The 115,343-nt window shown below is 69.9% G+C and carries 99 protein-coding genes and 1 pseudogene (2 of these 100 only partly in view); 51 read left to right on the forward strand and 49 right to left on the reverse strand.

Annotated elements, in window-relative coordinates:
• From ASE76_RS02055 to pncB, 11 genes are all read right to left on the reverse strand, one after another.
• Positions 1–409, reverse strand: the beginning of a protein-coding gene (locus ASE76_RS02055; RefSeq protein WP_055833935.1) for an AMP-binding protein. 1,217 nt of this gene lie to the left of the window's left edge; 409 of the gene's 1,626 nt are visible here — the first part of the coding sequence; its start codon is at positions 407–409; its stop codon lies off the left edge, out of view.
• Between the two features lie 220 nt (positions 410–629).
• Entirely contained in the window at positions 630–1,802 is a 1,173-nt protein-coding gene (locus ASE76_RS02060; protein WP_055833939.1) for an acyl-CoA dehydrogenase family protein, read from the reverse strand.
• A gap of 210 nt (positions 1,803–2,012) precedes the next feature.
• Positions 2,013–2,864: an enoyl-CoA hydratase family protein gene (locus tag ASE76_RS02065; protein ID WP_055833942.1), complete on the reverse strand. Its 852-nt coding sequence runs from the start codon at positions 2,862–2,864 to the stop codon at positions 2,013–2,015.
• On the reverse strand, positions 2,861–3,466 hold the full coding sequence (locus ASE76_RS02070) for a MarR family winged helix-turn-helix transcriptional regulator (RefSeq protein ID WP_055833945.1): 606 nt from the start codon (positions 3,464–3,466) through the stop codon (positions 2,861–2,863). The genes ASE76_RS02065 and ASE76_RS02070 overlap by 4 nt, the downstream gene beginning before the upstream one ends.
• Complete coding sequence (locus ASE76_RS02075) at positions 3,466–4,239, reverse strand: SDR family NAD(P)-dependent oxidoreductase (RefSeq protein WP_055833949.1); 774 nt, start codon at positions 4,237–4,239, stop codon at positions 3,466–3,468. Before ASE76_RS02075 ends, ASE76_RS02070 begins: the two co-directional genes overlap by 1 nt.
• A 1-nt stretch (position 4,240) precedes the next feature.
• Entirely contained in the window at positions 4,241–6,601 is a 2,361-nt protein-coding gene (locus ASE76_RS02080; protein WP_055833952.1) for a bifunctional salicylyl-CoA 5-hydroxylase/oxidoreductase, read from the reverse strand.
• A 215-nt stretch (positions 6,602–6,816) separates the two neighbouring features.
• Positions 6,817–7,953: an MFS transporter gene (locus ASE76_RS02085; RefSeq protein ID WP_082447849.1), complete on the reverse strand. Its 1,137-nt coding sequence runs from the start codon at positions 7,951–7,953 to the stop codon at positions 6,817–6,819.
• The gene (gene rmuC, locus ASE76_RS02090; protein WP_055833955.1) at positions 7,950–9,296 is read right to left on the reverse strand and encodes a DNA recombination protein RmuC; all 1,347 of its coding nucleotides are present in this window, start codon (positions 9,294–9,296) and stop codon (positions 7,950–7,952) included. Before rmuC ends, ASE76_RS02085 begins: the two co-directional genes overlap by 4 nt.
• Before the next feature lie 72 nt (positions 9,297–9,368).
• Positions 9,369–10,355, reverse strand: a complete 987-nt coding sequence (locus ASE76_RS02095) for a D-glycerate dehydrogenase (protein ID WP_055833959.1) — start codon at positions 10,353–10,355, stop codon at positions 9,369–9,371.
• A 19-nt stretch (positions 10,356–10,374) separates the two neighbouring features.
• Positions 10,375–11,841, reverse strand: coding sequence for a sodium:proton antiporter (locus tag ASE76_RS02100; protein WP_082447850.1), 1,467 nt, complete (start codon positions 11,839–11,841; stop codon positions 10,375–10,377).
• A 17-nt stretch (positions 11,842–11,858) separates the two neighbouring features.
• Positions 11,859–13,067 (reverse strand): nicotinate phosphoribosyltransferase, encoded by a 1,209-nt coding sequence (gene pncB / locus ASE76_RS02105; RefSeq protein WP_055833967.1) that lies wholly within the window; start codon positions 13,065–13,067, stop codon positions 11,859–11,861.
• Positions 13,068–13,317: 250 nt separating this feature from the next.
• Between pncB and ggt the strand changes: the two genes are divergently transcribed.
• Positions 13,318–15,288 (forward strand): gamma-glutamyltransferase, encoded by a 1,971-nt coding sequence (gene ggt, locus ASE76_RS02110; RefSeq protein WP_055833970.1) that lies wholly within the window; start codon positions 13,318–13,320, stop codon positions 15,286–15,288.
• Between the two features lie 56 nt (positions 15,289–15,344).
• Here the strand turns inward: ggt and ASE76_RS02115 are convergent, their stop codons facing one another.
• Complete coding sequence (locus ASE76_RS02115) at positions 15,345–15,818, reverse strand: thioesterase family protein (RefSeq protein WP_055833973.1); 474 nt, start codon at positions 15,816–15,818, stop codon at positions 15,345–15,347.
• A 120-nt stretch (positions 15,819–15,938) separates the two neighbouring features.
• Positions 15,939–16,421 carry a GNAT family N-acetyltransferase gene (locus ASE76_RS02120; protein ID WP_055833975.1) on the reverse strand — a complete coding sequence of 161 codons (483 nt, stop codon included), beginning with the start codon at positions 16,419–16,421 and terminating at the stop codon, positions 15,939–15,941.
• A 149-nt stretch (positions 16,422–16,570) separates the two neighbouring features.
• Here ASE76_RS02120 and pilV point away from each other — a divergent pair, with 149 nt between their 5' ends.
• The 16 genes from pilV (at position 16,571) to tolA (ending at position 32,025) form a co-directional block, all read left to right on the forward strand.
• Complete coding sequence (gene pilV, locus ASE76_RS02125; RefSeq protein ID WP_055833977.1) at positions 16,571–17,227, forward strand: type IV pilus modification protein PilV; 657 nt, start codon at positions 16,571–16,573, stop codon at positions 17,225–17,227.
• A gap of 32 nt (positions 17,228–17,259) precedes the next feature.
• Complete coding sequence (locus ASE76_RS02130) at positions 17,260–18,261, forward strand: PilW family protein (RefSeq protein WP_055833980.1); 1,002 nt, start codon at positions 17,260–17,262, stop codon at positions 18,259–18,261.
• Between the two features lie 41 nt (positions 18,262–18,302).
• Positions 18,303–18,962 (forward strand): PilX N-terminal domain-containing pilus assembly protein, encoded by a 660-nt coding sequence (locus ASE76_RS02135; protein WP_055833984.1) that lies wholly within the window; start codon positions 18,303–18,305, stop codon positions 18,960–18,962.
• A gap of 14 nt (positions 18,963–18,976) precedes the next feature.
• A complete protein-coding gene (locus ASE76_RS02140; RefSeq protein ID WP_055833989.1) occupies positions 18,977–23,377 on the forward strand; it encodes a pilus assembly protein in 4,401 nt (1,466 codons plus the stop codon).
• Positions 23,377–23,883: a type IV pilin protein gene (locus ASE76_RS02145; protein WP_055835497.1), complete on the forward strand. Its 507-nt coding sequence runs from the start codon at positions 23,377–23,379 to the stop codon at positions 23,881–23,883. The genes ASE76_RS02140 and ASE76_RS02145 overlap by 1 nt, the downstream gene beginning before the upstream one ends.
• Positions 23,880–24,488 (forward strand): GspH/FimT family pseudopilin, encoded by a 609-nt coding sequence (locus ASE76_RS02150; RefSeq protein WP_055833992.1) that lies wholly within the window; start codon positions 23,880–23,882, stop codon positions 24,486–24,488. The genes ASE76_RS02145 and ASE76_RS02150 overlap by 4 nt, the downstream gene beginning before the upstream one ends.
• Positions 24,488–25,183, forward strand: coding sequence for a RibD family protein (locus tag ASE76_RS19840; protein ID WP_082447854.1), 696 nt, complete (start codon positions 24,488–24,490; stop codon positions 25,181–25,183). Before ASE76_RS02150 ends, ASE76_RS19840 begins: the two co-directional genes overlap by 1 nt.
• Positions 25,184–25,252: 69 nt before the next feature.
• Positions 25,253–25,990, forward strand: a complete 738-nt coding sequence (locus tag ASE76_RS02155) for a riboflavin synthase (RefSeq protein WP_082447855.1) — start codon at positions 25,253–25,255, stop codon at positions 25,988–25,990.
• Positions 25,987–27,105 (forward strand): bifunctional 3,4-dihydroxy-2-butanone-4-phosphate synthase/GTP cyclohydrolase II, encoded by a 1,119-nt coding sequence (gene ribBA, locus ASE76_RS02160; RefSeq protein ID WP_055833995.1) that lies wholly within the window; start codon positions 25,987–25,989, stop codon positions 27,103–27,105. The genes ASE76_RS02155 and ribBA overlap by 4 nt, the downstream gene beginning before the upstream one ends.
• Before the next feature lie 4 nt (positions 27,106–27,109).
• Positions 27,110–27,574 carry a 6,7-dimethyl-8-ribityllumazine synthase gene (ribH, locus tag ASE76_RS02165; RefSeq protein ID WP_055833998.1) on the forward strand — a complete coding sequence of 155 codons (465 nt, stop codon included), beginning with the start codon at positions 27,110–27,112 and terminating at the stop codon, positions 27,572–27,574.
• Positions 27,571–28,143 carry a transcription antitermination factor NusB gene (nusB, locus tag ASE76_RS02170; RefSeq protein ID WP_082447856.1) on the forward strand — a complete coding sequence of 191 codons (573 nt, stop codon included), beginning with the start codon at positions 27,571–27,573 and terminating at the stop codon, positions 28,141–28,143. The genes ribH and nusB overlap by 4 nt, the downstream gene beginning before the upstream one ends.
• Positions 28,144–28,151: 8 nt before the next feature.
• The gene (locus ASE76_RS02175; RefSeq protein WP_055835503.1) at positions 28,152–29,336 is read left to right on the forward strand and encodes a pyridoxal phosphate-dependent aminotransferase; all 1,185 of its coding nucleotides are present in this window, start codon (positions 28,152–28,154) and stop codon (positions 29,334–29,336) included.
• 20 nt (positions 29,337–29,356) lie between these two features.
• Positions 29,357–29,776, forward strand: a complete 420-nt coding sequence (gene ybgC / locus ASE76_RS02180; protein ID WP_055834001.1) for a tol-pal system-associated acyl-CoA thioesterase — start codon at positions 29,357–29,359, stop codon at positions 29,774–29,776.
• Positions 29,773–30,468, forward strand: coding sequence for a protein TolQ (tolQ, locus tag ASE76_RS02185; RefSeq protein WP_055834004.1), 696 nt, complete (start codon positions 29,773–29,775; stop codon positions 30,466–30,468). The genes ybgC and tolQ overlap by 4 nt, the downstream gene beginning before the upstream one ends.
• 24 nt (positions 30,469–30,492) lie before the next feature.
• Complete coding sequence (locus ASE76_RS02190) at positions 30,493–30,948, forward strand: biopolymer transporter ExbD (protein ID WP_055834007.1); 456 nt, start codon at positions 30,493–30,495, stop codon at positions 30,946–30,948.
• 30 nt (positions 30,949–30,978) lie between these two features.
• On the forward strand, positions 30,979–32,025 hold the full coding sequence (gene tolA / locus ASE76_RS02195; protein ID WP_055835506.1) for a cell envelope integrity protein TolA: 1,047 nt from the start codon (positions 30,979–30,981) through the stop codon (positions 32,023–32,025).
• Positions 32,026–32,186: 161 nt separating this feature from the next.
• On the opposite strand, the gene acnB is transcribed toward tolA, so the two are convergent.
• The 5 genes from acnB to ASE76_RS02220 form a co-directional block, all read right to left on the reverse strand.
• Positions 32,187–34,775, reverse strand: coding sequence for a bifunctional aconitate hydratase 2/2-methylisocitrate dehydratase (gene acnB, locus ASE76_RS02200; RefSeq protein WP_055834010.1), 2,589 nt, complete (start codon positions 34,773–34,775; stop codon positions 32,187–32,189).
• Between the two features lie 69 nt (positions 34,776–34,844).
• Positions 34,845–35,480 (reverse strand): hypothetical protein, encoded by a 636-nt coding sequence (locus ASE76_RS02205; protein ID WP_055834013.1) that lies wholly within the window; start codon positions 35,478–35,480, stop codon positions 34,845–34,847.
• A 67-nt stretch (positions 35,481–35,547) separates the two neighbouring features.
• Positions 35,548–36,561, reverse strand: a complete 1,014-nt coding sequence (locus ASE76_RS02210; RefSeq protein ID WP_055834016.1) for a CoA ester lyase — start codon at positions 36,559–36,561, stop codon at positions 35,548–35,550.
• The gene (tam, locus tag ASE76_RS02215) at positions 36,558–37,343 is read right to left on the reverse strand and encodes a trans-aconitate 2-methyltransferase (RefSeq protein ID WP_055834019.1); all 786 of its coding nucleotides are present in this window, start codon (positions 37,341–37,343) and stop codon (positions 36,558–36,560) included. Before tam ends, ASE76_RS02210 begins: the two co-directional genes overlap by 4 nt.
• A gap of 46 nt (positions 37,344–37,389) precedes the next feature.
• Positions 37,390–38,376, reverse strand: a complete 987-nt coding sequence (locus ASE76_RS02220) for a malate dehydrogenase (protein WP_055834023.1) — start codon at positions 38,374–38,376, stop codon at positions 37,390–37,392.
• 252 nt (positions 38,377–38,628) lie between these two features.
• Here ASE76_RS02220 and ASE76_RS02225 point away from each other — a divergent pair, with 252 nt between their 5' ends.
• The 12 genes from ASE76_RS02225 (at position 38,629) to ASE76_RS02280 (ending at position 49,252) form a co-directional block, all read left to right on the forward strand.
• Complete coding sequence (locus ASE76_RS02225) at positions 38,629–39,420, forward strand: GntR family transcriptional regulator (protein WP_055835509.1); 792 nt, start codon at positions 38,629–38,631, stop codon at positions 39,418–39,420.
• Between the two features lie 140 nt (positions 39,421–39,560).
• On the forward strand, positions 39,561–39,995 hold the full coding sequence (sdhC, locus tag ASE76_RS02230; protein WP_055834027.1) for a succinate dehydrogenase, cytochrome b556 subunit: 435 nt from the start codon (positions 39,561–39,563) through the stop codon (positions 39,993–39,995).
• A gap of 15 nt (positions 39,996–40,010) precedes the next feature.
• Entirely contained in the window at positions 40,011–40,376 is a 366-nt protein-coding gene (gene sdhD / locus ASE76_RS02235) for a succinate dehydrogenase, hydrophobic membrane anchor protein (RefSeq protein WP_055834030.1), read from the forward strand.
• Between the two features lie 4 nt (positions 40,377–40,380).
• Complete coding sequence (sdhA, locus tag ASE76_RS02240; protein WP_055834033.1) at positions 40,381–42,189, forward strand: succinate dehydrogenase flavoprotein subunit; 1,809 nt, start codon at positions 40,381–40,383, stop codon at positions 42,187–42,189.
• 35 nt (positions 42,190–42,224) lie between these two features.
• Complete coding sequence (locus ASE76_RS02245; RefSeq protein WP_055834037.1) at positions 42,225–42,929, forward strand: succinate dehydrogenase iron-sulfur subunit; 705 nt, start codon at positions 42,225–42,227, stop codon at positions 42,927–42,929.
• Entirely contained in the window at positions 42,929–43,210 is a 282-nt protein-coding gene (locus tag ASE76_RS02250) for a succinate dehydrogenase assembly factor 2 (RefSeq protein WP_055834040.1), read from the forward strand. Before ASE76_RS02245 ends, ASE76_RS02250 begins: the two co-directional genes overlap by 1 nt.
• Before the next feature lie 87 nt (positions 43,211–43,297).
• Entirely contained in the window at positions 43,298–44,608 is a 1,311-nt protein-coding gene (locus tag ASE76_RS02255; RefSeq protein ID WP_055834043.1) for a citrate synthase, read from the forward strand.
• Positions 44,609–44,958: 350 nt separating this feature from the next.
• Positions 44,959–46,080, forward strand: coding sequence for an S-(hydroxymethyl)glutathione dehydrogenase/class III alcohol dehydrogenase (locus ASE76_RS02260; RefSeq protein ID WP_055834046.1), 1,122 nt, complete (start codon positions 44,959–44,961; stop codon positions 46,078–46,080).
• The gene (locus ASE76_RS02265; RefSeq protein WP_055834048.1) at positions 46,073–46,987 is read left to right on the forward strand and encodes an alpha/beta fold hydrolase; all 915 of its coding nucleotides are present in this window, start codon (positions 46,073–46,075) and stop codon (positions 46,985–46,987) included. The genes ASE76_RS02260 and ASE76_RS02265 overlap by 8 nt, the downstream gene beginning before the upstream one ends.
• A complete protein-coding gene (gene fghA, locus ASE76_RS02270; protein WP_055834050.1) occupies positions 46,984–47,865 on the forward strand; it encodes an S-formylglutathione hydrolase in 882 nt (293 codons plus the stop codon). Before ASE76_RS02265 ends, fghA begins: the two co-directional genes overlap by 4 nt.
• A 3-nt stretch (positions 47,866–47,868) precedes the next feature.
• Positions 47,869–48,435, forward strand: a complete 567-nt coding sequence (locus ASE76_RS02275) for a ribonuclease HI family protein (protein ID WP_369793351.1) — start codon at positions 47,869–47,871, stop codon at positions 48,433–48,435.
• 175 nt (positions 48,436–48,610) lie between these two features.
• Positions 48,611–49,252, forward strand: coding sequence for a LysE family translocator (locus tag ASE76_RS02280; RefSeq protein ID WP_055834057.1), 642 nt, complete (start codon positions 48,611–48,613; stop codon positions 49,250–49,252).
• Between the two features lie 84 nt (positions 49,253–49,336).
• Here the strand turns inward: ASE76_RS02280 and ASE76_RS02285 are convergent, their stop codons facing one another.
• The 9 genes from ASE76_RS02285 to ASE76_RS02325 form a co-directional block, all read right to left on the reverse strand.
• Entirely contained in the window at positions 49,337–50,425 is a 1,089-nt protein-coding gene (locus tag ASE76_RS02285; protein ID WP_055834060.1) for a PA0069 family radical SAM protein, read from the reverse strand.
• Positions 50,426–50,589: 164 nt separating this feature from the next.
• A complete protein-coding gene (locus ASE76_RS02290) occupies positions 50,590–51,789 on the reverse strand; it encodes a multidrug effflux MFS transporter (protein WP_055834063.1) in 1,200 nt (399 codons plus the stop codon).
• Between the two features lie 249 nt (positions 51,790–52,038).
• Positions 52,039–53,157 carry an acyltransferase gene (locus ASE76_RS02295; protein ID WP_156362495.1) on the reverse strand — a complete coding sequence of 373 codons (1,119 nt, stop codon included), beginning with the start codon at positions 53,155–53,157 and terminating at the stop codon, positions 52,039–52,041.
• Positions 53,158–53,294: 137 nt separating this feature from the next.
• Complete coding sequence (locus ASE76_RS02300; RefSeq protein ID WP_055834066.1) at positions 53,295–54,248, reverse strand: nitronate monooxygenase family protein; 954 nt, start codon at positions 54,246–54,248, stop codon at positions 53,295–53,297.
• 81 nt (positions 54,249–54,329) lie between these two features.
• Positions 54,330–56,150, reverse strand: coding sequence for an acyl-CoA dehydrogenase (locus ASE76_RS02305; protein WP_055834069.1), 1,821 nt, complete (start codon positions 56,148–56,150; stop codon positions 54,330–54,332).
• A gap of 66 nt (positions 56,151–56,216) precedes the next feature.
• Positions 56,217–57,359 (reverse strand): ABC transporter substrate-binding protein, encoded by a 1,143-nt coding sequence (locus tag ASE76_RS02310; RefSeq protein WP_055834072.1) that lies wholly within the window; start codon positions 57,357–57,359, stop codon positions 56,217–56,219.
• Between the two features lie 166 nt (positions 57,360–57,525).
• Positions 57,526–58,458, reverse strand: a complete 933-nt coding sequence (locus ASE76_RS02315; protein ID WP_055834076.1) for an electron transfer flavoprotein subunit alpha/FixB family protein — start codon at positions 58,456–58,458, stop codon at positions 57,526–57,528.
• A 17-nt stretch (positions 58,459–58,475) separates the two neighbouring features.
• Complete coding sequence (locus ASE76_RS02320; RefSeq protein ID WP_055834079.1) at positions 58,476–59,225, reverse strand: electron transfer flavoprotein subunit beta/FixA family protein; 750 nt, start codon at positions 59,223–59,225, stop codon at positions 58,476–58,478.
• Between the two features lie 255 nt (positions 59,226–59,480).
• On the reverse strand, positions 59,481–60,434 hold the full coding sequence (locus tag ASE76_RS02325) for a histone deacetylase family protein (RefSeq protein WP_055834082.1): 954 nt from the start codon (positions 60,432–60,434) through the stop codon (positions 59,481–59,483).
• 47 nt (positions 60,435–60,481) lie between these two features.
• On the opposite strand from ASE76_RS02325, the gene ASE76_RS02330 reads away from it, so the two are divergent.
• From ASE76_RS02330 to ASE76_RS20925, 9 genes are all read left to right on the forward strand, one after another.
• Positions 60,482–61,402 (forward strand): MoxR family ATPase, encoded by a 921-nt coding sequence (locus ASE76_RS02330; RefSeq protein WP_055834085.1) that lies wholly within the window; start codon positions 60,482–60,484, stop codon positions 61,400–61,402.
• A 7-nt stretch (positions 61,403–61,409) separates the two neighbouring features.
• Positions 61,410–62,378 carry a DUF58 domain-containing protein gene (locus ASE76_RS02335; protein WP_156362496.1) on the forward strand — a complete coding sequence of 323 codons (969 nt, stop codon included), beginning with the start codon at positions 61,410–61,412 and terminating at the stop codon, positions 62,376–62,378.
• Positions 62,372–64,480, forward strand: coding sequence for a DUF3488 and transglutaminase-like domain-containing protein (locus ASE76_RS02340; protein WP_156362497.1), 2,109 nt, complete (start codon positions 62,372–62,374; stop codon positions 64,478–64,480). The genes ASE76_RS02335 and ASE76_RS02340 overlap by 7 nt, the downstream gene beginning before the upstream one ends.
• A 31-nt stretch (positions 64,481–64,511) precedes the next feature.
• Entirely contained in the window at positions 64,512–65,654 is a 1,143-nt protein-coding gene (mltB, locus tag ASE76_RS02345) for a lytic murein transglycosylase B (protein ID WP_369793352.1), read from the forward strand.
• Between the two features lie 118 nt (positions 65,655–65,772).
• On the forward strand, positions 65,773–66,543 hold the full coding sequence (msrA, locus tag ASE76_RS02350) for a peptide-methionine (S)-S-oxide reductase MsrA (protein ID WP_082447857.1): 771 nt from the start codon (positions 65,773–65,775) through the stop codon (positions 66,541–66,543).
• A 107-nt stretch (positions 66,544–66,650) separates the two neighbouring features.
• On the forward strand, positions 66,651–66,878 hold the full coding sequence (locus ASE76_RS02355; protein ID WP_055834093.1) for a hypothetical protein: 228 nt from the start codon (positions 66,651–66,653) through the stop codon (positions 66,876–66,878).
• A gap of 230 nt (positions 66,879–67,108) precedes the next feature.
• Positions 67,109–69,769, forward strand: coding sequence for an ATP-binding protein (locus tag ASE76_RS02360; RefSeq protein WP_055834095.1), 2,661 nt, complete (start codon positions 67,109–67,111; stop codon positions 69,767–69,769).
• A 164-nt stretch (positions 69,770–69,933) separates the two neighbouring features.
• On the forward strand, positions 69,934–71,310 hold the full coding sequence (locus tag ASE76_RS02365; RefSeq protein WP_055834099.1) for a DEAD/DEAH box helicase: 1,377 nt from the start codon (positions 69,934–69,936) through the stop codon (positions 71,308–71,310).
• 169 nt (positions 71,311–71,479) lie between these two features.
• Positions 71,480–72,166, forward strand: coding sequence for an IPTL-CTERM sorting domain-containing protein (locus ASE76_RS20925; RefSeq protein WP_055834102.1), 687 nt, complete (start codon positions 71,480–71,482; stop codon positions 72,164–72,166).
• 50 nt (positions 72,167–72,216) lie between these two features.
• Here the strand turns inward: ASE76_RS20925 and ASE76_RS02375 are convergent, their stop codons facing one another.
• Complete coding sequence (locus tag ASE76_RS02375; RefSeq protein ID WP_055834106.1) at positions 72,217–74,571, reverse strand: penicillin-binding protein 1A; 2,355 nt, start codon at positions 74,569–74,571, stop codon at positions 72,217–72,219.
• A 125-nt stretch (positions 74,572–74,696) separates the two neighbouring features.
• Between ASE76_RS02375 and ASE76_RS02380 the strand changes: the two genes are divergently transcribed.
• The 8 genes from ASE76_RS02380 to ASE76_RS02415 all read left to right on the forward strand — a co-directional run bounded on the left by ASE76_RS02380 (position 74,697) and on the right by ASE76_RS02415 (position 82,993).
• Positions 74,697–76,403: an MFS transporter gene (locus tag ASE76_RS02380; protein WP_055834110.1), complete on the forward strand. Its 1,707-nt coding sequence runs from the start codon at positions 74,697–74,699 to the stop codon at positions 76,401–76,403.
• Positions 76,404–76,429: 26 nt separating this feature from the next.
• The gene (locus tag ASE76_RS02385; RefSeq protein WP_236698305.1) at positions 76,430–77,788 is read left to right on the forward strand and encodes an HlyD family secretion protein; all 1,359 of its coding nucleotides are present in this window, start codon (positions 76,430–76,432) and stop codon (positions 77,786–77,788) included.
• Entirely contained in the window at positions 77,785–79,188 is a 1,404-nt protein-coding gene (locus ASE76_RS02390) for an efflux transporter outer membrane subunit (RefSeq protein WP_055834113.1), read from the forward strand. The genes ASE76_RS02385 and ASE76_RS02390 overlap by 4 nt, the downstream gene beginning before the upstream one ends.
• Before the next feature lie 110 nt (positions 79,189–79,298).
• On the forward strand, positions 79,299–79,793 hold the full coding sequence (gene msrB / locus ASE76_RS02395) for a peptide-methionine (R)-S-oxide reductase MsrB (RefSeq protein ID WP_055834116.1): 495 nt from the start codon (positions 79,299–79,301) through the stop codon (positions 79,791–79,793).
• A gap of 37 nt (positions 79,794–79,830) precedes the next feature.
• Positions 79,831–80,211, forward strand: coding sequence for a hypothetical protein (locus ASE76_RS02400; protein ID WP_082447858.1), 381 nt, complete (start codon positions 79,831–79,833; stop codon positions 80,209–80,211).
• A gap of 192 nt (positions 80,212–80,403) precedes the next feature.
• Positions 80,404–81,384, forward strand: coding sequence for an aliphatic sulfonate ABC transporter substrate-binding protein (locus tag ASE76_RS02405; RefSeq protein ID WP_055834122.1), 981 nt, complete (start codon positions 80,404–80,406; stop codon positions 81,382–81,384).
• Positions 81,384–82,253, forward strand: coding sequence for an ABC transporter permease (locus ASE76_RS02410; RefSeq protein WP_082447859.1), 870 nt, complete (start codon positions 81,384–81,386; stop codon positions 82,251–82,253). Before ASE76_RS02405 ends, ASE76_RS02410 begins: the two co-directional genes overlap by 1 nt.
• On the forward strand, positions 82,250–82,993 hold the full coding sequence (locus tag ASE76_RS02415; RefSeq protein WP_055834124.1) for an ABC transporter ATP-binding protein: 744 nt from the start codon (positions 82,250–82,252) through the stop codon (positions 82,991–82,993). The genes ASE76_RS02410 and ASE76_RS02415 overlap by 4 nt, the downstream gene beginning before the upstream one ends.
• A 5-nt stretch (positions 82,994–82,998) precedes the next feature.
• Here ASE76_RS02415 and ASE76_RS02420 read toward each other — a convergent pair whose 3' ends face one another.
• From ASE76_RS02420 to ASE76_RS02435, 4 genes are all read right to left on the reverse strand, one after another.
• Positions 82,999–84,480, reverse strand: coding sequence for a diguanylate cyclase (locus ASE76_RS02420; RefSeq protein WP_055834129.1), 1,482 nt, complete (start codon positions 84,478–84,480; stop codon positions 82,999–83,001).
• A 51-nt stretch (positions 84,481–84,531) separates the two neighbouring features.
• Positions 84,532–85,602 carry a serine hydrolase gene (locus ASE76_RS02425; RefSeq protein WP_055834133.1) on the reverse strand — a complete coding sequence of 357 codons (1,071 nt, stop codon included), beginning with the start codon at positions 85,600–85,602 and terminating at the stop codon, positions 84,532–84,534.
• Positions 85,523–86,782, reverse strand: coding sequence for a serine hydrolase (locus tag ASE76_RS02430; RefSeq protein WP_055834136.1), 1,260 nt, complete (start codon positions 86,780–86,782; stop codon positions 85,523–85,525). The genes ASE76_RS02425 and ASE76_RS02430 overlap by 80 nt, the downstream gene beginning before the upstream one ends.
• Positions 86,783–86,975: 193 nt before the next feature.
• Positions 86,976–88,154, reverse strand: coding sequence for a PLP-dependent aminotransferase family protein (locus ASE76_RS02435; RefSeq protein WP_055835527.1), 1,179 nt, complete (start codon positions 88,152–88,154; stop codon positions 86,976–86,978).
• A 222-nt stretch (positions 88,155–88,376) separates the two neighbouring features.
• Between ASE76_RS02435 and ASE76_RS02440 the strand changes: the two genes are divergently transcribed.
• Positions 88,377–89,609: a diguanylate cyclase gene (locus ASE76_RS02440; RefSeq protein WP_055834139.1), complete on the forward strand. Its 1,233-nt coding sequence runs from the start codon at positions 88,377–88,379 to the stop codon at positions 89,607–89,609.
• Between the two features lie 73 nt (positions 89,610–89,682).
• Here the strand turns inward: ASE76_RS02440 and ASE76_RS02445 are convergent, their stop codons facing one another.
• From ASE76_RS02445 to ASE76_RS02460, 4 genes are read right to left on the reverse strand one after another with little or no spacing between them, the layout of a single operon-like run.
• On the reverse strand, positions 89,683–90,402 hold the full coding sequence (locus tag ASE76_RS02445; protein ID WP_055834142.1) for an amino acid ABC transporter permease: 720 nt from the start codon (positions 90,400–90,402) through the stop codon (positions 89,683–89,685).
• Positions 90,399–91,091 carry an amino acid ABC transporter permease gene (locus ASE76_RS02450; protein ID WP_055834145.1) on the reverse strand — a complete coding sequence of 231 codons (693 nt, stop codon included), beginning with the start codon at positions 91,089–91,091 and terminating at the stop codon, positions 90,399–90,401. Before ASE76_RS02450 ends, ASE76_RS02445 begins: the two co-directional genes overlap by 4 nt.
• 54 nt (positions 91,092–91,145) lie before the next feature.
• Positions 91,146–91,976, reverse strand: a complete 831-nt coding sequence (locus ASE76_RS02455) for an ABC transporter substrate-binding protein (RefSeq protein WP_055834148.1) — start codon at positions 91,974–91,976, stop codon at positions 91,146–91,148.
• Positions 91,973–92,938: a prephenate dehydrogenase gene (locus ASE76_RS02460; protein ID WP_055834151.1), complete on the reverse strand. Its 966-nt coding sequence runs from the start codon at positions 92,936–92,938 to the stop codon at positions 91,973–91,975. Before ASE76_RS02460 ends, ASE76_RS02455 begins: the two co-directional genes overlap by 4 nt.
• A 77-nt stretch (positions 92,939–93,015) precedes the next feature.
• On the opposite strand from ASE76_RS02460, the gene ASE76_RS02465 reads away from it, so the two are divergent.
• Positions 93,016–93,909 carry a LysR family transcriptional regulator gene (locus tag ASE76_RS02465; protein WP_055834154.1) on the forward strand — a complete coding sequence of 298 codons (894 nt, stop codon included), beginning with the start codon at positions 93,016–93,018 and terminating at the stop codon, positions 93,907–93,909.
• Here the strand turns inward: ASE76_RS02465 and ASE76_RS02470 are convergent.
• Positions 93,906–96,032: a prolyl oligopeptidase family protein gene (locus tag ASE76_RS02470; protein WP_055834157.1), complete on the reverse strand. Its 2,127-nt coding sequence runs from the start codon at positions 96,030–96,032 to the stop codon at positions 93,906–93,908. The two genes, ASE76_RS02465 and ASE76_RS02470, sit on opposite strands and share 4 nt — an antisense overlap.
• Positions 96,033–96,202: 170 nt before the next feature.
• Here ASE76_RS02470 and nth point away from each other — a divergent pair, with 170 nt between their 5' ends.
• The 3 genes from nth (at position 96,203) to ASE76_RS02485 (ending at position 99,706) form a co-directional block, all read left to right on the forward strand.
• Positions 96,203–96,847, forward strand: a complete 645-nt coding sequence (gene nth / locus ASE76_RS02475; RefSeq protein ID WP_055834160.1) for an endonuclease III — start codon at positions 96,203–96,205, stop codon at positions 96,845–96,847.
• 49 nt (positions 96,848–96,896) lie between these two features.
• The gene (locus ASE76_RS02480) at positions 96,897–98,090 is read left to right on the forward strand and encodes a GGDEF domain-containing protein (RefSeq protein WP_055834163.1); all 1,194 of its coding nucleotides are present in this window, start codon (positions 96,897–96,899) and stop codon (positions 98,088–98,090) included.
• A 221-nt stretch (positions 98,091–98,311) separates the two neighbouring features.
• Complete coding sequence (locus ASE76_RS02485) at positions 98,312–99,706, forward strand: GntP family permease (RefSeq protein WP_055834166.1); 1,395 nt, start codon at positions 98,312–98,314, stop codon at positions 99,704–99,706.
• A gap of 34 nt (positions 99,707–99,740) precedes the next feature.
• Here the strand turns inward: ASE76_RS02485 and ASE76_RS02490 are convergent, their stop codons facing one another.
• The 12 genes and pseudogenes from ASE76_RS02490 to ASE76_RS02545 all read right to left on the reverse strand — a co-directional run.
• The gene (locus ASE76_RS02490; protein ID WP_055834169.1) at positions 99,741–100,292 is read right to left on the reverse strand and encodes a nucleotidyltransferase family protein; all 552 of its coding nucleotides are present in this window, start codon (positions 100,290–100,292) and stop codon (positions 99,741–99,743) included.
• 25 nt (positions 100,293–100,317) lie between these two features.
• Positions 100,318–100,806 (reverse strand): annotated as a pseudogene (locus ASE76_RS02495) (alpha/beta fold hydrolase); the annotation flags it as partial.
• A gap of 50 nt (positions 100,807–100,856) precedes the next feature.
• Positions 100,857–101,948, reverse strand: a complete 1,092-nt coding sequence (gene cobT, locus ASE76_RS02500; protein WP_055834172.1) for a nicotinate-nucleotide--dimethylbenzimidazole phosphoribosyltransferase — start codon at positions 101,946–101,948, stop codon at positions 100,857–100,859.
• Positions 101,945–103,426, reverse strand: coding sequence for a cobyric acid synthase (locus tag ASE76_RS02505; protein ID WP_055834175.1), 1,482 nt, complete (start codon positions 103,424–103,426; stop codon positions 101,945–101,947). The genes cobT and ASE76_RS02505 overlap by 4 nt, the downstream gene beginning before the upstream one ends.
• Before the next feature lie 64 nt (positions 103,427–103,490).
• Complete coding sequence (locus tag ASE76_RS02510; protein ID WP_055834178.1) at positions 103,491–104,333, reverse strand: NYN domain-containing protein; 843 nt, start codon at positions 104,331–104,333, stop codon at positions 103,491–103,493.
• 108 nt (positions 104,334–104,441) lie between these two features.
• Complete coding sequence (locus ASE76_RS02515) at positions 104,442–105,467, reverse strand: aminotransferase class I/II-fold pyridoxal phosphate-dependent enzyme (RefSeq protein ID WP_236698306.1); 1,026 nt, start codon at positions 105,465–105,467, stop codon at positions 104,442–104,444.
• Between the two features lie 82 nt (positions 105,468–105,549).
• Positions 105,550–106,590: an adenosylcobinamide-phosphate synthase CbiB gene (gene cbiB / locus ASE76_RS02520; RefSeq protein WP_055835533.1), complete on the reverse strand. Its 1,041-nt coding sequence runs from the start codon at positions 106,588–106,590 to the stop codon at positions 105,550–105,552.
• Between the two features lie 5 nt (positions 106,591–106,595).
• Positions 106,596–108,140 carry a PepSY domain-containing protein gene (locus ASE76_RS02525; RefSeq protein ID WP_055834181.1) on the reverse strand — a complete coding sequence of 515 codons (1,545 nt, stop codon included), beginning with the start codon at positions 108,138–108,140 and terminating at the stop codon, positions 106,596–106,598.
• 22 nt (positions 108,141–108,162) lie between these two features.
• On the reverse strand, positions 108,163–110,286 hold the full coding sequence (locus ASE76_RS02530; protein ID WP_055834184.1) for a TonB-dependent siderophore receptor: 2,124 nt from the start codon (positions 110,284–110,286) through the stop codon (positions 108,163–108,165).
• Between the two features lie 91 nt (positions 110,287–110,377).
• Positions 110,378–110,947, reverse strand: coding sequence for a cob(I)yrinic acid a,c-diamide adenosyltransferase (gene cobO / locus ASE76_RS02535; RefSeq protein WP_055834187.1), 570 nt, complete (start codon positions 110,945–110,947; stop codon positions 110,378–110,380).
• A gap of 21 nt (positions 110,948–110,968) precedes the next feature.
• On the reverse strand, positions 110,969–115,144 hold the full coding sequence (cobN, locus tag ASE76_RS02540; RefSeq protein WP_236698307.1) for a cobaltochelatase subunit CobN: 4,176 nt from the start codon (positions 115,142–115,144) through the stop codon (positions 110,969–110,971).
• 56 nt (positions 115,145–115,200) lie between these two features.
• Positions 115,201–115,343, reverse strand: partial view of a DUF2149 domain-containing protein gene (locus ASE76_RS02545; RefSeq protein ID WP_055834192.1) — the final stretch only. The gene runs 244 nt beyond the window's last position; 143 of the gene's 387 nt are visible here — the last part of the coding sequence; its start codon lies beyond the right edge, outside the window; its stop codon occupies positions 115,201–115,203.

Consider the following 115,343-nt stretch of genomic DNA (forward strand, 5'->3'; position numbering starts at 1 on the left):
CCTGGCCCTTGTCGACGATCGCCTGCAGCTCCTTGGCGCGCAGCAGCGGCATCGTCGCCACCGCGATGCCGCCGGCCTTGACGACGGCGAACCAGCAGGCCGCCAGCATCGGCGTGTTGGGCGCCCGCAGCAGCACCCGGTTGCCGGGCACCAGGCCCATGCGCTGCACCAGCACCTGGGCGATGCGGTTGGACTGGGCCAGCAGGTCGGCATAGGTCCAGCGCAGGCCGGCGCCCTGCACGCAGAGCCGGTCGCCCCAGCCCCGGGCCACCGCGTCGTCGAGCAGCGCGGTGGCGCAGTTCAGGCGCTCGGGGAACTGCAGTTCGGGCAGTTCGAAAAGGTACGCGGGCTGCGCCTCGGCCGGCGGCAGCCGGTCGCGGGCGAAAGTGTCGGTGTGTGCGCTGGCCATGCGAGAAACCCCTTTTGGTGCGATGCGTCCAAAACCATGAATTACTTTAGAGCTAAAGCAATTGGCGGGCCAGCGGGATCACCCTAACTTGAAGCACACCCCCAGGCTTGCCCACTGCGTGTGGCCGCCAACCCCCTTGCAGGGGGCACCACCAGCGGCCCGGCGAAGCCGGTTCCGCGGTGGTCCTGAAAGGAACCGCGCCGACTGCAGAGCTGGTGTCCTATGCAGAGGTCAGTGCGGCGCCCTTCCATTCCTTGAGCAGATCGCGCGCGATGATCAGTTGCTGCACCTCGGTGGCGCCCTCGTAGATGCGCAGCGAGCGGATCTCGCGGTAGAGGCGCTCGACCGGCTGTTCGCTCACCACGCCCAGGCCGCCCCACATCTGCACTGCCATGTCGATCACCTGCTGCGCGTTCTCGGTGGCGGTGAGCTTGGCCATGGCGGCTTCGCGGGTCACGTTGTGGCCCTGGTCGCGCATCCAGGCGGCGCGGTAGGTGAGCAGCGCGGCGCTGTCGATCATGGTGGCCATCTGGGCGAGCTTGGACTGCGTCAGCTGGAAGTCGGCCAGCACGCCGCCGAACATGCGGCGCCCGGTGGCGCGGGCCATCGCCTCGTCGAGCGCCCGGCGGGCGAAGCCCAGCGCCGCGGCCGCGACAGAGGTGCGGAACACGTCGAGCGTGCGCATCGCGATCTTGAAGCCTTCGCCGGCGGAGCCGATGCGCTGAGCGGCCGGAATGCGGCAGCCGGTGAAGCGCAGCCGGGCCAGCGGATGCGGCGCGATCACCTCGATGCGCTCGGCGATCGCGAAGCCCGGGGTGTCGGCATCGACGATGAAGGCGCTGATGCCGCGGGCGCCCGGCGCCTCGCCGGTGCGGGCGAAGACGACATAGAAATCGGCGATGCCGCCGTTGGAGATCCAGGTCTTCTCGCCGTCGAGGACGTAGTCGCCGCCCTCCTCCCGCGCGGCGCAGGCCATCGCGGCGACGTCGGAGCCGGCTTCGGGCTCGGACAGCGCGAAGGCCGCGATCGCTTCGCCGCCCGCCACCCGGCCCAGGTAGCGGGCGCGCTGGTCGTCGTTGCCGGCCAGCGAGATCGCGCCGGAGCCCAGGCCCTGCATCGCGAACGCGAAATCGGCCAAGCCCGCGTGGCGCGCCAGGGTCTCGCGGATCAGGCAGATGGCCCGGGTGTCGATCGCATCGCCGGCCTGCGCCGCGACCGCGTGCTGCAGCCACCCGGCCCCGCCCAGGCTGCGCACCAGGGCGCGGCAGGCCTCGTCCACGTCGCGGCCGTGGGCCTCGGCGATGTGTTCGGCGGCCCAGGCGTCGAGGCGGCGGGCCAGGTCGCGGTGGCGGTCGTCGAAGAAGGGCCAGTCGAGGTAGCGGATGTCGCTCATGAAGGTCTCCTGCGCAGCCGCACATGCCGGCGGCGATCTATAAGAAAAGAGGCCACGGCCGGCGAATGGCGCCGGCCTCTAGCTATACATTCGATAGCAAACGGGTTGAGAGCCTGTGAGGCGCCGCGGCGGAAAAGCCGAAGTGCGGTGCGGCACGACGACGGTTTGCAGCATCTCCAGCGCTGCACAGCGCGCCTTCGCGCAGCGCACTCAGTTGCCTTCGAACACCGGCCGGCGTTTGTCCACGAAGGCGCGGTAGGCCCGCTCGAAGTCGCCGGTCAGCATGCACAGCGCCTGGGCCTGGGCTTCGGCCTCGATGGCCTGGTCCACCGTCATGGCCCATTCCTGGTGCAGCATCGTCTTGGTGATGCCGTTGGCGAAGGTGGGGCCGTCGGCGATGTCGCGGGCCAGCTTCTGCGCCTCGGCCGTCAGTGCGTCGGGCTCGCAAAGCCGGTTGAGGAAACCCCAGCGCTCCGCCTCGTCGCCGGGCAGCGAACGGCCGGTGTAGAGCAGTTCCGACGCGCGGCCCTGGCCCACGATGCGCGGCAGGATGGCGCACGCGCCCATGTCGCAGCCGGCGAGGCCGACGCGGTTGAAGAGGAACGCGGTCTTGCTGCGGGCCGTGCCCAGCCGCAGGTCCGACGCCATCGCCAGGATCGCGCCGGCCCCGGCGCAGACGCCGTCGATGGCCGCTACGATCGGCTGCGGGCAGTGCCGCATCTCCGACACCAGCGCGCCGGTCATGCGGGTGAACATCAGCAGTTCGGGCGCCTTGAGCTGCACCAGCGGGCCGATGATCTCGTGCACGTCGCCGCCCGAGCAGAAGTTGCCGCCGGCGCCCTGGAGCACCACCACGTGCACGTCGGTCGCGTAGCGCAGCCGGTGGAACAGGTCGCGCAACTCGGCGTACGAATCGAAGGTGAGCGGGTTCTTGCGCTCGGGCCGGTTCAGGGTGACGGTGCCCACGCCCGCCTCCACCTGCCACAGGAAATGGGTGGCGGCGTAATCGGCCAGCGTCTGGCGGTTGCCGGCGACGAGGGCCGGGTCGGTGCGGTCGGTCATGGGGCGGGTCTCCTGCGGGGGGATGCGGTCTTCTTCTTCGCTGCGGTGGCGGCGGTCGGTGCGGCGACGGGCTCTGCCGCGAGGTCGGCTTGGTGCTGCGCCAGGTGCACCCGCAGCCGGCCCAGCTGGCCGTAGAGCAGTTCCTTGTCGCCGGTGCCCAGGCCCTGGAACATGGCGGTGAGCCAGGTCTCGTGCTCGGCGGCCATGGCGGCGAATTCGATGCGGCCTTTCGGTGTGAGCGCCACGCGCCAGGAGCGGCGGTCTTCCGGGTCGTCCACCCGGGTCACCAGGCCTTCCTTCTCCAGCTGGTCGGTCAGGCCGGTGATGTTGCCGCCGGTGACCATCAGGTAGCGCGAGAGCGCGTTCATCCGCAGCCCGTCGGGGTGGCGCTCCAGCTGGGCCAGGTAGTCGAAGCGCGGCAGCGTGGTGGCGAAACGCGCCCGCAGGTGCTGGCGGATCTGCTGCTCGATCTGGGTACTGCAGGCCAGCAGGCGCAGCCAGATCTTCAGGTCGATGTGGTCGTCGGCAACGGCGCGCGCCTCGTGGCCGATGCGCTCGTCGTCGAGCACCGGAACCAGCTGCAATTTCGTGGTGCGGGCCATCACATCACCTCGCCGCCGGAAACGGAAATCGACTGCCCGGTGACCGCGGCCGCGCCGTCGCCGCACAGCCAGGCAACCGTGTCGGCCACCTCGGCGGGCGACACCAGCCGGCCCTGCGGGTTGCCGCGCACGAACTCCGCCTGCGCCTCGGCCGTGCTGCGGCCGGTCTTGGAGGCGACGCGGGCCACGCTGTCGCGCACGATGTCGGTGTCGGTATAGCCCGGGCAGACCGCGTTGACGGTGATGCCCTTGGCCGCCAGTTCCAGCGCCAGCGAGCGGGTCAGCCCGATCACGCCGTGCTTGGCCGCGGCGTAGGCCGCCACGTAGGCGTAGCCGCGCAGGCCCGCCGTGCTCGCGACGTTGACGATGCGGCCCGCGCCCGCTGCGAGCAGGTCGGGCAGTGCGGCCTGGGTGCAGGTGAAGGTGCCCGTCAGGTTCACCGCCAGCATGCGCTGCCAATGGGCTGCGTCCATCCGGTGGAAGGGCACGCTCTCGGCCTGCCCGGCGTTGTTGACCAGGACCGCGACCGGGCCGGCCGCGGCCCGCGCAGCGGCAAAGGCCTGGGCCACGCTGTCGGCGGAGGTGATGTCGCAGGCGACCGGCAATGCCTGGGCCGATGCCGGCAGCCGGGCCGCCAGCGCCTGCAGCGTGTCGAGGTTGCGGCCCAGCAGCGTGAGCACCGCGCCCTCGGCCGCCAGCCGCTCGGCGATCGCCGCGCCGATGCCGCGCGCTGCGCCGGTGATGACCGCGTGGCGGCCTTGCAGGTGTGCCATGTCAGCCCGCCTCCGCCTGCTGGGCGCGTTGCAGCGGCGACATCGCGGCGGCCTGCGCCGCGACGGTGCGCTCGCGCTCCAGGTTGCGCTCCAGCTGCACCTTGCCGGCCTGGTACTGCTTCGGCCATGCCACGTCGAAATAACCGATGCGCGCCGCTTCGTTCAGGGTCCACGCCGGGTTGGCCAGGTGCGGACGCGCCACGGCGCACAGGTCGGCCCGGCCGGCGGCGACGATGCTGTTGACATGGTCGGCCTCGGAGATCGCGCCGACCGCGATGGTCGCGATGCCCGCCTCGTTGCGCACCCGGTCGGAGAACGGCGTCTGGAACATCCGGCCGTAGACCGGCTTTTCCTTCTTGCTGACCTGGCCGGACGAGCAGTCGATCATGTCGGCGCCGGCCGCCTTGAAGGCGCGGGCGATCCGCACCGCGTCGTCGGGCGTGATGCCGCCCTCGACCCAGTCGTGCGCCGAGATGCGGACCGACATCGGCTTGTGCTCCGGCCAGGCGGCGCGCATCGCGGCGAACACCTCCAGCGGGTAGCGCAGCCGGTTCTCCAGCGAGCCGCCGTAGTCGTCGGTGCGCTGGTTGGTCAGCGGCGAGATGAAGCTGCTGAACAGGTAGCCGTGCGCGCAGTGGAACTCCAGCCAGTCGAAGCCCGCCTCGTCGGCCCAGCGGGTCGATTGCACGAATTCGGCCTGGACGCGGTCCATGTCCTCGCGGGTCATCGCGTGCGACCAGTCGCTCACCCCGTCGAGGTACTGCTGCGGCGAGGCCGACAGCAGCCGCCAGCGGTCGGCCTCGGGCAGCGGCTGGTCGATGCCGTCCCAGGCCAAGCGCGTCGCGCCCTTGGCGCCGGCGTGGCCGAGCTGCAGTGCCATCTTCGCGGTGCTGTTGGCATGCGCGAAATCGACGATGCGCTTCCAGCCGTCGCGCTGGGCCGCGTTCCACAGCCCCGGGCAGCCGGGCGTGATCCGGGCGTCGGGCGAGGGGCAGGTCATCTCGGCGAAGACCAGGCCCGCACCGCCCATGGCGCGGGCGCCCAGGTGCATCAGGTGGAAGTCGGCCGGCAGCCCGTCGACGCAAGAGTACTGCGCCATCGGCGAGACGACGACCCGGTTCTTCAGCGTCACGCCGCGCAGGGTGAACGGGGTGAACATCGGCGGCACCGCGCGCTGGGTGGCGCCGCGCTGCAGGCCTGCGCGCTCCGCGATCCAGTCCTCGTAGCGCTCCACGTAGCCCTTGTCGCGCAGCCGCAGGTTCTCGTGGCTGATGCGCTGGCTGCGGGTCAGCAGCGAATAGGCGAACTGCTCGGGCGGCAGGCTGGCGTAGCGGTCGACGTTCTCGAACCACTCGGTCGAGTTGCGGGCCGCGTTCTGGATGCGCAGCACCTCGATGCTGCGCACCGCCTCGTAGTCGGCCAGCGCGGCCGTCAAGTCGCCCGGCTGGCGGCCGATGCAGCGGGCCAGCTCGATCGCATCCTCCAGCGCCAGCTTGGTGCCCGAGCCGATCGAGAAGTGCGCGGTGTGGGCCGCGTCGCCCATCAGCACCACCGGCGCATGGCCGTTGTGGTGCACCCAGTGGCGGCAGACCACCCGCGGGAAACGGATCCACTGGGCCGAGCCGCGCAGGTGGCTGGCGTTGGAGATCAGCGGGTGGCCGTCGAGCTGGTCGGCGAAGAGCTGCTCGCAGAAGGCGATCGCGTCTTCCTTCTCCATCGTCTCGAGGCCGGCGGCGCGCCACACGTCCTCGGGCGCTTCGACGATGAAGGTGGAGGTGCTGTCGTCGAAGCGGTAGGCATGGGCCTGGAACCAGCCGTGCTCGGTCTTGGCGAAGGCGAAGGTGAAGGCGTCGAACAGCTTGCGGGTGCCGAGCCAGACGAAGCGGCACAGCCGCAGGTCGATGTCAGGCTGGTAGGTGGCGGCGTACTTGGCGCGGATGCGGCTGTTGAGGCCGTCGGCGGCGATGACCAGGTCGGCGTCGGCATAGGCGGTGTCGTCCTGCACGTCGGTCTCGAAAACCAGCTCCACGCCCAGCTGCTCGCAGCGCGCCTGCAGGATGTTGAGCAGGCGCTTCCTGCCGATGCCGCAGAAGCCGTGGCCGCCCGAGCGCACGCTGTGGCCCTGGATGTGCACCTCGATGTCGTCCCAGTGGTTGAACGCGTCGAGGACCTGCGCCGCGGTGACCGGGTCGGCCGCCTGCAGGTTTCCCAGCGTCTGGTCGGAGAACACCACACCCCAGCCGAAGGTGTCGTAGGGCCGGTTGCGCTCCACCACCCGGATCTCGTGGTCCGGGTTCTGCAGCTTCATCAGGAGCGCGAAATACAGGCCCGACGGGCCTCCACCGATACAGACGATCTTCATGGCCGACGGTCCTCCAGGGACTGGGAAAACCGCCAATCTACGGCCAATTAGTTTAGGTGTCAACTAAATTGGAAGCCGCACCAGCGCGGGGCGACGGGCACCGCGCCGGCTCCCGCTCCCCTATCAGGGTCGCCACGGAACCGGCTTCGCCGGGCCGCAGGCGACGCCCCCTGCAAGGGGGTTGGCGGCCACACGCAGTGGGCAAGCCTGGGGGTTTACTTCAACCTCCAGGCGACCGGCGCGCCGGCGGCGATCACCACGCCCACGATCCAGAACACGCCGGCGATGCCCACCACCGCGCCCGCGGCGCCGAACAGGATCGGCATCGCCACGCTGGACGCGTTGATCGTCATCAGCCGCAGGCCCAGTGCCTCGCCGTGGCGGGCGTGCGGCGTCACCTGGTGCAGCTTGCTCATGACCATCGGCTGCACCGCGCCGAGCGCGATGCCCAGCAGCGCCGACAACCCCCCCATCGACCACGGCGACGACAGCAGCGGATACACCGCGAAGATGGCCGCGGTGCAGACGATCGAGGCGGCGATCACCGCCCACTCCTGCACCCGCGCCGCCACCAGCGGCAGCACCAGCCGCACCCCCGCAGCGGCGATGGCGAAGACACCCAGCAGCGTGCCGATGGTCGATGCGCTGAAACCGCGCTCGTGCCCCAGGATCGGCAGCACGAAGGCGTGCACGTCCCAGCTGGAGGACTGCAGCCAGTTGACGAAGAGCAGCCGGCGGAACGCCGTCTCGCGCAGCAGGTCCCAGGCGCGGGGCCGCGGGCCGTCGGTGGGGGCCATCACCACCGGCGGCAGCTCCTGCGTGCGGCGCACCAGGTGCCAGCAGAGCAATGGCAGGCAGGCCAGCAGGGCCAGCGCGGGCCGGTAGCCGGCGTAGTCGATCAGCAGGCCGGCCGCGAACGGGCCGATGAAGTTGGCGATGGCCGGCGCGATGCCGAGCCAGCTGAACACCTGCTTCAGCTGGGTGACGCTCTCGGCCGCGCGGCCCACGTGCCGCTGCAGCGCGATCACGGTGGCACCGGTGCCGGCGCCGGTCAGCAATGCGGCCACGCAGAGCATCGGATAGCCCGGCCAGACGGCCGCCAGGCCCACGCCCAGGGTGGCGGCGATCACCGAGTACCCGATCGGCCGGCGCAGGCCGTGCCGGTCGGCGAACCGGCCGGCGGGCAGCGCCAGGAACACCTGGCTGAGCGCGAACAGCGCCAGCAGCAGGCCCACCGCCGCGGCGCTGTAGCCCTGCTGCAGCGCCAGCAGGGGCGCGACCAGCCGGGTGCCCGCCATCGCGGCATGCAGGCAGACCTGCGCGCCGATGAGGCGGGCCAGCGCCGGGTTCACGGCCGCCCCCGGCCCGGTGCGCCGGGCAGCGGCGGCGGGTCTTCGTCGGGCACCGCGTCGGCCGCGCCCGTCGGCAGTAGGCCCTGCGCCTGCGGCTCGGGCAGCGCCTCGACGTCGCGCAGCGCGCGGCGCATCACGTTGCTGCGGGTCTGGGCGCGGTCGAGGGTGTTGAGCACCGTCTGGGTCTGCTCCTTCACCTTGGAGAGCACGTCGCCGAACTTCTGGAACTCGGTCTTGACGGCGCCCAGCACCTGCCACACCTCGCTGCTGCGCCGCTCCAGCGCCAGAGTGCGAAAGCCCATCTGCAGAGAATTGAGCATCGCCAGCAGAGTGGTGGGCCCGGCCAGGGTGATGCGGTACTCGCGCTGCAGCGCCTCGACCAGGCCGGGCCGGCGCAGCACCTCGGCGAAGAGCCCTTCGGTCGGCAGGAACAGGATCGCGAAATCGGTGGTGTGCGGCGGCTCGACGTATTTCTCGGCGATGCCGCGTGCCTCCAGGCGGATGCGCGCCTCCAGGCCGCGCGCGGCCAGGTCGGCCGCCACCGGATCGGCGCGCTGCTGGGCGTCGAGCAGGCGGGCATAGTCCTCGTTGGGGAACTTGGCGTCGATCGGCAGCCACACCGGCACACCGTCGGCGCTGCGCCCCGGCAGGCGGATCGCGAAGTCGACCGTGTTGCGGGTGCCGGGCCGGGTCACCACCTGGGCCGCGTACTGGTCCACCGACAGCACCTGCTCCAGCAGCGAGGCCAGCTGCGCCTCGCCGAAGATGCCACGGGTCTTGACGTTGGTCAGCAGGTGCTTCAGATCGCCCACGCCCTGGGCCAGCGTCTGCATCTCGCCCAGGCCCTTGTGCACCTGCTCCAGCCGGTCGGCCACCTGGCGGAAGCTCTCGCCCAGGCGGGCCTCCAGCGTGGCCTGGAGCTTCTCGTCGACGGTGTGGCGCATCTCGTCCAACTTGGCGGCGTTGCTGGCCTGCAGCTGGGCCAGCTGCGCCTCCAGCGTGGCGCGCACCTCGGCCATGCGGCGGGCGTTGGCTTCGGATACGCCCTGCAGCTGGGTGCTGAGCGTGTCGGCCAGCGTCTTCTGCAGCAGGGAAAGCTGCTGGGCGAAGGCATCCATCTGTGCACTCTGGGTGCGCCCGGCCTCGGCCCCCTGCCGGGTGAGCGTCTGGGTGAAGGTGGCGAAAGCCTGGGCCAGCTCCTGGCGCGCCTGGCGGGACTGGTCGGACAGCTCCTGCCGCAGGGCGCGCTCGCTGCGCTCGGCGCGGGCGTTGGCGGCGTCGATCGCATCGTGGGTATCGGCTGTGTCGCCGCCGGGGCGGCGCAGCAACAGGAGCAGCAGCATCAGGACGCTGGCCGCCGCAGCCGCCAGCAGGGCCCATCCGGCCCAGTTCAGGTCTCCTGTAGGCACTGGGGGTCAGGCTCCTGTGCGAACCACGGTGTTGACCGGCGTCAGCGGCCCGCGGCCGTCGAAGAAGGCGATCAGGTTGTCGGCCGCCAGCGCGGCCATCGCGCGGCGGGTGCCGGTGGTGGCGCTGGCGATGTGCGGGGTAAGCACCACGTTCTGCAGCGCGAGCAGGTCGGGGTGCACCGTGGGCTCGCCCTCGAACACGTCGAGCCCCGCGGCGGCGATGCGGCCTTCGCGCAAGGCCGCGGCCAGCGCCACGTCGTCGACGATGCCGCCACGGGCGATGTTGACCAGGGTGGCGGTCGGCTTCATCTGCGCCAGCTCGGCCGCGCCGATGGCGTGGTGCGACGCGGCGCTGTAGGGCAGCACCAGCACCAGGTGGTCGGCGGTCTTCAACAGTTCGTCCTTGCCGACGTAGCGGGCCTTGCATTCGGCCTCCAGCGCGGGCGTGAGCTGCGAGCGGTTGTGGTAGACCACGTTCATGCCGAAGCCGTGCGCGCCGCGTTTGGCGATGCCCTGCCCGATGCGCCCCATGCCCAGGATGCCGAGGGTGCTGCCGTGCACCTCGGCGCCGGAGAACATGTCGTAGCGCCAGCGCTTCCATTCGCCGCGGCGCAGGAAATGCTCGCTCTCGGTGATGCGCCGGGCGGTGGCCATCAGCAGGGCGAAGCCGAAGTCGGCGGTGGTGTCGGTCAGCACGTCGGGCGCATTCGTGCCCTGCACGCCGGCGGCGGTCATCGCGTCGACGTCGAAGTTGTTGTAGCCCACCGCCATGTTGGCGCAGATGCGCAGGTCGGGGCAGTCGGCCAGCAGCGCCGCGTCGATCCGCTCGCTGCCGGTGGTCAGCACTCCGTGTTTGCCCTGCAGGCGCGCCTTGAGGGCGGCGGCGTCCCAGACCGCGTCGGCCTGGTTGTGCTCCACCTCGAAGTGCTGCTGCAGCCGTTCGATGGTCTCGGGAAACAGTGCGCGGGAGACGAGGATGGCGGGCTTGGACATGGTGGTCTCCTAGGGGTTGTTATGCGTACCAGATCAGCGTGACCAGGGCGAAGAGCGGCATCAGGACGGCGCACGACCAGCCCATGTAGCCGAAGAAGCCGGGCATGCGGATGCCGCGGCTCTCGGCGATCGCCTTGACCATCAGGTTGGGCGCGTTGCCGATGTAGGTGACGGCGCCCATGAACACCGCGCCCGCCGAGATGGCGGCCAGCGTCGGCGCCAGCGTGGTCATCAGCACGGCCGGGTCGCCGCCGGCGGTGTTGAAGAACACCAGGTAGGTCGGCGCGTTGTCGAGGAAGGAGCTGAGCACGCCGGTCGCCCAGAAGTACATCGCCGGATGGGGCGTGCCGTCGGCCCGGGTGACGGCCGCCACCACCGCGCCAAAGGGCCCGTCGGCGCCGGCGCGCAGCATCGCGATCACCGGCACGATGGTCAGGAAGATGCCGGCGAAGAGTTTGGCCACCTCGGTCATCGGCGCCCAGTCGAAGCGGTTGTCGGCATGCACCCGGGCCGGCGTGATCGCCAGCGAGACGAGCGCCACCACCACCAGGCCCACGTCGCGCAACAGCCCCGGCAGCCCCACCGGCGTGCCGAACACGTCGAACACCACCGGCGACTTCCAGGCGCCGCTCATCAGCACGAGGCCGACGACGGCCGCCAGCAGGCCCAGGTTGGCGCCGCCGTCGATGCCCAGGCGCCCGGTGTCGGGCGTCGGGTCGTGGGGCAGCACGCCTTCGCGGCGGTAGAACCAGCGGTCGATGGCGTAGTGCAGCGCCAGCAGCACCGCCACCACGAACAGCGTCTGCCCGCCGATGTGGCGCAGCGTCCAGAAGAAATCGACGCCCTTCAGGAAACCCAGGAACAGCGGCGGATCGCCCAGCGGCGTGAGCGCGCCGCCGGCGTTGGAGACGATGAAGATGAAGAACACGATGCCGTGCACCCGGTGGCGCCGGTCGTCGTTGGCGCGGACGAAGGGCCGCAGCAGCAGCATCGAGGCGCCGGTCGTGCCCATGATGCTGGCCAGCACCGCGCCGAGGGCCAGGATGCCGGTGTTGAGCCCGGGGCTGCCGCGCAGGTTGCCGCGGATGTGGATGCCGCCCGCCACGGTGAAGAGCGCGGTCAGCAGCAGGATGAACGGGATGTACTCGGCCAGCAGCGCGTGCAACAGCTGCACGCCCGCCGCGGCCGGCCCGAAGACCGCCGCGAACGGCACGAAGAACAGCAGCGCCCAGCCGGCCGACACCTTGCCGAAGTGGTGGTGCCAGAAACCGGGCGCCCCCAGCGGCACCAGCGCGATCGACAGCAGCAGCGCGGCGAAGGGCGCAGCCCACCAGAGCGAGAGCGCAGCGCCGTCGATCTCGGCCGCCGACGAGACCGCCGGCACCACCAGCCCCGCGCAGGCCGCTGCCAGCACCCGCGCACCCTTCTTCAAGCAAAAAGTGCCTGCAGCCGGCGCAGCACGCCGACCACCAGCTATCGAAAACATAGCACCCGCCACGTCGGTCAGGCGCCTGCCACGTCGGGCTCGGGGATCTCGAACACCTGGCGCAGGTAGGCGAGGTACTTCTCGTCGTCGCACATGCCCTTGCCCGGCGTGTCGGAGATCTTGGCCACCGGCTGGCCGTTGCAGCGCACCATCTTGATGACGATCTGCAGCGGCACGTGGTCGGGCGGATCGCCCAGGTCGTTGGTCAGGTTGGTGCCGATGCCGAAGGCCAGCTGGCAGCGGCCGCGGAACTGGCGGAACAGCTCGATGGTGCGCGGCACCGTCAGGCTGTCGCTGAAGATCAGCGTCTTGGTGCGCGGATCGACCCGGTTCTGGCGGTAATGCTCGATCAGCCGCTCGCCCCAGGCGAACGGGTCGCCGCTGTCGTGGCGAGCGCCGTCGAACAGCTTGCAGAAGTACATGTCGAAGTCGCGCAGGAAGGCGCTCATGCCGTAGACGTCCGACAGTGCGATGCCCAGGTCGCCACGGTATTCCTTGGCCCAGGTCTCGAAGCCGAACACCTGGCTGTCGCGCAGCCGCGGGCCGAGGGCCTGGCAGGCCTGCAGGTATTCGTGGGCCATGGTGCCGAGGGGCGTGATGCCCAGCTGCATCGCCAGCAGGACGTTGCTGGTGCCGGCCAGCTGGCCCTGCGGACCGGTGCCGAGCTGCTCCGCCAGGGTGCGCAGCAGCTCGCCGTGCCAGGCGCGGCTGAAGCGGCGGCGGGTGCCGTAGTCGGCGATCTTGAGCGTCTCCAGGTCGGCGCCCTGCAGCTGCGCGATCTTGGTGGCCAGCCGCTGGCGGCCGCCCTCCAGGCTGGCGCCCGGCCGGGTATTGCGGAAGTAGACCTCGTTGACTATGGCCAGCACCGGGATCTCGAACAGGATGGTGTGCAGCCACGGCCCCTGGATCGCGATGTCGATCTCGCCGGAGGGCAGCTCGGTGACGCGGATGTTCTTGGCGTTGAGCTGGAACAGGCCCAGGAAATCGACGAAGTCGCTCTTGATGAAGCGCATCGAGCGCAGGTAGTCCAGCTCAGCCTCGGTGAAGCGCAGGCTGCACAGGCCCTCGATCTCGCGCCGGATCTCGTCGGCGTACGGCGCCAGCGCCACGCCCGGGTTGCGGCACTTGAAGCGGTACTCGGCATGCGCGCCAGGGAACTGGTGCAGCACGACCTGCATCATCGTGAACTTGTACAGATCGGTGTCGAGCAGGCTGGCGATGATCATGGGCAGGTCGGCCGGTGCGCCGAGCGGAGGGGGCGAAGCCTTCCATTCTGGCATCGAAGCCAGACGCCCTCGCCGCGCGGGCCCGACGCCCTTCGCCGCCGGCATGCCTCTTGCATCCTAGGGAAGACCCTCGCGGGCCTTCCGCGGCGCATTCCAGCAGGGAGAATGCGGCCCACAACCCATCACGAAGAAAGTCGACATGCCGATTGCACATGCCACCCTCACCCCGCGCCGGACGCCGGCCGGCCCCATGCCCACCTGCCTGCGTGCAGCCCTGATCGCCTCGGCCGTCCTGGCGCTGGCCAGTTGCGGCGGTGGCGACGGCGGCGGTGGCGGCAACGTGCCGGTCGACTTCTCCCTCAATTCCTGCGCGCTGACCACCTCCACCGGCGGCGCGGTCGTCGTCGGCTCCGGCCTGGCGGGCGACCCGTCGGCGCCCGAAGCGGCCAGCGGCTACCGCCTGGGCAAGACGGCGGTCAGCGCCAAGAAGTACATAGTCGTCACCGCGAACCCGCTGGCCTCGAAGGCCGGCTGCGACGTGCTGAAGAACGGCGGTACCGCGGCAGACGCGGCGGTGGCGGTGCAGATGGTGCTGGGCCTGGTGGAGCCGCAATCCTCCGGCCTCGGCGGCGGCGCCTTCATGCTGTACTACGACGCCAAGAACAAGACGGTGCAGGCCTACGACGGCCGCGAGACGGCGCCTGCCGCCGCCACCGAGAACTACCTGCGCTGGGTGAGCGACACCGACCGCAGCCTGCCCCAGCCCGGCGGCGCCCGCGCCAGCGGACGCTCCATCGGCACGCCCGGCGCGGTGCGCATGCTGGAGCTGGCCTGGCAGGACCACGGCCAGCGCCCCTGGTCGGAACTGTTCACCCCGGCGATCGGCCTGGCGCGCGACGGCTTCCTGATCGGCGGCCGCATGGCCGACGCGATCGCCGGCGGCGCCGCCGGCCTGAAGCGCGATGCCGAAGCCACCGCCTATTTCTTCAATGCCGACGGCACGCCCAAGGCGCTGGGCACGCGGCTGCAGAACCCGGCCTACGCCACCACCCTGGGCACCCTCGCGCAGGGCGGCGCCAACGCCTTCTACACCGGCCCGGTCGCCCAGGGCATCGTCTCCAAGATCAAGGTCACCAGTGGCGGATCGCCGGCCGTGGCGATCACGCCCGGCCTGACCGAGCTGAGCGACCTGGCCGGCTACCAGGCCAAGCGCCGCGACCCGGTCTGCACCACCTACCGCGCCTACTGGGTCTGCGGCATGTCGCCGCCCTCCTCCGGCGGCATCGCCGTGGCGCAGGCACTCGGCATCCTGGAGAACTTCGACCTGGCACCGCTCAAGCCGACCGGCAGCCTGGCCGAGGGCGGCCGCCCGACGGTCCAGGGCGTGCACCTGGTGAGCGAGGCCGAGCGCCTGGCCTATGCCGACCGCGACGCCTACGTGGCCGACACCGACTTCACGCCGCTGCCCGGCAACAGCTGGGACACGCTGCTGAACAAGAACTACATGAAGAGCCGCGCGGCGCTGATCAGCCCCACCCGCAGCCTGGGCACCGCCAGCGCGGGCGTGTTCGGCAGCACCCGGATGGGCGTCGTGCCGCTGGAAGAGCGCGGCACCACCCACTTCACCATCGTGGACGCGGCCGGCAACGCCGTCTCGATGACCACCACGGTGGAGGCCGGCATGGGCTCGTTCCACTTCACCCAGGGCTTCATCCTGAACAACCAGCTGACCGACTTCTCGGCCACGCCGACCGACACGGCCGGCCTGCCGGTCGCCAACAAGCTGCAGGCCGGCAAGCGCCCCCGCAGCTCGATGGCGCCGACGCTGGTCTTCGCCAAGGCGGCCGACGGCAGCCGCGGCGAGTTCCTGATGGGCACCGGCTCGCCGGGCGGCAGCACCATCATCCAGTACGTCACCAAGACCGTGGTCGGCGCGCTGGACTGGGGCCTGGACGCGCAGCAGGCCACCTCGCTGGTCGACTTCGGCGCGGCCAACAGCCCGACCACCAACCTGGGCGGCGAGCATCCGGTGCTGAACCTGGCCAACAACGGCAACGGCGATCCGCTGATCACCGGCCTGCGCGCCCTGGGCCACACGGTCTCGACCGCGGCCCAGTCGAGCGGCATCGGCACCGTCATCCGCACCGTCAGCAACGGCAGCCAGACCCTGCAGGGCGGCGCCGACCCGCGCCGCGAGGGCCTGGTGCTGGGCGACAACTGATAAGCGAAGAAGGCGGCGCCACCCGGTGCCGCCCGCGCCCCGCGGGGCCCGGTCGTCTAGGCGGCCGGGCCCCGCAGCGCTTCCAGCACCTCGCGCAACCGCGCCGGCAGCGGTACCGGCCGCCGGGTCTCGGCATCGACATAGACGTGCACGAAATGCCCGTGGGCCGCGGTGCTCTCCCCGCCGGCCGCGAACACGCCCAGTTCGTACCGCACGCTGGAGGTGCCGAGCGTGCCGACGCGCAGCCCCAGCTCGACCGGCTCCGGAAAGGCCAGCGGCGCGAAGTAGTTGCAGTGCGACTCGATCACCAGCCCGATCGTCGCGCCGGCGTGGATGTCGAGCGCGCCCTGCTCGATCAGGTGCGCATTGACCGCCGTGTCGAACCAGCCGTAGTAGACGACGTTGTTGACGTGGCCGTAGACGTCGTTGTCGGACCAGCGGGTGACGAGGGTGCGAAAGGCGCGGTAGGCGCTGCGCGGCGCGGGTTGCGGGCGGGCCGGGGCGGTCGAGGCGACCGGGCTCTGGGTCATGGCGGTAAGTCTCCTGTCGAGAGGGCCCACCACGCGGCGACAGCCCGGATGCTACCAATTCGATAGCTGACAGCCGGCGTCAGACGCCGGCTGCGGCCACGTTTCTATCCAAAAAAAGAATCAGACGACGTTGCGCTTGAGGCGGATTTCCTCCAGCCGCTCCACGCCGACCAATGCCGTGCGCAGCGTGGTCATCTCGCGCTTGAAGCCGGCGAGCTCGAAGAAGCGCAGGGCGCGCTCTTCCCGCAGTTGGACCCAGGCGGTCACCACGGTGCAACCCTCCTCTTCCAGCCCTTCCCGGGCGGCATCCCACAGGGCCAGGCCGACGCCCTGCCCCTGCTCGTCAGGCAGCACATGCAGTGCCCAGACCTCGCCCACGGTCGGCTTGGTCTTGGGGTCGCGGGAACGGTCGAAGCCGACGAAGCCGACCAGCTGGCCACCCTTGTCGGCGACGTGGATCAGCGGCTCGCCGAACTCGATCGCCTCGCGCCAGAAAGCGACCTGGCGGGGGGTCGGCGCGGCTTCCGGGCGGTGCAGCGCAGCCACGGCGGCGGCATCGGAAAGTTCGGCGGGACGGACGAGAAGAAGTGGGGAAGAGGACATGAATCGCAGAAAAACGGGAGGAATCGCCGGCCGCCTGGGGGGGCGGCACGGCTGTCCGGCTGCCAGACGGTGAGCCAGGGCGGACTTGCGGTTACCCGAAACTTACACGCTTCAGGACAATCGATTATCCCCGATCACCGTACACCCCTATGCCACTGCAGCACCTCCACCGCCGGGTACACACCAGGGGCTTCTCGCTCGTCGAGGTGCTCGTTTCCATCGTGATCTTCTCGTTCGGGCTGCTGGGCATGGTGGGGCTGCAGGCATCGGCGATCCAGGCGAACCGGGATGCGCGGCTGCAGTCGGTGGCCACCAACCTGGGACGCGAAATGGCCGAGATGATGCGCGGCAATCCCGACATCTCGATCGAAGCGACAGCGACGGCCAATCCCTACCTGCTCAGCCTTACGGCACCTCTGACGCCCACGACGTTCGAGGGCTGCCTTTTTATCGGCAGCAGCTGCGGTGGCACGCTCAGCCCGTCCAGCGCCGCCAACGTGACAGCCAACAGCGCGAACAACCTCAAGCTGGCCCGAGCTCAGGTGACCGAATGGCTGGCGCGTGTCGACGAACAACTCCCTGGTGCGCGTGTCGTGATCTGCTTCGACAATGCGCCCTTTGCGTCAGGACTGCCCGTCTGGGACTGCTCAGGCACCGCGGCCAACGGGCTGGCCACCATCAAACTGGGATGGACCCGAAATCCGCTCAATCGCGGCAGCGGATCTTCCAACACGCCAGAACTCGCGAGCGCAACAGGTTCGTCCCCTGGCGTGGTGATCCCGGTGGCAATTGAGGAGCGCATGTGAACCGCCGAAAAAATCGACCTGCCCGCGGTGCCATGCACCACACGCCAGGCGCCTTTCAACAGGGCATGACCCTGATCGAACTGCTGGTCGCGATGGTGGTCAGCTTGGTGGTCGTCATGGCCGCGGTCGCAGCCCTCACCGTCGCGCGGCGCGGATTCACCACGGTGGACGCTGCATCGCAGATCCGCGACAACGGAAGGTTCGTGCAGGACCTGATCAACCGGCTCGGCGTCCAGGTGGGGTTTCAGGACGTCCGCTATGTGACGCTCCCGATAAGCAACGAGGCTACGGTCGATCAGGATCCACCGTCCGGAGTTTTCGGCTTCAACAATGCGACATCGTCGGATTCGGATCCATTCAATACTGGTGTTGCCAGGACCACATCGGATGGCAGCGACATTCTGATCTTGCGATATCAGGCTGTTGAAACGTTTCCGGGATCCGGCGTCACCGACAAAAGTATGATCAATTGCGATGGCAGCGTTGTCAGCGCGGTACCTGCTAACCGCGCCGATCGCTCCGTAAGCGTAATTTATCTGAGCACAAGTTCTGCGGGCGGTTCGTCGTTGATGTGCAGTCGGGGACCCAATACGGGTCAGCCCATCGTAGGTGGCGTCGAGAGTTTCCAAGTGCTTTATGGAGTAGATGGCGTCACCGCGGGAACCGCACCCACAGCCGGAGCGGCCGATCCAGTGCGACCCGACAGCTATCTGCGCGCCGACCAGCTGACAGTGACTGGCAACGACGTAGCCACCCGTGCCAACTGGCGTCGGGTTCGCAGTATCCGCATCGGATTGGTGTTGCAGGGCCCGCCCAATTCGGCGCAGGTAGCCGAGAGCACGACCGACTACTACCCCTTCGGCAAAGCAAAGACCGCGTCAGGGGCCGATGGGTCGGGTATGGCATCGGCTAACGACGTCGGCACGGTCTACCGTGCGCCCAACGATGGCCGTCTTCGCCAGACGCTGTCGTTCACGGTGCATCTGCGCAATTTTCAGCCCACGTTCGACGAACGTGGAAAGAGCACGTTATGACCCCCTTTTCGATACGCTCCAGCCAATGGCGAGTCGGCTCCATGCTGCAAGCAGCAGCGCTGCAACGCGGCGCGTCGCTGATCATGGTGATGATGATCTTGGTAGTGGTCTCCATTTTGGGCATCAGCGCTGTGCAGGTTTCCATGATGTCCGAGCGTGGTGCGCGCAACGACCGCGATGGACAAGTATCTTGGCAGGCGGCGGAGGCTGCGCTGGTCGATGCCGAATACGACATTCGCCAGCTGCCAAGCAAGTCAGCTATTTCGCGGTCTGAGGTCTTCGGCACCAACGATATCGGCGCCGCGGGCGGTCCTAATGCTGGGCAGACCATTGTCAAGACCGTCAACCTTGCCAATTTCTCTGCTGATTGCAGCGGTACCGACGATCTCCTGGGGCTGTGCCTGCTTCCCACGGTCGCGACCGACAAACCTGCATGGCTGAAGTACTTGACCACCGACGCGAAAACGGTTGGATACGGCGATAAAACGGGAAGAGCCTTTCCTAATGCCGTGGACAACAACCAGACCGGCGTGCTGTCCGCGAAAAAGCCGCGCTACTTGGTAGAGGCCATCCGCGACAACGGCCAACCATGCCGAAATGCGTCCGTCGTCTGCGAGAAGTATGTCTTTCGGGTCACGTCGATCGGTTACGGGCCACAAGAGCGTACCCAGTCGGTCGTTCAGATGATTTTCAGGAACTGAGCTGAAAGAACTCTATGCCATTCGCTTTCACTCGAAATCTCCCCTCCGTCCCGCTGCGGCATGTCCGCAAAGTCGCAGTTGGCGGTGCCGTTGCATCAGCCGCGGTTTTCTCGATATTGGTTATGGGGCAATCCGGCCCGCCAGCCATCAAAGCGATCACGCTATCGAGCGACCCGCTATACGCCACGAGCAGTGGAGACAAACCCACGCTGGCCATGGCGCTTTCGGTCGAATATCCCACCGTAGGTGCACAGTACATACGGGACGATTCCGGGAGCAACAGCGAAGATCCGACGTATGCCAATACCAAAGAATACTTGGGCTACTACGACGCTGAAAGCTGCTATGTATACAACGACGCCCCCGCGGAGACACCCGATACCGGGCTGACAAAGGCCGACTACAAACGTTTCGACCGCAGCGGCCCCGCCACGAGCAGGAAGTGCACCGACGCGTTCAGCGGCAATTTTCTCAACTGGGTAAGCAACTCGGCAATCGACATGTTGCGCCTGTCGCTGTCCGGCGGCGACCGCTACATCGACCGCACCGACTTGACCATCTTGCAACGTGCCGTGCTGCCCAACGGCGATCCCAACCATTTTTGGAACAGTTCGAACTTTCCCGCAAAACGCCTGCAGAAAGACGGCGGGGCCACCGGTACCTATTGGGGCGCAGTACCTGCTCGCATGATCACGGCTGCGAACGGCAACGACATTTGGGTTGCCAACACGCTGAACAGAATCTACTTCGGTACGGCGAAGACAGGAAACACCTCGGGCTCGGCGAGTAGCTACACCCTGTCAGCCACGTCTACGGCGTCTTTCGTCACCAATGCGTCCTACAGTACCCGGACCGGCGCCGTGACAGCCTTTGGAGCGCGCTCGGCCTGCGCGACCGAGAACAACGTTTGCAGTTTCACCGGCCGCAAGGAAGTGCTCTACGGCGCAACAGGCACGTCTTCCAGCAACGGCGGCTGGATGACCTATGTAGCGTACGACGATGTTCGGTGCGACAACACGCTCGGCGACCCGGCTCCCGGCACCGTCAAGAGCTGCTACATCCGCGATTACACCGGAACCGTTCCCGACAGTTCGGTCGGCTTGAACTCCGACGGCTTCTTTTTCGCACGGGTGCAGGTATGCGCGAGCGATACTGCCGGCACGCTCACGGATGTACGTGACTACGCCATGTGTATTCGGCAGCAGTCCGGAAAATTCAAACCCGTAGGCGCGATCCAGCGCTATAGCGACCAGCTGCGACTGGCTGCATTCGGGTACCTGATGGACCCTACCGCCAGCTACAACAACGGTCGCTATGGCGGCGTACTACGCGCACCGATGAAGTACGTGGGTCAAAGAACTTTCAACACGCTCGGTCAGGAAAATACACCGACGGGCGGCAATCCGGCAGCCGAGTGGGATGCGGTGACTGGAGTGTTCAAAGCCAATCCGGACAACGATACATCGCAGACAACGCCCATCAGCGGCGTGGTCAACTACCTCAATAAATTCGGTCGCACCGGACCTACCCCGGGGCGGTACAAGACATTCGATCCGATCGGCGAGCTGTATTACGAAACGCTTCGCTACATGCAAGGCATGGATCCGAGCGCTGATGCGGTGAACAACCTCACCACTGCGATGTACGACGGCTTTCCGGTATTCACGAACTGGTCAGGACTCGACCCTTTCAAAGACCACAGCCCGACCGGCGACTATGCCTGCCTCAAAAGCAACATCGTGGTGATCGGAGATGTCAACACGCACGACGGCACGCGGTTTCCCGCTGCAAGTCCCAGCAACAATATTCCCGATATCGGCTATTGGACCGGGATCGTGCAAGCTTTCGAGAAAAACCAGTCCTCGGTATATGTCGATGGTCAGGGTGCCAACCGCACCACGGGCAATCCCAATACCGCGAACAACGATGTACCCAACAGCAGCCAGGGCCGCGCCATCATGGGAACCGCCTACTGGGCGCATACCCACGATATTCGCGGCGCGGACTGGAGTGTGGCCGCGAAACGCCGTCCCGGACTTCGCGTGAAAACTTATACCTTCGACGTGAACGAGTACGGAAACTCGACGAGCACCTATTACCGGCGCAATCAAAACCAACTTTTCATGGCCGCCAAATACGGCGGTTTTGAAGCAGATCCGTCAAACCCCGGCAGCCGCCCATTCAATGTGGTCGGTAATCCTTTCAAAGACAAGAGCGGCAACAACAACAACGATGTGTGGCAGAAACGCGATGCGGCTGGCGAAGCCTCCAGTTTTTACCTGCAAAGCAGTGCGCGCGGTGTACTGAACGCGTTCGACGAAATTTTCAGCCGCTCCGCAACGGTGGCGCGAAGCATCGCCGGAAGTGCCGCGCAGGGGAGCAACCTAATCCAGTCCGGCAATGTCACCTACCAAGCGACGTTCAACACGGCCGACTGGAGCGGCGACCTGCTCGCCGTGCCGGTGTCTGTCGACACGAACAACAATGTGAGTATCAACACTGCAAATACTTGGGAAGCCGGTACTAAATTGACTGCACGCAGTACGGCCCGCAATATCGTGGTCGGTTTGCAGACACCCACCGCCACTGCTGCAGCTACCCCGTTCATATGGGCCAACTTGGAAGCTGCGCTGCAGACCAACTTGGCAAAGGAGACGCCTACTTCGACCGCGGATTCCGCAGCGGTGGCGCAAGACCGGCTGAACTATCTGCGAGGCGATCGAAGCAAGGAGGGCAATCCTTTCCGGGTTCGCAACAAGCTGTTGGGCGACATCATCAACTCGGGTGTCAGCTATCTCGGAGCACCCACCACCACCATTTCCGACGCAGGCTATGCGACGTTCTACCAGAACAACAAGGACCGCACCCCGACAGTGTTCGTCGGTGCCAACGACGGCATGCTGCATGCCTTCAATGCCACCGCCGACAGCACGGGAGGCAACGAAGTCTTTGCGTACATTCCCAGCTGGATGGGGCCTAAGCTCGCCGCATTGACCAGCAAGACGTATGTGAGCAGCCACCAGAGCTATGTGGACGGCAGCCAGGTAGTGGCCGAGGCGCGGACTGCCTCGACCGGTGCCGCCAGCGATTTCAAGACGGTGCTGGTGGGCGCAACGGGCGCAGGTGGACGTGGCGTCTATGCGCTGGATGTCACCAATCCGTCGACCTTCACCGCCTCGAACGTTCTTTGGGAATTCAAGGCATCGGACGACGCGGACATGGGCTACGTTGTAGGCAAACCTCAGATTTTGAAGCTGCGTACAAATCGGCTAGCGGATGCTACGCCCACTTTTAAATATTTTGCGGCGGTAGCGAGCGGGGTCAATAACTACGTCCCAGAAAATTCACGCTACAGTTCCACCGGCAAGCCGGCGCTGTTCCTTCTAGATCTGAGCAAACCTTACGGCACAGGATGGACGCTGGGTACGAACTACTTCAAGTTGAGTCTGCCCATCAATGCTGCCACGGCCGTGCTGAATGCGACGGGCCTGATCAATTTCCAAGCCGCACTCGGCACCAACGCGGAAGTGACCGATATATTCATGGGAGACCTCCATGGAAATATGTGGAAAGCGAACTTCTCTCTTCTTGCCGTGAACGGAACGTCGAGCTGGAGCCTGGAAACACTGTCCCCCTATAAAACCACTGCCACGACGCCGTATCCGCTCTACATTGCTAAAGATTCTCTGGGGAATATCCAGCCAATCACGGTCTCGCCCATTCTTGCGAGAAGCGAAAACGCGAAAGCGTTGTACGTAGCGTTCGGCACTGGGAAATACCTGGAGGTTTCAGATCGCACCAGCGTCGCTGTGAACTCGGTCTACGCAATTTACGACAGTTTGGAAGAGACTTCAGCCGATAGCTCGAACGCGGTCAGTTTGGTTTCCGATCGCTCGAGGTTGAAGGCAGGTACGGTCAATCAATCTGCCGGCACGGTGAGCGTAGACCCTTTTATTTGGGGCCGCGCCAGAACAAACCAAAGCAACACAGCGATACGGTCAGGATGGTATTTCGATCTACCTAGCTCTGGCGAACGGCAGGTCAGCAACAGCCTACTTGCCAATAATTTCCTCATTTTTGGGACGCTCATTCCTGGCGTTTCCGGGGGCGCCAACACTTGCGGCGCCGACGGCGGAAGTGGATACGAGTACGTCATCAATATAGACAAGGGGACCGGTTCGACCAAGGTGTCCACGGTAGGCATCATGGGGGCGCCTCTGGCGCTGGATGTGTCCTCTGCAGTCACTTACGATAGAAAGGACGCCACCGGGCGCCAGATCAAAACAGAACGCACGCAGGTCATCCAAAGTGGCTCGAAGGGCCAAGCGACTTCAACTATCGTCGAAACCAAACTGGTGGCTGGAAGATTGAGTTGGCGCCAGATCAACAATTATCAGGAACTCAAGGCGCAATGATGCAAAACAGATACCGACTTTTTTTGGGATCGGTAGGACGGCAACATGGGTTCACCTTGATCGAACTCATGATCGTCGTCGCCATCGTGGGGATCCTTGCAGCCATCGCGTACCCCTCGTATGTCGAATCCGTTCGCAAAGGACGCCGTGCGCAGGCCCGCACCGCATTGGCCGAACTGATGCAGCAACAGGAACGTTTCATGACCCAGCGCGGCACCTATGTCGCCTTCACCAATACGGCGGGCACAGTAAATCCTGCCGTTCCCTTTAAAACCTTCTCGGGCGATTCCCAAACCACCGCGGCGTTCTTGCTCTCTGCTCAAGCTTGTCCCGATGCACAAGGAAACAGTCTCGGCATGCGGGAGTGTGTACGGATCGTTGCGCGGCCTTCTGCTGCCAATCCTGATCCTCGGATCACCGAGTTGCGGCTAACCAGTACGGGCCAGCGCGATTGCCTTGATGGCTCCAACACCGTACAGAACAACTCGAGGATATGTTGGCCATGAGCACCACTAATTCTTTAGGCGGCAAGCATGAACTGCCAGCTTGGCGACGATCGGGCGGCTTTACGCTCATTGAGTTGATGGTGACCATCTCGATTGCCGCAGTTTTATTGGCTGTTGGTGTGCCCAGTTTTGTCGCGTTTCAGCGGAATTCCGAACTGAGCGGTGCAGCGAACAGCCTATTGAGCGCCATCAACGCAGTGCGTGGTGAAGCGATGAAGGAAAACACGAACTCTTTCATCGTTCCAAATTCCGGAGCATGGGAAAATGGCTGGACGCTGTTCGTAGATAACGATCTCGACAATACCAAAAGCGCCGGCGACCGCGTAATCGCTACTTACAACACTCCGCTGCCAAGTTATTTCGAGGTAGTGGGTAACGGGACCGCCTTCGAGTCCACTCCCTACATTTCCTTCAATGGTTCGGGCTATCCCCGCGCAACTGGCAGCACTCTTGCCGATCAGACCTTGACCATCCAGCGCAAAGACATCAGCGGTACGCAGCAACTGGAACAGACGCGCCGCATCAAGGTCTCCAAGACTGGTCGTGTCCGCGTGTGCAAACCTCTCAGTTCTTCTGATGCCGACTGCAGTAGTTCAGGCTCGTGATGGTCGCGGAACATGCAGAGCGTGCAGCAAGGACGGCTGATCGGATTCCCTATGTCCGCCTTAAGGTGGCCATTTCGTTAGACGGACATACCGCACTCCTTAATGGGTCCAGCAAATGGATTACCGGAGAACAAGCGCGGATGGACGGCCATGCATGGCGCGCGAAGGCGGATGCGATTGTCACCGGCATCGGTACCGTCTTGGCGGATGACCCGTTGCTAAACGTCCGTTTAGTGGGTCGTAAGGTTCAGCCCACCCTCGCAATTGTGGACAGCAAGCTTCGCACACCACCGAACGCGCGCTTGTTTGACGTTCCAGACCGTGAGGTACTGGTATACACAACTCAGGCAGCTGCCTTGCGTCGCCCTGCCCTCAAGCGCAACAACGCATGCATTGTTGCGCTACCTGAGCAAAACGGCCAGGTGAATTTGGCCGCTATGGTCGCAGATCTGACTCAAAGGGGTCTGAGCATTCTGCATGTCGAAGCAGGCAGCACGCTCAATGGTGCCTTCCTTAACAACGGCTTGGTAGACGAGTTGGTCATCTACGTAGGACCACAACTGCTAGGTCGTGGGTTGCCGCTAGCCCAATTGGAAAAATTGACAAGTTTGGATCACGCCACCCGTCTTGAATTCGTGTCTGCCGACATGGTGGGCGATGACATCCGGGTGGTGGCGCGCGTCGTCCGGCGGTAGCGCTAGATGGGCGACGGTCTGGTTGACCCTCGGGACCGACCCGGCCCCAATCCCTGCGAAAATATCCGGATGTTCACCGGAATCATCACTGGCGTGGGGCGCATCGGCGCCGTGGAAGACCTGGGCACTACAGTCCAGCAGCAATTCGGCAAGCGGCTCACGCTGGAGGCGCCGCCCGGCTACCTGGACGACGTAGGTCTCGGCGACAGCATCGCGCTCAACGGCGCGTGCATGACGGTCACCGGCTTCGATCCGGCCGCCGGCCGGTTCACCATCGACATCTCGGCCGAGTCGCTCGACAAGACTGCGGGCCTCGACGGCGTCGGCACGCCGATCAACCTCGAGAAGGCGCTGCGCGCGCACGACCGCCTCGGCGGCCACATCGTGTCGGGGCATGTGGACGGGATCGGCACGGTGCTGCGCTTCGCACCCGTCGGCGAAAGCTACGATCTGCAGATCGAGGCGCCGGCGTTTCTGGCGCGCTACCTGGCGTACAAGGGCTCGATCACGGTCAACGGGGTGAGCCTCACCGTCAACCGGGTGGACGACGTGGCCGGCGGTGCGGCCGTCGTGCATATCAACCTGATCCCGCACACGGTACAGAATACGGCGCTGCATGCGCTGCAGGCCGGCGGCGCGGTCAACCTCGAGATCGACACCGTGGCGCGCTATGTCGAGCGCATGCTGTCGATGGCCGCTTTGCCCTCCGCGGCAGCTCCTGCCACGGCGACGCGGGCACCTGCGGTTGCCGCCGACGCTCCTTCACATTCCCCTTCCCACCAGGCCCCGGGCCTGCCTTCCGCATGAGCGCCCTGACCCCCGTTTCCGTTTCGCCGGTCGAAGAGATCGTCGCCGAGCTGCGCGCCGGCCGCATCGTCATCCTGGTGGACGAGGAAGACCGCGAGAACGAGGGCGATCTCGTCATCGCGGCCGACCATGTCAGCGCCGAATCGATCAACTTCATGGCCCGCCATGCGCGCGGGCTGATCTGCCTGACCCTCTCGCGCGACATGTGTGAGCGGCTGCAGCTGCCGCCGATGGTGACGCGCAACGGCGGCAAGTATTCGACCGCGTTCACCGTGTCGATCGAGGCGGCCGAGGGCGTGACCACCGGCATCTCCGCCGCCGACCGGGCCCGCACGGTGCAGGCTGCGGTGGCGCGCGACGCGCAGGCCAGCGACCTGGTGCAGCCCGGGCACATCTTTCCGCTGCAGGCGGTCGACGGCGGCGTGCTGATGCGGGCCGGCCATACCGAGGCTGGCTGCGACCTGGCCGCGATGGCCGGCTGCAGCCCTGCATCGGTCATCTGCGAGGTGATGAACGACGACGGCACGATGGCGCGCCTGCCCGACCTGCAGATCTTCGCCGCGCAGCACGGCCTGAAGATCGGCACGATCGCCGACCTGATCGAGCACCGCAGCCGCCACGATTCGCTGGTCGAGAAGATCGGCAGCCGGACCCTCAATACCGCTGCCGGCCCGTTCACCGCCCATGCGTTCCGCGACAAGCCGAGCCGGGGCGTGCACCTGGCCCTGGTGCGCGGCGAGTGGGCGCCCGACGACGTGGTGCCGGCCCGGGTGCACGAGCCGCTGTCGGTGCTGGATGCGCTGGAGGTCGACCGCAACATGCACAGCTGGACGCTCGACGCCAGCCTGCGCCATGTGGCCGACGAAGGCAGGGGCGTGGTGGTGCTGCTGAACTGCGGCGAAGGCGCGGACGAGCTGCTCGCGCAATTCGAGGGCACCGCCCGCGCGGCCCAGGCGCCCGAGCGCGGCCGCATGGATCTGCGCACCTACGGCATCGGCGCGCAGATCCTGCGCGAATGCGGCGTGCGCCGGATGAATCTGCTCGGCGCGCCGCGCCGCATGCCCAGCATGACCGGCTACGGCCTGGAGTTGGTCGGCTATCTCCAGAAGGACTGAAAAAATGTTGGGTGCAGACAAAGGCCAGGGCGTGCGCGCCGACGGCCGCAAGCTTTCGATCGGCATCGTGCAGGCCCGCTTCAACGCCGGCATCACCGATGCCCTGGCCGCCGCCTGCCGCGCAGAACTGATAGCGCTGGGCGTGGCCGACAAGAACATCGAGCACGTCCTGGTGCCCGGCGCGCTCGAAGTGCCGCTGGCCCTGCAGGCGATGGCGGCGGCCGGCCGGCACGACGCGCTGGTCGCGCTCGGCTGCATCATCCGCGGCGAGACCTACCACTTCGAACTGGTGGCCAACGAATCGGGCGCGGGCGTGACCCGCGTGTCGCTGGACCACCGCCTGCCGATCGCCAATGCGATCCTCACCACCGAAAACCTCGAACAAGCCGTGGCGCGACAGACCGAAAAGGGTCGCGACGCGGCACAGGTCGCCGTCGAGATGGCGAACCTGCTGGACACCCTGACATGACCGAAGACAAAGAAATCCCCGCCGTCGAATCCCCTGCGGGCCCCGCCCCCGCGGCATCTGCCGCTCCGACGAAGAAGCCTGGCACCACCAGCACCGGCGCCCGCAAGGCTTCCGCCAAGCCGCCGCGCAGCCGCTCGCGCGAATTCGCGCTCCAGGCTCTCTACCAGTACCTGGTGGGCCACAACGAGCCCACCGCGATCGACCACTTCACCCGCGACCTGTCGGGCTTCCACAAGGCCGATGCGGTGCACTACGACGCCCTGCTGCACGGCTGCATCGCCGACGTGGACCTGCAGAACGGCCTGATCGAGCCCCTGCTCGACCGCAAGCTGACCGAACTGTCGCCGATCGAGCACGCGGTAATGTGGATCGGCGTCTACGAGTTCCGCAACTGCCTCGACGTGCCGTGGCGGGTGGTGATCAACGAGTGCATCGAACTGGCCAAGGAGTTCGGCGGCACCGACGGCCACAAGTACGTCAACGGCGTGCTGAACGGCCTCGCACCGTCCCTGCGCGCAGCCGAAGTCGCCGCCGACCGTTCGCGCAACGTCGGCACCGCCTCCGCATGAGCGGGCCGCTGCGGATCTCCCGTCGCGCCGAGAAGATCGAGCCCTTCTATGTGATGGAAGTGGCCAAGGCGGCGGTGGAGCGCGCCCGCGCGGTGGCCGACAGCGGGCAGCCGATGATCTTCCTCAACATCGGCGAGCCGGACTTCACCGCGCCGCCGCGGGTGCAGGAGGCCGCCGCCCGTGCGGTGCATGCCGGCACCACCCAGTACACCCCGGCGATGGGCCTGCCCGCGCTGCGGGAGCGCATCTCGCACTGGTACGCCGAGCGCTTCGGCATCATGGTGCCGGCGCGCCGGATCGCGGTGACGGCGGGCGCCTCGGCCGCCCTGCAGCTCGCCTGCCTGGCGCTGGTGGATGCCGGCGACGAGGTGCTGATGCCCGACCCCAGCTATCCGTGCAACCGGCATTTCGTGAGCGCCGCCGAAGGCACGGCGGTGATGGTGCCGACGACCGCGGCCGACCGTTTCCAGCTCAACGCCGCGCAGGTCGAAGCCGCCTGGACCGCACGTACCCGTGGCGTGCTGCTGGCCTCGCCCTCCAACCCCACCGGCACCTCGATCCACCCCGACGAGCTGCGGCGCATCCATGCCGCTGTGCGGGCCCGCGACGGCATCACCATCGTCGACGAGATCTACCTGGGCCTGAGCTACGACGCCACCTTCGGCCAGTCGGCCCTGGCGCTGGGCGACGACATCGTCAGCATCAACAGCTTCAGCAAGTACTTCCACATGACCGGTTGGCGGCTCGGCTGGCTGGTGGTGCCGGATGCGCTGGTGCCGGTGGTGGAGCGCTTGGCGCAGAACCTCTTCATCTGCGCCAGCACCGTCGCCCAGCATGCGGCGCTCGCCTGCTTCGAGCCCGACAGCATCGCCGAGTACGAACGCCGCCGGGCCGAATTCAAGGCGCGCCGCGATTTCTTCATCCCCGCGCTGGCCGCCGCCGGGCTGCCGGTGGCGGTGATGCCCGACGGCGCCTTCTACGCCTGGGCCGACTGCACCGACGCCTGCAAGCGCCTGGGCGTGGCCGACAGCTGGGAGCTGGCCTTCGCCCTGATGGACCGCGCGGGCATCGCCGTCACGCCGGGCCGCGACTTCGGCAGTGCCGGCACCGCGCAGCACATCCGCTTCTCCACCGCCAGCTCGATGGCGCATCTGCAGGAAGCGGCGGCGCGGCTGCAGGCGCTGCTGGCGTAGTTGCTGCACCGCGCATCGCCATGGCCTTCTCGTTTCCGATCCGGGTCTACTGGGAAGACACCGATGCCGGCGGCATCGTCTTCTACGCCAACTACCTGAAGTTCTTCGAGCGTGCCCGCACCGAATGGCTGCGCTCGCTCGGCCACGGCCAGCAGCGGCTGCGCGAGGCGACCGGCGGCATGTTCGTGGTGCTGGAAACGCAGGTGCGCTACCGGCAGCCGGCGCGTCTCGACGACGAACTCCTTGTAACAGCACGCCTGCAGGACAACCGCGGCGCGTCACTGACAATCGCCCAGCAAGCCTTCTGCACCACGGCGCCCGACCCCTCCGGTGCGCCGACGCTGCTGTGCGAAGGAACCATTCGCATCGGCTGGGTCGAAGCCTCTACACTGCGGCCCGCACGGATCCCGCCGCAACTCCTGGAAGTCCTCAAGAAATGAACCAACAAGACATGTCCATCCTGCACCTGGTACTCAATGCCAGCTGGGTGGTACAGGCCGTGATGCTGCTGCTGATGGGCGTCTCGATCGCCAGCTGGGCGGCGATCTTCCGCAAGTTCTTCGCGCTGCGCCGGATCAAGGCGCTCAACGAAGACTTCGAGCGCGAATTCTGGTCGGGTACCAGCCTCAACGACCTCTTCGCGGCCGCCGCGTCCAACGCCAAGAATGCCGGCCCGATGGAGCGCATCTTCGCGAGCGGCATGCGCGAGTACCAGAAGCTGCGCGAGCGCCGTGTGGCCGATCCCGGCACCCTGCTCGACGGCGCGCGCCGTGCGATGCGGGCCAGCTTCCAGCGCGAGATGGACATGGTCGAATCGAACATGTCCTTCATGGCCACGGTCGGCTCGGTCTCGCCCTACGTGGGCCTGTTCGGCACGGTCTGGGGGATCATGCATGCGTTCACCGGCCTGTCGGCCCTGGCGCAGGTCACGCTGAGCACGGTGGCCCCCGGCATCGCCGAGGCGCTGGTCGCCACGGCCATCGGCCTGTTCGCGGCGATTCCGGCCGTCGTCGCCTATAACCGCTTCTCCCGGGACATCGACCGGGTATCCATCCACCAGGAGACCTTCATCGAGGAGTTCTCCAACATCCTGCAGCGCAACCTCGGCGCGCAATCGGCGTCGGGCCACTGACACCGCGGCCCCCTAGGAGACACGATGCCCGACATGGCTTCCCGCGGCCGCGGTCGCCGCTCGATGAGCGAACCCAACATGCTGCCCTTCATCGACGTGATGCTGGTGCTGCTGATCATCTTCATGGTCACCGCGCCGCTCATCACGCCGAGCACCGTCGACCTTCCTTCGATCGGCAAGGCCAACAAGCAGCCCGACCGGGTGATCCAGATCGTGGTCGGCAAGGACGAGACCCTGCAGATCAAGACCGCCGATCGCACCGCCCCCACCACGATGCGCGACGTGGCCAATGCGGTGCGCCAGGCCGATGCCGCCGCCGCCAGCGCGACGCCGAATGCCGCGGCCGCCGGCAGTTCGACGAGCGCGGTGGTGATCAGCGCCGACCGCAGCGTGAAGTACGAGACGGTGGTGAAGGTGATGGACACGCTGCAGCGCGCGGGCGTCCAGCGTGTGGGCCTGTCGGTGCAGCTGGCGCCCTGAGCGGCCCCCGGCACCCGACCACATTCCATGCTGCACCCCTCCTCCGAACGCAACCCCTTCGCTCCGCCGGAACCCGACGGCACCCCGCGTGCCGTAGGCCTGGCGGTGCTGGCCCACCTGGCCCTGCTCGCCGCCCTCACCTGGGGCGTGCACTGGAAGACCGCGTCCGACAGCCCGGCGGTCGAGGCGGAACTGTGGTCGGCCGTGCCGAAACAGGCCGCACCGCGCGCGGTGGAGACGCCGGTCCCGCCCGCACCGCCGCCGGTCCCGCGCCCGCCGGCGCCCGAGCCACCACCCGCTCCTCCGCCACCGCCGCCCGCACCCGCTCCGACGCCGGCGCCGCCGCCCGACACCCGGGACGCCGACATCGCGATGCAGCGCCAGAAAGAACTGCGCGAGAAGGAGAAGGAGCGCCAGCTGCAACTGGAACAGGCCAGGCAGCAGAAGCTCAAGGAACAACAGCTGAAGGCCGAGAAGGACAAGGCGGAAAAGCTCGCCAAGGACAAGGAAGCCCGCGAGAAGCAGGCCCAGCTCGACAAGCAGAAGGAGCAGGAGCGGCTGCAGGAAGAGAAGCGCGAGAAGGCCGAGAAGGAAAAGGCCGACAAGGAAAAAGCCGAGAAGCTCGCCAAGGAAAAGGACGCCCGCGAAAAGCAGGCGCAGCAGGACAAGGCGAAGCAGGCCAAGGCCGAAGCGCAGGCCAACGCCCAGCGCGAAGCCGACCGCCAGGCGAACCTGAAGCGGATGCAGGGCATGGCGGGCGCCACCGGTGGCGCCACCGCGACCGGCTCCGACCTGCGCTCCTCCGGCCCCTCGGGCGGCTACGCAGGCCGGGTGGCGGCCAAGGTCAAGCCCAACATCGTCTTCGCCGACGACGGCCCGGGCAACCCGCGGGCCGAGGTCGAGGTGCGGGCCGCGCCCGACGGCACCATCGTCGGCCGCCGGCTCAGCAAGTCGAGCGGCAACCCGGCCTGGGACGATGCGGTGCTCAAGGCGATCGACAAGACCGACACGCTGCCGAAGGACATCGACGGCCGGGTGCCCTCCTCGCTGCTGCTGGTGTTCCGGCCGAAGGACTGATCCGCCGCCTTTTGCGAGCGGAAACGGGCTGTAGCCGGCGTCCGGCGCCGACATCCAGCTACTGTTTCGATAGCAAAAGACAAAAAAAAGCCCGCTGGCATCGCCAGCGGGCTTTTTGCTTGGTGCTGGCTACCGGGCGCTTGCGCGCCCGGTGCGGCCGGTCAGGCCGGCACGGTGGCGGCAGCTTCCTGGAACGACGCGATCTTGTCGAAGTTCAGGTACTGGTAGACCTCGCTGCTGTTGGCGTTGAGCACACCCATGTCGGCCATGTACTCTTCCTTGGTCGGGATCCGGCCCAGCTTGGAGCAGATGGCGGCCAGCTCGGCAGAGCCCAGGTACACGTTGGTGTTCTTGCCTAGGCGGTTCGGGAAATTGCGGGTGCTGGTCGACATCACCGTGGCACCTTCGCGCACCTGCGCCTGATTGCCCATGCACAGCGAGCAGCCGGGCATCTCGGTCCGCGCGCCGGCGGTGCCGAAGACGCCGTAGTGGCCTTCATCGCTGAGCTTCTGCGCATCCATCTTGGTCGGCGGCGCGATCCACAGCTTGACCGGCATGTCGCGCTTGCCCTCGAGCAGCTTGGAGGCTGCGCGGAAGTGGCCGATGTTGGTCATGCACGATCCGATGAACACCTCGTCGATGTGCGCGCCGGCCACGTCCGACAGCGTCTTCACGTCGTCGGGGTCGTTCGGGCAGGCGACGATCGGCTCGTGGATGTCGGCCAGGTCGATCTCGATGACCGCGGCGTACTCGGCATCGGCATCGCCTTCGAGCAGCTGCGGGTTTTTCAGCCAGGCTTCCTGGGCGGCGATCCGGCGGCCCAGGGTGCGGGCGTCGGCGTAGCCTTCGGAGATCATCCAGCGCATCAGGGTGATGTTGCTGTTGATGTACTCGATGATCGGCTCCTTGTTGAGCTTGACCGAGCAGCCGGCGGCCGAGCGCTCGGCCGAGGCGTCGGACAGTTCGAACGCCTGCTCCACCTTCAGGTTCGGCAAGCCTTCGATCTCGAGGATGCGGCCGGAGAAGATGTTCTTCTTGCCCTTCTTCTCGACCGTCAGCAGGCCGGCCTTGATCGCGTACAGCGGGATCGCGTTGACCAGGTCGCGCAGGGTCACGCCGGGCTGCATCTTCTCGCCCTTGAAGCGCACCAGCACCGATTCGGGCATGTCGAGCGGCATGACGCCGGTAGCGGCCGCGAAGGCCACCAGGCCGGAGCCGGCCGGGAAGCTGATGCCGATCGGGAACCGGGTGTGGCTGTCGCCGCCGGTGCCGACGGTATCGGGCAGCAGGAAGCGGTTGAGCCAGCTGTGGATCACGCCGTCGCCCGGACGCAGGCTGATGCCGCCGCGGGTGCTGATGAAGTCGGGCAGCTCGTGGTGGGTCTTCACGTCGACCGGCTTGGGGTACGCCGCGGTGTGGCAGAAGGACTGCATCACCAGGTCGGCCGAGAAGCCCAGGCAGGCCAGGTCCTTCAGCTCGTCGCGGGTCATCGGGCCGGTGGTGTCCTGGCTGCCGACCGAGGTCATGCGCGGCTCGCAGTAGGTGCCCGGGCGCACGCCCTGGCCTTCGGCCAGGCCGCAGGCACGGCCGACCATCTTCTGCGCGAGCGAGAAGCCCTTGCCGCTGTCGGCCGGGTCCTGCGGCAGGCGGAACAGGGTCGATGCGGGCAGGCCGAGCGCTTCGCGCGCCTTGGCGGTCAGGCCGCGGCCGATGATCAGCGGAATGCGGCCGCCGGCGCGCACTTCGTCGAACAGTACGTCGCTCTTGACGGTGAATTCGGCGATGACCTGGCCGTCCTTCAGCGCCTTGCCTTCGTAGGGGCGCAGCTCGATCACGTCGCCCATGTTCATCTGGTTCACGTCGAGCTCGATCGGCAGCGCGCCGGCGTCTTCCATCGTGTTGTAGAAGATCGGGGCGATCTTGTTGCCCAGCGTGACGCCGCCGAAGCGCTTGTTCGGCACGTACGGAATGTCTTCGCCGGTGAACCACAGCACCGAGTTGGTGGCCGACTTGCGGCTGGAGCCGGTGCCGACCACGTCGCCCACGTAGGCCACCAGGTTGCCGCGGGCACGCAGGTCCTCGATGAACTTGATCGGGCCGCGCTTGCCGTCTTCCTCGGGCGTGATGCCGTCGCGCTTGTTCTTCAGCATGGCCAGCGCATGCAGCGGGATGTCGGGGCGGCTCCAGGCGTCGGGCGCGGGCGACAGGTCGTCGGTGTTGGTCTCGCCGGTCACCTTGAAGATGCTGACCGTCAGGCTCTGCGGCACTTCGGGGCGGCTGGTGAACCACTCGGCATCGGCCCAGCTCTGCAGCACCGCCTTGGCGTGCGCGTTGCCGGCGTCGGCCTTTTCCTTGACGTCGTGGAACTGGTCGAACATCAGCAGCGTCTTCTTCAGGCCTTCGGCCGCGACGGGCGCCACCTCGGCATCGTCGAGCAGGTCGATCAGCGGGCTGATGTTGTAGCCGCCGAGCATGGTGCCCAGCAGTTGCGTCGCCTGCGCGCGGCTGATCAGCGCCGTCTTCTCGGTACCGTGGGCCACGGCCGCGAGGTAGCTGGCCTTGACCTTAGCCGCATCGTCCACGCCGGCCGGCACGCGGTGCGTCAGCAGGTCGAGCAGGCCGTCGGCATCGGTGGCGTCGGCCTGCTTGATGCGCTCGATCAGGTCGGCGGTCTGCTGTGCCGACAGGGGCAGCGGCGGGATGCCGAGCGCCGCACGCTCGGCAACATGGTCACGGTAGGCTTGCAACATGCTGGTTTTCTCCGGGGGTTTGATTTTTGGAAGCGGGCCGCGCGCGGGCGGCCCGTCGGTGGGTTTCGCTTACTTGGCGGTTTCGGCGCCGTCGGTCTTGGCCGGCTCCGCCGGATCCAGCAGGCTGCGCTGCGGGCTCTTCTTCATCTCTTCGGCCATCGCGGTCTGCTGCGGGCTCTGGCACTCGTCGGCCAGGCGCTCGCCCAGCTTCTGGTTCATCAGCATCGACTTGTTGCCCAGTTGCAGCCACATCGCGCCGGCGCGCGGGTCTTCCAGGCGGATCGCGCCGGTGCGGCTGTCGACCGGGTGCATGCGGTAGCGGACCTTGGCGGTGCGCACGGTGAAGAAGCCCGGCTTGGCCGGATCGGGCGTGATCTCGACGTTGGCGCCCAGCTCGCACTTGATCTGGCCGGAGTGCACGCGCTGCGCGACGGCGAGGTCGGCCTCGGACAGGGTGACGTTGGTGTCTTCGCTGATCGGGGTGACCTCTTCCACCGCCTTGGCGGCCGAACGGGTGATCTTCGGACGCGGCTTCGGCTTGGCCTTGGCGGCGGCGGCGTTGGCCGAAGCAGCCGGCTTGGCGGCAGGCTTGGCCGCGGCCTTGGCCGGCGCCGCGGTCTTGGGCTTGGCGTCGGCCGCCTGGGCCAGGGCGAGGCCTGGCGCCGCCAGGGCAACCAGGGTGAAAGCGATGAGGGTGTTCTTCATGGGGGTCCGGTGTGTAGCGGGGTGGGGTGTCGGGGGTTGAAAAGGAAACGCGGCCTGAACTGAGAGATCACGCCGCAGCAAATGGTTCGCCGACGAGCCAGTGGCGCACTTCGGAGGGCAATGCCGCTCCGGTGCGATGGGCACGCTCCAGCAGGTGCCAGAAATGGCGGTAGCTGGCGCGGTCGTGCAGGCTGCCCGCGAAACTGACCGGCGCCCAGTCGGCACGCTGGGCCGCCAGCAGGATCTGCGCGGCGGTGTCGACCTCGCGCGCATCGGGCGCGAACGCGTCGAGGATCGGGCGGATCTGCGCCGGATGGATGCTCCACATCCGGGTGTAGCCGAACTCTCGGGCGGCCCGCCGCGCCGCGCTGCGCAGGGCGTCGGCATCGCCGAACTCGGTCACCACGCAGTGCGACGGCACCTTGCCGGCGGCGTGTGCAGCGGAGGCGATCGCCAGCTTGGCCCGCACCACCAGCGGATGGGTGAACTGGCCCGCGGCGCCCATGCCGTCGGCCGGAATCGCCCCGGCGTGGGCCGACACGAAATCCATCAACCCGAAGCTGAGCGACTGCACCCGCGGATGGGCCGCGATGTCGAAGGCGCGGTGCACCGCGCCGGGCGATTCGATCAGCACCTGCAGCGGCAGGCCGGGAGCCCCGGCGGCATCCAGGGCGCGCGCCGCACGGTCCACGTCGGCGACCGATTCGACCTTGGGCAGCATGGCATGCACCAGCCGGTGACCGGCGCGTCCGACGATGGCGGCCACGTCGGCGTCGAACGCCGGGTGGTGCACCGGATGCACCCGCACCGCCACGCGGGCACCGTCGGCTGCCGCGAGCGCCAGGCCGGCGACGAGGTCGGCATGCTCGGCCTCGCCGCCGACCGGCGCGCCGTCTTCGCAGTCGAGCGTCACGTCGAAGGGGCAGACGCCGAGCTCGGCGGTCATCTCGGCCTGCAGCTGCAGGCTCTTCTGCATCCGCTTCTCGACGCCGCTGTAATGGTCGCATACCGGCAGCACCACGGCGCCGGCCTGCGCACCGAGCAGCACCTGCCGGGGATGGGACGCGGGCACTGCGCTCATGCAGCGCGCTGGGCGACGAGGAACATGCGCGGGAAGGCGAGCAGACGCCGGCCGTCCGCACGCACCGGGTAGGCGGCGTCGATGCGCCGGGTGTACTCGGCCAGGTAGCCGGGACGCAGGTCCGGCGGAAGGCGGTCGACGAAAGGCTTCAGGCCGGTGCCGCTCACCCATTCGACGATGGCCTGGGCGGAGGCCATCGGATGCTGGTAGACGGTGTGCCACACGTCGACCCGCACCGCGTGCGGCGCCAGCAAGTCGTAGTAGTCGGCCAGCGGCAGGATGCCGGTGCGCAGGGCGTTCACGTCGCCGATCGAAGCGGCCCACGGCGCCATGCCGGCGGCCTCGCGCATGTGGCGGTGGGAGGGTTCGGCGCGGTTGTCGGGCATCTGCACCGCCAGCACGCCGCCGGGTGCGAGCGCCGCGAACAGCCGCGGCACCAGGGAGAGGTGATCGCCGACCCATTGCAGGGCGGCGTTCGCATAGACCAGGTCGGGCGCCTCGGCGGCCGACGCGGGTGCCCAGGTGGCGATGTCGCCCCAGGCGAATTCGGTACCGGGCAGGCGCGCCCGGGCACTGGCCAGCATCGACTCGGAGGTGTCGATGCCCACCACCCGGGCGGCGGGAAAGCGGCGCACCAGCAATTCGGTCGAATTGCCGGGACCGCAGCCGAGGTCGACGACACGGCGAGGCGCCTCCAACGGCACGCGCGCCAGCAGTTCGGCGGCCGGGCGGGTGCGCTCGTCCTCGAACTGCCGGTAGAGCTGGGGATTCCAGTCGCTCATGTCGGGTGGATGTTGGCGGTGCGGTGTCGAAACGAGCCGGGCCGGCTTACAACAGGTGCTTGACGCCGGCCTGCTCGTCTTCCAGTTCCTTGAGGGTCTTGTCGATCCGCTCCTGGCTGAAAGCGTCGATCTCCAGGCCTTCGACGATCTTGTACTTGCCGCCTTCGGTGGTGACCGGGAAGCCGAAGATCACGTCCTTCGGAATGCCGTACTCGCCGTTGGAAGGAATGCCCATCGTGACCCACTTGCCCTGCGAGCCCAGCGCCCAGTCGCGCATGTGGTCGATGGCGGCATTGGCGGCCGACGCAGCCGACGACAGGCCGCGGGCTTCGATGATCGCGGCGCCGCGCTTGCCGACGGTCGGCAGGAAGGTGTCGGCGTTCCAGACCTGGTCGTTGATCAGGTCCTTGACCGCCTTGCCGCCGGTGGTGGCGAAGCGGTAGTCGGCGTACATCGTGGGCGAGTGGTTGCCCCAGACGGTCAGCTTCTCGATGTCGCCGACCTTGGTGCCGGTCTTGGCGGCGATCTGGCTGGCGGCGCGGTTGTGGTCCAGGCGCAGCATGGCGGTGAAGTTCTCGCGCGGCAGGCTCGGGGCGCTCTTCATCGCGATGTAGGCGTTGGTGTTGGCCGGGTTGCCTACCACCAGCACCTTGACGTTGCGGCTCGCCACCTGGTCGAGGGCCTTGCCCTGGGCGGTGAAGATCTGGGCGTTGGCGGCCAGCAGGTCGGCGCGCTCCATGCCGGGGCCGCGCGGACGGGCACCGACCAGCAGGGCGTAGTCGGCATCCTTGAAGGCGACCAGCGGGTCACCGGTGGGCACCACGCCGGCCAGCAGCGGGAATGCGCAGTCTTCCAGTTCCATGATCACGCCCTTGAGCGCCTTCTGGGCCTTCTCGTCCGGGATCTCCAGCAGTTGCAGGATGACGGGCTGGTCCTTGCCGAGCATCTCGCCGGAAGCGATGCGAAACAGTAGGGCGTAGCCGATTTGGCCTGCGGCGCCGGTGACGGCTACCCGGACGGGGGTCTTGCTCATGAGGGAAAGCTCCTGGATGGGGGATGAAAACGGTGCCCTGCCGCCTGTGTCCGCTCACGCCTCTTCGTCGATTCCAAGATCTGTCTCGGGTGCCGCGTGGCCGGCCAGGACAACTCGCAAGTGTACTGCCGTTTGCGAAGACCGGTCAATTTGTCTTATGTCTTATATAAGATATGATCCGGCATGCTGCACGGCCCCGCATCGCACCGGCGCGCCCCCACCGCGCGCAGGGCCCAGCCCATCTTTTCGCCCATGCACTCCCTTTCGCCGAACGCCGATACCGCCCTGCCCGAGCCTGCGCCGCAGGCCGGCACGCCCGCGTTCAGCCCGCTCTACCAGCAGATCAAGGGCCTCATCCTGCAGCGGCTGCAGGCGGGCGACTGGAAGCCGGCGGAGGCGATCCCGAGCGAGATCGAGCTGGCCGCCCGCTTCCGGGTGAGCCAGGGCACCGTGCGCAAGGCGATCGACGAACTTGCGGCCGAGAACCTGGTGGTGCGCCGCCAGGGCAAGGGCACCTTCGTCGCCACCCATTCCGAGCGCCAGGTGCGCTACCGCTTCCTCAAGCTGGTGCCCGACCGCTCGAGCGACGGCTCGCCCGAGCCGGTGCAGGCCGACCGCAGGGTGCTCGACTGCAAGCGCATCCGCTCCTCGGCCGAGATCGCCCGCACGCTGGGGCTGAAGGCCGGCGAGCCGGTTCTGCAGGCGCGGCGCATCCTGTCCTTCTCCGGCGTTCCCACGATCTTCGAAGAACTGTGGCTGCCCGGCCAGCCGTTCAAGGGCCTGACCGCGGCGCGCATGGAAGAGCACCGCGGCCCCACCTACGCGCTGTTCGAGCTCGAATTCGGGGTGCGCATGGTGCGCGCGTCGGAGAAGCTGCGGGCGGTCGCGGCCTCGCCGGAGCAGGCGGACCTGCTGCAGGTGCCGCAGGGCAGCCCGCTGCTGAGCGTCGAGCGGCTGGCCTTCACCTACAACGACACGCCGATGGAACTGCGCCGCGGCCTGTACCGAACCGAGGGTTACCACTACCGCAACGACCTCAGTTGACCCGGCCCGCACCCGGCCCCTGTCCCTGCGGAACTGTCAGATTCCGCAAGCTTAGTCTCCGGGTGTTGTGCATTGCAATAGAATTTTGGGCTGTCTGCACCTGCCGGATGACGGACCCGATACCTCCACGAAAGCCCCCCATGCCAGAGCTAGCCAAGAAGCGGCCCGAGTTCCGCAATATCAATGCGTTCACCGATCTCACCACCTACCGGCTGCCGCCCGCCGGCTGGGTGTCGATCCTGCACCGCGTCAGCGGCGTGATCATGTTCGTGCTGATGCCGTTCATCATCTGGATGTTCGACTCCTCGGTCTCCTCGGAAATCTCGTTCGCCCGCTTCAAGCTGGCGTTCAACATGGGCGTGGGTTTCGTGCCGGGCTTCTTCTTCAAGCTGGTGGCACTGGCACTGATCTGGGCCTATCTGCACCACTTCATCGCCGGCATCCGCCATCTCTGGATGGACGTCGACCACCATGCGGTGGAGAAGAAGAAGGGTGCCAGCACCGCCGTCGCCGTGCTGGTTCTGAGCATCGGCCTCACGCTGGTGTTGGGCGCCAAGCTGTTCGGCCTGTACTGATCTAGGAGCACAAGAATGTCTGTCAACTATGGCTCCAAGCGCGTCGTCGTCGGTGCGCACTACGGTCTTCGCGACTGGATCGCCCAGCGCGCCACCGCGATCATCATGGCCCTCTTCACCGTGGTGGTGCTGGCGCAGGTCCTGCTGACCCGCGGCCCGATCGGCTACGACCGCTGGGCGGGCATCTTCTCGGCCCAGTGGATGAAGGTGCTCACCTTCGTCGTGATCGTCGCCCTGCTCTACCACGTGTGGATCGGCATGCGCGACGTGCTGATGGACTACGTCAAGCCCGTTGTGCTGCGCCTCGTCCTGCAAATCTTTTCCATCGCCTGGCTGGTCGGCTGTGCCGGCTGGGCCATCCAGGTGCTCTGGAGGCTCTAAAAAAATGACCTACTCCACGAAAAACATCACCAAGCGCAAGTTCGACGTCGTGATCGTCGGCGCCGGCGGCTCCGGCATGCGCGCATCGCTGCAACTGGCGCGGGCCGGCCTCAACGTCGCGGTGCTCTCCAAGGTCTTCCCGACCCGTTCGCACACCGTGGCGGCGCAGGGCGGCGTGGGCGCCTCGCTCGGCAACATGAGCGAGGACAACTGGCATTACCACTTCTACGACACGATCAAGGGCTCCGACTGGCTCGGCGACCAGGACGCGATCGAGTTCATGTGCCGCGAAGCACCGAAGGTGGTCTACGAGCTCGAACACTTCGGCATGCCGTTCGACCGCAACCCCGACGGCACGATCTACCAGCGTCCGTTCGGCGGCCATACCGCGAACTACGGCGAGAAGCCGGTGCAGCGCGCCTGCGCCGCGGCCGACCGTACCGGCCACGCGATGCTGCACACGCTCTACCAGAAGAACGTCGAGTCGCACACCCAGTTCTTCGTGGAGTGGATGGCCCTCGACCTGATCCGCGACGACGACGGCGACGTGGTCGGCGTGACCGCGCTCGAGATGGAAACCGGCGACCTGCACATCCTGCAGGCCAAGACCGTGCTGCTGGCCACCGGCGGCGCGGGCCGCATCTTCCAGGCCTCGACCAACGCCTTCATCAACACCGGCGACGGCCTGGGCATGGCGGCGCGCGCCGGCATCCCGCTGCAGGACATGGAGTTCTGGCAGTTCCACCCGACCGGCGTGGCCGGCGCCGGCGTTCTGCTGACCGAAGGCTGCCGCGGCGAAGGCGCGATCCTGCTCAACAGCAACGGCGAGCGCTTCATGGAGCGCTACGCGCCCACCCTGAAGGACCTGGCACCGCGCGACTTCGTCTCGCGCTGCATGGACCAGGAGATCAAGGAAGGCCGGGGCTGCGGTCCGAACAAGGACTACATCCTGCTCAAGCTCGACCACCTGGGTGCCGAGACGATCCGCAAGCGCCTGCCCTCGGTCGAGGAGATCGGGCACAACTTCGCCAACGTCGACATCACCCGCGAGCCGATCCCGGTGGTGCCCACCATCCATTACCAGATGGGCGGCATCCCGACCAACATCAACGGCCAGGTCGTGGTGCAGAACGCGGCCAACGAGAGCGAGGTCGTAAACGGCCTCTACGCGGTGGGCGAATGCTCCTGCGTCAGCGTGCACGGCGCCAACCGCCTGGGCACCAACTCGCTGCTCGACCTGCTGGTATTCGGCCGCGCGGCCGGCAACCACATCGTCCAGTACAACGACAAGCTCAAGGAGCACAAGGAGCTGCCGGCCACCTCGGCCGACCGCACCCTGGCGCGCCTGAACCAGCTCGAGGAATCCACCGACGGCGAATACGCCCAGGACGTGGCGGCCGAGATCCGCGCCAGCATGCAGCAGCACGCCGGCGTGTTCCGCCAGCAGGTCAGCATGGACGAAGGCGTGACCAAGATCGCCGCGCTGCGTGACCGCGTGGCGGGCATCACGCTCAAGGACAAGTCGAAGGTGTTCAACACCGCCCGCATCGAGGCGCTGGAAGTCGACAACCTGATCGAGGTGGCGCAGGCCACCATGGTCTCGGCGGCCGCCCGCCACGAATGCCGCGGTGCCCACACGGTCGACGACTACGAGCGCCCTGCCGACGACGCCGAGTTCCCGCTGGGCCGCAACGACGCCGAGTGGATGAAGCACACCCTGTGGCACAGCGCGACCAACAGCCTGGCCTACAAGCCGGTCCGCATGAAGCCGCTGACCGTCGACACCGTGCCGCCCAAGGTCCGGACGTTCTGAACGCCCGGCCCCAGAACAAACCTGCGAGAAGCAACATGCAAAAGCGCACATTCAACATCTACCGCTACGATCCGGACAAGGATGCCAAGCCCTACATGCAGACCATCGAGATCGAGCTCGACGGCAACGAACGCATGCTGCTGGACGCCCTGATCAAGCTGAAGGCGATCGACCCGACCATCGCCTTCCGCCGCTCGTGCCGCGAAGGCGTCTGCGGCTCGGACGCGATGAACATCAACGGCAAGAACGGCCTGGCCTGCCTGACGAACCTTCGCACCCTGAAGGACCCGATCGTCATCAAGCCCCTGCCCGGCCTGCCGGTCATCCGCGACGTGATCGTGGACATGACCAACTTCTTCACCCAGTACCACTCGATCAAGCCGTACCTGGTCAACGACACGCCGCCGCCGACCAAGGAGCGGCTGCAGTCGCCCGAGGAGCGCGAAGAGCTCGACGGCCTGTACGAGTGCATCCTGTGTGCGAGCTGCTCGACCAGCTGCCCGAGCTTCTGGTGGAACCCCGACAAGTTCGTCGGCCCCGCCGGCCTGCTGCAGGCCTACCGCTTCATCGCCGACAGCCGCGACGAGGACACCGGCGCCCGCCTCGACAACCTCGAGGACCCGTACCGCCTGTTCCGCTGCCATACCATCATGAACTGCGTCGACGTGTGCCCGAAGGGACTCAATCCCACCAAGGCCATCGGCAAGATCAAGGAACTCCTGGTTCGCCGGGCGGTGTGATGCAGACGACGACGGCGGACGACGCATTGCTCGACGAGCGGGCCCTCAGCAAGCTGCACTGGCGCTGCCGGCGGGGCCTGCTGGAGAACGACCTGTTCATCGAGCGCTTCTTCGCCCGCCACGAGCAGACGATCACGGTGCGGCAGGCGCGCGGCCTGGGGCTGCTGATGGACCTGTCGGACCACGACCTGCTCGACCTGGTGCTGCGCCGCAAGGACCCCGAGGGCGCGTTGGCCGAGGCGCCCGAGGCACGCGAGGTACTGGACATGTTGAGAGTCTGAGCGGGCCCCACGCCCCTTGCAGACCACCGATTTCAAAGAGACGCCCCGAACGGCATTCCCGCGACGGGCACCAACCAAGGAAAGCACATGAAGCTAGCGGATAACAAAGCCACCCTGTCGTTCAGCAACGGCAGCCCGAGCGTGGAGCTGCCGGTTTACCAGGGCAGCATCGGCCCGGATGTCGTCGACATCCGCAAGCTCTATGCGCAGACGGGCATGTTCACCTACGACCCGGGCTTTCTTTCCACGGCGGCGTGCCAGTCGGGCATCACCTACATCGACGGCGACAAGGGCGAGCTGCTCTACCGCGGCTACCCGATCGAGCAGCTGGCGCAGAACTGCGACTACCTCGAGACCTCGCACCTGCTGCTCTACGGCGAACTGCCGGACGCCAAGAAGAAGACCGATTTCGAGAAGCTCGTGACCAACCACACGATGGTCAACGAGCAGATGCAGTTCTTCCTGCGGGGCTTCCGCCGCGACGCGCATCCGATGGCGGTCATGACCGGCCTGGTGGGCGGCCTCTCGGCTTTCTACCACGACAGCACCGACATCAACAATCCCGAGCACCGCGAGATCTCGGCGATCCGCCTGATCGCCAAGATGCCGACGCTGGTCGCCATGGCCTACAAGTACGGCATCGGCCAGCCGTACATGTACCCGCGCAACGACCTGAGCTACGCCGGCAACTTCCTGCACATGATGTTCGCCACGCCGTGCGAGGAGTACAAGGTCAGCCCGGTGCTCGAGAAGGCCCTGGACCGCATCTTCATCCTGCACGCCGACCACGAGCAGAACGCCTCCACCTCCACCGTGCGCCTGTGCGGCTCGTCGGGCACCAACCCGTTCGCGGCCATCGCGGCCGGCGTGGCCTGCCTGTGGGGCCCCGCCCACGGCGGCGCCAACGAGGCGGCGCTCAACATGCTCTACGACATCCAGAAGGCCGGCGGCGTCGAGAAGATCGGCGAGTTCATCAAGCAGGTCAAGGACAAGAACTCCGGCGTCAAGCTGATGGGCTTCGGTCACCGCGTCTACAAGAACTACGATCCGCGCGCCAAGCTGATGCAGGAAACCTGCAAGGAAGTGCTGGGCGAGCTGGGCCTGGAAAACGACCCGCTGTTCAAGCTGGCGATGGCGCTCGAGAAGATCGCCCTGGAAGACGACTACTTCGTGCAGCGCAAGCTCTACCCGAACGTCGACTTCTACTCGGGCATCGTGCAGCGCGCGATCGGCATCCCGGTGCCGCTGTTCACCGCGGTGTTCGCCCTGGCGCGCACCGTCGGCTGGATCGCACAGCTCAACGAGATGATCGGCGACCCCGAGTACAAGATCGGCCGTCCGCGCCAGCTCTTCGTCGGCTCCGAGCGCCGCGACGTGCAGCCGCTCGACAAGCGCTGATCCTGCTGCGGCTTTCAGGCCGCATGCACCGAGGCCCGCCGCGTGCGGGCCTTTTCGTTTCCGGATGCATCGCCGTGCGCCGACGACAAAGACAAGCTTTGCTATATTTTCGATAGCTGGTGGCCGGCCCTGCATGCCGGCTGCAGGCACTTTTTCCTTGAGAACGACGCTCCGGGCCCGGCGGCGATCCCGCTTCGGGAATCCGGGCAGAGATTCGCCACGGCGAAATCCGCCGCGCCCACCGGGATAAGCTGGCCGCCGCTACGATTCGCTTCTACAGTGGATGCTCTCCGCGCGCTCCGCTGCCGTCCTGCCCACCCCTCTTTTCCACCCCACACTCCCTCCTCCCCATGAAAACCAAAGCCGCCGTCGCCTGGCAATCGGGCCAGCCCCTGACCATCGAAACCGTGGACCTCGACGGGCCGAAATTCGGCGAGGTGCTGGTGGAGCTGAAGGCCACCGGCATCTGCCATACCGACTACTACACCCTCTCGGGCGCCGACCCGGAGGGCATCTTCCCGGCGATCCTGGGACACGAAGGCGCGGGCATCGTGGTCGACGTCGGCCCCGGCGTCACCACGCTCAAGAAGGGCGACCACGTCATACCGCTCTACACGCCGGAATGCCGCCAGTGCAAGTTCTGCCTGAGCCGCAAGACCAACCTGTGCCAGCTGATCCGCGGCACCCAGGGCAAGGGCCTGATGCCCGACGCCACCAGCCGCTTCAGCCTCGGCGGCAAGCCCATCTTCCACTACATGGGCACCAGCACCTTCAGCAACTACACGGTGGCGCCCGAGATCTCGCTGGCCAAGATCCGCGAGGACGCGCCGTTCGACAAGGTCTGCTACATCGGCTGCGGCGTCACCACCGGCATCGGCGCGGTGCTGTTCACCGCCCAGGTCGAGGCCGGCGCCAACGTGGTCGTCTTCGGCCTGGGCGGCATCGGCCTGAACGTGGTCCAGGGCGCGAAGATGGTGGGTGCGGACAAGATCATCGGCGTCGACCTGAACCCCGAGCGCGAGGCGATGGCCCGGCAGTTCGGCATGACCCACTTCCTGAACCCCAAGGACATCGAGGCGGCCGGCGGCAACATCGTCGAGGCGATCCAGCAGCTGACCGACGGCGGTGCCGACTACAGCTTCGAATGCATCGGCAACACCAAGGTGATGCGCCAGGCGCTGGAGTGCACCCACAAGGGCTGGGGCCGCAGCATCATCATCGGCGTGGCCGAGGCCGGTGCCGAGATCAGCACCCGACCGTTCCAGCTGGTCACCGGCCGCAAGTGGGAAGGCTCGGCCTTCGGCGGCGCCCGCGGCCGCACCGACGTGCCGAAGATCGTCGACTGGTACATGGAAGGCAAGATCAGCATCGACCCGCTGATCACCCACACCATGCCGCTGGAGGACATCAACAAGGGCTTCGACCTGATGAAGCGCGGCGAATCGATCCGCGGCGTCGTGCTGTATGACTGAAAGCCTGGGCACCCTGCGCCGGGTGCGGGCCGGCGTGCTGGACGTCGCCTTCCATGAAAGCGGCCCGACCGACGGCGCGCCGGTCGTGCTGCTGCACGGCTTTCCGTACGACGTGCAGGCCTATGCCGAGGTGGCGCCCCTGCTGGCGGCGCAGGGCTGCCGGGTGGTGGTGCCCTACCTGCGCGGCTACGGCCCGACGCGGTTCGTCGATGCGGCCACGCCGCGTTCGGGCGAGCAGGCGGCATTGGGACAGGACCTGCTGGCGCTGCTGGATGCGCTGGCGATTCCCCGCGCGGTGCTGGCCGGCTACGACTGGGGCAGCACCGCCGCCTGCGTCGTGGCGGCGCTGCAGCCCGAGCGCTGCGCCGGCCTGGTGTCCGGCAACAGCTACAAGCTGCAGCACATCGCGGCCGCCCTGGAGCCGGTAGCACCCGAGCAGGAAGCACGGTTCTGGTACCAGTTCTACTTCCACGGCGAGCGCGGCCGCGCCGGCCTGCAGGCCCACCGCGCGGCGCTCTGCCGGCTGCTCTGGCGGATGTGGTCGCCCACCTGGGCCTTCGACGACGCCACCTTCGCGCGCACCGCGGCGTCGTTCGACAACCCCGACTTCGTGGCGGTGGTGATTCACTCGTACCGCCACCGCTACGGCCTGGTCGCGGGCGACCCTGCCTGCGCCGCCACCGAGGCCTTGCTGGCCCGGCAGCCCGGCATCGGCGTGCCCACCATCACGCTCGACGGTGCCGACGACGGCGTGATGGCCATCGGCGGCACCGCCGACCACGGCCACCACTTCACCGGCCCGCGCGAGCACCGCGTCGTACCCGGCGCCGGCCACAACCTTCCGCAGGAAAAGCCGCAGGCGTTCGCCGACGCGGTGGCCGACCTGCTGCACCACCTTCGCCCATGACCGACACCACCGACACCGGCACCGCCGCCTTCACCCTGCGCTCGTCCCACCGCTGCTTTGGCGGCACCCAGGGCTTCTACGAGCACGCCTCCGGCACCATCGGCCTGCCGATGCGCTTCTCGGTCTTCCTGCCGCCGGCGGCGCAGCACGGGCCGGTGCCCGCGGTGGTCTACTTGGCCGGCCTCACCTGCAACGAAGAGACATTCCCCACCAAGGCCGGTGCCCAGCGCCGCGCCGCCGAACTGGGCCTGGCCCTGATCGCCCCCGACACCAGCCCGCGCGGCGCCCAGGTGCCGGGCGAAGCCGACAGCTGGGATTTCGGCGTCGGTGCCGGCTTCTACCTGGATGCGACCGCCGCGCCGTGGGCCACCCACTGGCGGATGGAGCGCTACCTGCTCGACGAACTGCTGCCGCTGCTGCAGGCCGCGCTGCCGATCGCGGGCGACCGGCTGGGCATTTTCGGCCATTCGATGGGCGGCCACGGCGCGCTGACGCTGGCGCTGCGGCACCCGGGGCGCTTCCGCTCGGTATCCGCCTTCGCCCCCATTGCCGCGCCCACCCAGTGCGCATGGGGCGAGAAGGCCTTCACCGGCTACCTGGGCGCCGACCGCGGCACTTGGTCCGCACACGACGCCAGCGCGCTGATGCAGGCGCTGTCGGTGGCGCCGTACCCGCAGGGCATCCTGGTGGACCAGGGCCTGGACGACAAATTCCTGCACCAGCAGCAACTGCGCCCCGAGCTGTTCGAGGCCGCCTGCGCCCAGGCCGGGCAGCCGCTGACGCTGCGCCAGCACGCGGGGTATGACCACGGCTACTACTTCGTCTCGACCTTCGTCGACGACCACCTGGCGCACCACGCGGCGACGCTCTGCGCCTGAGCGGTGGCAGCGCCCGCGGCCGACCCGGCCGGCATGCCGACGCCGTCGAGGGCCATCGCCACCGCTACCGATACGGCTGCGGCCGAGGCCACCGGGTCGGGCGACGTCTCTGGCCTTGGCCCGGTGAGCGCACCGCGCGAATGGACGATCCATTGCGACGGCAGCGCGGTGCCCAACCCCGGCCGGATGGGCCTGGGCGCGGTGCTGTTCGCACCGGACGGCGCGCGGCACACCGTCTCGTGCCTGGCCGCCGGCACCGGCTGCAACAACGAGGCCGAACTGCGCGCCTTGATCGCGGCCCTGGACGAGGCCCGCGCCCGCGGCGCCACCGCCGTGCGCATCCACACCGACAGCAGCACCGTGGTCGCGCACCTGGGGCCCGCACCGCCCTCCCCCATCCCGCACCTGGCCGGCGCCTTCGCCGAAGCCCGCACGCGGATCGCCGACTTCGCCCAGGCCGAACTCCGGTGGATTCCCGGCCACCGCAACGCAGAGGCCGATGCCCTGGCCCGCGCCGCACACGACCTTCCGCCCCGCGCGGTGGCCGCACCGCGCAAGCGCAGACGCTGAACCTGCCGAAACCAGTCGAGCCGACAGGGCCGACCGTGCTGTGCCGGGCCGACTTGGGCTGATCCAACCTGTGCTGTGCTGGGCTGTTCTGGTCCGCGAACCAAGGCAGGGCGATCGACCCGCGCTATGCTGCTCGGTCCTTCCGCCCGACCACCCCCACCAGAGACGAGGCCCCATGTTCTCCCTCACCGAACTCGCATGGTTCGCGCTGGCCAGCCTGCTGCTGGTGCTAACGCCCGGCCCCAACATGGTCTATTGCGTGTCGCGCACCCTGTGCCAGGGCCGCACGGCCGGGCTGCTGTCGCTGGCGGGCGTGCTGGTCGGGTTCCTGGTGCATCTCTGCGCCGCCGCGCTGGGCCTCACGGCCCTGCTCGCGGCGGTGCCCTTGGCCTTCGACGCGGTCCGGCTCGCCGGCGCCGCCTACCTGCTGTGGATGGCCTGGCAGGCGGTCAAGCCCGGCGGCCACGCGCCGTTCGCGCCCCGCGCGCTGCCGGCCGATCCGCCGGTCCGGCTGTTCCGCATGGGCTTTCTCACCAATCTGCTGAACCCGAAGGTGGCGATGTTCTACCTGTCGTTCTTCCCGCAGTTCCTGCACCCCGACCGCGGCTCAGTACTGTGGCAGAGCGCGGTGCTGGGCGTGGTGCAGATCGGCACCAGCGGCCTGGTCAACCTGCTGCTGGTGCTGGGCGCCGCCGGCATCACCCGCTTCCTGTCGCGCAGCGAAGGCTGGCTGCGCGCGCAGCGCTACATCATGGGCAGCGTGCTGGCCCTGCTGGCGGTGCGCATCGCGGGGGACAGCCGCAGGATCGGCAGCTGACATGCTACGCTTTTGATAGCATGAGGCCGTTATTCTGCGCCGGCTGGCGGCCTGTTCTGCCTAAAAGTGCGCGCCACGGAGGCATCAGAACAGGCTGCCCTGCCCTTCCGGCCCCGGCGGGCGGAACCGGTCGATGTCAAGCGCGATCCGCTGCCGGTTGAAGCCGAGCCGGTTGGTGGCTTTCTCGAAGCGCTGGCGGATCAGGTCGGCCCACAGGCCGCTGCCCTTCATCCGGGTGGCGAAGTCGGCGTCGTAGTCCTTGCCGCCGCGCATGTCCTGGATGCGGGCCATCACCCGCGCGGCGCGGTCGGGGTAGTGCACCTCGAGCCACTGCTTGAAGAGCGGCGCCACCTCCCACGGCAGCCGCACCACGGTGTAGAACGCGCTCTGCGCGCCGGCCTCGCGGGCGGCGGCCAGCACCTGCTCCATGTCCTCGGTGATGAACGGGATCTGCGGCGCCACACTCACCCCCACCGGGATGCCGGCCGCCACCAGGGTGCGGATGGTGCGCAGCCGGCGGTGCGGCGCGGCGGCGCGCGGCTCCAGGATGCGGGCCAGCCGCGCATCCAGCGTGGTGATGGTGATGTAGACCGCCGCCCGGTTTTCAGCCGCGGCCGCGCCCAGCAGGTCGATGTCGGCCTCGACCGCGCTCGACTTGGTCACCAGGCCGAACGGGTGGCGGGCCTCGTGCAGCACTGCGATGGCCGCGCGGGTCAGCCGCAGCTCGCGCTCCACCGGCTGGTAGCAGTCGGTCGCGGTGCCGATCGCGATGTGGCTGGGGCGGTAGCCGGGCCGCGCGATCTCCTGGCGCAGCACCGCGGCCAGGTTGCGCTTGGCGATGATTTTGGTCTCGAAATCCAGCCCCGGCGACAGGTTGAGGTAGCTGTGCGTGGGCCGGGCGAAGCAGTAGATGCAGCCGTGCTCGCAGCCGCGGTAGGGGTTGAGCGACGCGTCGAACGGGATGTCGGGCGAGTCGTTGCGGCTGATCGCGCTCTTGCAGTCCTCGAAGCGCACCTCCGTCGGCGGCTGCTCGGGCCGGCCGGCCTCGTGCTCCTCGATCGTTCCCCAGCCGTCGTCGTAGGCATCGCGCTCGGAGGACTCGAACCGGTGCGCGATCCGCGTGGCCGCGCCGCGGCCCTTGAGCGCATGTAGAGGGATGATGACGTCGGACATGACGGGCGTGGAGGGCTGTACAAATATACAGCATTCCGGCATTCAGAATCCATGGCCGACAGGCATCGCTCACATGCACGCAGAGGGCGGCAGCAGCGACCTGAGACGTAACGCTTCTGAATCGATAGCAGGTAGCCGGCGTGCAGCGCCGGCTGGAGCACGATTCAGCCGGTACTTTTGGTGCTGGCGTCGCTCGCCAGCGTGAAATGCGCCACCACCGCCGCCACCGCCGCGCAGGCCGCGATCCCCGCCAGCATCGGCGCGGCGGTGCCGTCGACGAACAGGCCGACCACCGCGATCACCACTGCGCCGGTCGCGAACTGCAGGGTACCCATCAGCGCCGAGGCGGTGCCGGCGATGCTGCCGTGGGCGTCCAGCGCCAGCACGGCGGTGGTGGGCACCACCAGGCCCAGGAAGCCGTAGCCTACGAAGAGCAGCGCGGCCATCACCAGCAGGTGGTCGATGCCCGCCAGTTGGACCGCCAGGCCCGCCAGCATGGTGGCCGCGTAGCCGGTGACGGCGAAGCGCACAACCGGCACCAGGCCGAAGCGCGCCGTCAGCCGGCCGGTGAACTGCGATACGCCGATGAAAGACACCGCGTTCACCGAGAAGGCGATGCTGTACATCCGCGGGCTCAGGCCGTAGTGCTCGATCAGCACGAACGACGAGTTGGCCAGGTAGGCGAAGAAGCCCGAGATGCCGAAGGCGCCGATGAACACCAGCCCCAGGAAATGCGGGTCGCGCAGCAACTTGCCGTAAGCGGCCAGGGCGCTGCCGACGCTGCTCTCCACCCGCTGGGCGGGCGGCCGGGTCTCGGGCAGGCTGGTGGCGATCAGCGCCAGGCCGGCGATGGCCGCGGCGGTGACGGCCCAGAACACGGCGCGCCAGCCGGCCGCCTCGATCAGCAGGCTGCCGGTGAGCGGCGCCAGGATCGGCGAGACGCTGAAGACCAGCATCAGCAGCGACATCAGCCGCGCCGCGTCGGGCCCGGTGTGCAGGTCGCGCACCACAGCGCGCGGAATCACCATGCCGGCGCAGGCACCCAGGCCCTGCAGGAAGCGGAATGCGATCAGGGTGTGCACATCACCCGCCAGCGCGCAGCCGACGCTGCCGGCGCCGAACAGCACCAGGCCCACCACCAGCGGGGCGCGGCGGCCGACCATGTCCGACACCGGTCCGTAGACGATCTGCCCCAGGCCGAGCGAGATGAAGAAGGCCATCAGGCTCATCTGCACCGCGCCGGCGTCGGCCCCCAGGGCCTGGCCGATGGAGGGCAGCGCCGGCAGGTACATGTCGATCGCGAACGGGCCGATGGCCGAGAGTAGGCCGAGTACGAGCGCGGTGCGGAAAACGGATGAAGTCATGGGAAAGCGGATCGAACGGGGAAGCAGGACGCCGGCGGGCGGGATGCCGCGCGGCGAAACGGAGGACGGGAAAAGCGTTGCGCGGGCGGCGCCGGTCGCAGCGACACGGCGGGCGGGTGCCGCAGGCAGGCCGGCGATTCTTCGGGCCGGGCGCCCGCCGGGACTACGGGGAAACCCGTGATGATGCCCGATCCGCCGCGGCGCTGCAGGCGGGCACCGGTGGTCGGCCATCCGGCGCGGCCCCCGCGGTCAACCCGCCAGGCGCCCCACCGCCCAGCCGCAGGCGACCAGCACCGCTAGCAGGACGGCCACGGTGCGCAGCGAGTGCGCGCGCCGCTCCACCCCGTAGTGCAGCGCCGAACCGGCCGCCACCGACAGCAGGAACGCCGCGAGCATCCCCAGCGCATGGGCGGCCGGGGCGGCGGGCCACAGGCGGCTGACGGCCGCGGCCACCGCCAGGCACACCGGGAAATGGATCAGGAAGACCGAGTACGACATCTGCCCCAGATGCTGCAGCGCCCGCGGCACCGGCCAGCCCTGCAGCCGCGCGCTGTGCTGCACGGCGACCAGGATCAGGGCCGCGGCCAGCGCGGTGGCGAGCCGTCCGCGCCAGTCGAGCGCCAGGGCCGCCACGCCGATCGCCAGCATCACCGCCACCCAGGTCCCGGGCCGGGCCGATCGGCCGGCCCACCAGGCCATCATGCCCAGGCCGTAGGAGCCGAAGAAATAGAAGGCGGTGTCGTCGTAGCCCGCGTCTCGGTTGAAGACCAGCAGCGACAGCAGCGCCACGCCCAGCACCAGCAGCACCGCGGCACGGCCCGCCTGCGACGGCCAGCGCCGCTGCAGCCAGCCGTCTACCGCGAACACCGCCACCGCCAGCACGAACAGTTGGAAGTCGATCGCCACGTACCAGACGCCGGCCGACAGGCCGTCCTCGCCCGCCAGGTCCTGCACCAGGAAGCCGTGGGCCAGCAGTTGCAGCAGATCCGGCGCATCGGGCACGGCCGCGCTGTGCAGCGTGGGCCGCACCAGCGCCGCCACCAGCACGCTCACCGTCAGCGCGACCAGGTAGGGCGCAGCCAGCCGGCCGTAGCGCCGCAGGATCTGCACCAGCGGCGCGGCCGCCGCGCCGGCGCCGGCCCGCGGCGCGAGCGAGCCCGCGGCCAGGAAGCCGCCGATCACCAGGAACACGTGCACCGCCATGCGGGCGTATTCGGCCAGCCAGTCGAGCAGCGCCGGCGCCAGCGGCCGGGCCACGTCGGACATCGGGCCGTAGAAGGCCAGGTGGTGCCAGACGATGCAGATGCAGGCGATCGCCTTGAGCGCATCGACCATCGGGATGCGCCGTGAATCGGGACGGGCGGACATGGGAACGGCGCCAGGGTGCGCGCAAGGAGTCGAAGGGATGGGTGCGCCCAGAGCCCGGGCGCGACAAGGGCCCGCGTACGGGCCCTGGGCGGCTGCGATGGTACGCGAGCGGCGGCGCCCGCCGGCGCCCCGTGCGTCTAGCCGAGCAGGCGGCCGCGGGCGGCCTGGTACTCGCTGCGCAGGCGCGCCACCAGTTCGGCGGTGGGCACCACCTTGTCGACCGCGCCGATGCCCTGGCCGCAGCCCCAGATGTCCTTCCAGGCCTTGCGCGCATCGCCGCCGAAGTTCATCTTGCTCGGGTCGCTCTGCGGCAGGTTGGCCGGATCGAGCCCGGCGGCCACGATCGAGGGCGCCAGGTAGTTGCCGTGCACCCCGGTGAACAGGTTGCTGTAGACCACGTCGTCGGAGTTGCCGTCGACGATCGCCTGCTTGTAGGCGTCGCTGGCGCGCGCCTCGTCGGTGGCGATGAAGGCCGAGCCGATGTAGGCGAAGTCGGCGCCCATCGCCTGGGCCGCCAGCACCGCGCCGCCGGTGGCGATGGCGCCGCTGAGCGCCACCGGGCCGTCGAACCACTGGCGGATTTCCTGGACCAGGGCGAACGGGCTCTTGACGCCCGCATGGCCGCCGGCGCCGGCTGCCACCGCGATCAGGCCGTCGGCGCCCTTCTCGATCGCCTTGTGGGCGAAGGCGTTGTTGATGATGTCGTGCATCACCACGCCGCCGTAGGCGTGGATCGCCTCGTTCACGTCGGTGCGGGCGCCCAGCGAGGTGATGACCAGCGGCACCTTGTACTTGGCGACCAGCGCCATGTCGTGGTCGAGCCGGTCGTTGCTCTTGTGCACGATCTGGTTGATCGCGAAGGGCGCGGCGGGCTGGTCGGGGTGGGCACGGTCCCAGGCGGCCAGGCCTTCGGTGATCTCGGCCAGCCAGTCGTCGAGCTGCGCCGCCGGGCGGGCGTTCAAGGCGGGCATCGAGCCGACCACGCCCGCGGTGCACTGGGCGATCACCAGCTGCGGGTTGCTGATGATGAACAGCGGCGAGGCGATGACGGGCAGCGTCAGGCGGGCGAGGGGCGCGGGAATGTGGGGCATGGGTCTCTTTTATGGATAAAAAAGGGCTGCAGCCGGCGTACGGCGCCGACCACCAGCTATGTTTTTTATAGCATTCGCCGATCAGAATGCATCGAGCGGCATCGCCAGCACGCTGGCCGCGCCGCCGACGATGCTGTCGCGCAGGCCCGGCGCCCGGGTGAGGATGTGGCCGGCGTAGAAGCGCGCGGTGGCGATCTTCGCCTGCAGGAAGGCCGCGTCCTCGTCCCGGGCGAGACAGTCCTCGGCCGCCAGCAGCGCGCGCGCCAGCTGCCAGCCGGCGACCAGGTTGCCGGCCAGCATCAGGTAGGGCACCGAGCCGGCGAAGACCTCGTTGGGTGCGGCCTTCGCGTTATCGACGACGAAGCCGACCACGTCCAGGTAGGCCAGGCGCGCGGCGCGCAGGTGGCCCAGCACTTCGGCCGCGGCCTCGCCGCCGCGGGCGGCCAGGTCGGCCTCGGTTCTTTCGATCTGCGCGGCGATGGCCCGGGCGGTGCGGCCGCCGTCGCGCGCGGTCTTGCGGCCGACCAGGTCGTTGGCCTGGATCGCGGTGGTGCCTTCGTAGATGGTGAGGATCTTGGCGTCGCGGTAGTACTGCGCGGCGCCGGTTTCCTCGATGAAGCCCATGCCGCCGTGCACCTGCACGCCGAGGGAGGTGACCTCCAGGCTCGTCTCGGTCGAGAAGCCCTTGACCAGCGGCACCAGGAATTCGTAGAACGCCTGGTGCTGCGCGCGGCTGTCGGCATCGGTGCCGTGGTGGGCGGCGTCGTTGGCGGCGGCGGCGACGGTCGCCATCGCGCGGCAGCCTTCGGTGAAGGCGCGCATCGTCATCAGCATGCGGCGCACGTCGGGGTGGTGGATGATGGTGGCGCTGTGCGGCTGGGATCCGTCGACCGGCCGGCTCTGCACCCGGTCGCGGGCATAGGCCACCGCCTTCTGGTAGGCGCGCTCGGCCACCGCCACGCCCTGCACGCCGACGGCGAAGCGGGCCGCGTTCATCATGATGAACATGTACTCCAGGCCGCGGTTCTCCTCGCCGACCAGGTAGCCCACAGCGCCGGGCCCGGCGCTGTCCGCGATGCTCGCCGCCAGCCCGTCGCCGAACTGCAGCACCGCGGTGGGGCTGGCCTTGATGCCCATCTTGTGCTCGATGCTCACGCACTGCACATCGTTGCGGGCGCCCAGGCTGCCGTCGGCCTCGACCAAAAACTTGGGGCAGACGAACAGGCTGATTCCCTTGACGCCCTCGGGCGCACCGGCCACCCGGGCCAGCACCAGATGGACGATGTTCTCGGCCATGTCGTGCTCGCCCCAGGTGATGTAGATCTTGGTGCCCGAGACCTTGTAGCTGCCGTCGGGCTGCGGCTGGGCCTTGGTGCGCACCAGCGACAGGTCGCTGCCGGCCTGCGGCTCGGTGAGGTTCATCGTGCCGGTCCACTGGCCGCTGACCAGCTTTTCCAGGTAGACCGACTTGAGCTGGTCGCTGCCGGCGGTCAGCAGCGCCTCGATCGCGCCGTCGGAGAGCAGCGGGCACAGCGCGAAGCTCAGGTTGGCCGAGTTGAGCATCTCGACGCAGGCAGCGCCGATGGCCTTGGGCAGGCCCTGGCCGCCGACCTCGGCCGGGTGCTGCAGGCCCTGCCAGCCGCCCTCGGCATACTGCTTGAAAGCCTCCTTGAAACCGGGCGTGGTGGTGACCGCGCCGGCCTTCCAGAACGAGGGGTTGGTGTCGCCGACGTAATTGAGCGGCGCGACCACGTCGCGGTTGAAGCGGCCGCATTCCTCGAGCACCGCACGCGCGGTGTCGAGGCCGGCGTCCTCGAAGCCCGGCAGCGCGGCGATCTGCTCGATCTGCGCCAGGTGCTCGAGGTTGAACAGCATGTCTTGGAGGGGTGCCTGGTAACTCATGGAGGGGTCCTGTGGATGCCCCGCGCGGATGCTCGCCCGCGGGGCTGTGCGAAGAACGAGGGGCGGTTACTGCTTGAGCTGGCCGCCCGAGACGATGGAGAGATCGACATAGCGCGAGCCGCGGTTCTCGCCGGGCTTGAAGCCGACCACGTAGTCGCCCAGGTCGAGCCGGTCGATCGACTCGATGGCGCGGGCGACGCTCTCGCGGGTGGGGGTGGCGCCGGCGCGCCGCACCGCCTCCGACAGCACCCGGCCGGCCACGTAGCCTTCCATCATCGCGTGGCTGGCCGGCAGCTCGACCTTGGCCGCCTTGCGGGCCTGCTGGAACTCGCGCGCCAGCCGGGTGCTGAGCTTGTTGGGGTTGGGCGTGACCTGGGCGATCGAGATGCCGGCCAGCTGCTCGTCGCCGAGCCGCTTGGCGAGCTGCTCCACGTCGATGTCGGAGGTGGCGAAGAGCTGCGCGCCGCCGCCCTCGCTGCGGAACGACTCGACGAAGGCCGCGCTGGCGACGCTCGCCAGCAGCAGCACCGCCTGCGGCTGCGCCTCGCGGATCTGGGTCACCGCCGGCATCACCCGCACCTCGGGCGGCTGCAGCGCGGTGGCGACCACCTTGATCTTCTGTGCCGCGGCGGCCTGCGCGATCGTGGCCTGCACGCCGGCGGCCTGCGGCCCGGCCTCCATGAACACCGCCACCCGCGAGATGCCCATCGTGGCCAGGTGCTGCATGATCTTGCCGAGCTGGTCGGGCAGGCCGGCCCGCACGGTGAAGAGCTGGGGCGACACCGCCGCCAGCTGCAGCGCGCGGTAGCCGACCAGCGGGATCTTCTCCTTGTCCAGCAGACCGCTCTCGACCACCGCGGTGATGCCCCGGGTGCCGAAATAGCCGGCCAGCGCCAGCGGCCGCTGCTCGGCCAGCAGCGCGCGGGTCGCGGCGACCGTGTCGTCGGGCCGCGAGCCGTCGTCGCGGCTCACCAGCGACAGCGTGTTGCCGGCGGCGCCGCCGGCCGCGTTGAATTGCGAAAAGGCGATCTGCAGGCCGGCCGCATAGGCGCGGCCCTGCGTCGCCTCCACACCCGTCAGCGGCGCCACCTGGCCGACCACCAGGACGGCGGCCCGCGCGCCCGGCGCGGCCACGGCGGCAAGGGCCACGACGGCCCCCAGGATCAGGGTGCGGGCCCGCACGCGGGCCCCCGTGTCAACAGCGTGCATGTCGTTCCTCCAGTGTCGGTGCCGCCCCGGGGGTGGAGCGGCTTCGATGGCGGGACGGTGTCATGGCACCGTCCTCGTATGGGTAGCACTTGCGAAAAAGCGGCCCGCCGACGACCTGCGATGGTCTTCGGCGGGCCGCCCGGACCTCAGGCGAGGCGCGGCGGCATCAGAGCGCGGCGACCAGTTCCGGCACCGCCACGAACAGGTCGGCCTCCAGGCCGTAGTCGGCGACAGAGAAGATCGGCGCTTCGGCATCCTTGTTGATCGCGACGATCACCTTGGAATCCTTCATGCCGGCCAGGTGCTGGATCGCGCCCGAGATGCCGGCGGCGATGTAGAGCTGCGGCGCCACAATCTTGCCAGTCTGGCCCACCTGCCAGTCGTTGGGCGCGTAGCCCGCATCGACCGCGGCGCGGCTCGCGCCCAGGCCGGCGTTGAGCTTGTCGGCCAGCGGCGTCAGCACCTCGTTGAACTTCTCGGCGCTGCCGAGGGCCCGGCCGCCCGAGACGATGATCTTGGCGGCGGTGAGTTCCGGGCGGTCGCTCTTGGTGACCTCGCGGCCGACGAAGCTGCTCTTGCCGCTGTCGGCCACGGCCTCGGCCTTCTCGACCGTCGCGCTGCCGCCTTCGGCCGCCGCCGGGTCGAAGCCGGTGGTGCGCACGGTGATGACCTTGGTCTTGTCGGCGCTCTGCACGGTGGCGATGGCGTTGCCGGCGTAGATCGGGCGCTCGAAGGTGTCGGGGCTGTCGACCTTAGTGATGTCGCTGATCTGCGCGGCGTCGAGCTTGGCGGCCACGCGCGGCGCGACGTTCTTGCCCGCGGCGGTGGCCGGGAACAGGATGTGGCCGTAGCTGCCGGCGATCGCCAGCACCTGGGCTGCCACGTTCTCGGCCAAGCCCTCGGCCAGGCTCGGGCCTTCGGCCAGGATGACCTTGGTGACGCCCGCGATCTTGGCGGCGGCATCGGCCGCGGCCTGGGCGCCGGCGCCGGCCACCAGCACATGCACGTCGGCATCGCAGGCGATGGCGGCGGTCACGGTGTTGAGGGTGGAGGGCTTGATCGACTGGTTGTCGTGTTCTGCGATGACGAGTGCGCTCATGTTCTTTTCTCTCTTCCTCAGATCACTTTGGCTTCGGTCTTGAGCTTGTTCACCAGCGTGGCGACGTCGGGCACCTTGATGCCGGCGCCGCGCTTCGGTGGCTCGGAGACCTTGAGGGTCTTCAGGCGGGGGGTCACGTCGACGCCCAGGTCCTCCGGCTTGACGATGTCGAGCTGCTTCTTCTTGGCCTTCATGATGTTGGGCAAGGTGACGTAGCGGGGCTCGTTCAGGCGCAGGTCGGTGGTGATGATCGCGGGCAGGGTCAGCGCGATGGTCTCCAGGCCGCCGTCGACCTCGCGGGTCACCGTGACCTTGTCGGCGGTGGCCTCGACCTTGCTTGCGAAGGTGGCCTGCGGCAGGTCGGCGAGGGCCGCCAGCATCTGGCCGGTCTGGTTGCTGTCGTCGTCGATCGCCTGCTTGCCGAGGATGACCAGCTGCGGCTGCTCCTTGTCGACCAGGGCCTTCAGCAGCTTGGCGACGGCCAGGGGCTGCAGCTCGGCGGTGGTCTCGACCAGGATGCCGCGGTCGGCGCCGATGGCCATCGCGGTGCGCAGGGTTTCCTGGCACTTGGTGTCGCCGCAGCTGACCGCGACGATCTCGGTGACGATGCCCTTCTCCTTGAGGCGCACCGCTTCTTCGACCGCGATCTCGTCGAAGGGATTCATGCTCATCTTGACGTTGGCGATGTCCACGCCGCTGCCGTCGGATTTCACACGGACTTTCACGTTGTAGTCGACTACCCGCTTGACGGGGACCAAAACCTTCATTGCTGCGGCTCCTATGACGATGGTGGAAATCTGGGATATGCGATCGATTCTATGCACATCTTTATTTGGTTAAGCGTCCACTTAACCAAACACGGATGATCGACCTGCGCCCATCGGGGGCGACCGGTGCCGGGGCATACAAAAGCACGGTCGTTCTTTTTTCATTATAGGGAGGCTGCGGCAGGGCATGTACCGCCATGTTTCTCACGATGCGCGCGGCACTCCGGCATGCGGAACGCCGCGCGCCTGTCCCGCTCAGATGTCGGCCAGGACCCGGATGTGCTGCTCGACGCTGCGGGCCAGCGCGTCGAGGTGGTAGCCGCCTTCCAGGCACGAGACGATGCGGCCCCTGGCGTAGCGCCGCGCGATGTCCTTGACGCGGCCGGTGATCCAGGCGAAGTCCTGGTCGGTCAGGCCCAGCTGGCCCAGGTCGTCCTCGCGGTGGGCGTCGAAGCCGGCGCTGACGAACACCATCTCGGGCTTGAACGCCTCCAGCCGCGGGATCCACATCATCTCGATCAGCTCGCGCACGTCCATGCCGCGGGTGTAGGCCGGCACCGGCAGGTTGAGCATGTTGGCGGCCGGGTGTTCGGTGCCGGAAAACGGATAGAGCGGATGCTGGAAGATGCCGACCATCAGCACCCGGTCGTCGCCCGAGAAGATGTCCTCGGTGCCGTTGCCGTGGTGCACGTCGAAGTCGACGATCGCCACCCGCTTCAGATGGTGCACCTCCAGCGCATGGCGCGCCGCCACCGCCACATTGTTGAAGAAGCAGAAACCCATCGCCCTGGCGGCTTCCGCATGGTGGCCCGGCGGGCGCACCGCGCAGAAGGCGTTCTCCAACTCGCCGGACAGCACCGCGTCGGTCGCGGCCACCGCGGCGCCGGCGGCGCGCAGGGCGGCATCGACGGTGTGGAGGTTGAGGCTGGTGTCGGGGTCGATCGCCGCATGTGCAGGGCCGCCGGCGGCGACGTCGTCGGCCAGGCGGTCGGTCATGCCGCGCAGCCGGTCGAGGTGCGCCACCGGATGGGCGCGTGCGATCTGGGACTGGCTGGCAAGCGGCGCCTCGCGGCGCTCCAGCGCATCGGCCACGCCGGTCAGCAGCAGACGGTCCTCGATCGCGTCGAGCCGGGCCGCGCACTCCGGGTGCCCTGCGCCCATGTCGTGCTTCCAGCAGTCCTTGTGGGTGAAGTAGCCTGTTTTATTCACGTCTCTTCGGACTGGCGTCCTCTTTTTTCAGCTAACGTCGGTGCCATATGCAGACACAGCAGAAACTCCAGGCCCTGCTGGGCCAGCTTAACACGGTGATCGTGGGCAAGAAGGACCAGGTCCGCGACTGCGTGGCATGCCTCATGGCCGGCGGGCACCTGTTGATCGAGGACGTTCCGGGCGTCGGCAAGACGACGCTGGCGCATGCGCTGTCGCGTACCTTCGGCCTGCAGTTCTCGCGGGTCCAGTTCACCGCCGACCTGATGCCCGGCGACCTGGTGGGCGTATCGGTCTACGAGCGCGGCCGCGAAGGCTTCGTGTTCCATCCCGGCCCGGTCTTCGCCCAGGTGCTGCTGGCCGACGAGATCAACCGCGCCAGCCCCAAGACGCAGAGCGCGCTTCTCGAGGCGATGGAGGAAAAACAGGTCACCGTCGAGGGCGAGACGCGAATGCTGCCGCAGCCCTTCTTCGTGATCGCCACCCAGAATCCGCACGACCAGCTGGGCACGTTCGCGCTGCCCGAATCGCAGCTCGACCGGTTCCTGATGCGCATCTCGCTCGGCTATCCCGACCGCGCCGCCGAAAGGGTGCTGCTGGCCGGCGAAGACCGGCGCGAAATGCTCGACCATCTGCTGCCGCTGCTCTCCACCGAGGAGCTGGTCGCGATCCAGCAGGAGGTGCTGGCGGTGCATGCGTCGGAGCCGCTGCTCGACTACCTGCAGTCGCTGCTGGCCGCCACCCGCTCGGGCCGCTGGTTCCTGCAGGGACTCTCGCCCCGCGCCGGCCTGGCCGTGCTGCGCGCCGCCAAGGCGCAGGCGCTGCTCGCCGGCCGCGACTACGTGGCCCCCGACGACCTCCAGGCCATCCTGCCGCAGTGCGTGGCGCACCGGCTGGTGCCGGTGGGCAATGCCGGCCGCGGATCGGTCGAGCAGGTGCGGGCGATGGTCGAGGCGGTGGCGCTCAGCTGACGCGGCCATGGCCAAGCCGCCCCGCACTGGCCGCGTCAACGCCTGGTTCCTGGCGCGGCTGCCGCGGCAGGACACCCAGCTGCTGACGCAGCGCAACGTCTTCATCCTGCCCTCGCGCGCGGGCCTGGCATTGGCAGCCACGCTTTTGGTGCTGCTGGTGGCGTCGATTAATTTCGAGCTGAACCTGGGCTACCTGCTCACCTTTCTTCTGGCCGGCGCGGCCCTGGTCGGCATGCACCTGGGCCACGGCACCTTGCGCGGCCTGACGCTGCATCTGGTGCCGCCCGAGCCCGCCTTCGCCGGCAGCGCCGCCACGCTGGAAGTGCAGCTGGCCAGCGAGCGCGCCACCCCGCGGCACGCGGTGTCCCTCGCGGTGCAGGGCAGCGATGCCCGCGCCTGGACCGACGTTCCGGCCGGCGGCCAGGCCACGGTGCGCATCGCCTTCGAGGCGCCCTCGCGCGGCATCCACCCGGTGCCGCCGGTGACGGCCGAGACGCGCTTCCCGATCGGCAGCTTCCGCGTCTGGGCGCTCTGGCGGCCGGCGGCCGAGGTGCTGGTCTACCCGGCGCCCGAGTTGCCGCCGCCGCCGCTGCCCACCGGCGAGCCGCGCGCCGGAACCGCCGCGCTGCAGGTGCATGCGCACGGGCCGGGCGAGATCGACGGCGTGCGTGCCTACCAGCGCGGAGACCCGGTGCGGCTGGTGGTGTGGAAGAAGGCGGCCCGCGCCATCGCCGCCGGCACGGACGACCTGGTGAGCCGCGACACCCACCAGTCGCAGCAGCAGGATCTCTGGCTCGACCATGCGCAGGCCGGCACGACCGACATGGAGGCACGCCTCTCGCGCCTGTGCTCCTGGGTGCAGCAGGCCGAGCGGCTGGGCGTGCCCTACGGCCTGCGGTTGCCGGGCCTGCAGATCGCGCCGGCGCAGGGGGCGGCCCACCAGCGCCACTGCCTGGAGGCCCTGGCCCGATGCTGAACCCGTTCGCCAAGCCGCTCGCCGCCGCGGCAGCCCTGCCCCGCGACAGCCGCGACACGCTGTTCCTGCTGGCGGTGGTCGCCTGGGTGTTGCTGCCGCAGGTGGCCTACCTGCCGCTGTGGGCCAGCGCGGTCGCGGCGCTGGTGCTGCTGTGGCGCGCCCGGCTGGCCTGGCGGGCCGACCCGCTGCCGGGCCGCTGGTGGCTGCTGGCGCTGGTGGCCGTCTGCACCGGCGCCACGCTGCTGACGCACAAGACCATCCTCGGCCGCGAGGCCGGCGTGACGCTGGTCATCATGCTGCTGGCCTTGAAGACGCTGGAGCTGCGCGCCCGGCGCGATGCGATGGTGATCTTCTTTCTGGGCTTCTTCGCGATGCTCACCAACTTCTTCGTATCGCAGTCGCTGCCGGTGGCCTTCGCGATGGTGGTGGCACTGTGGGGTTTGCTGACCGCGCTGGTGCAAGCCCATATGCCGGTCGGCCGGCCACCGCTGGCCGCGGCGGCCGGCACCTCGGCGCGGATGATGCTGCTGGGCGCGCCGATCATGCTGGCGCTGTTCCTGTTTTTCCCGCGGATGTCGCCGCTCTGGGGCGTGCCGGGCGACCAGACCCGCGGCCGCAGCGGCTTGGCGCAGGACATGGAGATCGGCAACATCACCAGCCTGGCGCTCGACGACGGCGTGGCGATGCGGATCCGCTTCGACACGCCGGGCAACGCGCCGCCGCCGCAGCAGGACCTGTACTTCCGCGGGCCGGTGCTCTCCACCTTCGACGGCCGGCGCTGGCGCCCGCTCTCCACCCTGGGCGCGAACGGCGAATACGTGCCGCGCTGGCAACCGCCCGGCCCGCTGCAGGTGAGCGGCACCCCGGTGCGCTACGAGGCCACGCTGGAGCCCAGCCGCCGCACCTGGCTCCTGACGCTGGACGCGGCGCCCGAGAAGCCCGAGGGCGTCGAGGCCTACCGCAGCGCCGACCTGCAATGGACCGCCCTGCGGCCGGTCAACCAGCTCCTGCGCTACAAGGCCGTGAGCTTCACCGATTTCCGCTACGGCCCCGAGCGGCGCACGCCGGCGATGCGCGCCTTCACCGAACTGCCCGAGGGCTTCGACCCGCGCACCCGCGCCCTGGCCGCCGAGTTGCTGGCCCAGGCGAAGGCCGATCCGCAGTCGACGGCCGACGGCGGCGACGCCACCGCGGCGCTGGTGGCCGACGCGATGCGCCGGCTGCGCACCGGCGGCTACACCTACACCCTGGAGCCGGGCATCTACGGCCGCGAGACGGCCGACGAGTTCTGGTTCGACCGCAAGGCCGGCTTCTGCGAGCACATCGCCTCGGCCTTCGTGGTGCTGATGCGGGCGGCCGACGTGCCGGCCCGCATCGTCACCGGCTACCAGGGCGGCGACCTGAACGCGGTCGACGGCTACTGGACGGTGCGCCAGAGCGACGCCCACGCCTGGGCCGAGGTCTGGCAGGCCGGCCGCGGCTGGACGCGGGTCGATCCCACCTCGGCCGTGTCGCCCGACCGGATCGGCCAACTGGTCCGGCTGCCCGCGCCGCAGGGCGCATTCGCCGGGGCCTTCGGCGCGGTGATCGGCGAAGGCCTGGTGCAGCAGCTGCGCGCCGGCTGGGAGGCGGTGAACAACCGCTGGAACCAGTGGGTGCTGAACTACACGCAGGAGCGCCAGTTCGACCTGCTCAAGCGCCTGGGCTTCGGCACGCCCGACTGGCAGGACCTGGCCCGCATCCTGGCCGTATTGGTGGCGGTGGCCAGCATCGCCGGCGCCGTCTGGGCGGCGCTGGCGCGCCGCTCGCACGACCCGTGGCTGCTGCTGCTGGCCCGCGCCCGGCGCCGGCTGGAGCGGCAGGGCCTGGCGCTGCCGCCGCAGATGCCGCCGCGGGCGATGGCGGCCGAGGTGCAGCGCGCCTTCGGCCACGACGGCGTGGCGGTGCAGGCCTGGCTGCTGCGGCTCGAGGCCCTGCGCTACGGCCGTGCCGATCCGGCCGCGCAGCGCGGCGCGCTGGCCGCCCTGCGCCGCGAGTTCGGCGCACTGGCCTGGCCCGCTGCCCCCGCGGGCAGCGCCGCCCTTCCCTCCCCCGGCGCCTGACCGCGCCCTTCTCCTGATCGACATCCACGCCGTGCCCCTCGTTCCCCGCCCCCTGCCCCGCGACCGCCGCCCCGCGCTGCGCCGCATCGCCGCCGCCACCCTCGCCACCGGCCTGGCCGGCATCGCGGGCATCGGCCTGCCCGGCGCCGCGTCGGCACAGGCCGCGGCGCATGCCAAACCCGCGCGCCGGCCGGCCGCGCCCCCGGCGGCGCCACCCGTCTCCTACGCCGACCGGGCCGACGCGATGCAGTTCGCAGACGACCTGGCCGCCCGCCGCGACCTCGACCGCGAATGGGTCCGCCAGGCGATCGGCCAGGCGCAGTTCCTGCCCACCGTGCCGCGGCTGATGGTGCCGGCGCCGCGCGGCACCGCCAAGAACTGGCGGGTCTACCGCAGCCGCTTCATCGACCCGGTCCGCATCCGGGCCGGCGTTCGCTTCTGGCAGGAACACCGCGACACGCTGGCGCGGGCCGAGCGCATCTACGGCGTGCCGGCCGAGATCATCGTCGGCATCATCGGCGTGGAGACGGTCTACGGCCAGCAGGTGGGCACCTTCCGGGTGATGGATGCGCTCTCGACCCTGTCGTTCGACTTTCCCGCCGCCCATCCGCGCGCGGCCGAGCGCATCGCCTTCTTCCGGGGCGAGCTGGAGCAGTTCCTGAGCCTGGCCAACCGCAGCAACGTCGACCCGTTCGCTCTGCGCGGCAGCTATGCCGGGGCGATGGGACTGCCGCAGTTCATGCCGTCGAGCTGGAGCAAGTACGCGGTCGATTTCGACGGCGACGGCCGCATCGACCTGTTCGGAAGCCCGGCCGACGCGATCGGCTCGGTCGGCAGCTACTTCAAGGCCTTCGGCTGGAAGACCGGCATGCCGACGCACTACCCGGTGGCGTTCGACGCCGAGCGGCTCGACAAGGACGCGCTGCTCGCGCCCGACATCCTGCCCACCTTCAGCCCCGCCGCATTCGCCGCCAAGGGCGCGGTGCTGGACGGCGCGGCGCGCGAGCATGCCGGCCCGCTGGCGCTGGTCGAACTGCAGAACGGCGCCGACCTGCCGACCTACATCGCGGGCACCGAGAATTTCTACGTGATCACCCGCTACAACTGGTCGAGCTACTACGCGCTGTCGGTGATCGAGCTGGGCGCTGCGGTGTCGGAAGCGCTGGGGCGCTGAAACCGGCGCCGGACGGCGCGCAGTGGCCTCACCCGCCCCGGTGAACTTTGCTGCGGGGCCGCGCCTCCAACCGCGTCCCGCCTTCCGTCCGCGCCGCCCCGGTGCAGAAAGTCACGCCATGCCGCTCCCGCGCCCCGCCAAGCCCGCCACCGCCCGCCCGGCCCGCCCCGGCCTGGTCGGCTCCAAATCGCTCGTGGTCTCGGGACTGATCGCGCTGGCGGCATGGGCGTATTTCGGCGGCAGCGCCGTAGCGGCCGATAAAGGGGTGAAGCTGCCCGCGCCGACGGTCGACACCCCGCTGGTCGCCGCCGCCACGCCGGCCCGGACCGCCACCGCGGTCTTCGCCGGCGGCTGCTTCTGGGGGGTGCAGGCGGTGTTCCAGCACACGCAGGGCGTGCTCGAGGCCGTGTCGGGCTATGCCGGCGGCGCGGCCGAGACGGCGCGCTACGAGACGATCGGCAGCGGCCGCACCGGGCATGCCGAGGCGGTGAAGATCACCTACGACCCTTCCAGGATCAGCTACGGCCGGCTGCTGCAGGTGTACTTCTCGGTGGCGCACGACCCGACCCAGCTCGACCGGCAAGGGCCCGACACCGGCACCCAGTACCGCTCGGCCATCTTCTACCAGGACGCCGAACAGAAGCGCGTCGCCGAGGCCTACATCGCGCAGCTGGATGCCGCCCACGCGTTTCCGGCGCGGATCGTCACCGTGCTGTCGCCGGTGGGCCAGGGCTTCTTCCCGGCCGAGGCGTACCACCAGGACTACGCCACCCGCAACCCGCATTCGCCCTACATCGCCCGCTTCGACCTGCCGAAGCTGGCCGAGCTGCAGGCCCTGATGCCCGAGCTGTACCGCGCCACGCCGGTGCTGGTGGCGCAGGGCGGCTGAACGCAGCCGCCGGCGGGCCGCGGTTTCGCGTATCGTCGGCGGCTCGGCGCCCGCGGTGGGCGCCTCCGGCAGGCCGCTGGCGCTGCCCTTTCACACGAGGATTTCCGATGGCGCGCGCGAACGACTGGGCCCAGAAGGTGTTGGCGATCGCCCGCGGCGGCAACACCGCCGCCGCCATCGCCCAGATCAAGGTGGCCCCCACGGTCAAGGACCTGAAGACGCTGCAGAAGGATGTGGTGGCCGCCAGGCTGCTGGGCCGCTGGCCCGACCTGGACACGGCCATCGCCGACAACCTGGACGCGCTCTCGGCACCGCGGTTGCACCGTTCGCCCTGATTCCGCATCCGACAGGGCTCCAGCCGGCGATCCGCGCCGACCTCCTGCTATCATTTAAGTAGCATCCCATTTTCGGCGGTTGCACCGGGCGCACCGCCGCTCGCATGGGCGGGACAATATCCCACCCGCCGTACACCGTTGCGCAGACGACACTGCGGCACGCACGACACCCTTACCTGCCAGCGGCCCCTGCACGACGCTCGGGGCCCGTGGCATCCACAGCACGCTCCATGAACGCCACCGCTTCTTCCGAACTGCCCTACGCCGACATCTTCGTCGGCCAGGGCGAGATGGCCGACCTGATGCGCCGGCACGACTGGGCGGCCACCCCGCTCGGGCCGCCCGACCGGTGGCCCGAAGCGCTGAAGGTGGCGCTGCGGCTGATGCTCAGTTCGCGCTTCGAGATGTGGCTCGGCTGGGGCCCGGACGTGGCCTTCTTCTACAACGATGCCTACCGGCCGACGCTCGGCAACAAGCATCCCCATGCGCTGGCGGTCCCGACCCGGCTGCTGTGGTCGGAGATCTGGGAGTCGATCCGCGGCCGCATCGAGACGGTCTACCGGGACGGCACCGCCACCTGGGACCGCGCGCTGCTGCTGCTGCTCGACCGGTCTGGCTACTCGGAGGAGACCTACCACACGTTCTCCTACAGCCCCCTGCTGGGCGACAGCGGCAAGGTCGAGGGCCTCTTCTGCGCGGTCACCGAGGAGACCGACCGGGTGATCAGCGAGCGGCGGCTCGATTCGCTGCGGTTCCTGGCGTCGGGCCTGGTGGGCGCCGACACCCGCGCCCGGGTGCTGGACGCCGCCGGCGAGGCGATGGACCGCACCACCCGCGACATGCCGTTCTCGCTGCTGTATCTGTTCGACGACGCGGGCCGCGCCCACCTGCACCGTGCCGCGGGCCTGGCCGCAGGGCACCGGCTGGCGCCCGCTTGCCTGGCGGACGGCGGCGCCGACGGGCTCTGGTCGCCGCAACGCGCGCTGGCCGGCGAGGCGTCGTACATGCTGCCCCTGCCGCCGCACGAGGACCTGCCCACCGGCGCCTGGGACAGGCCCGCCGCGCAGGTCCTGGTGGTGGCCCTGGCTTCCCGGGCCGGTGCACGGCCCACCGGCTTCCTGGTCGCCGGCGTCAATCCCCACCGGGCGCTGACCGACGACTACGCGGGCTTCCTCCGTCTGCTGGCCGGGCAGGTCGCAGCAGGCCTGACCAAGGCGGATGCGCTCGAAGCCAGCGCCGCCGAGCGCGACCGCACCCGGATGCTGTTCCGCCGGGCGCCCAGCTTCATGGCGGTGCTGCGCGGGCCGGAGCACGTCTTCGAGCTGGCCAACGAGTCGTACCAGCGCCTGGTCGGCCGCGCCGACCTCGAAGGCCGCACCGTGCGCGAGGCCCTGCCCGAGCTGGCCGGCCAGGGCCTGTTCGAGCGGCTCGACCAGGTCTACCGTTCCGGCGAGGCCTTCCACGGCCGCAACCTGCAGGTGATGCTGGAGACCGCGGCCGGCGGGCCGCTGGTGGAGCACCACCTCGACTTCATCTACCAGCCGATCCTCGACGACCACGGCCTGCCGACCGGCATCTTCGTCGAGGGCTACGACGTTACCGACAAGATGCAGGCCCAGTCGGCGCTGCGCAGCTTGAACGACCAGCTGGAGAGCCGCATCGCCGAGCGCACCCGCGACCTGGCCACCGCCCTCGACCAGCTGCGCGCCGAGTCGCAGGAGCGCGAAGCGGTGGAAGAGGCGCTGCGCCAGTCCCAGAAGATGGAGGCGGTGGGCCAGCTCACCGGCGGCATCGCGCACGATTTCAACAACCTGCTGCAGGGCATCACCGGATCGCTCGACGTGCTGAAGCTGCGGCTGCAGCTGGGCCGCACCGAGAACCTCGACAAGCTGATCGCGGGCGCCATGGGCTCGGCCCAGCGCGCCGCGGGCCTGACGCACCGGCTGCTGGCCTTCTCGCGCCGGCAGCCGCTGCACCCGAAGCCGTTGCAGGTCAACCAGCTGGTCGCGCCGATGGAAGACCTGCTGCGCCGCACGATGGGCGAGAACATCCGGATCGAGCTGGTGCTGGCCGGCGGCCTCTGGACCACGCTGTGCGATGCCAACCAGCTGGAGAACGCGATCCTCAACCTGTGCATCAACGCCCGCGACGCGATGCCCGACGGCGGCATGCTGACGGTCGAGACCTCCAACGCCGCCCTGGACGACGCCTACACCCACCGCCAGCGCGACCTCAAGGCCGGCCAGTACGTCTGCGTCAGCGTGACCGACACGGGGGCCGGCATGACGGCCGACGTGCTGTCGAAGGCCTTCGATCCCTTCTACACCACCAAGCCGATCGGCCAGGGCACCGGCCTGGGCCTCTCGATGATCTACGGCTTCGTCAAGCAGTCGCAGGGCCACGTCAAGCTCTACAGCGAGCCCGGCCGCGGCACCACCGCCAAGATCTACCTGCCGCGCCACCATGGCGTGGCCGCGGGGCCGGAGCCGGTGCCGCAGCTGCGCGACGATCACCGCAGCGAGGACGGCGAGACCCTGCTGGTGGTGGAGGACGAGCCCGTCGTGCGCGCCCTGGTGCTCGACCTGCTGCAGGGCCTGGGCTACCGCACCCTGGAAGCGCCCGAAGGCGCCGCCGCCCTGCGCATCCTGCAGGGCCCGCAGCGGGTCGACCTGCTGGTGACCGACGTGGGCCTGCCCGGCATGAACGGCCGGCAGCTCTACGACGCGGCCGTCGCCACCCGGCCCGGCCTCAAGGTGCTCTTCATGACCGGCTACGCCGAGAATGCGACCCTGGCCAACGGATTCCTGCAGCCGGGCATGGAGATGATCACCAAGCCCTTCGCCATGGAAAAGCTGGCCACCAAGATCCTCAAGATGCTGGGGAAGATGTGAGAGAACCTACTGCGCAGCCCGATTGAGCGCCTGCGGTCCTCACCGTACTGCAGTACGGCTCCGGTCCTCGGCGCACACTCGGGCTTGCTCGCTACGGTTCTTTCACATCTTCCGTTGCGGCTGAGACGCTCGTCTGTTTACGCATTCCTTTCAAGAAATTTTCCATGTCCTTCGACGCTCTCGGCCTGTCCGCCTCTCTCGCCCATGCGGCCAGCACCCGGGGGTTCGGCGAACCCACGCCGATCCAGGCGGCCGCGATCCCGGCGGTGCTGCAGGGGCGGGACGTGCTGGGCATCGCGCAGACCGGGTCGGGCAAGACGGCGGCGTTCGGCCTGCCCCTGTTGCAGATGCTGCAGGACGCGCGGGGCCGCTATCCGCAGGAGGCGCCGCTGCGGTTGCGCGGCCTGGTGCTGGTACCGACGCGCGAACTGGCGGTGCAGGTGGGCGACGTGCTGCGCGGCCTGGCGCACGGGCTGCCGCACCGCACCAAGATCGTGGTGGCCGTGGGCGGCGTGTCGGCCAACCCGCAGATGATGGCGCTGCGCGGCGGCGCCGACCTGCTGGTCGCCACACCGGGCCGCCTGCTCGACCTGCTGGAGCAGAAGGCCCTGCGGCTCGACGCGGTGGTCACCCTGGTGCTGGACGAGGCCGACCGGCTGCTCGACCTGGGCTTCGCCGAAGAACTGCAGCGCATCCTGGCGCTGCTGCCGGCCGTGCGGCAGAACCTGTTCTTCTCCGCCACCTTCCCGAAGGAGGTCGATGCGCTGGCCGCCGCCCTCCTGCGCGAGCCGTTGCGGGTCGAGATCGTGCCCGCGCCCGGCAGCGCGCCGGCCATCGTGCAGCGCGCCATCCAGGTCGACGCCTCGCGGCGCACCCAGTTGTTGCGCCACCTGGCGAAGCAGGAAGGCTGGGGCCGCGCCCTCGTCTTCGTCGCCACCAAGTACGCCGCCGAGACGGTCGCCGACAAGCTCTACAAGAACGGCGTCTTCGCCACCGCGTTCCACGGCGACCTGAGCCAGGGCGCCCGCAGCCAGGTGCTGGCCGAGCTAAAGGCCGAGCGCTGGGACCTGGTCGTCACCACCGACCTGGCCGCCCGCGGCATCGACATCGCCCAGTTGCCGGTGGTCGTCAACTACGACCTGCCGCGCTCGGCCGTCGACTACGTGCACCGCATCGGCCGCACCGGCCGCGCGGGCGAGAACGGCCTGGCGGTGAGCTTCGTCAGCGCGGAGACGGAAGCGCACTTCCGCCTGATCGAGAAGCGCCAGGGGCAGCCGGTGCCGCGGGAGCAGGTGGCGGGGTTCGAGCCGGGGGAGGTGGCGCTGCCAAGCGCACCGGAAGGCGCCGGCCCGCGCGACCCGGCGGCACCGGGCAACGGTGGCGTGAAGGGGAAGCGCCCGAGCAAGAAGGACAAGTTGCGGGCCGCGGCTGCGGCGTCATCCGGTGCGGATGGCGACAGCGACGAGCCGGCGAAGGACGACTCCGCCGACGACGGCGGGTACGCGCCGAGTGCGGAGCGTTCGGCGCGGAACGCCAGGTGAATACGTCCAGGAACGCGGGAGCAGATCGTCTTTTGCTATAGTTTTAATAGCACACGGCCGGCGCTGAAAGCGGATTTGCATGGTGCCAGGCCGCCTATCGCCCGGCGCCTCAATCAAGCTTTGCATGCAAGATAATTACGGTTATTACTTTAATTGACACTTGCACCCTATGAACATCCGGTCCGCACTCACCATTGCCGGCCTCGTCGCCGCCTCGACCGCCGCCCATGCCGTGACGTACAACGCGGCCTCTTCCGCTTACAACTCCACTGGGCCGTTCACCGTGTGCGACGGCGGCACGTGCCAGAACTACAGCACGGCGATGCAGATCACCGGCTTTTTCGAAACGGCCGCGCCCCTCCCAGCGAATCTGAACAACGCCGGCATCAGCGGCCTGGTCACCAACTACAGCTTCAACGACGGTATCGAGGCCTACCAGGCCGTTTCGCTGAATACGCGCAAGTTCCAGTTCAGTGCCACCACCAACGGCTCCGGCGTGCTGACGCAGGCCAACATCTTCGTGGAGAAATGGCTGTCCGGCGCCGCTCCACACGCGGTCAACGACCGGCTTGCGTATCTCCTCATGACCACCGGCGCATCCCAAGCGACTCGCAACGAACGCTGCACCACCATCGGCACCAGCCCGGCCGGCGCGCCCGATTCCTGCACCGGCTTCGCCGGCGCTTCCGGCAGATCGACCGCCACCGGATCGGGTGTGAACTTCGTCGCGGCCGCAGCGCCCGCGGCCGGCGGCGTGGCATCGATTCCTACCGTCACCGAGTGGGGCCTGATCCTGATGTCCGCAGCGCTCGCGCTGATCGGCCTCGCCACGCTTCGCCGCAGGACGGGCATCTGAGCGGGCGGGGCGGCGCCGAGGCCGCCCAGCGCAGCGCCGAATGCAAAGCCCTAGAACTCGTTCTCCCGCGGCGCGTTCGACGGCACCACCACCGCCGGCTCCGGCCCCAGCAACGGGCCGATGTTCTGCCGCGGTGACTGATCCCGCGGCGACTGTTCGGCGGGCGCGGCGTTCACCTCCACCGGGGCTACCGGGCGGCTGCCCATCTGCGGATCTGCCGCCACGCCCATCGGCCCTTCGCCGGTGCCGGCAGGCGGCCAGGCGCCGTTGCCGATCTGCTCGGGCGTCAGCGGCACCGGCTCGGCCGGTACGGCGGGCGGCGCGCGGGGCGCGTCCAGCACCGCGTCGCCGTCGAGGGCCTTGGCGCGAAGGGAGGCCTGCATGAAGTCGCCCACGATCGGCAACGCGCTGCGGGCGCCCTGACCCCACGAGTCGGCCATGGTGATGCGGCTGTCGTTGAAGCCGACCCAGGCGCCCATCACCAGCGTCGGGTGGATCAGCATGAACCAGCCGTCGGTGTTGTCCTGGGTGGTGCCGGTCTTGCCGGCGACGTCGCCGCGCACGCCCCAGCGCGAGCGGATCGCGCCGCCGGTGCCCTGGTCGACCACGCCGCGCATCGCATCCAGCAGCGTCTGGGCGGCGGCCTGGGCCAGGGCCGGCTCGGGCACCGCGGGCTGGAACTGCTCCAGCACCTGACCGTTGCGGTCCTCGATCCGGTCGACCAGCATCGGCTCGATGTAGTTGCCGCCGTTGGCGATGCTGCCGTAGGAGGCGACCATTTCCTTCAACGTCACCGGGCTGGTGCCCAGCGCCAGGGACAGCACCTCGTCCAGCTTGCTCTGGCGCACGCCCATCGCCCGCGCGGTCTGCGCGACGTTGGCCGCGCCGACCCGCGCCATCAGCTGCGCGGTGATCGTGTTCTTCGAGTACGCCAAGCCGTCGCGCAGCGTCATCGGCTGGTAGCTGGGCTCGCCGCCGTCGCTGGGCCGCCAGATCTGGCCGCCGCCCAGATCGATCTCGACCGGCGAGTCCATCAGCGTCTCGTTGGGGCCGATGCCCTGGGCGAAGGCGGTGCCGTAGACGAAGGGCTTGAAGGTCGATCCGGGCTGGCGGCGGGCCTGGGCGACGTGGTCGAACTGGTCCTCCTCGAAGCCGCGGCTGCCCACCCAGGCGCGCACCTGGCCGTTGCGCGGGTCCAGCGCCATGAAGCCGGCCTGCAGGCGGGATTTGTCTTCGCGCAGGGCCTGCATCGCGTCGGCGTCGGCCAGCACCTGCTTGATGGCCGCCGCGTCGTCGGCACCGGCTTCGCGGGCGGCCTTGTAGGGCGCGCTGTCGCGCAGCACCGCCTGCACCACCGGCTTGTTCGCGGTCCAGGCGCGGGGGCCCCACATCGCGGTGGCCGACTTCTGCAGCTGGTCGGTCTGGCGCTGCACCGCGCGGTTGGCGAAATCCTGCAGCTTCGAATCGATGGTCGTGCGCACCTGCAGGCCGTCGGTGCCGATGTCGTAGCCGTTGCGGTCGGTCCAGTCGATCAGCCAGCGGCGCAACTGGCGGGCCAGGTGCGGCGCGGGGCCGACCGCCTCGGTCTGGCGCTCGAAATCGACCTTCAGCGGCTGCTTCTGCAGCGCGGCCAGTTGCTCCGGCTGCAGGTGGTCGCGCTTGGCCATCTGGGCGAGCACGGTGTTGCGCCGTTCGGTCGCCCGCTGCGGGTTGGTGACCGGGTTGTAGTAGCTGGTGCCCTTCAGCATGCCGACCAGGGTGGCGCTCTGCAGCGGATCGAGCGTGGCGGCCGAGGTGTCGAAGTAGGTGCGCGCCGCCATCTCGATGCCGGTGGCGTTGTAGAGGAAAGGCACGGTGTTGAGGTAGGTCTCCAGGATCTCGTCCTTGGAGTAGGCGGCCTCGATCTTCAGCGCGGTGATCGCCTCCTTGGCCTTGCGGTTGAGGCTGCGGGCGCGGCCGATCTCCTCCGGGTAGAGGTTGCGCGCCAGTTGCTGGGTGATGGTGGAGCCGCCCTGCAGGTCGCCGCTGACCGAGCGGAACACCGCGGCCACGGTGCGCTTGGGGTCGATGCCGTGGTGGTCGTAGAAGCGGTGGTCCTCGGTGGAGATGAGCGCGGCGACCACGTGCGGCGACACCTTGGCCAGCGGCACCCATTCGCGGTTGGCCCGCCGGAACTCGGCCAGCACCTTGCCGTCGGCCGACAGCAGCACCGCCGGCCGCTCGTCGCGCGCCTTGCGGATGTCGCCGATGCTGGGGGTGAACGGGATCAGCAGCAGCACGTAGAGCAGCACCAGCGCGGGCAGCAGGGCCAGGCTGATCCACGGATGCCGGCGCACGGCCAGCGCGGCGCGCCCTGCGACGGCGGCCAGCGCCGCCCACGAGCGGGAGAGGGGGTTGTTTTTCACGGGCGCATCTTAGGCGTGCCAGGTAACGGAGATGTAAGGCACGCGGTGCCGGCCGGCGCCGCATGCGGGCGCGGACGGGGATTTGGTTTCACGCCGGCCGCCGTCTTCGACTAGATTGGCCGGCTATGCCCCGCCCCCCGGCCCCCGCCCCGGCCGCCTACGAATTCAAGCCCCACGAGCGCGCCGCGATGCCCGGCTCGCCGGCCACGCCCGACCATCCCACCGCGCGGCGGGTGGCGTATTTCGCGGCCGGCATCCTGCTGGGGCTGACCGGCGGTTTCGGCAACGCGCTGATCACCGCCAACCTGGCCAACATCCAGGGCGCGCTGGGCATCTACAGCAACGAGGCGACCTGGCTCACCACCGCCTACCTGATGACCAGCATCTGCATGAACATGCTGCTGATCAAGTTCCGCCAGCAGTTCGGCCTGGGGCTGTTCATCCGCATCTTCCTGGGTGCCTACGTGGCCCTCACCTTTTGCCACCTGCTCGCGCACAGCTATGCCACCGCGGTGGCGGTGCGGGCGGCCAGCGGCATCGCGGGCGGGGCGCTCAGCACGCTGACGCTCTTCTATTTCATCCAGTCGATGCCGGCCAGGTGGCGCCTGCGCGGCATCGTGCTGGGCGTGGGCGTGCCGCAACTCGCGACGCCGCTGGCGCGGCTCTTCTCGTCGGACCTGCTGTCCTTCGGCGCCTGGAACACGCTCTACCTGTTCGAGATGGGCCTGGCCCTGCTGTCGCTCGCCGCGGTGATGCTGGTGCGGCTGCCGCCCAACGAGCGCTTCCAGTCGTTCGAGAAGCTCGACCTGCTCACCTTCGCCCTCTTCGCGCCGGGCATGGCCCTGCTCTGCGCGGTGCTGGCCCAGGGCCGCATCGTCTGGTGGACCGAGGCCGCGTGGCTGGGCTGGGCGCTGTGCGGTGCGATCGTGCTGCTGGCCGCGGCGATGCTGGTGGAGCACAACCGCGCCAATCCGCTGCTCAACACCCGCTGGATGGGCAGCGGCGACATCCTGCGCTTCGCACTCGTCGCCACGCTGCTGCGGCTGCTGCTGTCGGAGCAGACCTTCGGCTCGGTCGGGCTGCTGACCGCGCTCGGCATGGGCAACGACCAGCTGGTCAGCCTGTTCGCGGTGATCGCGGTGGCGACGGCCGCGGGCATCGCTGTCAGCGCGCTCACCATCGACCCGGAGCACCTGGGCCGGCCGATCCTCGCGGCGATGGTGCTGATCGCCGTCGGCAGCTTCATGGATGCGGACGCCACCAACCTCACCCGGCCGCGCGACCTGTACCTGAGCCAGGCGCTGCTGGGCTTCGCCGCCACGCTCTTCATGGGGCCGGCGCTGCTGGTGGGGCTGACCCGGGCGCTGCGCAAGGGGCCGTCGCACCTGGTCAGCTTCTCGGCGCTGTTCAGCATCACCCAAAGCCTGGGCGGGCTGGCGGGCGGCGCGTTGCTGGGCAGCTTCCAGATCGTGCGCGAGAAATTCCATTCCAACCTGCTGGTGCAGGGCATCACCCTGGCCGACCCGCTGGACGCCGCGCGGGTCGCCGCCGGTGCGGGCGCCTATGGCCGGGTGCTCGGCGACGGCACGCTGCGCCAGGCCGAAGGCGCGGTGCTGCTGGCCCAGCAGGCCACGCGCGAGGCCAACGTGCTCGCCTTCAACGACGTGTTCCTTTTGACCGGCGTGGCCGCCTGCGCCACCGTCGCCTGGATCGGCTGGCTGATGCTGCGCCAGCGCGCGCGCGACCGCGCCGCCGCCGCGGCGCAGCCGGCAGCCGTGCCCGCGGTACCCGCCGCAACGCCGCCCACCCCTCTACCGAAGACCTCCGCATGAACGCGCCCCGGCCCCCGATTCCGTCCATGCCCGCGGGCACTCCGCCGCAAGAACCGGAAGACCACACCCGGCTGGAAGAGCCGGCCGAAGCCCCGGCCGACCAGGCCGCCGCCGCGCACGACGACATGCCGGTGGAAGCGGCGGCACCGGCGCCGGTGCCTCCACCCCCGCCCGCGTCGCCGGTGGCCGCGCCCGCCCCCGTGGCGGCGGCGCCCACCGGCTGGGCACCTCCCCGCGCAGGGCTGACCGGTACCGTCGCCACCATCGTCCTGGCGCTCGCCGGCGTGCTGGTGGTGCTCTACGCCTGGCGGCTGCCGCCCTTCACCACCGCGTTGCAGAGCACCGACAACGCCTACGTGCGCGGCCAGACCACCATCGTCAGCCCGCAGACCAGCGGCTACGTGGCCGAGGTGCCGGTGCAGGATTTCCAGACGGTCGAGGCCGGCCAGGTGCTGGTGAGGATCGACGACCGCATCTACCGCCAGCGGGTGGAACAGGCGCAGGCCACGCTGGCGGGCCAGATCGCCGCGCTCGACAACTCGGCCCAAACCCGCCGCTCGCGCGAAGCCACCGTGGCCTCGCAGGTGGCGGCGGTCGGCAACGCCCGCGCCCAGCTGGCCCGCGCCCGGGCCGACCTGCAGCGGGTCGACGCGCTGGTGGCCGACGGCTCGGTCTCGCTGCGCGAACGCGACCAGACGGTGGCCGCGCTGCGCCAGGCCGAGGCCGCGGTGGAGCAGGCCCACGCAGCCGGCGAGATCGCGCGGCAGGACGTGCGCGCCGTCACCGTCGGACGGGCCGGTCTGGAGGCGGGCGTGGAAGGTGCCCGCGCCGCGCTGGCACTGGCCGAGATCGACCTGGCCAACACGGTGGTGCGGGCGCCGCGCGCCGGCCAGCTGAGCGAGGTGGGCGTGCGCGCCGGCCAGTACGTCACCGCCGGCACGCAGTTGATGTTCCTGGTGCCGGCGCGGCTCTGGATCATCGCCAACTACAAGGAGGCGCAGACCGCCGCGATGGCGCCCGGCCAGCCGGTGCGCTTCCGGGTCGATGCGCTCGACCGGGCCGAGCTGACCGGTCGGGTCGAGCAGCTGGCACCCGCCGCCGGCTCGGAGTTCGCGGTACTGAAGGCCGACAACGCCACCGGCAACTTCGTGAAGGTGGCCCAGCGCATCGCGGTGCGGATCGCGATCGACCCCGGCCAGCCGCTGGCGGCCCGCCTGCGGCCGGGCATGTCGGTGGAGACGATGGTCGATACCGCCGGCGGGCCGCGCACGGCCCCGGCGCCCGCCAACGGCAGCGCAGCGGAGCCAGGCGCTTCCGCCGGGACGCCCGGCACCGGCGCGGCCCCGCCGCCCGCTGCCGTGCCGGCATCGGGGGCCGCGCGGTGAAGCGACAGTCCGTCGTGGCGGTCGCGGCCGCCGCCGTGCTGGCCGCCTGTGCCGGCCCCGCCGCTCCGCCGGTGCCGCCCGATGCCGCGGTGCACCCGCCGGCCGCCTGGCGCAATACCGGCGACAGCCCCGCGGTGCCGGCCGATCCTGCCTGGTGGCGGGCCTTCGGCGACCCGGTGCTGTCGCGGCTGGTCGAAGAGGCCCTGGCCCGCAACACCGACATCGCCGCGGCCGCCGCCCGCGTGGCAGAGGCGCGGGCGCAGGAAGCGCTGGCGCAGGCGCAGCGCGCACCGCAGCTCGACCTGGGCGCCACGGCCACCCGGGCCCGCAGCCGCAGCGCGGTGACCGGGCAGCCGGTCGAATCGACCACCGCCCAGCCGCAGTTCCAGGCCGCCTACGAGGTCGACCTTTTCGGCCGGCTGGCCGATCTGCAGGCGGCGGCACGCGCAGGCTACCTGGCCAGCGCCACCGCCCGCGACGCGGCCCGGCTCGGCGTGGCCGGCGCCACCGCCAGCGGCTACATCACCCTGCGCAGCCTGGACGCGCGGGTCGAGGTGGCCCGCCAGACGCTCGCCGCCCGGTCCGACGCCTTGCGGCTGGCCCGCTCGCGGGCCGAGGCAGGCTACACCTCGCAGCTCGAGCTGCGCCAGGCGCAGGCCGAATACGAGGCCGCGGCGCAACTGCTGCCCCAGTTGGGCCTGGCCGTCGCGCGGCAGGAGAACGCGCTGCGCCTGCTGCTGGGCGAGGCACCGGGCGACATCCCGCGCGGCGCGCCGCTGCTGGCCATGGCGCCGCCCCGGGTGCCGGCCGGCCTGCCCGCCGACCTGCTGCGCCAGCGCCCCGACCTGGCCCAGGCCGAGTACACCCTGGCCGCCAGCGACGCCAACCTGTCGGTCGCCCGCAAGCAGTTCCTGCCGCAGGTGCGGCTCTCGGGCACCGCCGGCCTGCTGCTGGTCAACTCCCTGCAGGACCCGACCACGCTCTGGACTCTGGGCGGCAGCGTGCTGGCGCCGATCTTCAGCGGCGGCCGCCTGCAGGCCCAATTCGACACCGCCGCCGCGCGGCGCGACCAGGCCGCCTACGCCTACCGCAAGGCCGCCCTGACCGCCTTTCGCGAGGTGGAAGACGCGCTGGCCGGCACGTCCCGCCTGGCCGAGCAGGCCGACAGCCTGCAGCGCCAGCGCGACCTGCTGGCCGAGACGCTGCGCCTGGCCACCAACCGCTACCGCGCCGGCTACGCCGGCTACCTGGAACAGCTCGACGCCCAGCGCGGCCTGCTGGGGGCCGAGCTGACGCTGCTGCAGACCCGCGCCGACCAGCTGAATGCGGCGGTGGCCCTGTACCAGGCTCTGGGCGGCGGCTGGGCACCGCCGTCGGTCGAAGCGCCGCCGCCGCGATGACCGGGGCCGGACATGCCGGCTGTCGCCCGACGTGCGGCACGGCCCGCCACATCCGACGGCCCGCCGGGCGCGTAAGACAGGCAACCGATCCTTTCGCCAAACTTACCGACATGACCACCCGACGCCAGCACCTCTTCTCCCTCGGCGGCCTCTTCGGCGCCCTGGTCGGCATTCCCGGCCTGATGGCGGCCTCCTCCGCGCATGCCTCCCGCCTCTACGAGGTGGTGCTGAGCGAGGCCGAATGGAAAAAACGGCTGAGCGCCGACCAGTACGCGGTGCTGCGCCGCAGCGGCACCGAGCGGCCCTACACCAGCCCGCTCAACAAGGAAAAGCGCGCCGGCATCTTCCACTGCGCCGGCTGCGAACGGCCGCTGTTCTCATCCACCGCCAAGTTCGAAAGCGGCACCGGCTGGCCCAGCTTCTGGCAGCCGCTGGCCGCCGATGCGGTGCACGAGGAAAGCGACACCAGCTTCGGCATGCGCCGCGTCGAGGTCGCCTGCCAGGGATGCGGAGGCCACCTGGGCCATGTGTTCGACGACGGCCCCAAGCCCACCGGCCTGCGCTACTGCATGAACGGCGTGGCGATGAAGTTCCAGCCCGCATGACGCCGCGGCCGGTGCGCATCCTGCCAGGCGCCTGCCGATGAGCCGCGGCCGCACCGCGGGCGTGGCCTTCGTGTTCCTCTGGTTCTTCCTGGGCGGCATCGCGCACTTCGTCTTCACCGAGGCCGAGATGCGCATCGTGCCGCCGTGGATGCCCTGGCCGCGCGAGGCGGTGCTCTGGTCCGGCGTGGCCGAGCTGGCGGGCGCCGCCGGCCTGCTCTGGCGCCCGACCCGGCGGGCCGCCGGCTGGGGCCTGGCGGCGCTGACGCTGGCGGTGACGCCGGCCCATCTCTACATGCTGCAGGCGCCGGAGCTGTTCCCGGGCGTGCCGTACTGGGCGCTGGTGCTGCGGCTGCCGGTGCAGGTGGCGCTGCTGGCCCTGATCGTGTGGGCCACGCGGCCACCGAAAGCGCGTTTTTGAAAGAAAAGTAGCCGGAGCCGGCGTCCTTCGACGACCTTCAGCTATCAAAAACGTAGCAGACGACCGATCCGCGCCTCGGCACCTGCGCCGGCCTCGCCCGCCGATAAGCGGATAAGCAAGCGCGTTTTCGTTCGTTCGGCCGGCGGCGGGCGGCTTCGATACTGCAGGCCCTTCCGCTCGACACCGCCTGCCATGCAACGCCGTTCCCTGCTCGCCGCCGCCGGCGCAGCCGCCCTCGCCGCCCCGCTCGCCCGTGCGCAGCAGGAATCCCTGAAAGAACTGCGGCTCGACTTCGCCTACTACTCGCCGACCAGCCTGGTGTTGCGCCGTTTCGGCTGGCTGGAAGAGGCCTTCGCCGCGGACAAGACCGGCGTGAAGTGGGTGCTGAGTGCCGGCAGCAACCGGGCGCTGGAGTACCTGAACGCCGGCAGCATCGACATCGGCTCCTCCGCCGGCCTGGCAGCGCTGCTGGCGCGCGCCAACGGCAACCCGATCCGCACCCCGTACATCTTCTCGCGCCCCGAATGGACGGCGCTGGTGGTCGGCCGCGATTCCCCGATCAAGAGCCTGCAGGACCTGAAGGGCAAGAAGATCGCCGCCACCAAGGGCACCGATCCGTTCCTGTTCCTGCTGCGCTCGCTGCAGGTCGCGGGCCTGCGCCGCAACGACGTCGAGATCGTCTCGCTCCAGCATGCCGACGGCCGCACCGCGCTGGAGCAGGGCCGGGTCGATGCCTGGGCCGGGCTCGATCCGCTGATGGCGGCGAGCGAGCTGGATGCGGGCTCGCGCCTCGTCTACCGCAACGTGGGCTTCAACACCTACGGCTTCCTGAACGTGCGGGAGGATTTTCAGAAGCGCCACCCCGAGGCGCTGCGCCGGGTGATCACCGCCTACGAGCGCGCCCGCAAATGGACCCAGGCCAACACTACCGAGGCCGCGAAGATCCTGTCGGAAGAGGCCAAGGTGAGCCTGCAGGTCGCCCTGCTGCAACTGAAGCTGCGCACCGACCTGGGCCAGCCGCAGCCGTCGCAGGAACACATCGCCGCGCTGCAGGCCGCCGCGCCGATCCTGCTGAGCGAAGGCCTGGTCAGGCCCGGCACGCCGCTGGCCACCGTGGTGACCGACCTGGTCGACACCCGTTTCGCGCAGGACCTGCTGCGCCCTGCGGCCTGATGGCCGCCGATCCCCGCCAGGTTCCCGGCTTCGGCCTGCCGGCCGCCACCCGCGCGCCGGACGGGCCGGAGCGCCCGCGCCGCCGAAGCATCGGCCCCGCAGGCCTCGGCCTGGTGCTGCCGGCCGCGTTGCTGCTGGTCTGGGAGCTGGCGGTGCAGGCCGGCTGGCTCAGCGCGCGGCTGCTGCCGGCGCCGAGCGAAATCGCGCAGACGCTGGTGTCGTTCGGCGCGCGGGGACTGGCGGCCCACGTGGCGGCCAGCACCGCCCGGGTGGCGGTGGGCTTCGCGATCGGCGCGTCGCTGGCGGTCGTCATCGGCGCGGTGGTGGGCCTGTCGCGCCGCGGCGAGGCACTGCTGGACCCGAGCTTCCAGGCGCTGCGGGCGATCCCGTCGCTCGCCTGGGTGCCGCTGCTGCTGCTGTGGCTGGGCATCGACGAGTCGCCCAAGGTGGCGCTGATCGCCATCGGTGCCTTCTTTCCGGTGTACATGGGCGTGTCGTCGGGCTTCCGAGACGTCGACCGCAAGCTGGTCGAGGTGGCGCGGATGTACCGACTGCACGGCGTCGCCCTGGTGCGCCGGGTGCTGCTGCCGGCCGCCCTGCCCGCGGTGCTGACCGGCCTGCGCAACGGCCTGAGCCTGGCCTGGATGTTCATGGTGGCCGCCGAGCTGATCGCCACGACCGACGGCCTGGGCTACCTGCTGACCGACGGCCGCGAAACCGGCCGCGCCGACATCGTGCTGGGCGCGATCGTGCTGCTGGCCCTCCTCGGCAAACTCACCGACACCGGCATGCAGCGGCTGGAGCGCCGCTGGCTGGCCTGGCGCGACAGCTTCGGCCGCGCGCCTGGCCCCGCCGGCGGCCCGCCATGAGCGCCGTCGCGCCGCTGCTCGAGGTGGACATCCGCCGCAAGGCGTTCGACGGCCGCGCCGTGCTGCAGGACCTGCGGATGCGGCTGGCCGCCGGCGAGAGCGTCGGCCTGGTCGGCGCCAGCGGCTGCGGCAAGAGCACCCTGCTGCGCATCGTGGCGGGGCTCGACACCGACTACGACGGCACGGTGCGCATCGACGGACAGCCGCGGCGGGAGATCGGGGGCGACGTGGCCTTCGTCTTCCAGGAGCCGCGGCTCTTTCCCTGGCTCACCGTGGCCGAGAACGTCGGCTTCGACCTGGGCCGCGCCGGTCGGCACGACCCGCGGGTGGAGGCGCTGCTGGCCGAGGTGGGCTTGGCCGGCTACGGCGCCCGGTTGCCCAGGCAACTGTCGGGCGGCCAGGCCCAGCGCGTGGCGATCGCCCGGGCCCTGTTGGGCGCGCCCCGCCTGCTGCTGCTGGACGAGCCGTTTTCCGCCGTCGACGCCTTCACCCGCATCCGGCTGCAGGAGCTGCTGGAACGTCTGGCGCGCCGACACGGCGCGGCGCTGCTGCTGGTGACGCACGACGTGGAAGAAGCCGTTCTGCTCTGCGACCGGGTACTGGTGCTGGACACCGAGGCCGGCGCGCCCGTGCGGGATACGGCGGTGCCGCTGCCTCGGCCACGCGACCGGGAGGGTGCCGCGGTAGCGGCGCTGCGCGGCCAGGTGCTGGAGGCGTTGCGCACCGTGCAGGCGCTCTGACGGTGTCAGACCGCCGGCTCCGACACCGGCGCACCTTCCGGCTGCGTGGCCTCGTCCCGCGCGAAGGCGAAGCCGGTGCCGCCCTGCTTGGCCGCGTACATCGCCTCGTCGGCCAGGTGCAACAGGGTCTCGTTGACCCGGCTGTCGTGCGGTGCCATGGCGATGCCGATGCTCACGCCCACGTCCACCCGGGTACCGTTCGCCAACCCGATCGGCCGCCGCACGCTCTCGACGATCTGCGCCGCGATCTCGCCGGCCCGCTGGCGGTCGTCGGTGATCAGCAGCAGCGCGAACTCGTCGCCGCCCAGCCGGGCCACCGTGTCCGAGTTGCGGATCGAATGGTGGATGCGCTTGGCGGCCACCTGCAACACCTGGTCGCCCGCCGCGTGGCCCAGGGTGTCGTTCACCGCCTTGAACTTGTTCAGGTCCATCACCATCACGCAATAGCCACGGCCGAGCGTCTTCAGGTTCTGCGCGGCGGTGTGCAGGTTCAGCTCGAACAGGCGCCGGTTGGCGAGCTTCGTCAGCCCGTCCTGGAACACCACCGTCTCCAGCGGCGCCACGATCCGGTGCGTCACCCGGTACACCGCGAAGACCGACAGCAGCGCGCTCAGGAGCACGAAGGTGCCGGTCAATCGCTCCAGCTGGCTGAACGGCCCGATCACCGGCCGGAACGACTTGCCCACCAGCGCCACCACGCTGGACGGGTCGGCGGCACCGCCGAGGTTCAGCGTCAGCATGCGAAAGTTCTCGTCCTGTGCACGCAAGGTCCAGAAGCCCTCGGGCGCCTGTTCGATCTGGGTGCGGGTGGTCGCCTGCACCTGGGGGTCGAGCGACGAGGCATGCACCCGCCAACTGCCGTCGGCGATGCGCGACATGAAGACGAAATCCAGGTTGGTCATCTGCTTCAACTGGACGGCTGCGGCATCGTCGATCTCGAACGCGAGGATCAGCCGGGCCGTGGGCATCGGGGTGCGCACCGTGGCCTGGATCCACTGGTAGAGCACGCTGTGCTGCGCGTCCACCTGCAGCGGCAGCAACCGCGATCGACGCACGTCGCCCTCGCCGACCTTGGCGGCCAGCACGTCGCTGCGCAGCACGCCGAAATCGGCCGGCACCAGCGACCGTTCGGAGGCCGAACGGGCCAACACCTCGCCGCGCAGGTCCGACAGCACCACCAGGTTGGCGCCCATGCGCAGCATCTGGTTCTTGAGCGCCGACTCGACCGTCGGCTGGTGGGTGTTGGTGACCGCCTCGCGAAAACCGAAATCCTTCGCCACCAGGTCGGTCGCCTGGGAGAGATACTGGGTGCGCTGGGCCAGGGCGAACTGGAACACCTGCGCGCCGGAGCCCAGCTCGTTGTCGAGCGTGTCCATTGCGATGCTGCGGTTGGCATAGCGCATCGACACGAAAGCTGCCACCTGGAACGCCACCAGCAAGGGCACCAGGAAGAAGATCAGTCGCTTTTCCGAAGTCTGGATCTTCATGGGCCATATTTTAGCCCGGGTTATAAGATTTTCGCTTTCGGGGCTTTCGAATCACATGCCGGCGAGCACCGTCTGGCGCACCGCACGGCCCACGTCCTCGAACACGCCGCCCGCCTCCTTCTGGTCGTCCAGGTCGGCGGCGCAGGTGGCGATGACGACCGCCCTGGCGCCGCCGTTCTGCGGATTCACCACGCCCACATGGCAGGCCCGGCGGTACTGGGTGCCGGTCTTGTGGATGAACTTGACGGTCTTGGGCAGGCCGGCTTCCAGCCGGTACTCGCCGGGCGTGCCGAATTTCATCGCGGTGAAGAGGCGCTGGGTGCCCATGGCCGACAGCAGCTGGCCGCGCACCAGCTTCTCGAGCATCTGGCCGTAGCCCTGCAGCGTGGCGGCATTGAAGCCGCGGCGGTAGTAGCGGTCGTAGGCTTCGTCGAAATCCTTGGCCTGCAGCGCGGCATCGTTCTTCTTCATCGCCCGCTTGATGGTGCCCAGGCGGCCGGGGCCGACGGGCTCGGAGGCGACCTGCACCAGCTGCAGGTTGCTCAGCCGGCGCGCGTCGGGATGCAGTTCGGCGTAGACGTCGTAGCGGATCTGGGTGAAGTCGGTCAGCCGGCCGGTGTTGCCGGCGCCCATCGCCGCCTGGTTGCTGCGGTTGAGGGCATCGAGGCCCACCCGGCGGATCAGCATGTTGGCGGCGGTGTTGTCGCTGACGCCCAGCATGCGGGTGATCAGCGCATCGACCGTATAGGCCGCCCCGGCCGGGCGCCAGACCAGCTGGCCCGATCCGTCGACCTTGTCGGTGTCCTGCAGCACCAGCTGGTCGGTGAGCCGCAGCTTGCCGGCATCGACCTGCTGCAACACCGCGATCGCGACAGGCACCTTGACCGTCGAGCCCAGGTACCAGCGCTGGTCGGCACCGTAAGAAAAGGTTTCGCCGGTGTCGAGCCGCTTGACGTACACGCCCAACGCGCCGGGCGATGTCCTGTCGATCTGCTCGACCTGTTGGCGCAGCGCGTCGGTCCAGCCGGCGGCGTGGGCGGTTTCAGCGCTCTTCGGCAGCGTCAGCAGGCAGCCGAGCAGGGCCGCCAACGGCGGCAACAACGACAGGACACGACGGCGCATTCACGACTCCCTGGGTCACCAGACCCGACCGGCACACTGCCGCGCCGATCTGGCGCAGCGCGAGTTCTGAGCGTTGCAACGAGAGCTCGTCGCGCGTGCAGGCCACCACCACCGCCCGGTGTGGGTGGCCGGCGTGCGGGGGCGTCGTCGGTGCGGCGGTGGCCGCGCCTGCGGCCGGGGTGTAGGCGATGCCCGCATCGCAGAAGCGGCGCCGCTGGGTGCCGGTCTTGTGGGCGAAGACCACGCCCGGCGGCAGGCCGGCCTTGATGCGGTGGGTGCCGGTGGCGACACGCTCCATCACCCGCAGAAGGTAGTCGGTGGAGGCGGGCCCGAGCGCCTGCCCCTGGGCCAGCCGGGCGAGCAGCTCGCCGTACGCGTCCAGGCGGGCCGAGTTCAGGCCGCTGGCGTAGTAGGCGTCGTAGGCTTCCTCCAGGCTGGGCAGCTGGAACTTCGCGACCGGCGTGCCGGTGAAGCGCGACAGCATCTGCATCCGGTCGGCATCGCTGCGCTGGCGGTTGAGCTGTATCAGCTCCCGCCCGCTCAGCCGCCGTGCCGCGGGCGTCAGGTTGCCGTACGCGAGGCGCCGCACCTCGGCCAGCCGGGTGATGCGGCCGAAGCCCTGCGGCACCAGCTCGGCCACCAGGGCATTGAGGGCGTCCACGCCCACCAGGCCGATCAGCATGTCGCTGGCGGTGTTGTCGCTGTGGACGATCATCTGCTCGATCAGGTAGCGGATGCTCAGGGCGCTGCCGACCGGGTTGCGGTTGGTGAGGCCTGCGCCGTCGACATAGTCGGACGCCTCCAGCGTCACCGTGGTGTCGAGCTTGTACTGGCCGCGCTCGATGCCCCGCAGCACCGCGATGGCGACGGGCACCTTGACGGTCGAGGCGAGGTACCAGCTCTCGCTGGACTGGAAGCGCGCCGACACGCCGGTGTCCAGATCGCGCACGTAGACGCCGATGCCGGCGCTGTGGCCTGCGGACACCTGGGCCAGGTCGTGGACGAGGCGGGTGTTCCACCCGGCGGCCGGCGCCGAAGGGGCGGTATCCGACGCGGCCGGCGCGGACGACCCGGCTTGCGCCACGCCTCCGAACCCGATGGCGGCGGCCAGCAGCACAGCGGCGAAGACAGCGCGGCGGTGCAGTGAAGCGGGAATACGGGGAAGCGGAGAACGGGGCATCGCAGGATCGGCCGGCGGCGCGGCGGTGGAGGCAGGGCGGTGGGCCCGCTGCCGCAACGGCACCGCGGCGGCGGCGCCCGCGCAGCCGTGCGGTCCGGCGGAAGCACCAGTATCGCAACGCCGGGCCGCCGCCCTGCAAGCAAATGCTAGGCGCGCCGCCTCGCCTGCCGGTCTACAGCGCCCGCCTGCTGGCCTACAGCGCGCGCCTGAGCCGCGCGATGCCTTCCTCGATCCTCGCGATGTCGGCGGTGGCGAAGCTCAGGCGCAGGGTCGAGACATCGGGATCGGCCGCGAAGAACGGCGCGCCCGGCACGAAAGCCACGCCCTGCTCGATCGCCCGCTTGGCGAAGTCGCGCGCATCCTGGCCGGGCCCGGTGAGCGCCGCCCAGAAGAAGAGCCCGCCGCGCGGCTGGGTGAAGGCGATCGCGTCGCCCAGCTCGCGCTGCAGCGCCGCGCCCATGGCAGCGGCCCGCTCGCCGTAGACCTTGCGCACGTTGGCGAGCGTCGCCGGCATGCGGCCGCTCTGGAGGTACTGCGCGGCGGTGGCCTGGGCGAAGGTGCTGGTGTGCGCGTCGCTGAACTGCTTGCACATGGTGGCGTTGGCCAGCATCGCCGGCGGCGCGATCATCCAGCCCACCCGCAGGCCGGGGCTCAGCACCTTGCTGAGGCTGCCGCAGTGCACCACCCAGTCGCGGCTGCCGGGCACCTCGGCGGTCAGGGCCAGGATGCTGGGCGGCGGCGGCGCCTCGCCGAAGTACAGGTCGCCGTAGGGATCGTCCTCCACCACCAGCACCTGGTGCTTAACCGCCAGCTCCAGCACCTTGCGGCGGCGCTCCAGGTTCAGCAGGGCGCCGCTCGGGTTGCCGAAGGTGGGGATCAGGTAGACGAACTTCGGGCGGTGTTCGACGATCAGCCGCTCCAGCGCGTCGGTGCGCACGCCCTCGGCATCGACCGGCGCGCTCACCAGGTCGGCGCCGTACAGACGGAAGCACTGGATGGTGGCGAGGAAGGTCGGGCCTTCGACGATCACCTTGTCGCCCGGGTCGATCAGCGTCTTGCCGATCAGGTCGAGCGCCTGCTGGCTGCCGGTGGTGACGATCAGGCCCTGCGGCGCGACCTCGACGCCCTTGGTGGCCATGAAGGCGGAGAGCTGTTCGCGCAGCGGCTCGTAGCCTTCGGTGGCGCCGTACTGCAGCGCGCCCGGCTCCTCAGCGATGGCGCGGGCGCTGGCCTCCTGGATGCCCTGCACGTCGAACATCGCGCTGTCGGGAAAACCGCCCGCGAAGCTGATGATGCCGGGCTTGCCGAGCAGCTTGAACAGTTCGCGGATCGCGGAGGTTTCGACGTTCTGGAGGCGGGAGGCGAAGGGCAGTGACATGGGGCGCGCGCTCTGTGGAAGGAGGGGCTATGGTAGCCAAGGCCGCCGCGCCGCGCAGCCTCCCCGGCCCGCTGCCGCGGTCCGCCGGCGGCGGCCCTGCAATTCGGCAACGCGTGTCAATACCGGGACTGCGATAGATCGACGATCCCCGCGGCCGGGCTAACATGTTTCCGCGGCAATGTCTGCCGCACCGATTCCGCCCATCGCAAAGCCGCAATGTCCGATCCGCTCCTGCTGCTTCCCTGCGCCGTGATGGTGATTGCCGAAGGCCGGGTGGTCCGGGTGAACCCGGCCTGCGTGGCGCTGCTGGAGGCCCGGGACGAGGGCCAGCTGCTCGGCCGCAGCGCGCTGGATTTCGTGCATCCGCTGGACCAGACCCGCTCCCAGCACCGCACCTCGGGCCTGCAGGCGACCGACCTGCCCAACACCCCCACCAAGATGCGCGCGCGCACCTGCCTCGGCAACCTGCGGATGCTGCTGATCTGCAGCAGCGCCATCGTGCACGAGGGCACGCCGGCGGTGCTGGTGAGCGCGATGGACATGACCGGCCTGAGCGACATGGAGGCCCAGCTGCGCGAGAGCGAGCGCAGCTTCCGCGAACTGTTCGAGAACATGCAGGACGTGTACTACCGCACCGACGCCCAGGGCGTGGTAGTGAACGTGGGGCCGGCGGTGCGCCGGGTGCTGGGCCAGGAGCCCGAGGACATCATCGGCCGCAAGGCCGAGGCCTGGTACCCCGCGGAGGCCGACCGCGACGCGCTCAAGCAGGCCATCCTCGCACGCGGCGAGGTCTCGGATTTCCCGGGGCAGATGGTGCGCAAGGACGGACGGGTGATCGACATCTCGATCAGCAGCCGGGCGCTGCGCGACGCGCAGGGCAACTTCGCCGGGGTCGAGGGGCTGTGGCGCGACGTGACCCAGCGCAAGAACCTGGAGCGCGAGCTGCAGCGCATGGCGCACACCGACACCCTCACCGGCAGCGCCAACCGCCGTGCCTTCCTGCAGCATGCCGAGGCCTGCCTGGCCCGGTACCGGCAGGACGGCACCTGGTTCGCGCTGCTGATGATCGACATCGACCACTTCAAGGCGGTGAACGATCGCTTCGGCCACCAGGAGGGCGACCGGGTGCTGGTGGATTTCGTGCAGAAGCTCAACTCCCACATCGCCGGCACCGACATGCTCGGGCGGCTGGGCGGCGAGGAGTTCGGCGTGGTCCTCTACCGTGCCGACGAGCAGGAGGCGCTGCGCGCCGGCCGCCACCTGCTGCGCCAGGTGGCCGAACTGCCCCTGCCCCACGACGAAGGCTGCGGCATGCAGTGGCTGACCGCCAGCATCGGCATGGCCGGCGTGACCGGCACCGACATGCGGCTGAGCGACCTGCTCGAGCGGGCCGACCGGGCGCTCTACCAAGCCAAGCACCAAGGGCGCAACCGGATCATCCTGGGCTGACGACGGATGTGCGGAACGATGCTATCGATTCGATAGCTGCCAGCCGGCATGCGGCGCCGACCTCAGGCACTTCTTATTCGAAAACCGGCTTCGTTGCCGCCCCGGCGCCCTCGCCGCGCCGGCGGCCGATGCGGCGCTCGACCCAGGCCACCGCCCGCCCGAGCAGGAAGCACAGCACGAAGTAGCTGGCGGCCAGCAGGGCGTAGACCTCGAAGGGCCTGGTGAGCAACTGGCTGTTGATCTGGTAGGCGGCGTTGGTCAGCTCGTCGACGCCGATCACGTAGGCCAGCGAGGTGTTCTTCACCACCACCACGAACTGGTTCAACATGCTGGGGATCATGTTGTAGAGCGCCTGGGGCAGCACGATGCGGCGCAGGATGGTGCCGGGCCGCATCCCCAGCGCCCGGGCCGCCTGCAGCTGCCCGCCGGGCAGCGCCACGATGCCGGCGCGCACGATCTCGCCCAGGTAGGCGCTCTCGTAGACGACCAGGGCCACCAGCATCATCAGCGTGGCGCTCACGGCGCGGCCGGTGAGATAGGGCACCGCGAAGTAGGCCCAGAACACCACCAGCAGCAGCGGTAGCCCGCGGATCGCATTGGCGTAGAGCGCCGCGGCCCAGGCCACCGGCCGGTGCCGCGAGGTGCGCGCCACGCCGACCAGCACCGCCAGCGGGAACGACAGCGCCAGCGCGGCCACCGCCAGGACCAGCGTCATCGCCAGGCCGCCCAGCGGGCCCTGCGGGTACTGGCCCACCAGCAGGATCAGGCCGTAGTCGCGCAGGATCTCGATCACCGCCCGCCCCTCGCGGCCAGCACCCGGCGCTGGGCCCACGCGCCGGCACCCATGATCAGCCACGAGCCGGCGAGGTAGCAGACCGAGGCGATCAGGAAGACTTCGAAGGTGCGGTAGGTCTCGTTCTCGATCTGGCGGGCGGCGTGCATCAGGTCGGCCACGCCCACCGTCATCGCCAGGCTGGTGGCCTTGAACAGCGCCAGGGTCTGGTTGACCATCGGGCCGAGCGCGGCGCGCATCGCCTGCGGCAGCAGCACCAGCCGCAGCGTCTGGCCGTAGGTCATGCCCAGCGACCGCGCCGCGGCGCCCTGCCCGCGCGCCAGGGAGCGCAGGCCGCTGCGCAGGTCCTCGCTCATGTAGGCCGCGGCGTAGAGCGTCAGGGCGATGCAGGAGAGGAAGAATTCGCCGTCGTGCCGGTTGATCCAGCGCTGCCAGCCGGTCGGCAGCAGCTGCGGCACCCCGAAGTACCAGACGAAGATCTGCACCAGCCCCGGCACGTTGCGGTGGTATTCGACGAACAGCGCCACGCCGCGCTGCAGCCAGCGCGACGGCGCGGCGCGCGCGGCCGTCAGCAGCGCCGCCACCACCAGCGCCAGCACCCAGCTGATGGCGAACAGCTGCCCGGTGACCCGCAGCCCGTGCAGCAGCAGCGACACGTTGTCGGGGTTCGACAGCAGCAGGTCACGCATCGGTGGAGCGGAGGCGGTTCGGGGGCGAAGACGTGGCGGAGGGCGGCCGGCCGCTTACTGGGCGAAGGCCGAGATCGGCGTCAGCTTCTTCTCGCGTTTGAAGGCGAAGCGGGTGTCGGGGCCGTACCAGCGGTTCCAGATGCCGTCGATCTCGCCGTCCTTCTCCATCGCCTCCAGTGCCTGGTCGACGGCGGCCAGCAGCGCCGGCTCGTCCTTCTTCACCCCGAGCGCGGTCGGCTCCCAGGCCAGGCTGTCGTCGATGAAGACCGCCTCGCCCTTCGACTCGGCCAGATAGCGCAGGCCGGCGGTGTGCGAGGTGGAGAAGCCGTCGACCTTGTCCTGCATCAGCGCCAGGAAGGCCGAGGGTCCGTCCTGGTAGGTGACGATGGTGGTCTTGGGCAGGCCGCGGCGGGCGAAGATCTCGGTGGTGGCGCTCTTGACCGCGCTCACACGCTTGTCGGCGAGCTTGGCGAAGCTGTCGATGCCCGCGCCCTTCCTGACCATGACGCGGATCGGCACCTGGTAGTGCGCCGCGGTGAAGGCGACCTGCTGCGCCCGCTCCTTGGTGTAGCCGAGCGCGGCCGAGACCAGGTCGACCCGGCCGGTGGAGAGTTCGGGGATCCGCTGCTCGATCGACAGGCCGCGGTGCTCCAGCTTCAGGCCCATGCGCCTGGCGATGGCGGCGCACATGTCGACGTCGAAGCCGACGATCTGGCGCGTCTTCGGGTCCTGGAAGCCGAGCGGCTCGGTACTGGTCAGCGTGCCGCAGACCAGGGTGCCGCGGGCCTTGATGTCGGCCAGCTGGTCGGCCTGGGCGCCGCCGAAGGCGGCCAGCAGGACCAGTGCCGTGCCGAGCGCGCGGCGGGTGGGTGCGAAGGATGTCATCGGGGCTCCTGGGTGAGGGCGGGAACGGGGGGAATCGGATGAACCTGGGTGGCCGCACGGACCGCGGCGGAGGCGGCCACCCCGGCGCGGTGGAACTGCCGCGCGCCGGCGAACGCGTCTGCGAGTGCGGCGCCGTCGCCGAGCAGCAGGTGGTGCCGGATAAGGCCCAGCGCGTCGCCCAGGCGGTCGATCTCCGCCACCAGCGGCGCGCTATTGTGGACCGCGATGTCGGCCCACAGCGCCGGATCGGAGCCACCCAGCCGGGTGAAGCCCTGGAAGCCGGTGCCCTGGTAGGCGAGCCACGCTTCGGCTTCGGGCCGCGCGGCCAGGCTGTGCAGGTAGGCGTAGCTGAGCAATTGCGGCAGGTGGCTCAGGGCGGCGTAGATGCGGTCGTGCTGCTCGGCGGGCATCCACGCCACCTGCGCACCCATCCCGGCCCAGAAGGCGGCCGCGCGGGCTTCGGCCTGGCTGTCTGAGCGCCGGGCCGGCGTGATCACGCAGCGCTTGCCCTGGAAGAGACCGGCCTCGGCGGCCTCCCAGCCGTGCTGCGCTTTGCCGGCGATCGGATGGCAGGGAACGAAGCGGGCCATCGCCGCCGCGCCCCCCGCCTGCAACGCGGCCACCACCGGCGCCTTGACGCTGGCCACGTCCACCACCACCGCCCGGCCCGCGCCGATGGCGGCCGCATGCGTGGCGATGCAGTCGAGCAGTGCCGCCACCGGCTGGCACAGCACCACCAGATCGTGCCGGTCGAAGAGGCCGTCGAGGTCCTGCACCGCCTCGTCGATCCAGCCGGCCGCGCGGCAGGAACGCAGCAGCGCCGCGTCGGTGTCGTGGCCGGCGATGCGTCCGCCGAAGCCTCCGGCCCGGAGCGCCCGCACCACCGATCCGCCGATCAGGCCCAGCCCGCAGACGGCGATGCTGCCGTTGTCGGGAATGCCGAAGTGCGCGGAGTCGTTCATTCACACCAGTGTCATCTGCCGCGTGCAGGCAGGGCCAATGCCAAAATGGCCCCATCCCATAACACGAGGTTAAGCCGATGAACCTGCGGCAGATCGAGGTTTTCCGCGCGGTGATGCAGGCCGGCAGCATCTCGGGCGCGGCGGCCCTGCTGCATGTGTCGCAGCCAGCCGTGAGCCGGCTGGTGCGCTACCTGGAGGTGAAGCTGGGCGTGACGCTCTTCGAGCGCACCGGAGGCCGTCTGCACCCGACGCCCGAGGCCGATGCGCTGAAGCGCGAGGTCGACAGCGCCTGGCGCAGCATCGACCGGGTGCGCAGCCATGCCGAGCAGTTGCGGCACGGCGTGGCCGACACGCTGCGGATCGCGTCCAACCTCAGCACCGGGCTCGACCTGGTGCCGCGCGCCATCGCGGGCATCAAGAGCACCATGCCGCGGCTGCATGTCAGCGTCGAGATCGCCACGCAGGTGCAGATCACCGACCAGCTGCTGAGCGGCGCCTGCGACATCGGCGTGGTCTCCTTCGTACAGGCCCACCACCCGTCGTTGAAGGCGCACCCGATCGGCACCGGCGAGGTCGTCTGCGCGATGGCGCCCGGCCACCCGCTGGCGGCCGAGGCGGCGATCACCCAGGAGATGCTGCAGCGCCCCGACCTGATCTCCTTCGGCCACGACACGCCGCACGGCCGGCTGCTGGACACGGTGCGGGGTGCCGTCCACCCGCCCGCCGCACCGACGGTCGAGGTCCGCTATGCCTATGTCGCCTGCCGCATCGCCGCCAGCGGCTGGGGCGCCGTGCTCACCGACGACCGCACCGCCCGCCACAACGGCGGCGCCGGCCTGGTGGTACGGCCCCTGGCCGAGCCGCAGCACTACACGGCCTATGCGATGAGCAGCGCGGAGCGGCCGCTCTCCAGTGCGGGGCGGGAGATGGTGCGGCTGCTGGCGCAGCACTGGGACGGCGCTGCGGGCTAGCCCGCCGTGCCTCCCGCCGAGGCCGGCCCCAGCTGCTGCCACAGGTACGCGAACTCCAGCGCCAGCAGATGCGCCCGCTGGGCGTTGTCGGCGGCGCCGCCGTGGCCGCCCTCGGTGTTCTCGTAGTACAGCAGGTCGTGGCCCTGCTCCAGCATGCGGGCCGCCATCTTGCGGGCATGGCCGGGGTGGACCCGGTCGTCGCGGGTGGATGTGGTGAACAGCACCCGCGGATAGCGCACGCCGGCCCGCACCCGGTGGTAGGGGCTGTACTGCGAGAGGAAGGCCCAGTCGGCCGGGTCGTCGGGATCGCCGTACTCGGCCATCCACGAGGCGCCGGCCAGCAGCGTGTGGTAGCGGCGCATGTCGAGCAGCGGCACCTGGCACACGACGGCGTTGAACAGATCGGGCCGCTGCACCATCACCGCGCCCACCAGCAGGCCGCCGTTGCTGCCGCCCTGGATGCCCAGGTGCGCGGGCCGGGTGATCTTGCGGGCGATCAGGTCTTCGGCGATGGCGATCAGGTCGTCGTAGCTGCGCTGCTTGTTCTCGCGCAGGGCGGCCTGGTGCCAGTCGGGGCCGAACTCACCGCCACCGCGCAGGTTGGCGACCACGAACACGCCGCCCTGCGCGCACCAGGCGCTGCCGTAGCTGGCGGCGTACCAGGGCGTCAGCGGCTGCTCGAAACCGCCGTAGCCGTAGAGCAGCGTCGGGTTGCGGCCGTCGGCCTGTGCGCCGCGCGGCCAGAGCACGAAATACGGCACCCGGGTGCCGTCGGCCGAGGTGGCGAAGCACTGCTCGGCCCGCATCCCTTCGGCATCGAAACGCGCGGGGCCTGCCTTCAGCAGGGTGCGCCGGTCGTCCGCGGTCGTGGCCAGGTAGAGCGATCCGGGCGTGGTGAAGTCGGTGTACGACAGCAGGTAGTGCTCGGCCAGCGGGTCGTCCGCCAGCAGCGGATCGTGCAGGCCGGTCACGCCCAGCTGGCCGGGGAACGGCGCCTCGACGGTGCGGCCGACGAACTCGCCGGTGCCGCCTTCGCGGTGCCACGCCTCGACCCGCGAGGCGACGTTGTCCATCACCTGCAGCAGCAGATGGTCGCGGGTGGCGGTATAGCCGGCCAGCGACCGGGTGGCGGTGGGCGTGAAGAGCGGCCGGGCCGCCTGTTCGCCGCGCAGCCAGGCGTCGGCATCGGCGACCAGCAGGGAGCCGGCGGGGAAGGTGCGGCCGCCCAGGTCCAGCGGGCTGCGCAACTCCAGCAACAGCGTGTCGCGCAGGAAGTCGACCATCGCGTCCTCGGGCACGTCCATCTTCTTCGGGTCGGCCGCGGTGGCCGCCGGGCCTTCGGCCAGCCAGATCTCCTGCCGGTAGAAGTCGAGCATGCGGCTGAACACGGTGCGCTCGTAGCCCGGTGTGCGGTCGACGCCCACGCCCACGCCCACGTCGGTCACCGCGCCTTCGAACACCGTCTGCGCCTGCGCCAGCGGCGTGCCGCGGCGCCAGCGCCGGATGGTGCGCGGGTAGCCCGATTCGGTGAGCGATCCCGGACCGAAATCGGTGCTGACGTAGACCGTGTCCGCGTCGATCCATTCCACGTCGGACTTGGCCTCGGGCAGCGCGAATCCGCCATCTGCGAACTGCAGCGTGTCGACGTCGAATTCGCGCACCACCGTCGCGTCGGCCCCGCCGCGCGAGAGCGAGACCAGGCCGCGCCGGTAGTCGGGGCCGAGCAGGCTGGCGCCGCCCCAGACCCAGTTCTCGTTCTCGGCGCGGGCCAGCGCGTCCAGGTCGAGCAGCACCTGCCACGCCGGCTCGGCCCGGCGGTATTCGGCCAGCGACGTGCGGCGCCACAGGCCGCGGCGGTGCTGCTCGTCCTGCCACAGGTTGTAGAACCAGTCGCCCCGGCGCACAACGCCCGGAATGCGGTCCTTCGCCTCCAGGATGGACAGCAGCCGGGCGCGGGTGGGGGCGTATTCGGGCCGGGCCGTCAGCTCCGCCTCGGACAGCGCATTGCGCTCGCGCACCCAGGCCATCGCGCGCGCGCCGTCCACCTCCTCCAGCCACAGGTACGGATCTTCCGGCGCCGGGGCGGCGGCGGCGGTGGAGAGGGGCGCGGTGGTGTCGGTCATGGCTTCCTTCGGTCGGGTACGGTCGGGGTGCGCGGCGGCGGCCCCCCTCGGATTTCATCACGACCGGCAACAGGCCGACGGGCTGTCCGGGTATCCACCCTCGCGCCATGCAGGCCCCGCGCTGCAGGACAATGGACGCCCCGACCCGATTGTCCCCGGAACGCATCGCCATGAAGATCGCGCAGATCGAGCCCTTCTTCGCCACCCTGGAGGCGGCCAACCCCACACCCGAGACCGAGCTGGAGTACGCCAGCCCCTTCGAACTGCTGGCCGCGGTGCTGCTCAGCGCGCAGGCGACCGACGTGAGCGTGAACAAGGCCACGCGCCGGCTCTATCCGGTCGCCAACACGCCGCAGGCGGTGCTCGACCTGGGGCTGGAAGCGCTGGAGGGCTACATCCGGACCATCGGCCTCTACCGCACCAAGGCGAAGAACCTGCTGGCCACCTGCCGGATGCTGGTCGAGCAGCACGGCGGCGAGGTGCCCCGCACCCGCGAGGAGCTGGAGGCGCTGCCGGGCGTCGGCCGCAAGACCGCCAACGTGGTGCTGAACGTGGCCTTCGGCGAGGCGACGATGGCGGTCGACACCCACATCTTCCGCGTCTCCAACCGCACCGGGCTCGCGCCGGGCAAGACACCGCTGGCGGTGGAGCTGAAGTTGCTCAAGCGGGTGCCGGCGCGCTTCATGGTCCATGCGCACCACTGGCTGATCCTGCACGGCCGCTATGTCTGCCTGGCGCGCACGCCGCAGTGCTGGCGCTGCAGCGTGGCCGCATACTGCGACTACAAACCCAAGACGCCGGCACCCGACGCCTGAGGCGGCCCGCGCATCCCCACCCTTCATCCACCGGCGCCCCCACCATCCCATGCTGCTCGATCCGCGCTCCGTCATCTTCTTCGCCGGCTTCATGGGAGTGCTGATGGCGGTGGTGCTGTTCGGCATGCGCCGCAGCTATCCGCAGACGATCGGCGGCCTGAGCGAATGGACGGTCGCGCCGGTGCTGTGCTTCGCCAGCACCCTGATGTTCGGCCTGCGCGGCGTGGTGCCCGACATCGTGAGCGTGCTGGCCGCCAACCTGGTGCTGTTCCTGGGCTGCGTGCTGTACTACACCGGCAGCCAGCGCTTCTTCGGCGAGCCGCCTGTGCTGCGCGGCTGGGTCACGCTGATGGCCGCGCTGGGCGTGCTGCTGGCCTGGTTCACCGTGGTGCAGCCCAGCTACGCGGTGCGGCTCGCCTGCTTCACCCTCTGCGCCTCGGCCCTGTTTCTGGCGCACGCGGGGCTGTACCTGCGGCAGTTGCGCAAGAAGCCGAGCTTTGCGCTGCGCTTCATGGCCGCGGTGCTGCTGATGCAGTCGTTGGCGCTGATCGCCCGGCTGGTCACGGTCTTCATCGGTGCTTCGGGCGGCAGCCTGATGGACAACTCTCCGGTGCAGTCGGCCTACATCGCCGTCTTCGCGCTCACCTCGATGATGCTCACCCTGGGCGCGATCCTGATGGCCACCGACCGGGTGCGCACCGAATTCGAATGGCTGGCCACGCACGATCCCCTGACCGGCGTGCTCAACCGCCGCGCGATGCTGTCCGCCTGCGCCGCCGAACTGGAGCGCAGCCGCGCCCGCCCCGGCGGCCATGCCCTCGGCGGCGGCAACCCTAACCCACCCCGCCCGCTGTCGTTGATGATGCTCGACGTCGACCACTTCAAGAGCCTGAACGACTCGCACGGCCACCACGTCGGCGACCAGGTGCTGCAGCGGCTGGTGCGCCGCCTGCAGCAGGTGCTGCGGCCCGGCCAGTACCTGGGCCGCCACGGCGGGGAAGAGTTCGTCGTGCTGCTGCCCGGAACCGACCTGCCCACCGCGCTCGTGCTGGCCGAGCGGCTGCGCGCCGCCGCCGCCGCCCCGGCCGAACCCCGCGGCACCCTGCCCTGGCGCACGGTGAGCATCGGCGTGAGCGCGCTGCGCGACGGCCCCGATTCGGTCGACGCGATGCTACTGCGCGCCGACACCGCCCTCTACCGCGCCAAGGCCCTGGGGCGCGACAGGGTCGATTCCGAGGCGTAGGACGACTACCTGCCAGGATATGGGTCGAAACTGCCTGCAGCTGGCGCGCACAGCCGACATCAAGCTATCAAAGATATAGCAAAACGCCTAGCGAATCACGCCCGGTGCCCGGCCGCAGGCCGTCCGCTCCGGTCCCCGGCATCCGCGCCCGGAGGGCCGCCGCCCGACGCCCTGGCCCGGATTCCCCTAGCATCGCCCTCCCTGCCACGACTGCGCCGCCCATGAACTCCCAAGACATACAACTGCTGGTGACGGCACTCGCCAGCGTGCTCGCGCTGGTCGCGCTCATCGTGTCGCGGCCGAAGCTGCATCCCCTCCTGGCGCTGCTGATCGTGTCGGTGGCCACCGGCCTGGTCACCGGCATGCCGCTGGAGAAGGTGGTGCAGGCGGTCTCCGGGGGCGCCGGCAAGACGCTGGGGGCGGTGGGGCTGGTGGTCGCGCTGGGCGCCATGCTGGGCAAGCTGCTGGCCGACTCGGGCGTGACCGACAGCGTGGCCAACGCCATCCTCCGGCGCGCCTCGCGCCGCGCTTTGCCTTGGGCGATGACCGGCGTGGCCTTCGTCATCGGCATCCCGATGTTCTTCGAGGTGGGTCTGGTGGTGCTGCTGCCGCTGGTCTTCGGCGTGGCGCGCAAGCTGGAGGCCGAGGAGAAAGGCAGCGGCTCCGCCTACGTGTACGTCGGCGTGCCGGTGATCGCCGCACTGGCCGCGATGCACGGCATGGTGCCGCCGCACCCCGGGCCGCTCACCGCCATCGCCACGCTGAAGACCAGCGTCGGCGCCACGATGCTCTACGGTTTCGTCGCGGCCATCCCGGCCATCGTGCTGGCCGGGCCGGTCTACGGTAACTTCATCGCCCCGCGCCTGACCGTGCGGCCCGACGACGCACTGATCGCGCAGTACGCGCCCGACGCCGCCGGTACCGCTGCGGCCTCAGCGCAGACGCCACCTCCCGGCATCGGGCTGGGCGTGCTGACCGCGCTGGCCCCGGCCCTCCTGATGCTGCTGCATGCGCTGGGCGAGGTGGTGCTCGACAAAGGCTCGGCCCTGCTGAAGGTGGCCGCCTTCGTCGGCAACCCGATCGTGGCGATGCTGATCGGCGTGGTCTTCGCGGTGCTGGTGCTGCGCCCCGGCCGGCCCGAGGCGGTGCGCAAGGCGCTCGGCGACAGCGTCAAGCCGATCGCCAACGTGCTGCTGATCATCGCCGGCGGCGGTGCGTTCCAACAGGTGCTGACCGATGCGCAGGTGGGCAACGCCATCGTCCACATGAGCCACCAACTGGCCCTGTCGCCGCTGCTGCTGGGCTGGCTGATCTCGATGCTGCTGTCGGTCTCGACCGGCTCCGCCACCGTCGGCATCGTGGGCGCCGCCGGCCTGCTGGCGCCGCTGGCCGCCGCGGGCGCCGCCTCGGTGAACGCGCCGCTGCTGGCACTCTCCATCGGCTGCGGATCGCTGTTCTTCAACTACGCCAACCACGCCGGCTTCTGGCTGGTGAAGGAGTCGTTCGGCATGTCGATGGGCGAGGCGACCAAGACGATCTCGGTGGTGCAGTCGATCGTGTCGGTGGTGGGGCTGGCGATGGTGATGCTGCTGAACCTGCTGCCGCCGCTGGTGTGAGGGCCCCGGCCGGTCGGCCGATGCGAGACGCCTGCTACGCCGCGTCCTCGCAGCGCAGCCAGGGCCAGCGCCGCCGGTAGGAAGCAGTCTTCTGCAGATACAGCGCCCGGTGCGGCGTCAGCGGGTTCATCGACAGCGTGCCTCGGTACAGACCCGTCAGCCCGTTGGGCGCATAGACATCGTCGGGCCGCACGCCGACGCAGGTGCACGGCATCAGGAACCGGTCGATGCCGTCGCGCGAATGCTGTAAGGCCGGGTACGGATGCCCGAAGTGGCCCTCGTACCAAAGATGCACGCGGGCCTGGTTGCAGGCCTCCAGCGTGATACCCAGGTCGGCCAGCACCGACTCCACCCGCGCCTGCACCTGCTGCTCGGCCGCGGCCGACAGGTCGTGCGGGTCGAAATAGAACAGGTCGTAGTCCTTGATGCCCGCCTCCGGCGGCTGGTGGGACTGCAGGTTCCAGATCGTCTGGAAGAGGCTGCCCGCCACCAGCCAGCCATCGGGCAGGTCCAGCGCGTTCCAGCGGTCGAGGATGGCTGCGTTGTGGCGGTTTAGAAGAATGTCGGCGAAGAATCGGCTTTCCATCGGGCCGAGTCTTCCACACCCGACATCACCCCAGCGTGCGATCCAAAAACGCGCGGATCGTCGTGCCGATGGCCGCGCCGTGCGTTTCCAGGGCGAAGTGGCCGGTGTCGTAGAAATGGATTTCTGCGTCGGGAAGATGTCGCTTCCAGGCTTCGGCACCCGCGGGCAAGAAGAACCGATCGTGGCGGCCCCACACCGCCAGCAGGGGCGGCCGGGCGCTGCGGAAGTACGTCTGGAACTCGGGGTACCGCGCCACGTTGGACGCTTAGTCCAGCAGCAGGTCGAGCTGGATCTCGGCATTGCCCGGAGCTGCCAGCATCGCGGCGTCCAGCATGTAGCCGTCGGGCGAGACCCGGCTGGCGTCGGGCACGCCGTGCGTGTACTGCCACTTCAGCGCTTCGGGCTCCAGAAAGCCGCGCAGCGCCTCGCGGTTGTCGGCCGACGGGTCCTTCCAGTACTTCTGGATCGGGCTCCAGACGTCGCCCAGGCCCTCCTCGTACGCGTTGCCGTTTTCGAGACGAGTGCCGTCCGACACGCAGGGCCGCCGCGTGCGCGTTCAGCCGGTCAGTTCGACTTTCCCGACACCCCCGCACTCTCGAAGCTCGCCATCTCCCCCATCACCGCACAGGCCGACTGCAGCAGCGGCCAGGCCAGCGCCGCGCCCGATCCTTCGCCCAGGCGCAGGCCCAGGTCCAGCAGCGGCTCGGCGCCCAGGTGCTGCAGCATCGCGGCGTGGGCCCGCTCGCCGGAGCGGTGGGCGAAGACGCAGCGCTGCAGCACGTTCGGCCGCAGCCTCTGCGCGACCAGCACCGCGGCGGTGGTGATGAAGCCGTCGACCAGCACGACGCGGCGCTCTTCGGCCGCCTGCAGAACAACGCCGACCAGCGTGGCGATCTCGAAACCGCCGAAGGCGGCCAGGGCCTGCAGCGGATGGGCGGCATCCGCATGGCGCTGCAGGACCCGCTCCAGCACGGCGGCCTTGCGGGCGATGCCGGCGGCGTCCAGGCCGGTGCCGGCACCGGCGCAGTTGGCCGCCGGCAGGCCGGCCAGACGGGACAGAAGCAGGGCCGCGGCCGAGGTGTTGCCGATGCCCATCTCGCCCAACAAAACGGCGTTGCCGGGCAGGGCCTGCACCAGGGCGATGCCGTGGCGCACGGCCTGGGCGCACTGCGCGTCCGACATGGCGGCGGCCAGGCTGCTGTCGGCGGTGCCGGGGCCGACGCGGCGGCTGAGCAGGCGTACCGGCGCGGCGCCCTCCTCCTGCGCGGCGGCCGACGGCTCGCACGGGCGGCGTACGCCGCAGTCGACCACCGTCAGCGCGATCCGGTGCTGGCGGGCCAGCACGCTCACCGCCGCGCCGCCGGCCAGGAAGTTCTGCACCATCTGCCAGGTCACGTCGCTCGGATAGGCCGAGACGCCCTGCGCGGCCAGGCCGTGGTCGGCCGCGCAGACCAGCATCTGCGGCTGCTCCAGCGCCGGCGTTTCGCTGCCCAGGATGCGGCCCAGCCGCAGCGCCAGCCCCTCCAGCCGGCCGAGGGCGCCGAGGGGCTTGGTCTTCTGGTCGATGCGGCGCTGCAGGGCGGTTGCCAGCGCCGCGTCGCCGAACGGTGCGACGGCGGGCAAGGAGGCTTCGAGGGACGTGAGGTCGTCGGTCATGGATGCGAACGTGAGGGTGGAGATGCCGGCTGCAGCAGGCCCTGCAGCACGCCGGGCGTGAAATGGCGGTCGATGAAATCGGCCAGGCCGTCGAAGACCGCGTCGAGCGTCGGCGCCCGGGCGCCGAACAGCGCCTGAAGCACCGCCGCGTCCTCGAACAGGCCGTGCAGGTACACGCCCAGCACGTTGCCGGCGGCGTTCTGCCAGCCCAGGCCGTCAGGCAGTACCGGACGGGCCACGTCGCCGGCCACGGCCATCGCCGGGTGCTGGGCGGTGCGGCCGTGGCGGATCTCGTAGCCGGCCACCGGCGTGCCGGCCAGCGCGGACCAGGGACCGGATACGGTGCTGCCGAAGGCGGCGGCGCAGTGGCGCACCGTCTTGTCGGGATCGAACACCGTCACCAGCGGCAGCAGGCCCAGGCCCGGGCCGTTGCCGTCGATGCCGTGCGGATCGACCAGCGCCTCGCCCAGCATCTGCAGCCCGCCGCAGATGCCCAGCACCCGGCCGCCGCGGGCCGCGTGGTCGGCCACCGCGCGGTCGAGGCCCTGGGTGCGCAGCCAGTCCAGGTCGGCGGCGGTGTGCTTGGAGCCGGGCAGCACCACCCAGTCGGCACCGTGCAGCGTGGCTGTGGATCGGGCCCAGACCAGGCGCACGCCCGGCACGTTCTTCAGCGGCTGGAACTCGTCCAGGTTGCTGATCCGCGGATAGGCGACCACCGCGATGGTGGTGTGCACCGCGCCGGTGGCGCTGGCGCCGTCGTCGAACACGCCGTCCTCCTCGGGCAGGCCGTGCTGACGCCACATCGGCAGCGTGGCCAGCAGGGGCACGCCGGTGAGTGCCTGCAACTGCGCCGGCCCCGGCGCCAGCAGCGACGCGTCGCCCCGGAACCGGTTGAGCACGAAGCCGCGCAACAGCGCCCGCTCCTCGGCCGGCAGCAGCGCCCAGGTGCCGTAGAGGTGGGCGAAGGCGCCGCCGCGGTCGATGTCGGTCACCAGCAGGCAGGCGGCGTCGGCATGCAGTGCGGTGCGCATGTTGACGATGTCGTCGTCCTTCAGGTTGATCTCGGCGGGCGAGCCGGCGCCTTCGATCACGACCACGTCGTGGTCGGCACGCAGTGCATCCAACGCGGCCGACACCTGCGGCCAGACGCTGGCGCTGCGGCCGCGCCACGGCCGCTTCGACAGCGCGGTATCGACCTGGCCGAGCAGCACCACCTGGCTGCGCATGTCGCCCTCGGGCTTGAGCAGCAGCGGGTTCATCCGCACGTCGGGTGCCACGCCGGCCGCCAGCGCCTGGAAATACTGGGCGCTGCCGATCTCGCCGCCCGCCACCACCCGGGCGTTGTTGCTCATGTTCTGCGCCTTGAACGGCGCCACGCGCAGGCCCTGCTGGGCATACCAGCGGCAGAGCGCGGTCGCCAGCCAGCTCTTGCCGGCGCCGCTGGTGGTACCCAGCACCATGACGCAGCGGGCGGTCATGCGGAGGATGCAGGGAAAGCGGTCAACGCTCGGTGGTCCATTGGGCGTTGCCTGCGCGCAGCGTTCATGCCTTGAGTCGCAGCAGCCGGCCGGTCTCGCCCATCGTCACCTCGACCATGTCGCCCATCGCCCGCACCATCGACGGGAAGTCGGCATGGCCGTGCTCGCGCGGGTCGAAGGCCGGGTCCAGCCGCTTCATCATGTGCCACACGCCGCCTTTGCTGACCCATGGATCGCCGCGGGTGTCGGCCAGCAGCCGCACCGCGCGGCAGAGCAGCTCGGCGGCGGGATCGGTGTCGGAGATGGTGCGCGCCGCGGGTGGCGGATCGGCGTCGAGGGCCGTGGCGCCCGCCTCTTCCGCGGCGGCGGCCGCCGCGGTCGCCATCAGGCTGTCGTAGTAGCGGAACTCGTGGCAGCTCTTGGCCCAGTGCCGGTTGGTGGCGCGGCGCATGCCCACGCCCACCAGGGTGCGGCCGGCGGCCTTGATGCGTTGCGCGACCGGCATGAAGTCGCTGTCGCCGCCGACGATCACCACCGTCTCGATATGGCCGAAGCGGTGGATGTCTTCCGCCGCGTCCAGGCACAGGCGGATGTCGGCCCCGTTCTTGGCCGACGCCCCCGGCGGGAACAGCTGCACCAGTTCCACCCCGCCCTGCAGCAATGCGTCGCGGTAGCGGCCGTAGAACTGCCAGTTGCAGTACCCCCGGTTGATCGCCACCGGCCCGAAGGACGCCGCCAGCTCGACGATCGCCTGCACGTCGACCAGCGGCTCCTGCAGCTTGAAGCGCCCGTCGGGCCGGCCGTAGGCGCCCTCGCCGTAGCGGTCCTCGAAGAGGCTGGCGTGCAGGTTCTCGAAATCCCAGTAAAGGGCGACGGAGCGGTTGTCATCGCGGTCGGTACGGGGCAAGGGGTTCTCCAGAAAGGGGCGGGGCCGGCGGGGGATTGTCGCGTCGTCGGCCGCGGGGCGTGCCATTTGGGTGCCACGGAGTCCAGCGGCGGGCTCGTGGCGGTCCATTCATCCTGCTTGCCACGCGGCCCGCAGTGCATCCTGCGCCGCCGGCGGCTGCACCGACACGCGCGCGTGGCCTGGCATACCGAAGGAGGTGGCATCGCGCAGCTGGATGCCGGCCCGGCGCAGTGCCGCGGCGCGCGCGGGCGACAGCGGCAGTCGGACGCATAAGAACGGCGTGTCGCTGGGCAACACCACCCAGCCCAGCGCGTCGCAGATGGCCTGCTGCCGGGCTTTCCAGACCCGCAGGGTGTCGAGGCTTTCGGCCAGCCACCGCTGGGTGGCGTCTTCGCACCACGCCTGCAGCAATGCCACGCCGTGCGCGCCGACGGGCCAGGACGGGGCCAGGGCGTCGAGCGCGGCGACGGACGCCCCGCTGTCCTTGGGCGCAATGGCGTAGGCGGCGCGCAGGCCGGTCAGGCCCAGGGCCTTGTTGGGCGACCAGAGCTGCCAGGCGCGGTCGAGGTCGGCCGGTGTCCAGGCCGAAGTGCCGGACAGCCGCAGCGGTGCATAGGCCCGGTCGAGCACCAGCAGGTCGCAGGGGCCCGCCGGCGGCACCGGCTCCGACCGGCCGAGCGGGCTGGAAGGGTCGCAGGCCCAGACGAGGGCCGGTGCGGCACCGGACGAGGGCCCAGGCGCCGTGTCCGCGCGGTGCACCGCCATCCGCCAGGCCGCGGCTGCGGCCGCATAGTCACCGTAGGCATGCGCGGGGATGCGGGCCTGCCGGATGCCGCGCTGCGCCGCCCAGGCGGTGATGCGGAAGATGGCCTCGCTGGCGCTGGCCGCCGGCAGGATGCGGCCGGGCGCCACGCCGTGGAATGCGGCCAGCCGCTCGCGCAGCGCGGTGTAGCGGGGATCGGGATAGCGGGTGGCATCGGCGAGCTGCACGGCGGCCAGCGCCGCGGGGCACGGGCCGCAGGCGTTGGCGTTGGTCGAGAAATCGAAGCGCACCGGTCCGCCGCCGTCGGGGCCGCCGTGGACGCGCATGGCGGCGGCGGTGGCGGCGGCAATATCGGCAGGCGAAGCGGTCATGGGCAAGCGGGGGATCGGGGGCGGCAGGCGGGCAGCGGGGATTGTGCGGCGGCGGGCGGTGCCGGCGGCAGCGCGCGCGGTGTCAGGCCATTCTCGCCAATGCTATCGAATAGATAGCTAGAAGCCCGCACAGCACGCCGGCTACGACCGCTTTTCTAGAAGATTTCAGCGCCTGCGCTGTGTCGGCGGGCCGTGGGTCGCGTCTGCCGGCATTCAGGCAGTAGACGCCCGGCTTCGACAGCCGCACGCCCAGCCGCAGCGCCATCGCCCCCATCGGCCAGCCGCCGTTGGGCGACGGCGTGCGGCGGGCCTCGGCCGGAAGGCGCGGCCAGAGCGCCGGTCGCAGCGCCAGCAGCAGGGCCGCGGTGATGCGCGCCGGCAGCCACGACAGCAGGTCGTCGGCCCGCGCCGCCCACTTGCCGGCCCACTCCCACCGGCCCCGGTAGCCCCACATCGCGTCGGCGGTGTTGGCGAAGCGGTAGACGGCCGCGCCCGGCAGGCCGAGCAGCAGGAACCAGAACAGCGGCGCCACCACCGAGTCGTTGAGGTTCTCGGCCAGGGTTTCGATCGCGCTTTCGCGGACTTCCGTGTCAGTCAGTTGGGTCACGTCGCGGCTGACCAGCCGCGAGAGCCGGGCCCGGCCGGCATCGAGCGACACGGCCAGCGCGGCCTCGACCGCCGCCACCTCGTCGTGCAGCATGCGCCACGCCAGCAGCGGCTTGAGCGCGAGGCCGATCGCTATCGCGGCGGCCCACGGCGGCAGGTGCAATGCAAGCCACTGCAGCAGTGCCGCAGCCAGACCCACGGCGACCGCACCGACGGACCAGGCCAGTGCGCCGGCGGCGAACAGGCGCCAGCGGCCAGCGGACGGGCCGGACGGATTCGGCAGCGCGGACGATGCTGCTTGCGCACCAGCGCCTGCATCTCCACTGCCACCGCCTTCGGAATCGCCGCCGATGTCGGCACCGCTCCGCCGCATCAACCATCGGCCGGCGGCACCCAGGTACCGCCCCATCCCCACCACCGGATGCCAGACCCGCGGCTCGCCCCAGCGCCAGTCGACGGCCAGGGCGATCACCACCGCCAGCGCGGCCAGCGTGGCATCGGCGAGCGGAGCGGCCAGGCCGGTCACCGCCCGCCCTCCCCTGCGGTCGCCGCGCTGGCGACAGGCGCCGGCCGGTCGGGCCGCCGCCGGCGCGGCACCAGCACCCGCCACGCCACGGCGCAGGAGGTGATGCACAAGGCGGTGCCGAGCGCCGACAGGCCCAGCACCAGCGCATCGCGCAAGGCGGGCCGCGCCAGCAGCGGCGCGATGTCCAGGCTGTGCAGGCCATGGTAGAGCCAGCGCTGCCAGCGGCCCGAGCTGTCGGCGCGCAGCAGCAGCCGCGCCGACGCCGGATCGGCATAGGCCACGACGCCGTCGGCCCAGGTGGCGCGCCACACCGGCAGCGGGAGCCCGTGGCGGCTGTCGGGGTCGTGCGGGCGGGGGGCGTAGTAGAGATCGTCGTAGGCGTCGATGCGCTGCAGCGCCGGCGTTCCCGCCGCGGCGTCGCCGGCGCGCAGGCCGGCCAGCGCGGCGCGCACCGTGGCATCGGGCACCGCGTCGACGAGCGCCGCCGGGCCCTCGCCGTCGGCCCGCAGCAGGGCCTCGCGCCCGGGGCCGCGCAACCGGTACCAGGCCTGGCCGGCGATGCGCCCCGCCTCCAGCTCGCGCGGCGCCCACCCCTGCGCGGCCGCCAGGGCCAGCGCCTCGGCGGGGTTGCGCCGGAACACGGCGGCACCGCCCTCCCACCGCACGCTTTCCGCCGGCAGCGCGCCGTAGGGCGAGAACACGCCGAAAGGATTCATCGACAGCAGGCCCGAGAAGATCCAGGTCAGGGTGGCCACGCCGGCCAGCAGACCTGCGATGTGGTGCCAGCGCATCCAGAACCGGCGGTACGGAATCCAGCGCGCGCGGTTGAGGAACAGCTGCCACACGCCCAGCACCACCCCGCTGAGCGCCAGCAGCGTGCCGGGCAGCGCCAGCGCGACGACCACCTGCTGCCAGGCCCGCGGCGACTGGCGCAGCACGGTGGGGTAGATCCAGTGCGGAACCGCGCCGACCCAGTTCCAGAAGCGCTCCGCGCGGCGGGTGTCGCGCACCACCTCGGCGGCGCCGGCCGACACGTACAGCTCCAGGCCGTCGTCGCCCTGCATCGCCACCTTGACCAGCGGACGCCACGGGTCCAGGCCCTGCGGCACGGTCCACTGGTCGCGCAGCAGCGGCACGGTGCCGGTGGCGGCGCGGCCCGCGAAAGCCGCCGCCACCGCGGCGGCCTGCGCCTCGGCCAGCGGCGGCGGGGCCGTGCCATCGCGGGCGTCCAGCACCTGCCAGCGGGCGGCGCGGTTCGGATCGGTGGTGCCGGACGTCCGGACGCGCCAGACCGGCCGGTCGCCCAGCAGGCCCAGCCGCGCCTCGGTCCAGCGCAGGCCGGCGCGGGACGCGGCGGCATCGGGCGCCAGGCAGCAGCCGGCGGGCAGCTGCAGCGCGGGCAGGCCCGCCAGCCGCTCGGTCTGCGTCAGCGCGGGAAAGGGCACGAAGTACAGCACCACCCCGCTCAGGAACCACACCAGGAACAGCAGCGCGAGCGCCACGCCCAGCCACTTGTGCAGGAAGACCAGGGCGGGCTTCATCGTCGTTGTACGACCTGCCGGCTCAAAACCGGGCGCGCGCGGTCAACTGCACCGTGCGGGGAGCGCCCAGCAGCCAGAACACGTCGCCCGCGCCGGAAAGCGCATAGACCTTGTCGGCGAGGTTCTTGACCGACAAGGCCACGGTCAGGCTGCGGGAGTAGGCGTAGCTGAGCGACGCGTCCAGCACCGCATAGGACGGCAGCCGCGCGGTGTTGGCCGCATTGGCCTGGCGCGCGCCGACATAGCGCGCGCCAAAGCCGGCCTGCCACTGCGGCTGGAAGCGGTAGGCCGTCCACAGGCCTGCACTGCGCTCGGGCACGTCGGTGGGCGTGTTGCCGCTGCGGGACACCACGCCGCCGCTGGCCTGGGCCTCGTCGAACCGGTCGTAGCGGGCGCGCAGGAAGGCGGCGTTGGCATCGACCGTCCAGCCGCGCAGGGGCTCTGCGGCGAAGGCCAGTTCGATGCCGGTGGAGGACTGCCGGCCGATCTGCTGCGCGACCGTTGGGTCGAGCGGGTCGCGCGAGAGGATGTCGCGCTTCTGCAGCTGGTAGAGCGCCACTGTCCATTCGCCGCGCACCGCCGGCACGCTGCCCTTGGCGCCGACTTCCAGCTGCCGGCCTTTGGTCAGGTCGTAGGTGTTGGAGCCGTTGGGCAGGGAGAGCGATCCGCTCAGCGGATCGGTGCCGGTGCCGTACTGGCCGTAGAGCGAGAGCGCGTCGCTCGCCGCCCAGACCAGGCCGATGCGGCCGGTCTCCGGCGTGTACGTCTTGGCCTGGCGGGCGCCGGGCAGGCTGCTGCGCAGATTGGTGAAGTCGAGTGCCATGCGGTCGCTGCGCAGGCCGGCAACCAGCTTCCACTGCGGCGCGAGGTCGAGGGCGTTCTCGGCGAAGAGTGCGCGGGTCTCCAGAGACGAACGGCGGCCGGGCGTGGTGGGCACCGGGCTGTCGAACACACCCGGCGCCACCGCGAACGGATCGACCGTGCTGCCGCCGTCGTAGGGCGCATTGTTTGTGTGGAGCAGCCGGGTGCGGTACCCGTCCACGCCCACCACGAAGCGGTTGCGCCGGCCGGCGATCTGGCCGTCGAGCGTGGCGTCGAACCGGTTGCCGGTCTGCTGCTGGTCGTGAAGGATCTCGACGTAGTCGCTGCGGTTCACCCGGGTGCCGGTGGTGTCGAAGGCGTAGGTCTCGGCGTTGCGCCAATGGCGCTGGCTGGTCAGGCGGTAGGTCTCGTTGCGCAGCCGCAGGCCGGGCGCGGCCTGGTACTCGACCCTGGCGCGCCAGACGCGGTCGTCGTAGCGCACCATGCCGTCGGCCAGGTTGAAGCCGGTGCGGCGCAACCGGTCGTCCAGCACGCCGCCGCGCAGCGAGGTACCGAAGTAGTGGCTGTCGTCGTTGTGGCCGGCGTCCACCGACAGGTCGATGCGGAGCGCATTGGTCGGCCGCAGGGCCAGCGCGGCCGAGAGATTCTGTCGCCGGTAGGCCATGTCGGGGTTGTAGCCGCTGCTGCGGTCGGCATCGAGGTACAGGGAGTACGCCAGCACCTCGTTGACCGGCCCGCGCAGCCCCACGCCGGCCTGCAGCAGGCCGTAGGAGCCGGCGCCCACGAAGGCCTCGCGCTCGCTGCGGTCGAAGAGCGGCCGCTTGGTCAGGTAGTTGACCGCCGCGCCGAGGGCACCGTCGCCGTACAGCACCGAGGCGGGGCCGCGCAACACCTCGACGCCCTCCAGCGGCCAGGTCGAGAACGGATAGGTCACCGTGCCGTTGGCCACCACCAGCCGGGTGCCGTCGACCATCTGCGCCACCGAGTTGTGGCCGACGAAGCCGCGCGCCGCCAGCGCTGTGCCGCCGTTGCCCGGCGCGGGCGATTCGGTGACGCCCGGCAGGCGGACGGCCGCGTCCTGCGCCCGGGCCAGGCTGCGCTCGGCCATCTCGGCGCCGTCGATGCGGCTCACGCTGGCCGGCGTCTCCCGCGGCGCGAGGCCCAGGCGCGAGCCGGTCTCGCCCGGCAGGTCGAGGTCGAGCGAGCCACCGGCCTCTGGCCGGGTGTCGGTGACCTGCTGGGTCGGCAGGTCGGCGGCATGGCAGAGCGGCACGGCGGCGCAGGCCGCGGCGGCGAGCCGCAGGGAGAAGGGCAGATGGCGCATGGTGGGACGTCGGTCGCAGGCCCCAGGGAGCCGGCAAGAATGCAAAGGGCACTAACGATAATGCATTTTCATTAACGAGCGGCGCTGTGCGTCAGTCCTCGATGCCGCGCTGGGCCGGAATGCCGGCCTTGAACGCATGCTTGACCATCTGCATCTCGGTCACCGTGTCGGCCAGCTCGACGATCTCGAGCGGGCAGCGGCGGCCGGTGAGCATCACGTGCACCTCCTTCGGGCGATTGCGCAGGGTCTCCAGCACGCCGTCGAGCGGCAGCCAGCCGTAGATCAGCGGGTAGGTGATCTCGTCGAGCACCACCAGGAAATAGTCGCCCGAGAGAATCGCCGCACGGGCCTTGTCCCAGCCGTCGCGGGCCAGTTGCGCGCTGCGCTCCAGGTCCTGGCTCTTCCAGCTGAAGCCGTCGCCCAGGCCCTCGATGGGAATCCCGATCTGCTCGAACATGCGGTGCTCGCCGAAGCGGGCGCTGGGCACCTTCATGAACTGGTAGATCTTCACTGCCTTGCCGCGACCGTGGGCGCGCAGGGCCAGGCCGAAGGCCGAGGTGCTCTTGCCCTTGCCGTCGCCGGTGTTGACGAGGACGAGGCCGCGGCGTTCGCCCTCGGGCTTCTCGTACGGTTTTTCGCTGGGAGGGGTTTCGATCTGCATGGGATTGTCTTTCTGAAAAGGTCAGGTGCCGGCGGCTGTCCGCCAGCGGGGCGCGCCCGGGCGCTGGGCCTGCCAGGCGGCACCCGCGGCGATGACCAGCAGCACCAGCGCACCGGCCAGCCACTGGATCAAACGGGATGCGGCGGCCGATGCCGGCGGCGGATCGGGTACACGCTCCAGCCGCACGCCCTGCTCGGGCGGCGGCACTGCGGCAAGCGCTGCGGGCGCGGCGGGTTGTGCAGCCGGCGGAGGGGCGACGGGTGCGGCGGCCGCGTTGGCGGCGGCCTGCATGCCGACCGGTGTGGCCGGCACCGCAGGCGCCGCACGCTGGTCGGCCCACTGGCGCACCGAGGCCTGCTCCAGCGCCAGCGGCTCGGCCCGGGTCAGTGCGCGGTAGCGCTCCGCCAGGTCGCGCTGGGTGGCGGCGTCGGCCTGCCAGTAGCCCTGGCGCTGGGCCTGCACCAGCCGCTCCAGCGTCTGTGCATAGGCCTGCCGGTTCTGGTCCAGCCACTGCGGCACGCCGAGCCGGTGCTTGTCCTGCACCAGCACCTCGTAGAAGCTCTGCCAGTGGTCGGAGCGGATGCTGTCCTTCTGCACCGATTGCCAGCCCCAGGCGAACTGCACCGCCTTCAGCACCTGCAGCGTGCCGGCATAGCCCTCGGCCTTCTGTGCCTGCAGCCAGCCGGGGTGCAGGTAGCGCGACTGCATCTCCAGCGCGATGGCGCGCTGCGCGGTCTCGGTGACCGGCTCGCCGCTGTCCTGCAACTGGTTGACGTAGAGGCCCACCTCCTCCTTGCGACCGGCGCTGCGGGCCGCGGCGGCCAGGCCGCCCAGGTACTGGAACGGGTCGTCGGAACTGACCATCGCGTAGAGGTGCGAGCTGCGCGACATCACCGCTGCATCGGTGCGCCGCAGGTGCGCGCCCAGCGCCTCGCGCGCCGTGCCGGGCGCTATATCGGGCAACGGCTGGCCGTCGAGGTAGGGCTGGCTCATCCGCTGCAGGAAGAGTTCGCCCAGCCGTGCGTCCTGCGCCTTCAGGCCGTCGTCCTGCACCGCCTCGGCGATGCCGGTGCCGTAGTCGCCCAGGGTGTTGCCGAAGCTGCGGGCGCGGGCCAGCGCCGCGGCCTGGGCCTGCGGCACGCCACGCTGGCGCAGTTCGGCCGCGACCTGGCGGGTGTTGGTGGCGACGGCGTTGTCGGGCTCGGCCTGCGCGGCGGCGGCCACCGCCTGGTCGATGAGGGCCATCAGCGCCGGGAACTGGTCGCGGTAGGAGCCGGTGATGCTCAGCAGCACATCGACCCGCGGGCGCTGCAATTCCTGCCGCGGGATCAGCTCGACCTTGACCGGCCGGCCGCTGTCGTCCCACACAGGTCGCACGCCGAGCGCGACCAGGGCCTGCGCTTCCATCACGCCCTGCTGGCGCAGGGTTTCGCCGGCCCAGAGCGACAGCGCCAGGCGGCCCGGCATCGCGCCGCCGTGCGACGCGCGCCAGCCTTGGAGCCAGTCGGCGAACACCGTTTGCGCCACCTCGTAGGCATTGCGGGTGGGCAGCCGCGCCGGGTCCAGTCCGGTGAGGTTGCGGCCAGTCGGCAGGCTATCGGGATTGCGGATCGGGTCGCCGCCGTAGGCCGCTTGAATGAATCGGCCATCGAGCGCGCCCAGCAGGCCCGGCATCTCGCCTTCGGTCGCCAGCAGCGCGTCGAGTTGCTGCGCACGCCGCGCCAGGGCCAGCAGGGCCGGGCTGTCGATCGGCTTGCGGGCGGCACGGTTGGGCACGAAGTCTTCGGCGCGCACCAGCGCATCGGGCGGTCGCGCAGCCGCTGCGGGCGCAACCGAAGTTTGCAAGGCGGGCGGGCCGCTCGCCACCGTATCGGTCGTGGCTTGCACAGGAACCGCGCCGACAGGTCCCGCCGCCGAGGCCGCCGGCCGCAGGTCCAGCATGCTGGCGGCCTGCGGATCGCGCAGCGCCACCGCCAGCCAGCGCGCGGGTCGGGCGGTGGCGATGCCGGTGTGGTCGATCAGGAACGCCTCGTCGATGTCCTCGCCCAGCGCTTCGATCAGCGGCTTGCGCAGCGCCTGCAGGATGGTCTGCTGGCGCTGGGCCGCGTCGGGCACGATGCCGAAGGCGGCCATGCCCTTGGGCTGCGAGCTCTGGGCCAGGCTGTCGAGGTAGGGGTGCAGGATTTCCAGGAACGGCTCGAACGCCTGGGCGATGCGCTCGGCGCTCCAGCCCAGGTCGCGGTGCAGGTTGTGCTCCACGAACTGCGCGGTCAGCTCCTTCTCCAGCGCGGCGCGGGTGGGGCCGGCGTCGACTGTCTCCCACTCGTGCATCAGTTCGTGCATGTGGGCCATGCGGGCGTTGAAGCCGGCGGGCGAGAACACCGGCGTCTTGTGGCTGACCAGCACCGCGCGGCCTCGGCGCTTGGCGGTCAGCGCCTCGCCCAGGTTGTCGACGATGTAGGGATACACCACCGGCACGTCGCCCAGCGGCAGCAGCGCGTCGTCGTGCACATCGAGCGCCCGGGCCTTGCCGGGCGCCCATTCCTGCGTGCCGTGGGTGCCGAAGTGGATGAGCGCGTCGGCCTGCGCGGCCCAGAGGTACACCACCAGGTAGTGGTGCGACAGGGGCGTCTTGCTGCGGTGCATGAAGGCGTTCTGGCCCTGGCGCAGCGTCTCCTCCCGCGGCGGCTGCGGCAGCACCGACAGGTTGCCGACCTGCAGCCGCGGAACGACGAACACCGGCGCGCCCTGCCACTGCACCACATAGCGGCTGCGCGCGGCCGGGCCCCACTGGCCCTCGATGCGCTGGCGCACCGCGGCGGGCAGCGTGCCGAACCAGCGTTCGTAGTCGGCCAGCGGCAGCGCGGCGGCCTGGCCGGTCTCCAGCAGGCCGCGCAGGTCGGCATCGGGGTAGTAGGCGCGCAGCAGCGGCTTCAGGCCGTCGATCCACTGCGCCTCGGGCAGGCCGCGGGTGGTGTAGCCCGCATCGGCCAGGCCCTGCGACACCCGCTCCAGGCTGCGCGGCACGTTGAGGAACGAGGCGCCGAAGTTGGTGCCGCCCGGCGGATAGTTGTAGACCATCGCGACCAGCCGCTTCTGCGCCCGCGGCGTGTCCCGCAAGGCCACCAGCCGGCGCACCTTGGCCGCCACCGCATCGGCCTGGCGCACCACCAGTTCGGGCCGCCGGCCGCCGTCGGCATGGGCCAGCACCATCAGCGGATCGACGGCGCCCGCGCCCTCGGGCTGGGCCAGGTAGAAGGGCACGTCGCCGAAGGCCAGGCCCTGCGCGTCGGCCTCCCATTCGGCGGTGCCGCCCTGCCGGTAGGGCTGGGTGGCGATCACCGGCGCGCCCCAGCGGTCGAACAGCGGCTGCAGCGCCGCGGCCTGCGGGACCAACTGGTGCAGCACGAGGGCACGGGCCTGCAGCGTGCGGCCGCCTGCACCGTCGGGCACCTCCAGCAGCTGCGACAGGCCCGCCGCGTCGGCCTGCGGACCGAAGGCCGCATAGGCCAGCAGGCCGTGCCGGCGGAACAGGGCGATCCACTGGTCGATCCAGTCGGTCGCGCCGTTGACGAAGTGGTAGCGGTGCACCAGCAGGGCGATGGTGGGCAGGTCTTTCAGCGCGGACTGCGTGGCCTGCCAGCGGGCGAAGGCCTCGGCGTCGGCGAACAGCTCCGGCGCGCCGGGCGTGTAGAGGCCGCGGGTGGCGAAGGGTTGCGGCGCGGGCAGCGTGGGCAGCGCGGCACCGGTCGCGACGGCAGCGGCCAGCGCCACCGCATGGCGCATGTTGGCCTCGCCGCCGGCCTTCAGGTAGGCGGCCATGCGGGCCGCCGGCGTGTCGCCGGCAGCGAACGCCGTGGTGCCCCAGGCCAGGCGGTTCGGTTTGCGCTGGGCAAAGGCTTCCGAGCGCGGGCCGACGACGGACCGGAGCCGCGCTTCGATCGTGGGATGCGGCGCGTCGATCCACACCAGATCGGCGGTGGACAACGCCTGGTCGAGCGCGGTGGCCTGCGCACCGTCCAGGCCGGGCACGCCGGTGATCGGGTACTCGATGTGCTGCACCGGCAGGCCGGCCTCGCTGCCCAGCCGCTGCAGCAAGGCGGTGCGGGTGGCGGGCGTGACATCGGCGGTGAGCCAGAGCAACGTGGCGGCACGGGCGGACGGCGTCAGCACGCACAGGAGCAGCAGCGCTAACACGCACGCCCCCAGCCGCGCGCCGATGCCACGCCATGGTCGCACCACGCCCCCCACCGTCATCGCGCGGTTTCGCCGGCGGGCGGTGCCGCAGGTACCGGCGATGCCGCAGCAGGCGCCGCAGCGGCCGCGCCCTCCCCCGGCTCCGGCACGTAGACCACGCTGCCGTCGTCGAGCTTGTAGGCCACGCCGGTGCGCACGC

Source organism: Xylophilus sp. Leaf220, from assembly GCF_001421705.1.
GTDB lineage: Bacteria > Pseudomonadota > Gammaproteobacteria > Burkholderiales > Burkholderiaceae_C > Xylophilus.

Coding starts and splice junctions, on each gene's coding strand:
- ASE76_RS02405 (WP_055834122.1), top strand. CDS start 80,404: ATGCAACGCCGTTCCCTGCTCGCCGCCGCCGGCGCAGCCGCCCTCGCC.
- ASE76_RS02385 (WP_236698305.1), top strand. CDS start 76,430: ATGCCCGCGGGCACTCCGCCGCAAGAACCGGAAGACCACACCCGGCTG.
- ggt (WP_055833970.1), top strand. CDS start 13,318: ATGCCCACCTGCCTGCGTGCAGCCCTGATCGCCTCGGCCGTCCTGGCG.
- ASE76_RS02190 (WP_055834007.1), top strand. CDS start 30,493: ATGCCCGACATGGCTTCCCGCGGCCGCGGTCGCCGCTCGATGAGCGAA.
- ASE76_RS02250 (WP_055834040.1), top strand. CDS start 42,929: ATGCAGACGACGACGGCGGACGACGCATTGCTCGACGAGCGGGCCCTC.
- ASE76_RS02440 (WP_055834139.1), top strand. CDS start 88,377: ATGTCCGATCCGCTCCTGCTGCTTCCCTGCGCCGTGATGGTGATTGCC.
- nusB (WP_082447856.1), top strand. CDS start 27,571: ATGACCGAAGACAAAGAAATCCCCGCCGTCGAATCCCCTGCGGGCCCC.
- pncB (WP_055833967.1), bottom strand. CDS start 13,067: ATGATCATCGCCAGCCTGCTCGACACCGATCTGTACAAGTTCACGATG.
- ASE76_RS02260 (WP_055834046.1), top strand. CDS start 44,959: ATGAAAACCAAAGCCGCCGTCGCCTGGCAATCGGGCCAGCCCCTGACC.
- ASE76_RS02205 (WP_055834013.1), bottom strand. CDS start 35,480: ATGAAGAACACCCTCATCGCTTTCACCCTGGTTGCCCTGGCGGCGCCA.
- ASE76_RS02075 (WP_055833949.1), bottom strand. CDS start 4,239: ATGGCACACCTGCAAGGCCGCCACGCGGTCATCACCGGCGCAGCGCGC.
- ASE76_RS19840 (WP_082447854.1), top strand. CDS start 24,488: ATGGTCGCGGAACATGCAGAGCGTGCAGCAAGGACGGCTGATCGGATT.
- ASE76_RS02115 (WP_055833973.1), bottom strand. CDS start 15,818: ATGACCCAGAGCCCGGTCGCCTCGACCGCCCCGGCCCGCCCGCAACCC.
- tolQ (WP_055834004.1), top strand. CDS start 29,773: ATGAACCAACAAGACATGTCCATCCTGCACCTGGTACTCAATGCCAGC.
- ASE76_RS02430 (WP_055834136.1), bottom strand. CDS start 86,782: ATGCCCCGTTCTCCGCTTCCCCGTATTCCCGCTTCACTGCACCGCCGC.
- ASE76_RS02335 (WP_156362496.1), top strand. CDS start 61,410: ATGGCCAAGCCGCCCCGCACTGGCCGCGTCAACGCCTGGTTCCTGGCG.
- ASE76_RS02380 (WP_055834110.1), top strand. CDS start 74,697: ATGCCCCGCCCCCCGGCCCCCGCCCCGGCCGCCTACGAATTCAAGCCC.
- ASE76_RS02490 (WP_055834169.1), bottom strand. CDS start 100,292: ATGGAAAGCCGATTCTTCGCCGACATTCTTCTAAACCGCCACAACGCA.
- cobO (WP_055834187.1), bottom strand. CDS start 110,947: ATGCAGATCGAAACCCCTCCCAGCGAAAAACCGTACGAGAAGCCCGAG.
- ASE76_RS02285 (WP_055834060.1), bottom strand. CDS start 50,425: ATGTCCGACGTCATCATCCCTCTACATGCGCTCAAGGGCCGCGGCGCG.
- fghA (WP_055834050.1), top strand. CDS start 46,984: ATGACCGACACCACCGACACCGGCACCGCCGCCTTCACCCTGCGCTCG.
- ASE76_RS02245 (WP_055834037.1), top strand. CDS start 42,225: ATGCAAAAGCGCACATTCAACATCTACCGCTACGATCCGGACAAGGAT.
- ASE76_RS02100 (WP_082447850.1), bottom strand. CDS start 11,841: ATGTTTTCGATAGCTGGTGGTCGGCGTGCTGCGCCGGCTGCAGGCACT.
- ASE76_RS02525 (WP_055834181.1), bottom strand. CDS start 108,140: ATGAAGCCCGCCCTGGTCTTCCTGCACAAGTGGCTGGGCGTGGCGCTC.
- ASE76_RS02415 (WP_055834124.1), top strand. CDS start 82,250: ATGAGCGCCGTCGCGCCGCTGCTCGAGGTGGACATCCGCCGCAAGGCG.
- ASE76_RS02305 (WP_055834069.1), bottom strand. CDS start 56,150: ATGAGTTACCAGGCACCCCTCCAAGACATGCTGTTCAACCTCGAGCAC.
- sdhD (WP_055834030.1), top strand. CDS start 40,011: ATGTCTGTCAACTATGGCTCCAAGCGCGTCGTCGTCGGTGCGCACTAC.
- ybgC (WP_055834001.1), top strand. CDS start 29,357: ATGGCCTTCTCGTTTCCGATCCGGGTCTACTGGGAAGACACCGATGCC.
- ASE76_RS02220 (WP_055834023.1), bottom strand. CDS start 38,376: ATGAGCAAGACCCCCGTCCGGGTAGCCGTCACCGGCGCCGCAGGCCAA.
- ASE76_RS02290 (WP_055834063.1), bottom strand. CDS start 51,789: ATGACTTCATCCGTTTTCCGCACCGCGCTCGTACTCGGCCTACTCTCG.
- ASE76_RS02410 (WP_082447859.1), top strand. CDS start 81,384: ATGGCCGCCGATCCCCGCCAGGTTCCCGGCTTCGGCCTGCCGGCCGCC.
- ASE76_RS02420 (WP_055834129.1), bottom strand. CDS start 84,480: ATGAAGATCCAGACTTCGGAAAAGCGACTGATCTTCTTCCTGGTGCCC.
- pilV (WP_055833977.1), top strand. CDS start 16,571: ATGCCACTGCAGCACCTCCACCGCCGGGTACACACCAGGGGCTTCTCG.
- sdhA (WP_055834033.1), top strand. CDS start 40,381: ATGACCTACTCCACGAAAAACATCACCAAGCGCAAGTTCGACGTCGTG.
- ASE76_RS02450 (WP_055834145.1), bottom strand. CDS start 91,091: ATGCGTGACCTGCTGCTGTCGAACCCCGACAACGTGTCGCTGCTGCTG.
- ASE76_RS02485 (WP_055834166.1), top strand. CDS start 98,312: ATGAACTCCCAAGACATACAACTGCTGGTGACGGCACTCGCCAGCGTG.
- ASE76_RS02330 (WP_055834085.1), top strand. CDS start 60,482: ATGCAGACACAGCAGAAACTCCAGGCCCTGCTGGGCCAGCTTAACACG.
- ASE76_RS02265 (WP_055834048.1), top strand. CDS start 46,073: ATGACTGAAAGCCTGGGCACCCTGCGCCGGGTGCGGGCCGGCGTGCTG.
- nth (WP_055834160.1), top strand. CDS start 96,203: ATGAAGATCGCGCAGATCGAGCCCTTCTTCGCCACCCTGGAGGCGGCC.
- ASE76_RS02080 (WP_055833952.1), bottom strand. CDS start 6,601: ATGAAGATCGTCTGTATCGGTGGAGGCCCGTCGGGCCTGTATTTCGCG.
- ASE76_RS02425 (WP_055834133.1), bottom strand. CDS start 85,602: ATGCGCCGTCGTGTCCTGTCGTTGTTGCCGCCGTTGGCGGCCCTGCTC.
- ASE76_RS02455 (WP_055834148.1), bottom strand. CDS start 91,976: ATGACATCCTTCGCACCCACCCGCCGCGCGCTCGGCACGGCACTGGTC.
- tam (WP_055834019.1), bottom strand. CDS start 37,343: ATGAGCGACTGGAATCCCCAGCTCTACCGGCAGTTCGAGGACGAGCGC.
- msrB (WP_055834116.1), top strand. CDS start 79,299: ATGACCACCCGACGCCAGCACCTCTTCTCCCTCGGCGGCCTCTTCGGC.
- ASE76_RS02530 (WP_055834184.1), bottom strand. CDS start 110,286: ATGCGCCATCTGCCCTTCTCCCTGCGGCTCGCCGCCGCGGCCTGCGCC.
- ASE76_RS02320 (WP_055834079.1), bottom strand. CDS start 59,225: ATGAAGGTTTTGGTCCCCGTCAAGCGGGTAGTCGACTACAACGTGAAA.
- ASE76_RS02465 (WP_055834154.1), top strand. CDS start 93,016: ATGAACCTGCGGCAGATCGAGGTTTTCCGCGCGGTGATGCAGGCCGGC.
- ASE76_RS02130 (WP_055833980.1), top strand. CDS start 17,260: ATGCACCACACGCCAGGCGCCTTTCAACAGGGCATGACCCTGATCGAA.
- ASE76_RS02470 (WP_055834157.1), bottom strand. CDS start 96,032: ATGACCGACACCACCGCGCCCCTCTCCACCGCCGCCGCCGCCCCGGCG.
- ASE76_RS02460 (WP_055834151.1), bottom strand. CDS start 92,938: ATGAACGACTCCGCGCACTTCGGCATTCCCGACAACGGCAGCATCGCC.
- ribH (WP_055833998.1), top strand. CDS start 27,110: ATGTTGGGTGCAGACAAAGGCCAGGGCGTGCGCGCCGACGGCCGCAAG.
- acnB (WP_055834010.1), bottom strand. CDS start 34,775: ATGTTGCAAGCCTACCGTGACCATGTTGCCGAGCGTGCGGCGCTCGGC.
- ASE76_RS02210 (WP_055834016.1), bottom strand. CDS start 36,561: ATGAGCGCAGTGCCCGCGTCCCATCCCCGGCAGGTGCTGCTCGGTGCG.
- ASE76_RS02295 (WP_156362495.1), bottom strand. CDS start 53,157: ATGTCCGCCCGTCCCGATTCACGGCGCATCCCGATGGTCGATGCGCTC.
- ASE76_RS02355 (WP_055834093.1), top strand. CDS start 66,651: ATGGCGCGCGCGAACGACTGGGCCCAGAAGGTGTTGGCGATCGCCCGC.
- ASE76_RS02280 (WP_055834057.1), top strand. CDS start 48,611: ATGTTCTCCCTCACCGAACTCGCATGGTTCGCGCTGGCCAGCCTGCTG.
- ASE76_RS02060 (WP_055833939.1), bottom strand. CDS start 1,802: ATGAGCGACATCCGCTACCTCGACTGGCCCTTCTTCGACGACCGCCAC.
- ribBA (WP_055833995.1), top strand. CDS start 25,987: ATGAGCGCCCTGACCCCCGTTTCCGTTTCGCCGGTCGAAGAGATCGTC.
- ASE76_RS02480 (WP_055834163.1), top strand. CDS start 96,897: ATGCTGCTCGATCCGCGCTCCGTCATCTTCTTCGCCGGCTTCATGGGA.
- ASE76_RS02155 (WP_082447855.1), top strand. CDS start 25,253: ATGTTCACCGGAATCATCACTGGCGTGGGGCGCATCGGCGCCGTGGAA.
- ASE76_RS02515 (WP_236698306.1), bottom strand. CDS start 105,467: ATGACCGCTTCGCCTGCCGATATTGCCGCCGCCACCGCCGCCGCCATG.
- ASE76_RS02310 (WP_055834072.1), bottom strand. CDS start 57,359: ATGCACGCTGTTGACACGGGGGCCCGCGTGCGGGCCCGCACCCTGATC.
- ASE76_RS02145 (WP_055835497.1), top strand. CDS start 23,377: ATGCAAAACAGATACCGACTTTTTTTGGGATCGGTAGGACGGCAACAT.
- ASE76_RS02505 (WP_055834175.1), bottom strand. CDS start 103,426: ATGACCGCCCGCTGCGTCATGGTGCTGGGTACCACCAGCGGCGCCGGC.
- ASE76_RS02315 (WP_055834076.1), bottom strand. CDS start 58,458: ATGAGCGCACTCGTCATCGCAGAACACGACAACCAGTCGATCAAGCCC.
- ASE76_RS02400 (WP_082447858.1), top strand. CDS start 79,831: ATGAGCCGCGGCCGCACCGCGGGCGTGGCCTTCGTGTTCCTCTGGTTC.
- cobT (WP_055834172.1), bottom strand. CDS start 101,948: ATGACCGACGACCTCACGTCCCTCGAAGCCTCCTTGCCCGCCGTCGCA.
- ASE76_RS20925 (WP_055834102.1), top strand. CDS start 71,480: ATGAACATCCGGTCCGCACTCACCATTGCCGGCCTCGTCGCCGCCTCG.
- ASE76_RS02225 (WP_055835509.1), top strand. CDS start 38,629: ATGCACTCCCTTTCGCCGAACGCCGATACCGCCCTGCCCGAGCCTGCG.
- ASE76_RS02255 (WP_055834043.1), top strand. CDS start 43,298: ATGAAGCTAGCGGATAACAAAGCCACCCTGTCGTTCAGCAACGGCAGC.
- rmuC (WP_055833955.1), bottom strand. CDS start 9,296: ATGCTGCTGCTCCTGTTGCTGCGCCGCCCCGGCGGCGACACAGCCGAT.
- ASE76_RS02340 (WP_156362497.1), top strand. CDS start 62,372: ATGCTGAACCCGTTCGCCAAGCCGCTCGCCGCCGCGGCAGCCCTGCCC.
- msrA (WP_082447857.1), top strand. CDS start 65,773: ATGCCGCTCCCGCGCCCCGCCAAGCCCGCCACCGCCCGCCCGGCCCGC.
- ASE76_RS02065 (WP_055833942.1), bottom strand. CDS start 2,864: ATGACCGACCGCACCGACCCGGCCCTCGTCGCCGGCAACCGCCAGACG.
- sdhC (WP_055834027.1), top strand. CDS start 39,561: ATGCCAGAGCTAGCCAAGAAGCGGCCCGAGTTCCGCAATATCAATGCG.
- ASE76_RS02300 (WP_055834066.1), bottom strand. CDS start 54,248: ATGCCCCACATTCCCGCGCCCCTCGCCCGCCTGACGCTGCCCGTCATC.
- ASE76_RS02120 (WP_055833975.1), bottom strand. CDS start 16,421: ATGTCCTCTTCCCCACTTCTTCTCGTCCGTCCCGCCGAACTTTCCGAT.
- ASE76_RS02095 (WP_055833959.1), bottom strand. CDS start 10,355: ATGTCCAAGCCCGCCATCCTCGTCTCCCGCGCACTGTTTCCCGAGACC.
- ASE76_RS02360 (WP_055834095.1), top strand. CDS start 67,109: ATGAACGCCACCGCTTCTTCCGAACTGCCCTACGCCGACATCTTCGTC.
- ASE76_RS02070 (WP_055833945.1), bottom strand. CDS start 3,466: ATGGCCCGCACCACGAAATTGCAGCTGGTTCCGGTGCTCGACGACGAG.
- ASE76_RS02150 (WP_055833992.1), top strand. CDS start 23,880: ATGAGCACCACTAATTCTTTAGGCGGCAAGCATGAACTGCCAGCTTGG.
- ASE76_RS02135 (WP_055833984.1), top strand. CDS start 18,303: ATGCTGCAAGCAGCAGCGCTGCAACGCGGCGCGTCGCTGATCATGGTG.
- ASE76_RS02365 (WP_055834099.1), top strand. CDS start 69,934: ATGTCCTTCGACGCTCTCGGCCTGTCCGCCTCTCTCGCCCATGCGGCC.
- ASE76_RS02140 (WP_055833989.1), top strand. CDS start 18,977: ATGCCATTCGCTTTCACTCGAAATCTCCCCTCCGTCCCGCTGCGGCAT.